The sequence below is a fragment of the Corallococcus exiguus genome (assembly GCF_009909105.1).
Classification (GTDB): domain Bacteria; phylum Myxococcota; class Myxococcia; order Myxococcales; family Myxococcaceae; genus Corallococcus; species Corallococcus exiguus.
Genome location: NZ_JAAAPK010000011.1, coordinates 283,503 through 379,762 on the forward strand (window position 1 = coordinate 283,503; position 96,260 = coordinate 379,762).

At 67.9% G+C, this 96,260-nt stretch carries 77 protein-coding genes; 50 read left to right on the forward strand and 27 right to left on the reverse strand.

Features of this window, described 5'->3' with window-relative positions; all coding sequences use genetic code 11:
• Nucleotides 1–93: 93 nt before the first annotated feature.
• The 3 genes from GTZ93_RS34005 to GTZ93_RS34015 all read right to left on the reverse strand — a co-directional run bounded on the left by GTZ93_RS34005 (nucleotide 94) and on the right by GTZ93_RS34015 (nucleotide 1,803).
• Nucleotides 94–399, reverse strand: a complete 306-nt coding sequence (locus GTZ93_RS34005; protein WP_139915912.1) for a hypothetical protein — start codon at nucleotides 397–399, stop codon at nucleotides 94–96.
• A gap of 286 nt (nucleotides 400–685) precedes the next feature.
• Entirely contained in the window at nucleotides 686–1,315 is a 630-nt protein-coding gene (locus GTZ93_RS34010) for a helix-turn-helix domain-containing protein (RefSeq protein WP_139915913.1), read from the reverse strand.
• A gap of 284 nt (nucleotides 1,316–1,599) precedes the next feature.
• Complete coding sequence (locus GTZ93_RS34015; protein WP_139915914.1) at nucleotides 1,600–1,803, reverse strand: hypothetical protein; 204 nt, start codon at nucleotides 1,801–1,803, stop codon at nucleotides 1,600–1,602.
• Nucleotides 1,804–4,260: 2,457 nt separating this feature from the next.
• On the opposite strand from GTZ93_RS34015, the gene GTZ93_RS34020 reads away from it, so the two are divergent.
• From GTZ93_RS34020 to GTZ93_RS34030, 3 genes are all read left to right on the forward strand, one after another.
• Nucleotides 4,261–5,199: a DUF2381 family protein gene (locus GTZ93_RS34020; protein ID WP_161663222.1), complete on the forward strand. Its 939-nt coding sequence runs from the start codon at nucleotides 4,261–4,263 to the stop codon at nucleotides 5,197–5,199.
• On the forward strand, nucleotides 5,196–7,001 hold the full coding sequence (locus GTZ93_RS34025) for a serine/threonine protein kinase (RefSeq protein ID WP_139915916.1): 1,806 nt from the start codon (nucleotides 5,196–5,198) through the stop codon (nucleotides 6,999–7,001). Before GTZ93_RS34020 ends, GTZ93_RS34025 begins: the two co-directional genes overlap by 4 nt.
• A 187-nt stretch (nucleotides 7,002–7,188) precedes the next feature.
• Nucleotides 7,189–8,343: a serine/threonine protein kinase gene (locus GTZ93_RS34030; protein ID WP_139915917.1), complete on the forward strand. Its 1,155-nt coding sequence runs from the start codon at nucleotides 7,189–7,191 to the stop codon at nucleotides 8,341–8,343.
• A 44-nt stretch (nucleotides 8,344–8,387) separates the two neighbouring features.
• Here GTZ93_RS34030 and GTZ93_RS34035 read toward each other — a convergent pair whose 3' ends face one another.
• The 5 genes from GTZ93_RS34035 to GTZ93_RS34055 all read right to left on the reverse strand — a co-directional run bounded on the left by GTZ93_RS34035 (nucleotide 8,388) and on the right by GTZ93_RS34055 (nucleotide 19,245).
• Entirely contained in the window at nucleotides 8,388–9,170 is a 783-nt protein-coding gene (locus tag GTZ93_RS34035) for an IS630 family transposase (protein WP_257979005.1), read from the reverse strand.
• A gap of 397 nt (nucleotides 9,171–9,567) precedes the next feature.
• Nucleotides 9,568–11,511, reverse strand: coding sequence for a DUF3732 domain-containing protein (locus GTZ93_RS34040; protein WP_139915919.1), 1,944 nt, complete (start codon nucleotides 11,509–11,511; stop codon nucleotides 9,568–9,570).
• Nucleotides 11,512–11,997: 486 nt separating this feature from the next.
• Entirely contained in the window at nucleotides 11,998–13,083 is a 1,086-nt protein-coding gene (locus GTZ93_RS34045) for an ABC-three component system protein (RefSeq protein WP_139915920.1), read from the reverse strand.
• Between the two features lie 762 nt (nucleotides 13,084–13,845).
• Entirely contained in the window at nucleotides 13,846–15,057 is a 1,212-nt protein-coding gene (locus GTZ93_RS34050) for a hypothetical protein (protein ID WP_139915921.1), read from the reverse strand.
• 696 nt (nucleotides 15,058–15,753) lie between these two features.
• Nucleotides 15,754–19,245, reverse strand: coding sequence for an Ig-like domain-containing protein (locus GTZ93_RS34055; protein ID WP_139915922.1), 3,492 nt, complete (start codon nucleotides 19,243–19,245; stop codon nucleotides 15,754–15,756).
• A gap of 552 nt (nucleotides 19,246–19,797) precedes the next feature.
• Here GTZ93_RS34055 and GTZ93_RS34060 point away from each other — a divergent pair.
• The gene (locus tag GTZ93_RS34060) at nucleotides 19,798–21,717 is read left to right on the forward strand and encodes an FG-GAP-like repeat-containing protein (protein WP_139915923.1); all 1,920 of its coding nucleotides are present in this window, start codon (nucleotides 19,798–19,800) and stop codon (nucleotides 21,715–21,717) included.
• Between the two features lie 299 nt (nucleotides 21,718–22,016).
• Here the strand turns inward: GTZ93_RS34060 and GTZ93_RS34065 are convergent, their stop codons facing one another.
• Complete coding sequence (locus GTZ93_RS34065; RefSeq protein ID WP_139915924.1) at nucleotides 22,017–22,418, reverse strand: hypothetical protein; 402 nt, start codon at nucleotides 22,416–22,418, stop codon at nucleotides 22,017–22,019.
• A 127-nt stretch (nucleotides 22,419–22,545) separates the two neighbouring features.
• Nucleotides 22,546–24,030, reverse strand: a complete 1,485-nt coding sequence (locus GTZ93_RS34070; protein ID WP_161663223.1) for a glycosyltransferase family protein — start codon at nucleotides 24,028–24,030, stop codon at nucleotides 22,546–22,548.
• Nucleotides 24,031–24,106: 76 nt separating this feature from the next.
• Between GTZ93_RS34070 and GTZ93_RS34075 the strand changes: the two genes are divergently transcribed.
• The 3 genes from GTZ93_RS34075 to GTZ93_RS34085 all read left to right on the forward strand — a co-directional run bounded on the left by GTZ93_RS34075 (nucleotide 24,107) and on the right by GTZ93_RS34085 (nucleotide 26,021).
• On the forward strand, nucleotides 24,107–24,766 hold the full coding sequence (locus GTZ93_RS34075; protein WP_139915926.1) for a MarR family winged helix-turn-helix transcriptional regulator: 660 nt from the start codon (nucleotides 24,107–24,109) through the stop codon (nucleotides 24,764–24,766).
• A gap of 95 nt (nucleotides 24,767–24,861) precedes the next feature.
• A complete protein-coding gene (locus GTZ93_RS34080; protein ID WP_139915927.1) occupies nucleotides 24,862–25,449 on the forward strand; it encodes a protoglobin domain-containing protein in 588 nt (195 codons plus the stop codon).
• Entirely contained in the window at nucleotides 25,449–26,021 is a 573-nt protein-coding gene (locus tag GTZ93_RS34085; protein WP_139915928.1) for a redoxin domain-containing protein, read from the forward strand. Before GTZ93_RS34080 ends, GTZ93_RS34085 begins: the two co-directional genes overlap by 1 nt.
• Before the next feature lie 98 nt (nucleotides 26,022–26,119).
• Here GTZ93_RS34085 and GTZ93_RS34090 read toward each other — a convergent pair whose 3' ends face one another.
• Nucleotides 26,120–27,400: a collagen-like protein gene (locus tag GTZ93_RS34090; protein WP_139915929.1), complete on the reverse strand. Its 1,281-nt coding sequence runs from the start codon at nucleotides 27,398–27,400 to the stop codon at nucleotides 26,120–26,122.
• A gap of 207 nt (nucleotides 27,401–27,607) precedes the next feature.
• Between GTZ93_RS34090 and GTZ93_RS34095 the strand changes: the two genes are divergently transcribed.
• The 3 genes from GTZ93_RS34095 to GTZ93_RS34105 all read left to right on the forward strand — a co-directional run bounded on the left by GTZ93_RS34095 (nucleotide 27,608) and on the right by GTZ93_RS34105 (nucleotide 30,205).
• Nucleotides 27,608–28,507, forward strand: coding sequence for an aspartyl/asparaginyl beta-hydroxylase domain-containing protein (locus tag GTZ93_RS34095; RefSeq protein ID WP_139915930.1), 900 nt, complete (start codon nucleotides 27,608–27,610; stop codon nucleotides 28,505–28,507).
• A 113-nt stretch (nucleotides 28,508–28,620) separates the two neighbouring features.
• A complete protein-coding gene (locus tag GTZ93_RS34100) occupies nucleotides 28,621–29,304 on the forward strand; it encodes a DUF72 domain-containing protein (RefSeq protein WP_219629043.1) in 684 nt (227 codons plus the stop codon).
• 16 nt (nucleotides 29,305–29,320) lie between these two features.
• Nucleotides 29,321–30,205, forward strand: a complete 885-nt coding sequence (locus GTZ93_RS34105; RefSeq protein ID WP_219629044.1) for an ADP-ribosylglycohydrolase family protein — start codon at nucleotides 29,321–29,323, stop codon at nucleotides 30,203–30,205.
• Nucleotides 30,206–30,209: 4 nt separating this feature from the next.
• Here GTZ93_RS34105 and rnhA read toward each other — a convergent pair whose 3' ends face one another.
• On the reverse strand, nucleotides 30,210–30,677 hold the full coding sequence (gene rnhA / locus GTZ93_RS34110) for a ribonuclease HI (protein WP_126933786.1): 468 nt from the start codon (nucleotides 30,675–30,677) through the stop codon (nucleotides 30,210–30,212).
• Between the two features lie 55 nt (nucleotides 30,678–30,732).
• Here rnhA and GTZ93_RS34115 point away from each other — a divergent pair, with 55 nt between their 5' ends.
• The 6 genes from GTZ93_RS34115 to GTZ93_RS34140 all read left to right on the forward strand — a co-directional run bounded on the left by GTZ93_RS34115 (nucleotide 30,733) and on the right by GTZ93_RS34140 (nucleotide 40,888).
• The gene (locus GTZ93_RS34115) at nucleotides 30,733–31,788 is read left to right on the forward strand and encodes a Gfo/Idh/MocA family protein (RefSeq protein ID WP_315967382.1); all 1,056 of its coding nucleotides are present in this window, start codon (nucleotides 30,733–30,735) and stop codon (nucleotides 31,786–31,788) included.
• A 152-nt stretch (nucleotides 31,789–31,940) separates the two neighbouring features.
• Nucleotides 31,941–32,777: a hypothetical protein gene (locus GTZ93_RS34120; RefSeq protein WP_139919632.1), complete on the forward strand. Its 837-nt coding sequence runs from the start codon at nucleotides 31,941–31,943 to the stop codon at nucleotides 32,775–32,777.
• Nucleotides 32,778–32,877: 100 nt separating this feature from the next.
• Entirely contained in the window at nucleotides 32,878–33,282 is a 405-nt protein-coding gene (locus GTZ93_RS34125) for a DoxX family protein (protein ID WP_139919633.1), read from the forward strand.
• Nucleotides 33,283–33,392: 110 nt separating this feature from the next.
• Nucleotides 33,393–36,458 (forward strand): hybrid sensor histidine kinase/response regulator, encoded by a 3,066-nt coding sequence (locus GTZ93_RS34130; protein WP_139919634.1) that lies wholly within the window; start codon nucleotides 33,393–33,395, stop codon nucleotides 36,456–36,458.
• An 89-nt stretch (nucleotides 36,459–36,547) separates the two neighbouring features.
• Nucleotides 36,548–37,489, forward strand: coding sequence for a DUF808 domain-containing protein (locus GTZ93_RS34135; RefSeq protein WP_121778504.1), 942 nt, complete (start codon nucleotides 36,548–36,550; stop codon nucleotides 37,487–37,489).
• 99 nt (nucleotides 37,490–37,588) lie between these two features.
• Nucleotides 37,589–40,888, forward strand: a complete 3,300-nt coding sequence (locus GTZ93_RS34140) for an Ig-like domain-containing protein (RefSeq protein ID WP_161663225.1) — start codon at nucleotides 37,589–37,591, stop codon at nucleotides 40,886–40,888.
• A 20-nt stretch (nucleotides 40,889–40,908) separates the two neighbouring features.
• Here the strand turns inward: GTZ93_RS34140 and GTZ93_RS34145 are convergent, their stop codons facing one another.
• Nucleotides 40,909–41,571 carry a hypothetical protein gene (locus tag GTZ93_RS34145; RefSeq protein ID WP_161663226.1) on the reverse strand — a complete coding sequence of 221 codons (663 nt, stop codon included), beginning with the start codon at nucleotides 41,569–41,571 and terminating at the stop codon, nucleotides 40,909–40,911.
• A gap of 237 nt (nucleotides 41,572–41,808) precedes the next feature.
• Here GTZ93_RS34145 and GTZ93_RS34150 point away from each other — a divergent pair, with 237 nt between their 5' ends.
• Nucleotides 41,809–43,482 carry a serine hydrolase domain-containing protein gene (locus GTZ93_RS34150; protein ID WP_139919637.1) on the forward strand — a complete coding sequence of 558 codons (1,674 nt, stop codon included), beginning with the start codon at nucleotides 41,809–41,811 and terminating at the stop codon, nucleotides 43,480–43,482.
• Nucleotides 43,483–43,592: 110 nt separating this feature from the next.
• The gene (locus GTZ93_RS34155) at nucleotides 43,593–45,662 is read left to right on the forward strand and encodes a PQQ-dependent sugar dehydrogenase (RefSeq protein WP_139919638.1); all 2,070 of its coding nucleotides are present in this window, start codon (nucleotides 43,593–43,595) and stop codon (nucleotides 45,660–45,662) included.
• A gap of 49 nt (nucleotides 45,663–45,711) precedes the next feature.
• On the opposite strand, the gene ppk2 is transcribed toward GTZ93_RS34155, so the two are convergent.
• The gene (ppk2, locus tag GTZ93_RS34160) at nucleotides 45,712–46,512 is read right to left on the reverse strand and encodes a polyphosphate kinase 2 (RefSeq protein WP_139919639.1); all 801 of its coding nucleotides are present in this window, start codon (nucleotides 46,510–46,512) and stop codon (nucleotides 45,712–45,714) included.
• Nucleotides 46,513–46,713: 201 nt separating this feature from the next.
• Here ppk2 and GTZ93_RS34165 point away from each other — a divergent pair, with 201 nt between their 5' ends.
• The 16 genes from GTZ93_RS34165 to GTZ93_RS34240 all read left to right on the forward strand — a co-directional run bounded on the left by GTZ93_RS34165 (nucleotide 46,714) and on the right by GTZ93_RS34240 (nucleotide 66,137).
• A complete protein-coding gene (locus GTZ93_RS34165; RefSeq protein WP_139919640.1) occupies nucleotides 46,714–48,330 on the forward strand; it encodes an efflux transporter outer membrane subunit in 1,617 nt (538 codons plus the stop codon).
• Nucleotides 48,331–48,340: 10 nt separating this feature from the next.
• Nucleotides 48,341–49,351, forward strand: coding sequence for an HlyD family secretion protein (locus tag GTZ93_RS34170; RefSeq protein WP_139919641.1), 1,011 nt, complete (start codon nucleotides 48,341–48,343; stop codon nucleotides 49,349–49,351).
• Nucleotides 49,352–49,376: 25 nt separating this feature from the next.
• The gene (rbbA, locus tag GTZ93_RS34175) at nucleotides 49,377–52,175 is read left to right on the forward strand and encodes a ribosome-associated ATPase/putative transporter RbbA (RefSeq protein WP_161663227.1); all 2,799 of its coding nucleotides are present in this window, start codon (nucleotides 49,377–49,379) and stop codon (nucleotides 52,173–52,175) included.
• Between the two features lie 2 nt (nucleotides 52,176–52,177).
• Nucleotides 52,178–53,302: an ABC transporter permease gene (locus GTZ93_RS34180; protein WP_139916027.1), complete on the forward strand. Its 1,125-nt coding sequence runs from the start codon at nucleotides 52,178–52,180 to the stop codon at nucleotides 53,300–53,302.
• Nucleotides 53,303–53,353: 51 nt separating this feature from the next.
• Nucleotides 53,354–54,127, forward strand: a complete 774-nt coding sequence (locus GTZ93_RS34185) for a hypothetical protein (RefSeq protein ID WP_139916028.1) — start codon at nucleotides 53,354–53,356, stop codon at nucleotides 54,125–54,127.
• Nucleotides 54,128–54,427: 300 nt separating this feature from the next.
• On the forward strand, nucleotides 54,428–56,335 hold the full coding sequence (locus GTZ93_RS34190; RefSeq protein ID WP_161663228.1) for a WD40 repeat domain-containing protein: 1,908 nt from the start codon (nucleotides 54,428–54,430) through the stop codon (nucleotides 56,333–56,335).
• Nucleotides 56,336–56,440: 105 nt separating this feature from the next.
• Nucleotides 56,441–57,892 carry a hypothetical protein gene (locus GTZ93_RS34195; protein WP_139916030.1) on the forward strand — a complete coding sequence of 484 codons (1,452 nt, stop codon included), beginning with the start codon at nucleotides 56,441–56,443 and terminating at the stop codon, nucleotides 57,890–57,892.
• A 67-nt stretch (nucleotides 57,893–57,959) separates the two neighbouring features.
• Nucleotides 57,960–58,874: a class I SAM-dependent methyltransferase gene (locus tag GTZ93_RS34200; RefSeq protein WP_139916031.1), complete on the forward strand. Its 915-nt coding sequence runs from the start codon at nucleotides 57,960–57,962 to the stop codon at nucleotides 58,872–58,874.
• Nucleotides 58,871–59,428, forward strand: a complete 558-nt coding sequence (locus tag GTZ93_RS34205; RefSeq protein ID WP_139916032.1) for a hypothetical protein — start codon at nucleotides 58,871–58,873, stop codon at nucleotides 59,426–59,428. Before GTZ93_RS34200 ends, GTZ93_RS34205 begins: the two co-directional genes overlap by 4 nt.
• A 101-nt stretch (nucleotides 59,429–59,529) precedes the next feature.
• Nucleotides 59,530–59,751: a hypothetical protein gene (locus GTZ93_RS34210; RefSeq protein ID WP_120566677.1), complete on the forward strand. Its 222-nt coding sequence runs from the start codon at nucleotides 59,530–59,532 to the stop codon at nucleotides 59,749–59,751.
• 44 nt (nucleotides 59,752–59,795) lie between these two features.
• Nucleotides 59,796–60,017, forward strand: coding sequence for a hypothetical protein (locus tag GTZ93_RS34215; RefSeq protein WP_139916033.1), 222 nt, complete (start codon nucleotides 59,796–59,798; stop codon nucleotides 60,015–60,017).
• A gap of 51 nt (nucleotides 60,018–60,068) precedes the next feature.
• Nucleotides 60,069–60,287, forward strand: coding sequence for a hypothetical protein (locus tag GTZ93_RS34220; protein ID WP_014394285.1), 219 nt, complete (start codon nucleotides 60,069–60,071; stop codon nucleotides 60,285–60,287).
• Nucleotides 60,288–60,338: 51 nt separating this feature from the next.
• On the forward strand, nucleotides 60,339–63,323 hold the full coding sequence (locus GTZ93_RS34225; protein ID WP_139916034.1) for a DUF1611 domain-containing protein: 2,985 nt from the start codon (nucleotides 60,339–60,341) through the stop codon (nucleotides 63,321–63,323).
• A gap of 17 nt (nucleotides 63,324–63,340) precedes the next feature.
• Entirely contained in the window at nucleotides 63,341–65,125 is a 1,785-nt protein-coding gene (locus GTZ93_RS34230) for an ABC transporter ATP-binding protein (protein ID WP_161663229.1), read from the forward strand.
• A gap of 26 nt (nucleotides 65,126–65,151) precedes the next feature.
• The gene (locus GTZ93_RS34235; RefSeq protein ID WP_120576775.1) at nucleotides 65,152–65,442 is read left to right on the forward strand and encodes a hypothetical protein; all 291 of its coding nucleotides are present in this window, start codon (nucleotides 65,152–65,154) and stop codon (nucleotides 65,440–65,442) included.
• Nucleotides 65,439–66,137 (forward strand): S8/S53 family peptidase, encoded by a 699-nt coding sequence (locus GTZ93_RS34240; protein ID WP_139916036.1) that lies wholly within the window; start codon nucleotides 65,439–65,441, stop codon nucleotides 66,135–66,137. Before GTZ93_RS34235 ends, GTZ93_RS34240 begins: the two co-directional genes overlap by 4 nt.
• A 6-nt stretch (nucleotides 66,138–66,143) precedes the next feature.
• Here GTZ93_RS34240 and GTZ93_RS34245 read toward each other — a convergent pair whose 3' ends face one another.
• Nucleotides 66,144–68,759: a carboxypeptidase regulatory-like domain-containing protein gene (locus GTZ93_RS34245; RefSeq protein ID WP_161663230.1), complete on the reverse strand. Its 2,616-nt coding sequence runs from the start codon at nucleotides 68,757–68,759 to the stop codon at nucleotides 66,144–66,146.
• A gap of 190 nt (nucleotides 68,760–68,949) precedes the next feature.
• Here GTZ93_RS34245 and GTZ93_RS34250 point away from each other — a divergent pair, with 190 nt between their 5' ends.
• Both GTZ93_RS34250 and GTZ93_RS34255 read left to right on the forward strand, forming a co-directional pair.
• Nucleotides 68,950–71,112 (forward strand): xanthine dehydrogenase family protein molybdopterin-binding subunit, encoded by a 2,163-nt coding sequence (locus tag GTZ93_RS34250; protein WP_139916038.1) that lies wholly within the window; start codon nucleotides 68,950–68,952, stop codon nucleotides 71,110–71,112.
• Nucleotides 71,113–71,114: 2 nt separating this feature from the next.
• Nucleotides 71,115–71,597 carry a (2Fe-2S)-binding protein gene (locus tag GTZ93_RS34255; RefSeq protein WP_139916039.1) on the forward strand — a complete coding sequence of 161 codons (483 nt, stop codon included), beginning with the start codon at nucleotides 71,115–71,117 and terminating at the stop codon, nucleotides 71,595–71,597.
• Here the strand turns inward: GTZ93_RS34255 and GTZ93_RS34260 are convergent, their stop codons facing one another.
• A complete protein-coding gene (locus tag GTZ93_RS34260; RefSeq protein WP_139916040.1) occupies nucleotides 71,598–72,713 on the reverse strand; it encodes an aldo/keto reductase in 1,116 nt (371 codons plus the stop codon).
• A 94-nt stretch (nucleotides 72,714–72,807) separates the two neighbouring features.
• On the opposite strand from GTZ93_RS34260, the gene GTZ93_RS34265 reads away from it, so the two are divergent.
• From GTZ93_RS34265 to GTZ93_RS34275, 3 genes are all read left to right on the forward strand, one after another.
• Nucleotides 72,808–73,713, forward strand: a complete 906-nt coding sequence (locus tag GTZ93_RS34265; protein ID WP_139916041.1) for a LysR family transcriptional regulator — start codon at nucleotides 72,808–72,810, stop codon at nucleotides 73,711–73,713.
• A 120-nt stretch (nucleotides 73,714–73,833) separates the two neighbouring features.
• A complete protein-coding gene (locus GTZ93_RS34270; RefSeq protein ID WP_139916042.1) occupies nucleotides 73,834–74,211 on the forward strand; it encodes a hypothetical protein in 378 nt (125 codons plus the stop codon).
• Nucleotides 74,212–74,236: 25 nt separating this feature from the next.
• On the forward strand, nucleotides 74,237–75,484 hold the full coding sequence (locus tag GTZ93_RS34275; protein WP_139916043.1) for a hypothetical protein: 1,248 nt from the start codon (nucleotides 74,237–74,239) through the stop codon (nucleotides 75,482–75,484).
• A 12-nt stretch (nucleotides 75,485–75,496) separates the two neighbouring features.
• Here GTZ93_RS34275 and GTZ93_RS34280 read toward each other — a convergent pair whose 3' ends face one another.
• From GTZ93_RS34280 to GTZ93_RS34290, 3 genes are all read right to left on the reverse strand, one after another.
• Nucleotides 75,497–77,743: a hypothetical protein gene (locus tag GTZ93_RS34280; protein ID WP_139916044.1), complete on the reverse strand. Its 2,247-nt coding sequence runs from the start codon at nucleotides 77,741–77,743 to the stop codon at nucleotides 75,497–75,499.
• Nucleotides 77,740–78,528 carry a DUF3142 domain-containing protein gene (locus tag GTZ93_RS34285; protein ID WP_139916045.1) on the reverse strand — a complete coding sequence of 263 codons (789 nt, stop codon included), beginning with the start codon at nucleotides 78,526–78,528 and terminating at the stop codon, nucleotides 77,740–77,742. The genes GTZ93_RS34280 and GTZ93_RS34285 overlap by 4 nt, the downstream gene beginning before the upstream one ends.
• Nucleotides 78,529–78,690: 162 nt before the next feature.
• Nucleotides 78,691–79,335, reverse strand: a complete 645-nt coding sequence (locus GTZ93_RS34290; RefSeq protein WP_121778527.1) for a TetR/AcrR family transcriptional regulator — start codon at nucleotides 79,333–79,335, stop codon at nucleotides 78,691–78,693.
• Nucleotides 79,336–79,431: 96 nt separating this feature from the next.
• Between GTZ93_RS34290 and GTZ93_RS34295 the strand changes: the two genes are divergently transcribed.
• From GTZ93_RS34295 to queD, 6 genes are all read left to right on the forward strand, one after another.
• Complete coding sequence (locus GTZ93_RS34295) at nucleotides 79,432–80,247, forward strand: alpha/beta fold hydrolase (protein WP_139916046.1); 816 nt, start codon at nucleotides 79,432–79,434, stop codon at nucleotides 80,245–80,247.
• A gap of 16 nt (nucleotides 80,248–80,263) precedes the next feature.
• Nucleotides 80,264–81,265 carry an extracellular catalytic domain type 1 short-chain-length polyhydroxyalkanoate depolymerase gene (locus GTZ93_RS34300; protein WP_139916047.1) on the forward strand — a complete coding sequence of 334 codons (1,002 nt, stop codon included), beginning with the start codon at nucleotides 80,264–80,266 and terminating at the stop codon, nucleotides 81,263–81,265.
• A gap of 165 nt (nucleotides 81,266–81,430) precedes the next feature.
• Nucleotides 81,431–81,973, forward strand: coding sequence for a hypothetical protein (locus GTZ93_RS34305; RefSeq protein WP_139916048.1), 543 nt, complete (start codon nucleotides 81,431–81,433; stop codon nucleotides 81,971–81,973).
• Nucleotides 81,974–82,066: 93 nt separating this feature from the next.
• Nucleotides 82,067–82,384: an ArsR/SmtB family transcription factor gene (locus GTZ93_RS34310; protein WP_120566657.1), complete on the forward strand. Its 318-nt coding sequence runs from the start codon at nucleotides 82,067–82,069 to the stop codon at nucleotides 82,382–82,384.
• Nucleotides 82,381–82,785 carry an SRPBCC family protein gene (locus tag GTZ93_RS34315; protein ID WP_139916049.1) on the forward strand — a complete coding sequence of 135 codons (405 nt, stop codon included), beginning with the start codon at nucleotides 82,381–82,383 and terminating at the stop codon, nucleotides 82,783–82,785. The genes GTZ93_RS34310 and GTZ93_RS34315 overlap by 4 nt, the downstream gene beginning before the upstream one ends.
• 61 nt (nucleotides 82,786–82,846) lie before the next feature.
• Complete coding sequence (gene queD, locus GTZ93_RS34320; RefSeq protein WP_139916050.1) at nucleotides 82,847–83,245, forward strand: 6-carboxytetrahydropterin synthase QueD; 399 nt, start codon at nucleotides 82,847–82,849, stop codon at nucleotides 83,243–83,245.
• 7 nt (nucleotides 83,246–83,252) lie between these two features.
• Here the strand turns inward: queD and GTZ93_RS34325 are convergent, their stop codons facing one another.
• From GTZ93_RS34325 to GTZ93_RS34335, 3 genes are read right to left on the reverse strand one after another with little or no spacing between them, the layout of a single operon-like run.
• Nucleotides 83,253–83,954, reverse strand: coding sequence for an SDR family NAD(P)-dependent oxidoreductase (locus tag GTZ93_RS34325; RefSeq protein WP_139916051.1), 702 nt, complete (start codon nucleotides 83,952–83,954; stop codon nucleotides 83,253–83,255).
• Nucleotides 83,947–84,447, reverse strand: a complete 501-nt coding sequence (locus GTZ93_RS34330) for a 6-pyruvoyl trahydropterin synthase family protein (RefSeq protein WP_120576760.1) — start codon at nucleotides 84,445–84,447, stop codon at nucleotides 83,947–83,949. Before GTZ93_RS34330 ends, GTZ93_RS34325 begins: the two co-directional genes overlap by 8 nt.
• Nucleotides 84,448–84,486: 39 nt before the next feature.
• Nucleotides 84,487–86,103, reverse strand: a complete 1,617-nt coding sequence (locus GTZ93_RS34335; RefSeq protein ID WP_139916052.1) for an NADP-dependent glyceraldehyde-3-phosphate dehydrogenase — start codon at nucleotides 86,101–86,103, stop codon at nucleotides 84,487–84,489.
• 143 nt (nucleotides 86,104–86,246) lie between these two features.
• On the opposite strand from GTZ93_RS34335, the gene GTZ93_RS34340 reads away from it, so the two are divergent.
• The 5 genes from GTZ93_RS34340 to GTZ93_RS34360 all read left to right on the forward strand — a co-directional run bounded on the left by GTZ93_RS34340 (nucleotide 86,247) and on the right by GTZ93_RS34360 (nucleotide 93,176).
• Nucleotides 86,247–88,472 carry a YfbK domain-containing protein gene (locus GTZ93_RS34340; protein ID WP_257979026.1) on the forward strand — a complete coding sequence of 742 codons (2,226 nt, stop codon included), beginning with the start codon at nucleotides 86,247–86,249 and terminating at the stop codon, nucleotides 88,470–88,472.
• Nucleotides 88,473–88,483: 11 nt separating this feature from the next.
• Nucleotides 88,484–90,328, forward strand: coding sequence for a sensor histidine kinase (locus GTZ93_RS34345; protein ID WP_139916053.1), 1,845 nt, complete (start codon nucleotides 88,484–88,486; stop codon nucleotides 90,326–90,328).
• Nucleotides 90,325–91,032, forward strand: a complete 708-nt coding sequence (locus GTZ93_RS34350) for a response regulator transcription factor (protein WP_139916054.1) — start codon at nucleotides 90,325–90,327, stop codon at nucleotides 91,030–91,032. The genes GTZ93_RS34345 and GTZ93_RS34350 overlap by 4 nt, the downstream gene beginning before the upstream one ends.
• A gap of 39 nt (nucleotides 91,033–91,071) precedes the next feature.
• A complete protein-coding gene (locus tag GTZ93_RS34355; RefSeq protein WP_139916055.1) occupies nucleotides 91,072–91,833 on the forward strand; it encodes a type 1 glutamine amidotransferase domain-containing protein in 762 nt (253 codons plus the stop codon).
• Nucleotides 91,834–91,961: 128 nt separating this feature from the next.
• Nucleotides 91,962–93,176: a glycoside hydrolase family 19 protein gene (locus GTZ93_RS34360; RefSeq protein ID WP_139916056.1), complete on the forward strand. Its 1,215-nt coding sequence runs from the start codon at nucleotides 91,962–91,964 to the stop codon at nucleotides 93,174–93,176.
• 62 nt (nucleotides 93,177–93,238) lie between these two features.
• On the opposite strand, the gene GTZ93_RS34365 is transcribed toward GTZ93_RS34360, so the two are convergent.
• The 5 genes from GTZ93_RS34365 to GTZ93_RS34385 all read right to left on the reverse strand — a co-directional run bounded on the left by GTZ93_RS34365 (nucleotide 93,239) and on the right by GTZ93_RS34385 (nucleotide 96,129).
• Complete coding sequence (locus GTZ93_RS34365) at nucleotides 93,239–93,604, reverse strand: hypothetical protein (protein WP_120566647.1); 366 nt, start codon at nucleotides 93,602–93,604, stop codon at nucleotides 93,239–93,241.
• Entirely contained in the window at nucleotides 93,601–93,837 is a 237-nt protein-coding gene (locus GTZ93_RS34370) for a hypothetical protein (RefSeq protein WP_121778537.1), read from the reverse strand. Before GTZ93_RS34370 ends, GTZ93_RS34365 begins: the two co-directional genes overlap by 4 nt.
• A 4-nt stretch (nucleotides 93,838–93,841) precedes the next feature.
• On the reverse strand, nucleotides 93,842–94,501 hold the full coding sequence (locus GTZ93_RS34375; RefSeq protein WP_161663231.1) for a hypothetical protein: 660 nt from the start codon (nucleotides 94,499–94,501) through the stop codon (nucleotides 93,842–93,844).
• A 108-nt stretch (nucleotides 94,502–94,609) separates the two neighbouring features.
• Complete coding sequence (locus tag GTZ93_RS34380; RefSeq protein WP_139924103.1) at nucleotides 94,610–95,692, reverse strand: HEAT repeat domain-containing protein; 1,083 nt, start codon at nucleotides 95,690–95,692, stop codon at nucleotides 94,610–94,612.
• A gap of 50 nt (nucleotides 95,693–95,742) precedes the next feature.
• Nucleotides 95,743–96,129 carry a VOC family protein gene (locus tag GTZ93_RS34385; protein WP_139924101.1) on the reverse strand — a complete coding sequence of 129 codons (387 nt, stop codon included), beginning with the start codon at nucleotides 96,127–96,129 and terminating at the stop codon, nucleotides 95,743–95,745.
• Nucleotides 96,130–96,260: the final 131 nt, after the last annotated feature.

Consider the following 96,260-nt stretch of genomic DNA (forward strand, 5'->3'; position numbering starts at 1 on the left):
CCACTTCCCTGAAAGGGGTTAGATGATCCTGAGCTGCTGAGAACGGCACGCCGTGCACGAGCGGGTGCGAGAGTGCCCGCCCTCCACGCCGGCTCACGGTTCCTTCGATGCCTGCTTCGGCGACTGCGATTCCGCGGCGCCCTGGACCTCCGCGCCAGCGGACACCTTCGCCAGGAACTCCCACGAGGAGTGACCATCCGGATTCGTGGTTCCCCTGCCGGAGCACGTCACCCCTCCATAGAGGATGGCTCCGAATGCGAGCCCCCACGGAACAAGTCGCGCCAGCCGACAGAACACCGTCTTCGCCGTCTTCGGCAACTCGACGGTACCTTCCCGGCGCCCAGCCATCTTCACCTTCATCGATGCCGCCGCCACCGTACGCTCCTTCCTCTTCGTCATTGCGTTTCCCTTCCGTGGAAACTTCTTGTCCGTCCTACGTCGTCGACTCGTCAAACGCGTGTTCACGAAACGATTTCAAGGCGTACGGCTCTCGTTGCGGTGCCGTCCGCTGACCACCTTCCTGGATTGGGAACATGCCTGGGCCGGGTCTCGGCGAATCACCATCCCCGACGAAGCGAATTGCCGAGGAATGCAGGCCTATAAGGGACGCGTCCCGGCTGAACGCCAGAGGCTTTCCATGTTCATTCCCTCGCTCTGACCGCACCCCCTACTGGGCCCTTTCAATTCAGGCGGCGACCACGTCGCCATCCCGCTCCTTGGGAGGTGCCTTGATGCGCAGTCCCCGGCGCGTCCGCGCGCCCTGCGCGCTGTGGGCCGCGGTGGTGCGCCGCGTGAGTTCTTCCTGGGCGAGCTGGTTCAAGCGCCCGACGAGCCCGCTCAAATCGTACTCCGGAGTAGTGTGCGAACCGTCGAAGCGCAGCCGGGGGTGCTGGACGATGAGGTTCGCGTTGCGCAAGCGCGAGAGCGATCGCTGCACGGTGCGCAGGCTCACGCCCCCCATCGCCTCGGCCATCTCCTTCTTGCCCAAATAGGGTTTTCGGTTGGGGTCCCACCAGCGCGCGATGAGGTGGAGCAGGACGTTCAGGTCGCTGGGCTCAAGCCCCAGGCGCGCTTGATGTGTGATGAGGACGCTCGGCACAGCCATCCACCCGCTCTTCCACGCCGTCTGGCCCCACTTCTCGATGTTCCGCTTGTCACGGCCCTTCACGGTGGCGGGAGCAAGCTCCGGCGGTTCAGGGGCGGTCGCCTCCACGGTGCTCGGGGGCGTGGGAGGCTCCGCCGTTGCTGCGGGAGTCACGACCTCCCTCGTGGACACCTTCTTCTTCCTGCCCAACTTCACCTTCTGGATTCTCATCTCGAACCTCAAAGCACGCTGCCTGCGCGAGTCGTACGCGGGCAATTGATAGTCCTGTGGCGGGCGCATTCCAAGCAGTGGAAGCTAGACACTCCTGTCTACCCCGGGTGCCAACCCGCTAGGGTTTCCTTGGTGTCCTTGGCTTGAGTCTCCTGTTCCTTTGGTTTTCCTTCTTTATTGGCCACATGGGACCAGTAGCCCTAGCCAATTTTGGCCCCCCATACTGGACAAATCTGTCTATGTTCTCATCGGCCCGAACTCGCCGCTTGGCGAGTCTGCGGGGCTCAGTCCCAGCACAGCGCCAGCGTGGCCCGCATCACCCGCACCGCCTCGTCGCACGAGCGCGGAACCAAGTCACACGCTGCGGCCACGTCCTCACGCCAGCTCGGCGCCTGCTCGACGTGCTGGAGCACCGGCCATGTCTCCCCCGCCGTCCAATGCTCGTGGACGAGGCCCGCGACGAACCTTGTCCACTCAGACAACCGCACGCGGGAAAGCCCCAGAGCGTGTGGTGTTGAGTCCCAAGCCCCACTCTGACCTGGAAGCCCACGCCCTGCGGCCCGCCGCCAGGCTGGGCCGCTTGGGCCGGGGAGTGCCTCAAGGGGCGGCACGGCCTCTGCTGCGGCTCAGCACACTGTCCGCGCGTCACCTTCCCGCCATCCTTTTCAACCCCTTTGCACCAGCCCACCTGCATGCCCAGGCGCGTGCGAGCTTCCTTCGCCTGGGGCACCGCCATTGAACTGTCGCCGCCTTCTTCCATCGTGTCGGGCTGAGCCTTAACGGACTACCCTGAAGAGGCTAGGGCATGGCCGCTGCCAGCAGCCGAGCACCACGCCACCTCGGAGCCGTGAGACCCTATCGCGCCGCGCCAGCTCGGAGGCTGTGGATCGCGCCCGGTGCGCAACCGCCAGCACCCACGCCGAGGACCACCTCGGGACCGTGGAGCCCTTTCGCATCGCAGCACCGCGGGCCGGGCATCCGTTCGCGCCGAGCCCCCTCGGAGGCCGTGGAGCCTTTTCGCGCTGAGCATCTTCCCGGGGCCTATGTCTCCTGCCGGTGCGCGGCAGCCCCCCGCCCCCGAGCGCCGCCTCCCTCGGAATCCTGGGAGCCGTTTTGCGCCGCCCCCTCGGACAGAGGAGCCGTTTCGCGCCGCGCCCCCTTCGAAGCCGTTTTGCGCCGCATCCCCTCGGGGCCGGAAAGACGTTTCGCGCCGCGCTCCCCTCGGAGCCGCTTCGCGCCGAGCCTCACCATGGGGCGTGGAGTCCGCCAAAGGCGCAGCGGCGGCCAGCACTGGCCGCACCGAGCGCCACCTCGGGCGCATAGAGCGCGGCCGATGCGCGGCGGCCGCATCCGCGCCGAGCCTCACCTCGGAGGCGGTGGAGTCCGCCAAGGCGCAGCAGCGGCCAGCATGCGCGCGTGGAGTCGGCCAGTGAGCAGCCGCCAACAGACGCGCCGAGCACATTCGGGGGCCGTGGAGTCCGCCAGGGCACGGCGACAGCCAGCACCGGCCGCGCCGAGTATCCCCTCGGTCCGTGGAGCCCGGTCCGTGCGCAGCCGCCAGCACCCAAGCACCGCGACACCTCGGAGTCCGTGGAGCCTTTTCGCGCCGCCCCCCCTCGGAGTCCGTGGAGCCTTTTCGCGCCGCACCCCTTCGGAATCCGTGGAGCCGTTTCGCGCCGCATCACCTCGGGGCCGTGGGGCATTTTCGCGCCGCACCCCCTCGGACCGGGCATCCGTTCGCGCTGAGCACCCCCTCGGAGGCCGTGGAGTCTTTTCGCGCCGCGCATCTTCCCGGGGCCTATGGAGCCGGTCGATGCGCGGCAGCCCCCCGCCCCCGAGCGCCGCCTCCCTCGGAGTCCTGGAAGTCGTTTCGCGCCGTGCCCCTTCGGAGCCGTTTTGCGCCGCGCACCAGCTCAGGCGCGTGAAGCCTTTTCTCGCCGCGCCCCACCTCGGGCCCGGAAGTCCGCCAAGGCGCAGCGGCAGCCAGCGCCGGGCATCACCTCGGGCCATGGTGTCAGGACACGGCGGCAGTCAGCATCGGTCGCGCCGAGCATCACCTCGGGCCGTGGCGCCCGGTCGGTGCCCAGTCGCCCACTACGACCCGAGCACCGCGCCGCCTCGGGGCGCGTGGAGCCCTTTCGCGCCGATCGCCACCTCGGAGGCCGTGGCACCCGGCCGGTGCGTTCCCCTCGGGGCCGGTGGAGTCCACCAGGGCTCAGCCCCCGCACGCCGCCCCCTTCAGGGGCGCGTGGAGCGCGGCCGAGCCACCTCGGAGGCCGTGGAGGGTCGCGGGTGCGCAGCGGCCAGCACTCACGCCCGAGCGCCACGTTGGGCCGTGAAGCCCTTTCGCGCCGTGCCACCTTGGGGCACGAGGAGTCTTGCGGGTGCGCAGCCGCCAACACCCACCTCGAGCCTCACCTCGGAGGCCGTGGAAGTCCTCCAGGGCATGGCGGCTGCCAACACCCGCGCCGAGTATCGCCTGGGGCCATGGACCACTATCGCGCCGCGCTCTATCGGGGCGCGTGGAGTCCGGCTGATGCGGAGCAGCCAGCGCCTGCGCCGAGCATCGCCTCGGGGCGGTGGAGTTCGGCCGGTGCGCAGCCGCCGGTACCCGCGCCGCGCACCACCTCGGAGGCCGTGGAGCCCGGCCGGTGCGGCGGACCAGTACCCGCACCTGGAATCACCTCGGGACGGTGGAGTCCGGATCGTGCGCAGGAGCCAGCGTCCAGGCCGAGCACCACCTCGGAGGCTGTGGAGCCCGGCCAAGTTGCAGCAGTCAGCACCCGCCGCACGCCACCTCAGGGCAACCCTGCGAGTGCACCCAATGGCTCGCACCAGCTCGGCACACCTTCAGACCTGGCCCTCGCAATCGCACGTTGCCAGGGGCGGGCGCACGCTCGGGCAGGATGGGCGTCTGTTAGGGTCAACGCATGAGGTCTCGCCCCTTGCCACGACTCTCCGGGCTCTTGTTGGCGCTCTTGTCCTTCGCGGCGTGGGCAGCGGCAGCGGAGGACTCCGCCCTGCCCAGGTTACGGATGCGAAATGTCGCGCTCACCGCGAAAGCCGAGGGAGTGCGCGTCTCCACGCGCATTCCTACAACGCTCACTTTCGACACGCCCATCAACGCGCAGGCAGTGAAGTTGGGCGAAAAAGCGCCTGTCGAAATCCTGGACGTTGGAGAACGCTCCCTCACCCTCCGGGCGCTGGAGGAATTGAGCGAAGCGGTGACGTTGCGCGTGCCGTTTCTCAACGAATCCATCCTGACGGCGCCCGTCTTCAAGCTCACCACGGCGGCGGACGTGGTGGACGCGCAAGTCCTGGTGTTCCGCGCCGCCAGCGCGCCAGAGTTGATGCAGGTCCGGCTGGCTGCATTGGAGGCACGCTGCTCCGCATGTGAGGCGGCACTCACCGCGCAACGCGAGCGCGGCACGGCCACGGGCCCCTCCGGTTGGATTGTCTCGGGGCAGGTGGAGGAGGGCATCGGCGTCCAGGTCAAATGGCTCCGTGCGTCGCCCCCCAGTGCCACAACGGGCCTGGAGGTAGCGTCCGTCCACCGCTTCAAGGCGGATGCGTGGGTGGTGCTCGCCGTGAAGGTGTCGAACCTCACCGGGCCCCCTTGGAGGCCGGGCAAGGCATGGCTGGAGAATCCGTCCACCGGCCGCCGCGTGGAGGCGCGCACGGTGGCCATGGCGCCGGACGTGCTGCCGCCTAACGGCACGGGTCGCGTGGCGGTGGAGTTTGACTGGAAGCGTAGGGAGTCCGGGCCGCCCGGGGAAGCCTTCCGGTTGGTGATACAGGAGGCGGCGGACGGCGCCCGGCCCCTGGCCATTCCGGGCGTGGTGCTTGAGGACGGGACTTCAACGCGGGAGAAGAACGGACCATGACGACGGCGGAAGTCTTCAGCTACCTCAAGCCCGGCTCCCGCCTGGGGGCCTACCGCGTCCGCGAGTGGAAGGGCGGGGGTGCCTATGGCGACGTCTACCGGGGCGTGAAGGACGGCAAGCCCGTCGCCCTCAAGCTCTCCAAGCACCGGCAGCACAGCGCGGATCCGGGAAAGACGGATGAACGCCTGCTGCGCGAACTGGTGTGCCTCGTTCACGTAGACCATCCCCATATCGCCAAGGTGCAGGGCTGGGCGCGCACGCCGCAGGGACGTGGGTATCTGGTGCTGGAGTACGTGGACGGCTGGACGCTGGCGCACTGGCTCCAGAACGCGCGGCCCACCTTCCAGCAGGTCGCGCGCCTGTTCGCGAAGCTGGCCCATGCCCTGGAGCACATGCACGGCCGGAGGGTGCGCCACAGAGACTTGTCGCTCTCCAACGTCATGGTGCGCAAGGTGGACGGTGAGCCCGTCCTCATCGACCTGGGCGCGGGGGAATACTCGGGAGCCCAGGAGTTGACGGACGCGCCCCTGCCCCCGGGGACCAACCGCTACCGCTCTCCGGAGGCGGCGCGCTTCTTCAAGGAGAACCAGAACAACCCCGACGCGCGTTACCCCTTCCCGCCCGAGGATGACCTCTACTCGCTGGCGGTGTGTCTGTATGACGCGCTGACCGACGCGGAGCCCGCGCGCGGCGGATGGGAGGCGCGCAAGGCGCCCCGCATTGACGTCAACAGCCCCATGTGGGCGCCCCCGTCCGCGCGCACCGCCAACCCTCGCGTGCCCGAGGCGTTGAGCGAGTGGGTAGAAAAGTGGATGGCGCGTGACTTCGAGAAGCGGCTTCCCTCGCTGGCCTCCATGCGGGAGGCGCTGGAAGCGCTGGGGGCCCAGGAGGGCGCGGAGTGGCTGGCCCCCGTGCAGGCGCCTCCGGAAGCGGTCTCCGCTGTCTCGGAGGCCACGGGCGACCCTCCAGCGAAGGCACGGCGGCGCGTGCTGGCGGGGGCAGTGGCCGCCGTCGTGCTCGCCGTCGGCGCCTTCGCATTGCTACGCGAAGCCCCCTCACGCGAAGCGCCGTTTGTCCCAGCCGTGCCGGAGTCGTCCAGCGGCCCGCGTGCGAAGCCCCCCCAGGCGCACCCTTCACCGCCCGCACCGTCCACCAGTGCAGTACCGTCCCCGTCCGAGGTGCCCCCCGCCGTGAAGGAAAGTCCCTCTGTGCCTGCCCCCACGAATCCGTCCTCGAATCCGCCCGTAGCGAAGCCGCCCATGAAGTCCGCGCCCGCTTTCAGCCGTGGATTCCTCAAGAAGTGCGCGGGGGCGGGGGCTTTGGCCGCCGCGCTGTTGGGCTGTCCCGCGCAGCAGGTGCAGCCCACGCAGGAGCGTTGCCCCGCAGCGGCAGCGGAAAACATTCGGAGGCTCGGCCTCGATGACGGCTCCCAGATCACAATCCTCGTAGACGTTAAGCAGCCCATTTTCAGATCGCCCGACGAATGCAAAGCCACAGGCCGCGTGTGGAGCGACGAGGGTTGGTGCTTGACCCTGCTGGGCGATGGGAAGCTCGAATCCGAAACTGAGGAGAAAATCGGCAGGTTGCCCGAGGGCTCGCGGCTCTACGGGCGAGTGTGGACAGAAGGGGCGACAGTGGTGGGCCGCTACACGCGAGCCCGTAAGCCCAATGGCGAGGAAATCGATGTCTGCATGTCCCTCTCAGCCAATGGGGGCTTGGACAAGATGCCCGGCTCCAAGCCCGGTGCCGCGCTCGTGCGCCCAAGAGACGCTGCGACATCCATCACAAAGCAGTGGCATTGAGGCCGGGGCGTAAAGGCGCGTTACAGAGAGACACCTGAAAACCGTCCCCAATGGCTTCAGCCACAGGGTTGCAATAACGCCGAGTCTTCAACCCGTGGCGTCCTTCTCTTTCGGGCCTACCTGCCAGTAATTTCCTTCCTGCGTGGGCGCGGAGTCCGCTCCCGCTCGCCTGCAAGGAAATGGCCCTATGCCGTACTCTGGTACTTCCCTGTTTCCCGAAGGACTGGTGCTCTTTTCGCTCAAGGGTGCCACTTACGAAATGCTGGAAGACCTGGGCCCCGGCCATCATGGCGAGCGCGTCCTATCGGCCCTCCAGCGCGTCAAGGACAAGGTGGTCCGCCGAGTCATCCTCAAAGCGCTGCCGCTGTCTGACTCTGCGGCAGTGTGTAAGGAGGCACGCAGGCGACTGGAGGAAGAGATCCAGTTGGCCACCTTCCTCCGACACCCGAACATCGCCTGCGTCCATGGAGCGCACAAAGCCAAGGGCACTCTGTTTGTTATTACGGAAGCTGTCGCCGGCTTCTCGCTGAATACACTCCTTGAAGTCGCGGCAGCGCGGGGGAGCTACTTCCCCGAATCCTTCATGCTGTATGTCGGGGCCAAGATTACGGGGGCACTGGCGCACGCGCACACCTGCCGGAGTGCGCAGGGGGAGCCACTAAAGATCGTCCACCGGGCGATTGACCCGACACGCATCCGCGTGACCTTCGATGGACAGGTCAAACTGACGGACTTTGGCGTTGCGTCCGCACGACTTCCCGGCCAGCGCACCACGCGTCGGCCCGCCACCCGGGGAGAAGTCTTTTGGGCTTCTCCAGAGGCATTGCTCGGCCAGTCCGAGGACGCGCGCTCTGACTTGTTCACGCTGGGAATGGTGCTGCTGGAGTTCGCCACCGGCAAACACCTACTCAGTGCCTACCACCTGCTGACAAAGGATTTATGGGTGCTGGTTCCGGAGGGGGAAACGGAGCCGCTACGCGGAGCCATCGCACAGATGAGAAACGCATGGGCCGGGGTGGACCCGGAGGAAACGATATTGCGTGCGGCCACTTTCACTCCAGCCGATGTAGAAGCGACAACACAAACGCTGTCAGAGCCCACCCGGGCTGTCTTCCGCAAGCTGCTGCGGCGCAACCCGGCTGAGCGGCATATGTCCGCGCTGACTCTGCAAGACGACTTGGCGAAGGTGCTGCGAGCGCGAGGGAACTACACCGCCAGAATGGCTGCGCAGGAGATTCAAGCGGCACTGCGAGGAGCTGGCCAAGCGATGGCTGAGGATGAAGAGGGCCCAAAGAGCTTGAAGCATCAGGACTTCATCACGACGGAACCAAGCCCGGCATGAACCTGCCTTTCAACGGCCAGCGCCATGGGGTGGGCGCCACGTCATTACGGCGGCAGGAAGTGCAGCACCAGCCGCTCGCCCAGTGCCTCCAGCGCCTTGCGCGTCTTCTTGCTGGAGTGGGTGGCGGCATTGTCGAGGATGAAATGCAGGCGCTTGGCTCTGGGATAGGCGGCGTCCACGGCGCGCACCAGGTCGATGAAGAGCGCACTCGTCTTCTTCTCTCCCTGCACCCAAGTCATCCGGGCCGTGCTCGCATCCAGCGCCCCCGCCACGAAACGCTTCTGGTTGTTGCCCGGTGTGACGACCTCTCTGCGCAGTCCAGGCAACGTCCAGTCCGGGCCGATTTTCGGGTTGAGGTGCACATCCATCTCATCCTCAAAAAGCACGGGCTCGTCGGGCCGGGCGAAGGCCGCACGGCATTTCAGCCGCCAGAGGCGCCGTCGACGTCGGCGCTCCGGCCAAGGGCAGCGCACCACGGGACGCGGACGCCTTCTGTGGGCTCCCACCGAGGCCAAGGCGCGTCCCATCGTCGCGGGCGAGACGCGCACCCGGCCTCGCCTCTCTACCTCTCGCACCAGCAGCTCACGGGTCCACGTGGTGCGTCGCCAGCCGGACTGCTGGGGCGTGCCCTTCAACACCCTGCGCAGCGTCTGTCGGAAACGCTCATCCACTTTGCGTCGCCCATTCTGGGCGCGCCTGTCCAAAAGGCCTTCACGGCCGGACTCCTGGTAGCGCTGGACCGCGGCCACCACCGTCGAGGGGGCGCACAGCAACTCCCGTGCGGCCTGCGCTCGCGACTGGCCACTGGCGACCTTGGCCACCGCCATGCACCTCCGCAGGGTGAGCGGGCAACCAGTCCACTCACCCCAGCGAATCAGCCGCCTGCGGTCATGACATCGCAGACGCAGCTGTTGCCGTCCCTGAGGCAGGGCTCGCTTCTTCATCCGGTTCTTGCGCACACAAGGCCGAACGAAGCGAGCTCCTGCCCCTTCCTCCCTCTGCCTGCGCCTGCCTACTCTCCGAGCCGTTCGAGAATCGCGAGCGGTCGTTTAGGGGGCCATGAGTTCCTCCAGGCATCATACAACTAACTTGGCCCTCACGGACTGCGCCTCTCAATCCCTAGCTTTTTCATTGCCATAACAGACAAACCCCCACGCCACCTCGCCTCCCAGCTTGAGATCAGTTTTCAACCCGGCCTTCGGCTTGGCAAAGGAATTCAACTCTTCACGGGCTCTGGTCGCCAAGCCCCCATGAAAATGGCACCAAGGCGCCACCATCATGCCAATCCTCTACGGTGCTGTCGCGAAACCAGGACTCCTCAAGCCTCGCATGATCAACAACAATTATCTGAGGCCGTTCTTCCCCTCGAGAAGATTGGTAGAGCAGATTGTACACTTCGCGCACCGCACTTAGCTCCTTGTCGTCAGATGGAATTTTGAGCTGACTGTTCTTAGCCCGCTCGGCGGGAAACCAAGCTTGGCTCGGTTGATCCAGCATGAGCACAGCGGGAACCGGCGAGTGAATTCTCCGGAAGAACAAGTGGAGAGCAAGTGTCCCAGCAACGTGATATCCGAGCCAGTTGGCACCGCTTCCCAGTTCGTTAAGTCCAACCCACTGACCATCCAGCTGAATCTCAAAAACAAAACTGACAAAATTAATCCGAACTGGCGCCCCGCGGAACTCGACATCCAACCGCTGCGCAAGCCGCGTCATTAGGTCGCCAAGCTCCTTCTCAACGCCCTCCCTCAATTCATATATTGCCTTGTCACCAACCTCTGCCTCTAGCTCATGAATCCTCACCAATAGCTTGTCGCGCTTGGTGTCTATTGTCGCTTCCATTCTCTTCATTGAGGCCAGGAACTCCTTGATACGCCCAATGAGTTGCTCGCGGCGGCTAGCTTCCTCGAAAAGGGGGCGATTCTGCTCCCAGTTGTCAAAAAGAATCTTGAGCCTAGCATGCAGATTTGCCTGGCGTTCTTTTAGCTCTTCTGTCTCTTGCTTGAGCCGCCTGCGCTCCTGCTCAATTTTACCGCTAATTCTCTTGGGCGGCTTTCGAACGGCACTCAGCGCAGCGGCAGCGTCAACAAGGAGCTTGTCAATTTTCGCTGTGTCGACTGAGTCACTGCCACAAACGGGGCAATCACTCGGCTTCGAGTTCGGCAGCAACTCGCGAAGTGCCAGTCTGCCCAGTTGCTTGTCGGTAATTGCCTCATGCACTCCCGCGCCGAGAGAAAAGCGCTCAACCTCCGACAACTCAAGCTCTCTTTGACGCAGTTGCTGCCTAACGATTGCCTCCTCCGATTGAACAGCGCCTAGCCCCATTTCGGTGGTCAACCTATCCAGGGTGTCGATTTTTGTATCTGCAATACCGCGAAGCTCCCTTAGCAGGCTTGAAATCAGGACTGGCGCAGTTGGCCCCTTCGCCAAGCCAAGTCCAATCGCTTCACTCCAAAGACGTTGACCGTGATCGAATCCTTCTGATTTAAACCTAGCGCCTTCTCGCGCCTGCCGATCGATTGCATTGCGCTCTGCCTTCAAGGAGCGCAGTTCCCTCCTCTTTCGCAGGCGGTCAATAGTTAGAATGCCCTGGAAGTAGTATGCAGCATCTGCTGCATGTCTTTTTTTATAGAAATCTTCTAGGCCAGCAAATGCCACGTTGCGACTAGCAATAACGTCCTGAGGCTGGAAGACATAAAACGAGCAGTGCCTGATGTTCGCTGGACTCCTCGCATCCGGTGCCGCATCGCGTTCGTTCGTCAGGACAGGGAGCGATTCTATTCCCGTGAAGTCTGACAGCAATTCCCTAGCGGCCTCAACATTCCAGCGAGCCTCTGGAGGGGACTGTGGAAGTGTCTTCTCTGCCCCTTTGGATATATATACATCAGTCGATGTTAGTCGGCCCACATCGGGAAGTGCCCTTGTGATGATGAGCGACTCATCTCCACGAACAAGCAAAATGCCGACATGTGAAACGTTTTCGCGTATGAAGCCTTTGGATATCGGACATCTTTCCGACATTAAGCAGTAGTCCACGATATCAAGAACCGATGATTTGCCTCTGCTTGACGGTCCTGTGATGATGTTCAGCCCCTCGGCTTTGAATTTGACATCACGAAGCATTCCGCCCCGCTTGGCATAGACCCCCAATCTCAAAATTCTCCAACTCATGGCACTACCGCCAGTCCGAGAATTAGAGATATTGCATTGTCATCCGCCTCTTTAGCTAAAACCTTCCCAAAGACAATTGCACGCTTCTTTAAATCTAGGTCCGAGAGGCGTACGGGGTTGTCGACATTGCCCTCGGCGTAGAGTCGGCTGCCCTGCATAGATAACGTGCCAGTTCCGATTCCTAGGCGCACAGCCAGCCAGAATGGAGCGGACCAGAATCTCAGCGTTTCTGGCAGTCCCAATCTCCACCGAGGGTGTTCATGAAACAGAAGAGATAGCTTTCCATTGGCGTTTCGCGGCAATTCTGAGCGCACTGATTCGGGCGCCAATAGCGCCAAGCAGAGTATCCCCCAAGGCCACAAGAATCCTTGCAGCGCGTCTTTTCTTTCACGCCTCTGTTGCTGATATCCCTGACAGGTCCACCTCACGCAAGACAAGCAAAAGGCTGGATTGGTATGCGCGAATTCATCAACCGACTCCGCCATGTCACTCACCTTCCTTCTTGCTGGGTGACAATAGATTTAGGTAGTCGGGATGCCATCCAATATATGGTGAAGAGCCAGGTTCATTAGTGAGCATATAATGAGTCCCATTGGCGACATGGACAGGAACAAGCATTCCGCTGATGTTTCCATGGTAGTTCATGCATTCCTCATGTATTCTCCAGCCGCATTCAATCAGATTGCTCGCATCTGATAGCTTGGTCCTCAAGGCGCCAAGTCGAATCGTCCTCCACTTGGCCTTCAAGTCACCATCGTAGCTTTGGAGTTCGAGAGCTGCGTTCGGGCGCGTCTGCCGCCAACTCTCGCGCTCTGCCCGGGCCCGATAGAACATGGCTACCGCATTCACCAAGTGCTCATCCGGCGCATCGAGAAGGTTCAGCTGCCTCAGATAGGGAGGATCAGAACGACGCTCCTCATCCAGAGGAGGGTGTTCGGCCTCTCCTTGAGTGCTAATTAGCGCCGCAGGCGCTTGGAGCGAAAACAATTCCGCCAACTTCCCCACAACTTCAGCGACTGTAATCTTGCAGCCTCCACTCGATAGGCGCGCCGCAACAAGCCCGTCGAACCAGCCAATTAGACTCTCGCGAAACAATCGCACCGCTTGAGGGCGGACAGCACTCCGGAGCAGTCTCTTGTCGATGAGTTCATCGACTTCTGCCAAACGAGGTTGTGCCTCTTGTATTGTGATTCTCTGAGCTAGGAACTCGCGCTGTGCTTTCCCCAGACGCCTCCAGTCTGACATGGCGTCAGCGACTTCCTTGTTGCTTGATATTCTTGAGGTCTCATCCAGTCGTCGTCGGATATTCTCGACATCGGTCTTGCCCCTCGGGGCATCAACAAGTTCCCTCAAATCAGGCCCGACACGGGCGGTCGTGCTGAGAATAAGCATCGAATCGTGGGAGAGATGCTGCTTTGCAAGAAGGTAAATCCAGACGCGCAGGGTTTTCCATAGCTCAACGGAGTGCCCCGTCAGAAGGTCGCCACTCCATGAGTGCTTAGTCTGTATCGCGGCTATGATGTGGTCGCTGCCCGAGCTGACAACAATGTCGTCATGCGTCTCCAGGCTCACGGCAAAATCGAGTTCTTCCTGCCTCAGTAAATACAGGAGCAACGAGCGCAGTTGCCAAATGAACCCGGCCATTGTTGGGGCTGCGGAGAATGGGCTCTTGCGCATTTGATTTAAGTGGAACGCCACTTCGCCCTCAAGTCAAGGCAGCGCATACTGAACGTCCATTCCGTGGCAGGCTCGATTGAGGATGTTGTAGGGGCTAAGCTTTACGAGGGTGGGTATTGAGCAACCCGGCACTTGCGCATGTCCACCGGGCCGGTAGCCAGCAGGATTCTCACCGAGGCGGACAGAGTCAGCACGCCGTGCGCCCCAGCGCAGCCACAAACAAGGCCACGTAGTCGACGTCTGTGCCCGCGCAGAAGCGCACCTACACGCCCCCTGCGAGCGCGGCCTCCACGCGGTCGCTCGCGCTCACTGCGGGCACGCTGCTCACCTGCGCCGTCAGCAGGAGCATGGCCGGCTCGGCCACCGCGTTCCCATGGCGCCTGTGCCGGCAGACCACGACTACAGCGTGCTCAGGCGCAGCCTCGGCGCTCGGCGAACTCACGCTGCGGCCACCCACTGGCTTCGAACTTCTTGGCGACCCGCAGCCACTCTGGCTTCTCGACTCTTTTCAGCACCCGACGAGGGATGACCTGCTCAGGACCGCAATGCCCCGCTCGGACATCGCCCGTCGGACGCCCCCCCCCTCAACATGGCCTCTATCTCGCCTATCCATGCTCAAGCGCGCAGCGTGGCGCTCAAGTCAATCTACAGATTGTCTCAATAGGGACTCTCGTCCTCGTCCTCACACCAGTACGGCGACTCATCTTCATCCTCGTATCCGTACAACATCTTCTCGTCTTCAATGCTAAGCATCAATTCGACGTGAACCAGGCCATCCTCCTCCTGCCGAACAGTGAATCGAAGGTCACATCCCCCATCACACTCAATGGGCACATCATACTGAGCGTCAGACACTGGGTGAACAATGCCACAACTCTCGCAACGAACACTGACGCCGCCACACCAATCGCAATGCCCTTCTCCCAGAGCAAGCTCGCCCCACTGCCCGCCGCGAATGAACGAGTAACTTACCTTCGACGGTGGACGCTCATCTCCAGGCGCGCACAATTCGCATACTGTGTAATCCTCGCCTTCATTCGGCTCCCACTTAGCATCATGCCGAAGTGGCTTTATTGTTCCATGCGTGAAGTAGCGACACCAGAGGACTAAACGCTTCTTTTTGGGTAGCTCTAACGCCTGAAAGGTGGCAGGAAGGCTGTTTACTGGCAATGGCAGGGCTTCGCGGGAGTGGGGGATACTGAGCCCTTCGCAGAATTCAACCAACTGCTGGAGTGCTATGCGATTTTCCACCCTTGTATACGACCGCGTCTCCACTGGAACGTGAATGCCATAGGTTCGCAGTTCGTTCTCAACTATCTCCTGAAGGCTCCAGCCAGAAACTCGGAGGGGCTCAACGCGCACACACTTCAAGAACTCAAGCGATATCGAGTTATTGCCGCAAGATAACTCGCAGAACGAAAAAGCTGGGTTGATTTGGTTGTGCGATCCATCCACCCGCAGCAACTCCTCGATCTTTTCCTCCGACAGGAACGCTTGCTGCTTCCAGTCTTGATTTAGATTGACGATGCTTTTAGGTGTGACGCATATGTCGCGCATTGAGGAGAATACCGCAGGCGCGAAAATCAGCTGGATTGGTCCATAGACGTTTGGGATGGTTTTTCGTGCTCTCTGGAACAAGCTGCCAAAATCATGCAGGTTTCCGAACGCTCGTCCCAGAACGCCAAGGCTTCGGTCGCGATCGTCCGAATAGAACACCGTGAATCCGTTCGGGTTTCGGTTCATCAGCTCGCCGCGACAAAGCAACTTGCCTGCAGCGCAATAGGTCCGAAAGTTCTCCAAGTTCTCTGCGTGATAAAACTGCAAATTTCTCGAACCGAACCGCTGTGCGATGTATGAGTCTAGACTCATGACTCCCCCGATCTTAGATGCCGATCATACATGCTTATGCCTCCGTGTCATCCTTGCCCAGTTCGCTATATGTATACGTTCGTGGCACAGATGGGGCCCAATCGCCTCGTCCGCCCTTCCCATTGCCGCGTCCCAGGCATCTTCCTCCCGGCGCTATGCCGCGTGGTAGGCACGCCATGCCACGGCGGGGTGTCATGGGCGCCCTATCGGATCGTGCGTGGGTCACCTCCTCGGATCGCTGTCTCGATTAGCCCGACCAGCCCGCGTGCTCGGTAGCCTCAAGGGTCGGCTACGCCGAAACCTGAACGGTTCTGCGCCCTTGGCCCTCCCTTCGCGTGCGGGCGAAGGGCAACCGGCCGCAAGCGGCCAGTCCTGAACGATCAGGAGGCGCGATCCGTTTGGCCGACCCGGATGCGGTCCATGTCCCCGGCCCCTGACAACCAGACTGAGCCCTTTCACGCGACAACTACCTTGACGCTCACCGCCTGGGGGTTGATGGGCCCGAAGGGACCAAAAAAGAACCAAATCCAATGGATGGGCCTGGACTCGCCCGGACAGAAAGCCGCCTACTTCCTCAGAGAGAAACTTGGTAGGCGGCCGGTGGACCGAGCAGGGACCAAATCCGCCTACGAGGCTTCGATTCCCGCCGCCTCCATCCCGAGAAGCCCAGCAATCCTGAAGCGGCCTTGCTCCCCGCTATTGTACCGTCACGGAGATCGCCGCGGACGTGGTGACATTGCCCGTCACGTCGGTGGCCCTGGCCGTCAGCGTGTGTTTGCCCTTGGCCGCGCTCAGGAGGTTCCAGCTCACGCTGTAGGGCGCGCTGGTGTCCGTGCCGAGCACGGTGCCGCCATCGTAGAACACCACCTGGGTCACACCGGCGTTGTCGCTCGCGCTGGCCTGGATGGTGGTGCTCAGGAACAGAGACAACAGCGTCGCCCCATTCGCCGGAGAGGTGATGGCCACGGCCGGAGCGGCGTTGTCCACGGTGACGTTGCGCGAATCAACCTTGACGTTCCCGACGGCATCATAGGCCCTGGCGTAGAGCGTATGACTGCCATTGGCCAGCCCTACCGTGTCCCAATTCATGGAGTACGGCGCGGTGGTCGCGGTGCCGATCAGCACCGAGCCGTCATGGAACTCGACCCTCGTGACGGCCCGGTTGTCGCTGGCGCTGGCCGTCAGCTGCACGCTCCCCCGAACGTAGGTGGCCGCCGGAGCGGTGAATGACACCGTGGGAAGGGTGTTGTCGACGATCACCAGGACCGCCACGGAGGTCCCCGTGAAGCCAGCGCCGTCGTAGGCCTTCGCCGTGAGCGTATGAGAGCCCGCCGCCACGCTCGCGGTATTCCAACTCACGCCGTAGGGCGCCGTGGTGTCCGTCCCCAGCAGCGTCGCGCCGTCGTAGAACTCGACCTTCGTCACGCCGGTGTCGTCCTGCGCCGTGGCCGTCACCGCCACCGTGCCGAGCAGCTCGGCATTGGTGGCCGGAGCGGTGAGCACCGCCGTCGGGGGCGTCACGTCCGACTCCGGCGGGCCGACCGCGAACATCAGGTCGTCATGATCATCATAGGAGCCGGTGCTGCAGGCCGAGGCGGTGCTGCCGCCAGACAGGTAGCTCGCGCGAACCGCCTGCACGCTTCCCGTGGGCAACACGTACTCCGTCGAGAGGACCTGCGAGCCACTCGCGCTCGCCCGGAGCGTGGTCAGGTACGTCCACACGGGGGCGGCGGCATCGCTCGCGTAGTAGAGGGCGAGCGCATCGGAGTAGCTGTTGTCGACCATGGCCCCGACCTCGAGCCGGACGCGCTTGCCTTCCGCCAGGGAAGCCCCATTCACGCTGGAGACCGCGATCCAGCCGACCCGCCCGGACGGGTATGAGCCCCCCGCTCCATCGGCACAGCCATCCAGCGTGTTGGGCGGGTGGAGCTCTGGGAACTGGGAGACACCACCGCGGCCCTGCAGGAGCGACTCGGAATCACAGACACTGGAGACCTGGGCGCACGCGGGGACCTTGCGTGTTGCGTCGTACACGGCGGTACCCGGCTGGGCCACGCTCACCGTGACCGGGGCGCTCGTGGTGAGGTTGTTCGCCGCGTCATAGGCCTTCACGGTGAGGGTATGGCTGCCATTGCGCACCGAGTGGCTGTCCCAGGTCATGGCGAAGGGCGGCGAATAGCTGGACACGGCAAAGCTGCCATCGACGTAGAGCTCGACCCCGCGCACGCCACGGTCGTCGCTCGCACTCACCTGGATGGAGACCCGTCCCGCCAGGCTCGTCCCCTGCGAGGGCGAGGTGAGGGCCACCGTCGGAGGCATGAGGTCATTGTCCACGAGGAAGGAGCGCGTGGCCGATACGCCCACGTTGCCGGCGCCGTCGTAGGCCTTGGCGCTCAGCGTGTGGGCTCCGTTGGCGACACTCCGGCTGTCCCAGGTACGGCTGTAGGGTGAGCTGTTGCCACCCGACCCCAGCAACTGTCCATCGAGGAAGTAATCCACCCTGGAGATGACATCATCATCGGCGGCGTTCGCCGCGAAGAATGCATAGGAGCTGATGGTGGCGCCCTCCGCCGGTGAGCTCACCGAGACCGTGGGCGCGGTGTCGTCGCGGGCCACCGTCACCCCCACCGCGGGCGAGGTTCCCACGTTGCCATACGCGTCATAGGCCTTGACCGTCAGCGTGTGGCTGCCATTGGCCATCGAGCTCGGATTCCAGGAGATCGCGTAGGGCGAGGAGGAGTCCGTTCCCATCAACGTACCGTCCACGTAGAGTTCGACCCGGGCGATCTGCGTGTCATCGGTGGCGGTGGCCTGGACCTGCACGGTCGAGCGGACCGTGGCCCCCGCCGAGGGCGAGGTGATCGACACCGTTGGCGGAGTGTTGTCACGCACGACGGTCACGTTCACCGGCGCGGACACCTCCACGTTGCCTGACGCATCGTACGCGCGAGTGGTCAGGGTGTACGGGCCGGTGGGCTCGGCGAGGGTGTTCCAACTGAAGGCGTAGGGAGACGTGGAATCGGTGCCGAGCAGGCGCGTGCCCGCGTAGAGCTCGACCCGCGCCACCTTGCTCGGGTTGCCGACCGTGGCGGAGATCGTCACCGTTCCCACCAGGGTCGCCCCATCCGAGGGGCTGGTGATCGTCGTGAGGATTGAAGCGTGGTCGTTGTTCACCGTCACCACCACGGGGCTCGAGGGGCCCGCGTTCCCCGCGGCGTCCCTGGCCACCGCCGTCAACGAGCGGCTGCCATTGGGCGTGTTCCAGCTGTTCCAGCTCACGCTGTACGGCGGCGTGTCATCGGTGCCCAGCAGGGTCGTCCCCTCGTAGAAATCCACGCGCGCCACGTCGTAGTCATCACTCGCGCTGGCCGTGGCCGTGGCCATCCCTGTCAGGACAGTGCCCCCGGCCGGAGAGGTGAGCTGCGCGGAGGGCGGCGTGGTGTCCGGCTCGTCGGCGAGCGTGAAGACCAGGTCATCATGGTCATCGTCATTACAGCCGAGCACGCGCACCGCGTGGAGCTTCACCCCCTTGGCGACGCCGTAGGTCTTGCCGCCGATGATTCCCGCCACGTGGGTGCCGTGGCCATTGCAGTCCGGATTGCCCTGGTTCCAGCTGTAGCTGGCGACGTCGTATTCGAAGCGGGCGCGCCCCTCGAACTCGGTATGGGGCGTCCAGATGCCCGTGTCGAGCACGTAGACATGCACCCCGCTGCCCGTCCGGCTGTAGGAATAGCCCTGGTCCAGCGGCAGGTCGTGCTGATCGATCCGATCCAGGTTCCACGGAGGAGACGGCTGCGTGCTGGCGGCCTTGATCATCCCGTCCTCTTCGACGTAGCGCACGCGCGGGTCCAGGCTGAGCCGCCGTGCGTCGGCCTCGTTCATCGTCGCGACGAAACCCGGGAGGGCGTGCGAGTACACGTGCCCGACCTTCGCCCCGTGGAGCGATGCCACTTCGGAGGCCACGGACGCCACGCGCTGCGTCGGCGCCTGGAGCGCGGCCGGCGAGGCCTTGTCCTCGAGGACGACGATGTATCGCCCGGGGAAGGCCTTCTCGGTCTTCAGCAACCGGGTCCCGGCGACGAACACCTTGCCGCCCGGGCTCGCGCGCACCGGGGAGTCGACCTCCGCCGTGCCGGAAGAGGTCTTCGCGTCACAAGCCAGCAGCGTGAGGCTGGCTGCCACCAACACTGAAAAAAATCCGCATACTCTAAATTGAGCGACGAACGAGAAATGGATCGCGCTCCGGATGCGACGCGCCGGGTGGGGCCCATGCGCCTTGGCTCATGAGGTCAGCCCCACCCCCCTGTTCGAGCAGGAAGCGCGGATTCATGGAGTCACGGCACGTGTCGCGTATCGATGAGGCAAACGTTATCAAACACAACCAACATTCAAGGCAATCCAGGCTGAGCGCCATGAATGCAATTGCATGCCCGATGACCGCGGCCAGTTTGTCCCCCAACGGGCAGGTAAACCTGACGGATTTCGGGGTGCCCCTTTCGCGCCTGGGGGGGCAATTCAGCGTCGCATACGAGACGCTCTTCGAAGAGAGACCCTCGCGGCCTCGCGCGGACCCGCCATGGATTCAGCAATTTTTCATTGATAGGTCGCCACCGGGTATTATACATTTCCACTGCGGGCAAACAAGAAAGACCCGCATTCAACCACAGTCCAGCTTGAGTGCCCGCGAGCTCCGCGCAAGCCGTCGCGAGGCCGTGGTGCGTCCTTTCAGGGGGGATCTCAATGAAACACAAATCAGTTTCGCTCCTCATCATGTTCACGGGGGTCGGTCTGCTCGGCCTCATCGGCGGTTGCAGCCCGATCTCCGTCGGAGACAATGACGCGAACGTCGGTTCGGCCGACTCCACCCTCACCGCCGAGCAGTGCGACTACTTCGAGGTCAACGGGAAGGTCCAGCTCTGCCACAAGACCGGCTCGACGAGTCGTCCCTACACGATCGTCCGTGTTAGCGAGCAGGCGTGTATCAACGCGCACAGCGCTCACAGCGGCGACTACGTCACCAGCCCCGACCCGACCTCGCCGCTCTACGATCCGACGTGCAACGGCCAGGGCTGCCTGTCCGTGAGCGCGCCGTGCGACGCCACGGTCCCCTGTTGCGACGGCCTCACGTGCAAGAGCGGCACCTGCGCCGACGTCAACGAGTGCGCCGCCGGTACCGACAACTGCGACGAAAACGCCACCTGCACCAACACCGTGGGCTCCTTCACCTGCGCCTGCAACGCGGGGTACGAGGGCGACGGCGTGACCTGCGCCAACATCGACGAGTGCGCCACGGGCCCCTGCCTGAACGGTGGCACCTGCATCGACGGCGTGGGTAGCTACACCTGCGAGTGCGCGCCCACCTATGAGGGAACCAACTGCCAGGCTTGCTCCGGCACCCTCGGGGACTGCAACGGGAACTCGTCCGACGGCTGCGAGGTGAACCTCCAGAGCAACGCCGGCAACTGCGGCGCCTGCGGCATCGTGTGCTCAACGGGCCAGGTCTGCACGAACGGCGCCTGCCAGAACGCCCCCACCGGCCAGGTCCCCGGCACGCCGGTCAGCTCCCCCGCGAACCACAACCCGCTGGCCCCGGCGGTCGCCGATGTGAATGGCGACGGCAAGCCCGACATCCTGGTGGCCAACGCCGAATCCGGGGCGATCCTGTTCCCCTCTGGCTCGCTCTCCGTTTTCCTGGGGAACGGCGACGCCAGCGTCCAGTCGGAGGTCAACTACGGGGGCGCCTCGCTCTCCAGCAACGCGGTCGTGGCCGTGGACGTGGACGGCGACGGGTGGCTCGACGCCGTCACCGTCAACGGCCAGACCAACCTGCTCCTCATCAACGGAAGCATCAGCGTCTACAAGAACCTGGGCCCGAGCGCGCCCGGGACCTTCGGCGCGCCAACGAGCTTCACCACCGGCACCCCGGGCTCCGTCCACCTCTGCACCGGGGACTTCAATCACGACGGGGTGGCTGACATCGCGACGACAAGCGTGACCCTGAGCCAGGTGAGTGTGCTCTTCGGCACCGGCGCGGGCAGCTTCGGCGCGCCCACGTTCATCGGCATCCCCAACACCGGCGGCGCGCAGTCGACGATCGCCTGCCGTGACCTGAACGGCGATGGCTTCTCCGATCTCGTGGTGACCAGCCCCGCCAGCGCACGCCTGTCGGTCCTCATCAACCAGGGTGACGGCTCGTTCGCCGCACCCGTCTCCTACAGCAACGCAGTTAGCGGCCAGACGGCGGGCATCGCCTTCGGCGACGCCAACGGCGACGGCAAGCTCGACATCCTCTCCAACGGCGCGGCCGGCCGGTACCTCTTCTTCTTCCAAGGGAACGGCAACGGCACCTTCGCGAGCGGCCTTCCGTCCACCGCCGCGGCCACTACGGCCACCAACTCGGCGCTGGGAGTCGTGGCCGATGACTTCAACGGCGATGGCAAGCTCGACGCATACATCCTCGTTACAACGGCCTCGGGCGGCGTCCGCCCGATGACCGGCAACGGCAACGGAGGCTTCACCTCGGGCACCGTCGTCACGACCGGCGCCTCGCCTGGCCTCAACGCCATCGCCACCGCGGACATGGACGCGGACGGGTACGCCGATCTCATCCTTACAAACAGGGGCTCCGGCACCGTGACCGTGGTCCCCAACGGGCTCTGAGTCGCTGTCCGCGATACCGCGATGGGGCGGTGTGCCTGATTTCAGCGCGATATCGGTAGGAGAATCAGTGCGCCGCGTGCTTCGCGCGCGGCGCACCGAGCGGGTGCAGGACCCCGCGGCGTGCTCGGCTCAACGTGGGGCCAGCGGGCCGCGCCCCAACTCGCTCGCCGCTCGCATCCATGAGCGGATTGGCTCTGTGGGGCCGCATGTGCCCCCAGTGGGTCCTGCCTGGGGTTTCCTATCGCCGTGTCAGCGGGTTCGAATCCCGCCCCCGGCACACGGCTGAGCCCGTCTGACGCCTACTCGAGTTGGAGGCCGCAGTCGCTGCAGGCGCCCGCCACCAGGGCGGCGGCTGTTCCGCAGGCCGGGCAGGGAGGCTCTCCCTCTTCCTCGGTGGCTTCTGCCGGAGCGGAGGGCATCAGGCGGGGAGCCACACCCTCTGGCATCAGCCCCTCGCGGCGCACCGTCTCCAGCCATCCCTGCTGGAGCAGGGCGGCCACCCGGGGCCCATCCTCGGGCCGCACCAGCACCTGGAACTTCGGAGAGCAGCCGACCTTGCCGCACGCCTCACGGTGGACGAGGGCGGGGACGTCCGCGTCCAGGAAGCCCTCCACCATTCTCCGGGCGTCCGCGAGTGACAACTCCGCGCACGGCACCAGCTCCGAGTCCGCCAAGGTTCTCTGCACTTCGTCTGGGGTCATGACGGCCGTGATTGGACCTCGGATGTGCCCCCTCCGTCCACCGCCCCTGCTTCGGAGGCGGGAGGAACGGAAGGCGAGCGCGGTCCAGAGCGTCATGGCCCCCTTCATCACCTTTCCACGAACCGCATTACGAACCGCAGCCGCGAGCATCCTTCCGGACGAAGACACGGACCGGGCCCGGGTCCGCAACCTCCTCGAACCGGGAATCCCCTTGGAGCGTGTCGAGCAACGCCTCCCGTGATTCCGCGCCCAGGAGGAGCGTGTCCACGCGCGGAGGCACGAGCACGACCTGCGCCCGCTCATAGTGGTGCAGGAGGAAGCGGTCGTAGCCGTTGGGCACGAAGACGATGGAGCGGAAGTCCGTGGCCACCGCGCGCCATGAGGCACACGTCTGGACCTGACGCGCGAACGCCTCGCGGAAGTCGCCATCCACCGCAGGCATGGGGCGCAACGGCGGAGATCCGATGGTCCGGTCGAAGCGCGCGACCTGGAGAATCGCGAGCACGGCGAGCAGCAGCGCCGGCACCGTCGCGGTCCATGCAGGGACCCGCCCGCGCGCGAGCACGCCCTTCCACACCTCCGCGAGCCGCCCGAAGCCAGCCGCCGCGCACACGCCCAGCCCGGGCAGCAGGAAGGCGGAGTTGTAGAACCAGAGGAGGCGCTTGTCCGGCGCGTCCGCCATGAAGAAGAAGGTGCCCGGAATCGTGCTGACCAGCGTAGCCGCGGGCGAGAGCAGCTGGAGCCACCAGAAGCTGCGCTGGAAGACCACCAGCCCGCTGGTGGTCACGTCGTGCACCACCCGGCCGGGATCGCCCAGCGCGGTGAAGGCGACCTGCCCCCACGTGCTGCCGTAGTGAGACCAGAACCGCGTGCCCGAAGGCGTCCCGAGCGCCGGCAGCACCACCGCGACACAGAGCGCGAGGTAGCCAAACGCCAACGCGGACACCCCGAGCGCCCTGCGCGTGAGCAGCGCTCGCGGAGGACGCGCCACCGCCGGCAGCAGCAGCAATGCCGCCGACTGGAACGCGAGGAACAGGCCTCCATCCGGCCGCACGCCCAACGCGAGCAGCGCCACGGGCACGACCCACCGCATCCGAGTCCCCCGCAGGAGCATCACGAGCACCGCCGTGGAGCCCAGCTGGAAGAACACCTCGAAGTGCGCGGAGAGCGCGACCGTCTTCACGAACGGATTGAGCGCCAGGTACAGCGTGAAGGCGACGGAGGCCCACGGCCTCCAGGCGGCGGGAAGCAGCTCCTTTTCCTCGACCATGCGCTCGAAGAACCAGACCTGGAGCGCGACCGCCGCGTACAGCGCCACCAGCCCCAACAGGATGAACAGGAACTGCGAATCACTGAGCAGGAACAGCGGCGTGAGCAACAGCAGCGTCGGGGTGAAGTGCACCGTGAGGTGGTTGAAGTCCCCGTCCGTCACCCAGAAGGGCCGGCCCCGGTGCACCGCGTTCGAGAACAGGTCGTTCAGGAGCCCGAGGTCGTGGAACGCGAACACCCCGCCCCGGAAGGCGCTCCAGACGCAGACCACGGTGTAGACGAACAAGGCTCCGAGCACGAGGTGCCAGGCCCGGAACCGGCGGGTGAACGCGAAGGGATGCAAAGCGGGGGGACTCTGCCACACGAACCCTCGGCCCGGTCGCCTTGACAACTTAGGAGTCCTAACCTAGATCGAATGCATGACTGGGAAGCGGCCGGGATACTTCGACGAGAACAGCGAACCCATCTCCGCGCGCATCGCGACAGGGCTCCACAAGATCGGGCTCGCGATGAAGCAGCAGTCGTGGCAGCAGGCGAATGGAGCCGGCCTGTCCGCCACGCAGGGCCAGATCCTCGCCACGCTGGTCGCGAACGGTCCGCTCACCGGCAAGGAGTTGAGCGAGCGCCTCGGCGTGACGCTTCCCACCATCAGCGACTCCGTCCGCGTCCTCGTCGAGAAGGCGCTTGTCACCCGCTCCGCGGACCCCAGGCACCCGCGCGCCAGCCTCCTGACTCCCACGGCCACGGGCGCATCACTCGGGGCCCGCGCGCGTTCGTGGCCGGAGTTCATGGCGGATGCGGTCGCGGACCTCTCCCCGGAGGAACAGCGCGCGTTCTTCGCCGGCATCGTCAAGATGATCCGGATGCTTCAGGAGCAAGCGCTCGTCCCGGTCACCGGCATGTGCGTGACCTGCACGCACTTCCGTCCGAACGTGCGCCCAGGTGCGTCTCCGCATCACTGCGCCTTCGTGGACGCGCCCCTCTCGAGTGAGCAACTGCGCCTCGACTGCTCGGAACACGAGCTCGCGGCGGAGTCCGCGCGACGCGAGGTCTGGGAGCAGTTCATGCGTCGCGGCTGACGTCCCTGCGTCTCAGTCACGAATGAACACGGCTTTCCGCGGCCACTCCGGCCGACGGCAACGGCGGAGCTCTGCTCCCTGAAGGAGAAGGCACCATGAGCAACATCCCCGGCTATATCCACGGCACCGCGTCCGTTTCGCGCTCGCCAGTATCCCTCAACGACTTCGAACAGATGAAGGCCAGCGTCCTGTTCGGCGAAGAGGACGTGAAGGCCCTCCGCACGTCGCATGACATCGTGAAGGGGCGGACCGAGGCCATCCTCGACGTCTGGTATGGGTTTGTCGGGAGTCAGCCGCACCTGCTCGCCTCGTTCAGCGGAAAGACAGACGGCAAGCCCCTGGGTGACTACCTCACCTCCGTCCGCAAGCGCTTCGCCCAGTGGATCCTCGACACCTCGAGCGCCGGGTACGACCAGGCCTGGCTCGACTACCAGCATGAGATTGGCCTGCGCCATCACCGGGCCCGGAAGAACAAGACCGACGGAGCCCCTTCCACGGACCTCGTGCCCTTCCGCAACCTGTTCGCGCTCATCTTCCCGGTGACCTTCACCCTGCGCCCCTTCCTGGCCGAGCAGGGCCACTCCGCGGAGGACGTCGAGAAGATGCATGCCGCGTGGGTGAAGTCCTGCCTGTTGCAGGTGACGCTCTGGGCCCATCCCTACGTCAAGGATGGGGACTTCTGATGACTCCGCGCCCCGCACCGGCCTGGCGGACCACCGACTGGCTCAATACGCCAGAGCCGCTCACCCTGGAGCGACTCCGCGGCAAGGTCATCCTCCTCCACGCCTTCCAGATGCTCTGCCCGGGCTGCGTCGCCCGGGGCATTCCGCAGGCACAGCGCGTCGCTGAACTCTTCGCGGGCGCGCCGCTCGTCGTGGTCGGGCTGCACACGGTCTTCGAGCACCACGAAGCCATGAAGCTCGAGTCCCTGCGGGCGTTCCTTCACGAGTACCGGGTGAAGTTCCCCGTGGGCGTGGATGCACCGGGCGAAGGCGGCGACCCCATCCCGCGCACCATGAGGGCGTACGCCATGCAGGGAACGCCGACGACGGTCCTCATCGACGCGCAGGGACGGCTTCGCCGGCAGGTCTTCGGGGTGCACGACGACCTGCTCCTGGGCGCCGAACTGCAAACCCTGCTGCTCGAGGCCCAGGCGGCTCCCGTGTCCGGCGTGCATCGGCCTGCGACCCGGGAGTCCTCCGCCGTCTGTGACGACAGCGGCTGCGCCGTGCCTTCGGCGGCCACGCCAGCCTGACCATCGCCAGCCGGCCTCCTCGCCGCGAGCAGGACTCCGCGGCGAGGACGGCGGTCTCTTCATCCTCGCGGGCCGGCATACGCCCCTCCGGGGATTCGTCACTGGCAGCTGGAGCCCACGGGCAGGGTGTCCTGCTGCACGGTCTGGAAGGTGAACAGGCACAAGGCGCTCGCGCCCTGCTCCACGAAGACCCCGCCGTAGAGCTTCGCGTGGCCCAGCCGCGCCGTGCTCCCCGCCTTGAGGTACACGGCCGTTTCGTAGCCTTCGATGGAGGACTGGTCGATGCCCATGCGGACCCCGGGCGTCGGTGCCGGGAAGTCCGCGTAGACGCCGAAGGCCCCCGTGCCGTCCCCCTTCAGGCGGCTGGAGCGCACGGACACTCCGGGCGTCTCCGCGTGCAGGGCCGCGGACAGAGTGGCGCCTCCGCTGAAGACCTCCGAGTCCATGACGCTCACGTTTTGGGCCGCCGCCTCCACGCCGAAGCTCCGGGCGCCGTTCGTCGCGCTGGCATTGATGAACACGCGGCGCAGGATGCCGACGTTTCCGGCCACGCCCACGCCAATCACAGACTCCACCGCGCTCGCGGTGCCCTGGACGACGGCCTTGGAGTCCTCCAGCGTGATGCCCACCTGGTCGAACGCGAACCCCATCACCCGGCCCCGGTCCGACGACGCCTGGGATTCGACGCGCGACAACGTGATGCCATTGGCGGACTGGTAGTACACGCCAAAGGTAAGGGATTGGCCCGCGAGCGCCTCCGCCCGGACTTCGCTCACCGCGAAGCCGTCATCCCTGTTGAAGATCGCCACCGAGCGCGTCCCACCGCCCGTGTTGCTCACGGAGAGCAGGCGCAGCCCCGCGCCGGAAGCGCCCACCACCGAGCCATCCCCGGCAGTGGAGGACGTGATGCGAGACACGCCCACGCCGCTGCCCTCCAGGAACACGCCCCGCTTCAGCACCAGGCCCGTCGTCCCCAGGTCGTAGGTGCCAGCGCCGAGCTTCAGCACCCACGTCTGCGAACCGTCGGAAGGCACCGCCTCCACGGCGGCCCGGAGCGCGGCGCCGGACTCCAGCGCGGTGGCTTCCAGCGGGATGATCCGCACGCGCGCGGCCAGCAGCCTGTCCGTCCCGGAGCCGCCCGGCGCTCCCGCAGGACCGACGTCACCGCGAGGCCCCTGCGCTCCCGTGGGCCCCGTTTCACCCTGAAGACCTTGCGCCCCCGCGGGCCCGACGTCACCGCGCGGCCCCTGCGCTCCCGCGGGCCCCGTTTCCCCCTGGAGCCCTTGAGGCCCTTGAGCCCCCACGGTGCCCTCACCCTTGCAGGCGGACACGAACAACACCCACGGCAACAGCGCACGGCGGACAGACGAAAGACTCAAGGACAGCTCCCCCTTCGGACTTGAAGGAGCACAGTCTGTCCGCTCGCGCGGGGGCGTTGGAATGGGTCCGCCGTCACTCAGTCCACGAGCGTGGGTCCGGTGATGTCCATGCACTCCAGCGAGACATTGTCGCAGGAGCCGCCGCGCTGGACGCTGCATTCGCCGCCGGGCTATGGCTTGCGTCTCCCCAGTCGGAGGCAACGCACCATGGTCGCGCAGACGTCGCCGCAGGAAATCACCGCGCAGGTGCGCCAGCGCATCGTCGACCTGGCCCGGCAGGGCGGCTACGTCGACGCGGTCCTGGGCGCGGGGCCGGAGCTGGAGCGGCTGAAGCACTACCTGCGCATGCTCATGGGTCAGGTGCCCGCGCCTCCCGCGAGGCCTGAACAGTCCCCCACCATCTTCCCGCCGTTCCCCGGCCTGGATGAGCACCCGTGGCGCGACCCGCCGCCCCCGGCCGCGAAGGCGCTGGAGGGATGCCTGGCCGCGGTGACGCGAGACATGGAGCGGCTGGAGAACGCGGACCTGCTGCACTACGACTCCGGCATCGTCGGCACGGGTCACTGGTCCGTGCACCCCATCTACTTCGGCGGCGAGCGCACCGACCGTCTCTTCTGGCCTCAGCTCGCCATGGAGGAGACGGCCGCTGCGGTGCGGTCGCTGGACGGCGAGTGCACCGACTTCCCGCTGGCGGACGTGCTGTTCTCCTCGCACGCGCCCGGCACCACGCTGACGCCGCACTGCTCGTGGGACGGCTTCCGGATGCGTCTGCACCTGGGGCTCAAGGTGCCGGAGGGCTGCGGCATCCGCGTGGGCTCGGAATCGCGGCACTGGCAGCCGGGCCGCGTGCTCACCTTCCACGACTCCTTCGAGCACGAGACCTGGAACCGGGGCACCGAGCGCCGCGTGGTGCTCATCGCGGACTGCTGGCACCCCGGCCTCACCCAGCCCGAGCGAGAGGCCCTGCTCGGCCTCACGCGCAAGTTCGAGGTCCGCGCCATGCTCGCCCAGCTGCGCGTGCCGGAGACCCTGTCCGAGCCGCTCCTGGTCCGCTTCGCTGAACAGGAACGCACGGACGCCCAGGTGCGCCGCTTCTGGCGCGGGTGAGGGTGAGCATCGTGCCGGTCCGTGCCTAGCTTCTTCGGGTGCGACACGGACCTTCGAACCCCTCTCACGAGCGCTGCCGGGTCGGCTGTGCCGGCTGGAGCCTGTCGAGCGCGGTGGGTGAACACTTCCCCACGACGGGAACCCACCTGGAGCGCTACGCGCGCGTCCTGCCAGCGGTGGAGATCAACTCCTCCTTCTACCGGCCGCACCGGCCCGGCACCTACGCCCGCTGGCGTGACAGCGTTCCAGCGACGTTCCGCTTCGCGGTGAAGGTCCCCAAGGTCATCACCCATGAACTGCGCTTGCGCGACGCACGCGAGCCTCTTGAGCGATTCCTGGGCGAGGCGGGCCACCTGGAAGCCAAACTGGGATGCCTGTTGGTGCAGCTGCCTCCCAGCCTCCAGCACGAGCATGAAACGGCCCGCGCGTTCTTCCAGTCCCTGCGGGAGCGGACCGCGGTGGACGTCGTGTGCGAGCCCCGGCACCGGACCTGGTTCACGGACGAGGCCCGGCAGGTGCTGGACGACGCACGCATCCGTTACGTGAGAGCGGATCCGCCCGCGGCGAGCGCGCCCCAGCCCCCCGACGCGGAGGTCGTCTACTACCGGCTGCACGGCTCGCCGAAGATGTATTACTCCGAATATTCCCAGGCATACCTGGAGGCACTGGCCGTGGAGATTGCCGGCCACGAGCAGGCCGGTCGCCGGGTGTGGTGCATCTTCGACAACACGGCGGAAGGCGCGGCCCTGCCGAATGCACTATCATTGCTGCACTGCGATGAGCGACGCCCGGAATGAACAGACCACCGCACGGATGGCTCGTGCACTCGTTTCGCTGGACGGCGTGTCCGTGGGAGATGCCTTTGGCGAGCGGTTCTTCGGCCCGCACGAACTCGTGCAACCCTGGGTGGAGCAGCGGCTCCTTCCGCGAGCACCCTGGGGCTACACCGACGACACGGAGATGACGCTTTCCGTTGTCCAGGTGCTGGAGGACCACGGCCACATCGACCCGGACGCGCTCGCACTCCTCTTCGCGAAGCGCTACCGCCGCGACAAGAACCGCGGCTATGGAGGGACCGCGCACGACATCCTGTGGAAGCTGGGGCTCGGGCTGCCCTGGCGTGAGGTGTCCTCGGAGGTCTTCGAGGGCCAGGGCTCCATGGGCAACGGCGCGGCCATGCGCGTGGCGCCCCTGGGGGCGTACTTCGCGGGAGACATGAGCCGGGTGGTAGCGGAAGCGCGCGCGTCCGCGGAGGTGACGCACATGCATCCGGAGGGACAGGCGGGTGCCATCGCCATCGCGGTCGCCGCCGCGTGGGCCTGCCAGTGGCCCCAGACGCGCGGCTCCGCGATGGAGCTCTTCGACACGGTGCTGGACTGCACGCCCGCCGGAGCCACGCGCCAGGGACTGGAGAAGGCGCGAGCGTGGCCGCGGGACACCAGCCCCTCCTCGGCGGCGCGCACGCTGGGGAGCGGACAGAAGGTGCTCGCCGAGGACACCGTGCCCTTCGCCGTGTGGTGCGCGGCAAGGCACCTCGACTCGTTCGAGGAGGCCCTCTGGTGCACCGTGGCCGGCTTCGGCGACCGGGACACCACCTGCGCCATGGTGGGGGGAATCGTCGCCCTGAGCGCGGGGCGGTCGTCATCCATTCCCGCGAAGTGGCTCTCCGCGCGGGAGCCCCTGCGCCGACGCGTGTAGACCCCTACCGTCCGAGCCGCGCCGCCAGCTCCAGCCGGGCCGCCACGGCCAGCGCATCCGCGCGGTTGTTCTCCACGTCATCCGAGTGGCCCCGCACCCAGTGCCACGTCACCTGATGAACGCGGACGGCTTCCAGCAGCTCGCGCCACAGGTCCGCGTTGGACACGGCCTTCTTGCCCGACGTGCGCCAGCCATTGCCCTGCCACGTGTCCAGCCACTTCTCCGCGAAGGCGTTGCACACGTACTTCGAGTCCGTGAACACCTGGACGCGGCACGGCATCTTCAGGGCCTTCAGCGCGACGAGCGCCGCGGTCAACTCCATCCGGTTGTTGGTGGAGTCCGCCTCCGAGCCCTGGAGCTCCTTGCGGTAGCCCTGGCGTTCGGTCGCGATGAGGATGGCACCCCAGCCGCCCAGGCCGGGGTTCGGCGAACAGGCGCCATCGCAGTAGATATGCACGAGCGGGAGCGACATCGGACGCGCACCCTACTCCATCCGCCTCCGGCGTCCCGCGGCTAGAGTTGGGTTCGTGAGCGCCTTCCCCTCCACCCTCCCCCACGTCGAACCCATCCCCTTGCGCGGAGGGCGCGTGCTGCGCTGGGGCGTGCTCGCGCCGGGCCGGATCGCCGGGGGCTTCGTCTGGGCCCTGCACCGGCACACCGGCCAGCGCGTCCACGCGGTGGCCTCGCGGGACCCCGAGCGCGCCGGGCGCTTCGCCGCGCAGTACGGCGTCCCTCGCGTCCACGAGTCCTACGAGCAGCTCGTCGCCGACCCCGACGTCGACATCGTCTACGTCGCGTCTCCCCACAGCGAACACAAACGACAGGCATTGCTCGCCATCGCCGCCGGCAAGCACGTCCTCGTGGAGAAGCCACTCGCGCTCGACGCCTCCGAGGCCCGCGACATCGCCCGGGCCGCTCGCGCCGCCGGTGTCTTCGCCATGGAGGCCCTGTGGTCGCGCTTCCTCCCGCAAACCCTGCTCATCGAACGGCTGCTGCAGGACGGCGTGCTCGGCGACATCCGGCTCGTCATGGCTGACTTCGGGGGCTGCTTCGACTTCGACCCCGAAGGCCGCGTCTTCAACCCCGCGCTCGGCGGTGGCGCGCTGCTGGACATTGGCATCTATCCCATCTGGCTCGCGCACCTCGTGCTCGGCCCACCGCCGCACGTGCACGCCACGGGCACCCTCACCCAGACAGGCGTGGATGGACAGGCGGCCCTCGTCCTCACCTACCCCACGGGCGCGCAGGCGCTGCTGCACACCACCCTCTTCGCGGAGACACCCCAGGAGGCCGTCATCGCGGGGACGCACGCGCGCCTCCAGATCGACTCGCGCTTCTTCACCCCCGGCGGCTTCACGCTGAAGGCCGCCAGGTCGGACCAGCGGCTGCGCTGGACCGACCCATCTGGCATCCACGGCAGCGAGGGTCTCGCCTGGCAGGCGTCCGCGGTCGCGCTGCACATCGCCGAAGGCCGCACCGAGTCACCGCTGCATCCGCTCGAGCGCAGCATCGCGTTGCTCGAAACCATCGACGCGGCGCGAAACCAGCTCGGCGTCAATCGTGACGGGACGCGTCGGAAATAGCAGCAAAAGCCACAAAACCAGCTTTCCTGCGACCTGAACAGTCACAGCCGCCGCACGACAATCATTGCCATCCGAGTGACTGTCTCGGTTGGCCGCCGTGGTCTGTCCATTGCAGACATCTGGCCTCCGCTGTCCACCCCGAGGAGGAATGGATGTCAATGACGCGCGCAGGCATGTTCATGGGCCGGCTTCTGACGGCCACGTTGATGGGAGTGTTCGCGGGCTGCCAGGGAGAGCCCACACAGGAGGAGGCCAAGGCCGCCTCCACGTCGCAGGAGGTCATGGAGGCCTCGCAGGACTGTGTGAAGCGCTTCGAGGGCATCACCCACTGCGCCACGGGCAACGCGAAGGTGGAGTCCACCGACAAGGGCCTGGTGGTCACCGGCTTGAACAAGCTGGGCCAGGACGGCGTCGTGGGGCTCATGGGCCGCGCCGAGAGCTGGCGGCAGCGGTCCATCGTGGATTTCGGCGCCAGCAGCGAAGGCGTGCAGTACTTCGGCCGGAACGAGGACCAGGTCATCAGCACGCTGTCGCTGGCCCCGGATCCGAGCAACCCCGAAGCCGGGATGCGGCTGCTGCCCACGTTCACGGGGAGCCCCGGCGGCTCCGCCTACACCATCAACGTGCGCTACCAGGGCGAGTCGACGGCCATGATGCTTCCGCACAACTGGTGGCGGTGGAGCAGCTTGGAGCTCTGGGCGTACATGGACCACATGCGCCACCCGGACTTGTACTTCGGCGTGGAGGGGTTCGGCGTGACCACGGGCGTGGGCCGCGTGGGTGCCTGCATCTGGCGCGTGCGCTTCCAGGAAGGCCCGTTCACGGTGACCCTGGAGGACGGCAAGCAGGTGATGGGCGATGAAATCGAGTTCGTGGAGCAGCTCGATGACGGCGCCTATCCCTACAGCGCCTTCACGCACATCGGGATGACGGGCGCGGTGGACGCGCTCACCATCGTCGACGAGACCGTGGTCCAGAGCAGCAAGTGAGGTTCCCGGGCCCGTGAGCGGCGTGGACACGGGCCCGCCATTATGGTTCACGGGCGCGTGCCGGGACCTTCCATCCCCCGGCACACGCTCGGAGAACACCATGGGATTCCTGCGGCCCCACGCTGAACGCATCTACGCACTGCTCCGCATCGCCGCGGGGCTGATGTTCATGCTGCACGGCATGCAGAAGGTCTTCGGCATGTTCGGCGGGATGCCCGCCGGAGCGCCGCCCTTCATCGTCTACGGCGCGGGGGGCATCGAGTTCCTGGGCGGCCTGCTCGTGGCGCTCGGGCTGTTCGCCGGGCCCGCGGCGTTCATCTCCAGCGGCACCATGGCGTTCGCCTTCTTCATGGGGCACGTCATCCCCAACGGGGGCAATCTCAACCCCATGCTGAACAAGGGCGAGCTCGCGGCGCTCTACTGCTTCGTCTTCTTCTACATCGCCGCGCACGGCTCCGGCATCTGGAGCGTCGACGCCGCCCGCCGGGGCAAGTCCCGGACGTAGCCGCCCTCGGGATGGCCGGCCGCCTGCCCTCCAAGGCCTGCGTCGAGGGGTCAACCTTCCTCCCACACGCTCCGCCCGGCCACGGAGCCGCGTGATAACGAACGCGCTCGATGAGCTCCTCGACCTACTCGCGCGCGCCAGCTCCCAGCGACTCCGAGGTGAAGGACACCCCTCACCGCGAGGGCCGGGAGGAGGCCTTCATCCAGCACGGCGGAGAGATGGGCGCCCTGATGCGGGCGCATGACTGGTCCAGCAATTCGCTCGGCCCGCTCGAGCACTGGCCCCAGTCCCTGCGGACCTCCGTCAGCACGATGCTGCGCTCGCCCTACCCCATCATCCTCTTCTGGGGTCCCGAGCTGCGCATGCTCTACAACGACCCGTTCCGGCCCATCCTGGGGGCGAAGCATCCCCAGACGCTGGGCGCGCGAGGAAACGAGGCGCTCGTCGAGGAGTGGGCACAGCTGGGGCCGCTGATGAAGCGCGCCCAGGACACGGGCGAACCCATCTACATCGAAGACGGGAACGTCAACTTCGCGCGCCGTCCCGGTGGCCTGCGCGAGGAGTCCTACTTCACCTGGTCCTACAATCCGACCATCGGCGAGTCGGGAGAGATTGCCGGCCTCTTCGCCATCGCGAGTGAGACGACCCGGCAGGTGGTGGGTGACCGCCGGCTGGGAATCCTCCGGGAGCTGTCCATCCGGATGTCCCTGGACAAGAAGGTCGAGGACATCTTCCGCTCGCTGGAGGAGGTGCTGTCGCAGGCGGCGTACGACGTGCCCTTCGCGCTGCTCTACGTCGTCAAGGCGGAGCAGACACGCCTGGTCAGCTGCGCGGGCCTGGAGCGTGGGGGAGCTGCCTCGCCCGTCGCGTTGGCGCTGGACGACACGTCGTCCTCCTGGCCGCTCTCAAGCGTCACGCAGTGGGGGCAGGAGGTCCTGCTCGAGGACCTGCTCCAGCGCTTCGGGCCCCTTCCCGGCGGGCCCTGGCCCGAGCCCACGACGCGAGCGCTCGTCCTCCCGGTGTCCATGGGCGTGGAGACGGAGACCACGGCGGTGCTCGTGGCCGGCCTGAGCCCCCTGCGCGCGCTGGACGACGAGTACCGCGGCTTCCTGCAGCTGCTGGCGCGGCAGCTCAGCGCCAGCATCGCCAGCGCCCGCGCCTATGAGCAGGAGAAGCAGCGGGCGGAGGAGCTGGCCCGGCTGGACGCGGCCAAGACAGCGTTCTTCAGCAATGTCAGCCACGAGTTCCGGACACCGCTCACGCTCATCCTCGGCCCCATCGAGGACGCGCTGGCGAGGACGCCGAAGTCGTTGGAGGGAGAGCCGCTGGAGCTGGTGCGCCGCAATGCCTTGCGGCTCTACAAGATGGTCAACACCCTGCTCGACTTCTCCCGGATGGAGGCGGGAAGGGCCCAGGCCCGCTACGTGCCCGTGGACCTGTCTGTCTTCACCACGAACCTCGCGAGCGCCTTCCAGTCCGCGGTGGAGAGCGCGGGCCTGCGGCTGGTGGTGGACTGTCCGCCCCTGCCCGAGCCGCTCTACGTCGACCCGGAGATGTGGGAGAAGGTTGTCCTCAACCTCATCTCCAACGCGGTGAAATACACCTACCACGGGGAGATCCGCGTGCGCCTTCAGTGGGAGGACGCGCAGGCCGTCCTTCGCGTGGAGGACACGGGGGTGGGCATCCCCGAGGAAGAGCTCCCGCGCGTCTTCGAGCGCTTCTACCGCGTCCGCGTCACCCAGGGCCGCAGCCACGAGGGGACGGGCATCGGACTCGCGCTGGTGCAGGAGCTGATGAAGCTGCATGGAGGCAGCGTCGCGGTGACGAGCCAGCTGGGAAAGGGCACCACCTTCACCCTGCGGCTGGCGCGGGGGACGGAGCACCTGCCCCCGGAGCGCGTCGAGCGAACCTTCCGGCCAGGGCCGGTCCCCACGGGCGCCATCCCCTTCGTGGAGGAGGCGCGCCGCTGGTCCATGGACGTCAGCGCCACGGACTTCGAGGCGCCACCCGCGGCCGCGTCGCTCTCGCCAGAGGTCTCCGCGGAGCTCGCGCGGTCCCGCATCCTCCTGGTGGACGACAACGCCGATCTGCGCGCCTACGTCACGGGTCTGCTCAAGCACGTCTTCCCGCACGTGGAGGCCGCCAGGAACGGTCAGGAGGCGCTGGAGCAGGCGCGCGTCCGGCCGCCGGACCTCATCCTCTCCGACGTGATGATGCCGGTGCTGGATGGCTTTGGCCTGGTGCGGGAGCTGCGCGCCGACGAACGCACGCGCGCCATCCCCATCATCCTGCTGTCCGCGCGGGCGGGCGATGAAGCCACGGTGGAGGGCCTGCGAAGCGGCGCGGATGACTACCTGGTGAAGCCCTTCTCCGCGCGCGAGCTGCTGGTGCGGGTGCGCACCCAGCTGGACATGGCCCGCGTGCGCCGGGAGGTGGTCCGCAACGAGGTGGAGAAGGATTCGCTGCGCGAGTCCGTGCGGACGCGGGACGACTTCCTGCGGCTCGCCAGCCACGAGCTGCGCACGCCCGTGAGCGCCCTGTCGCTCAGCATCCAGTCCCTGGTGCGAGGCCTGGACAGCGAGGCTCCGGACGCGAACCTGGAAGCCACACGGCTCAAGGCGCGGACGACGCAGAAGCACCTCCAGCGCCTGGCGCGCCTGGTGGAGCAGCTGGTCGACGTGTCGGAGTTCGTCACCGGACCGCTGGACCTCTCACGTCGGGAGGTCGACCTGGCGGAGCTCGCGGCCACGGTCGTGGCGCGGTCGCGGGAGAAGGCCCTGCGCGCGGACTGCGTCCTCACCCTGGAGGCGCCCCTGCCGGTGGTGGGGAGCTATGACGGCGCGAGGCTGGAGCAGCTCCTGGACAGCCTCGTGGACAACGCCCTCAAGTTCGGGCCGGGCAAGCCCGTGGAGGTCACCGTGGCGCGCGCGGAGGGCCGGGTGAGCCTGGCGGTGCGGGACCATGGCGCGGGCATCGGGCCGGAGGACCAGGAGCGCGTCTTCGGGCGCTTCGAGCGCGCCGTCCCTCCCCAGCACCACGGCGGCTTCGGGCTGGGGCTGTGGATGGCCCGCCACATCGCGGAGGCCCACGGAGGGAGCATCCACCTGGAGCCCACGAAGGGCGGCGGCGCCACCTTCACCGCGGTGTTGCCGTTGGAGCTGAACCCGGGAGGGTGACCCGCCATCGCTGGAGCACGGCTCGTCCAGCTGTGCTAATCCGCGCTGAAGCAGGGTGACGTCCCCACCCCCCAGCCCGGAAGACATCCATGGCAGGCAGCAGCCTGATTGCGCTCATCGACGACATCGCCACCATCCTGGATGACGTCTCCATCCTGACGAAGGTGGCGGCGAAGAAGACCGCGGGTGTGCTGGGAGACGACCTGGCGCTCAACGCGCAGCAGGTGACGGGCGTGAACGCGGACCGCGAGCTGCCCGTGGTGTGGGCGGTGGCGAAGGGCTCGCTGGTCAACAAGGCCATCCTGGTGCCGGCCGCGCTGGCCATCAGCGCGCTGGCGCCCTGGCTGGTGACGCCGCTCCTGATGGTGGGCGGCGCCTTCCTCTGCTTCGAGGGCGCGGAGAAGCTGGCGCACAAGCTCCTGCACGGCAAGGAAGAGGACGAGGCGCACAACGCCGAGCTGCGCAAGACGCTGGAGGACCCGAACCTGGACCGGGTGGCCCTGGAGAAGGACAAGATCAAGGGCGCGGTGCGCACGGACTTCATCCTCTCCGCGGAGATCATCGCCATCACGCTGGGCACCGTGGCGACGGCGGACTTCGCCACCCGCGTCTCGGTGATGGTGGGCATTGCCCTCATCATGACGGTGGGCGTGTACGGGCTGGTGGCGGGCATCGTGAAGCTGGACGACGCGGGCCTGTACCTCAGCCGCAAGGGCAGTGGCTTCGCGCAGGGCCTGGGCAGGGGAATCCTCCGCGCGGCGCCGTGGCTGATGAAGTTCCTCTCCGTGGCGGGCACCGCGGCCATGTTCCTGGTGGGCGGCGGCATCCTCGTGCACGGCATCTCCGGACTGCACCACGCGGAGGAGTCCCTCACCGCGTGGGCCGGGCGCGTCCCGGGCGTGGGCAGCGTCCTGGGCGGGCTCACCCCCATGCTGCTCAACGCCGCCGTGGGCCTGGGCGCTGGCGCCCTGCTGGTGGTGCTCTTCACCCTGGGTCAGAAGGTGTTCAAGGGTCGCGGCGCCAAGAAGTAGCCAGGTCCCCCCTCGCCATGGGTGGGATTGCATGAAAGCAGTAATTCGTGCAATCACAGGTGTTGGATGTCTTCACGAGTCCAGCAGAGGGGGAGTTCCATGCAAATGCGTTCCTGGCTGCGGGGCAGCCTTGTTTTGTTGTGTCTCAGCTGTGGTCCCACGTCGTCGGAAGACGCTCCGGAGCCCGCGCAGGCCCAGGCCCGGACGCGGGCCGAGCAACTGGTCGCGGAGCGCGGCTTCGACCTCCGGGATGTCGCACTGATACCGGATGCGAAGGGGGGGCGGCAGACGCTCCACTTCCGGGGCGTGCCGGTCTGGGGCCTGGAAGCGAAGTCAGCGCTGGGCCAGACCTTCTTCTCCAACGCCCGGTTCCAGCCCACGGGTGCGGTGGAGACGGAGGCCCGGCTCACGGAAGCCCAGGCCCGGGACGCCGCGCTCGCGGCCCTGAAGGACGCCACCGCGAAGGTGGAGTCCGCGCGGCTCGTGCTCCTGCCCACGGAGGTGCGCCAGCTCCGGAAGGACGTGGCCGCCCCGCGCTTCGCCGGTCCCCGGAACGCCGAGGACTTCGAGCGGGTGGTGACGGGCCTCCGGCTCATCTACCTGCTCAAGCTCGGCGCGGACGGGGACGTGTCGAGGCGCTGGAGCGCGCAGGTGGATGCACGCAGCGGAGAGGTGCTGCGCCTGGATCCGCTCGAACACATGGGCGTGCAGGGGACGTTCAAGAAGGCCCGGGGCACGGGTTACTTCGCGGGAGCGGTCAACATGTCCGTGTTCTCCGAAACCTTTGGCGGGGCCACCCGGCTGCGGGACGTGTACAACAATGACTATTACGCCTTTGTCCCGCAGGGGCGGGGCGGCACCTGGCAGCTCTATTACACCCCGGACCTGATCCTGGGTGACGGGCTCCGCTACAGCGGAGGAGGCACGCTCGGAACCAACGGGGAGACCGCGGCGGTGGACGCCTACCACGCCGTGGGCCTGGCGTGGTCCGTCTACGAGACGTTCCTGGGGCGCGCGGGCCCGACGGGGGACGGCACACCCTTCGACGTCCAGGTGCACGCCAACGCAGAGAACGCCTTCTATCTCCCCGGACTGCGCAATCCGACGCTCCGGTTCGGCTACCGCTCCCTCAGCGAAAACGCCAAGACCTCGCTCACGACCACAGACATCGTGGCCCACGAGATGGCCCATGACTTCTTCGGCCGTGAGCTGGCGGGCGACCCCTCGAATGTCCCAACGGAGCATTCGGAGCGGGCCGGGCTGAACGAGGGCACGGGGGACATCTTCGGCTTCGTCACCGAGCTGCTGCGCGACGCGAAGCGGGTGTCGTCCACGTCGACGAACATCGATGGGGTGGCGGTGAAGCCCTCGAACCTCACCCTGGGCGAGGAGACGGGCACCACGTCCCGCAGCCTCCTGGCGCCCCAGTATCCGGAGTGGTTCGACTCCATCGGTCAGGCGGACGAGCACTACTCCGGGGGCCCCCTGAGCCGGATGTTCCTGCTGCTGGCCTATGGTTGCAGCGCGCAGACCACGAGCCCGTGGCACTGCTGGCTGGTGCCCGAGGGGTTCAGCGGCCTGGGCCCCGCGGAAGCGCTGCGCATCTGGGGGCTGGCGGTGCAGTTGATGCCGTTGGATTCGGACTACCTGCAGGCCCGCCAGGCGGCGCTCGCGGCGGCGACCGCGCGGGACGGCGTGCTGAACGGCAACCGGATGAAGACCGTGGCGCGCGCGTTCGCGGCCGTCAACGTCGGCTACGCGCCGGACTCGGTGCCGCCGCAGACGACGCTGAGCTGCCGGCAGGTGAACCAGGACATCGAATGCACTGGCACCATCACCGACGCCGAGATCCCGGACCAGTACAGCACCGCGCCGCGGCTGGTGGTGGACGGCGGCGCGCAGATCAAGACGCTGTCCGGCTGGCAGTTCGAGCAGCTCCTCCCGGGCGCCGCGCTGGCCCATGGCAATCACACCATCCGGCTGGAGGCCTGGGACTTCTGGGGCAACCTGGCCACGAGGACTGTGACGGTCGCGATGGACAAGCAGGCGCCCACCTTCTCCGTCCTCCGCTCCGGTTCACCGAAGCAGCCCCGCTACTCCGTCACCCCGAGCGACGCCTCCGGAATCCTCACCGTGGACTTCGGCGTCGACGGCCAGCTCCTGTACGGCATCTTCGTGCCCCCCTACGAGCAGGAGTTCGACACCTCCACCTGGACGGATGGCAATCATGACGTGTTCATCCGGGTCTACGACACGTACATGAACGCCACCGTCCAGCACTTCGCCCTGAAGGCGGACAACACGCCGCCCGTCTTGACGATGACGGTGGGTGCGGGGACCGAGTCGCCGTTCACGGTGAATGTCTCGGTGACGGACAGCTCCGCGGTGGCGCGGGTGGACTTCAAGGTGGACGGCTTTGTCTTCGCCACGCGCACGAACGAGGCCACGACGTACCAGGCCAGCTACACGCCCCTGGATCCGCTGGCGCACAACCTCACCGTGGAGGTGACGGATGCCTTCGGCAACAAGGCGACCACGTCCAGGGCGGCCCCGCTCGACACCACGCCCCCGGCGGTGACCTTCGCCAAGACGCAGCCGGGCTCGCTGGTGCGGCTGACCGTCGGCGCGACGGATGGCTGTGGCGTCGAGTATCCGTATGCGCTGTATGTGGACGGGACGCTGGTGGCGCAGCCCACGACCCCGTCCTACGTGCTGGAGTTCGGGGAGTCGATGGCCGCGGGGACTCACACGTTCCAGGCCGTCGTGCGCGACCTGTGCGGCAACACGGCGAACTTCCAGACAGCGTTCATCAAGGACCTCACCCCGCCGGTCATCACGGGCATCACCCGGGACGACACCCTGCCGAAGAAGCCGAAGTTCACCGTGCAGTGCACGGACACGGAGGGCGTGCACCACGTGGAGCTGCGCGAGGGGGGCGTCGTCATCCAGACGGACACCACCGCGCCCTATGAGTTCGTGGTCGACACCACGGGCCGCGCGGACGGTGACTACTCGCTGCTGTTCCAATGCACGGACATCAACGGCGTCTCCAGCTCGCCGGAGACCCGTACGGTGACGGCGGACAACACGGGGCCCACCATCAACCTCACGCTCTACGGCTCGGGCCGCTCCTACCTCATCTCCGCGGAGCCCGCGAGCGACCCTCGCGGCATCCAGTCCATCACCCTCGCGCAGGTCCTGGTACCCGCCTTCTCCGTCACGCTCACCCAGGCGCCCTGGTCCGCGTGGTGGAACATCCCGGGCACCGGCTCCATCCAGTCGGACTTGCCGTTCGTCGCCACCGCCAAGGACAAATGGGGAAACACGTCCAGCAAGTCACTGTATTGCTCGGTAAGCACCTCCTCCACCGTGGCGCAATACCGGACCTGCCACCCGTAAGCTGACGGTGCAGCCCAGCCCTACAGCCGGAACTGCACCCGGACGCCAGGCTGAACCCAGAAGTGAAAGGACCTGTCGTCGCTGGGGATGTCCCCCTCCACATCCAGGATGTCCCCAGCCCGCGCGGCGAACTTCGAGTACTGCCCCAACGTCGCCGTGACGTAGGGGCCCACCGCGAGGAAGTTCGTGAGTTGGAAGTCCACGCCGAAGTGGGCGTGCCCCAGTTCTAGCCCCTTGTACTCCGACGAGGGACGCGAATCCTCCGTCTCCATGAAGGCGTCGTGCACGGCGACAAGCTCATACCCCAGCCCCACGCCCACCCAGGGGGCCACGAACTTCTCCGGCGCGAAGTGGTAATCCACGTCGAAGCCGAACCGCAGGACCCGGGCCGAGGTCGCGTTGTCCACGACGCCCGCGAGCCCTTCCGCGAAGCCGTACTGGAAATAAGCACCCAGGGAGAGCCGCTGGCTCAGGAAGTAGGCGACGTCCACCTGGAAGGCCACGGAGTTGCCCACCTGGTTTGACAGCTCGACGTCATTGAAGGCCTTCCCCAGGGGAATGCCATACGCCGCCCGCGCGCCCACCGCGAAACCGGCCCCGGGAGACGGATCCTGCGCCGCCGCCGGTACACCCCACAGCAGGAGGGATAACAACAACGAAGCCAGAAGAGGATGAGCGGTCATGTCAGGGTTCGGCGGACGTGGGTGGATGCGGCAGTGACTGACAATGCAATGCCATGATTGCATGACTCGAAGCCGCGTGGGAGGCGCGGCTGACAAAGCATGCACTGACGGGTGACCCGTTCGCCGCACGGGGGTGCCCGTTCACCGCGTGCCGGGCACCACCGGCTGAACACTCCCCCAGCGTGGCGTCAGCACAGGCAGGGTGCCCTCGTTCACCTCTTGCCCTGGAATCGCTCCATGCCGCGCAAGCTGCTCGTGTCGTCGTTCCTGTTCGTCGCGCTCACGTGGGCCCCCGCCCTGGCCGCGGACACGCTGCCCAGGGGCCGCCACAAGCAGGTGGATGCCCTCTTCTCGCAGTGGAGCAGCAAGACCCAGCCCGGCTGCGCCGTGGGCATCTCACGCGACGGCGTGCTGGACTACGCGCGAGGCTACGGCATGGCGGACCTGGAGCACGACGCGCCGGTCACGCCGCGTTCGGTCTTCTCCATCGCCTCCATCTCCAAGCAGTTCACTGCCTTCTCGATTGGGATGCTGGCGCAGGAGGGCAAGCTCTCGATGGACGACGACATCCGCAAGTACGTGCCGGAGCTGCCCGCGTATGGAAAGACCATCACGCTCGCGCACCTGATGCATCACACCAACGGACTGCGTGAGCAGGGACAGTTGCTGAGCCTGGCGGGCTGGCGCGGTGATGACGTGTCCACCGAAGCAGACGTCCTCTGGGCGCTGAGCCGGCAACGCGGCGTGAACTTCGAACCGGGCACGGAGGTCCTGTATGGCAATGCCGCCTACACGTTGCTCGCGCTCGTGGTGCGGCGCGTCTCCGGTCAGCCGCTGCGAGCGTTCGCCGACGAGCGCATCTTCAAGCCTCTCGGCATGACCGACACCCGCTTCCGCGAGGACCACACCGAGCTCTTTTCCCGGCGAGCCTGGGGCTACACCTCCCGCGATGGCGGTGGCTGGCGCCTCAGCGACTCCCATGCCGACCATTACGGCGCGGGCAACCTGTACTCCACGATTGGCGACCTGCTGAAGTGGCAGCAGAACCTGCTCGACGCACGCGTCGGTGGGCAGGCGCTGGTCGCGTTGGTGCGGACCTCCGGCAGGTTGAACGACGGCACCGAGACGGGCTACGGCGGCGGACTCCGGTTGGCGGGGTATCGCGGCCTGGACATGGTGAGTCACGACGGCATGGACGGCGGCTACCGCACGGAGTCCCTCCTCTTTCCAGCGCAGCGGGTCGCCATCGTCACGCTCTGCAACAGCGGAAACATCGACGCGGGGGAGCTCGCACGGAAGGTCGCCGACGTGTACCTGGGCGCGCACATGAAGGACGAAGTGCCGCCCGCGGTGAAGGTGGCGGAGACGGAGCTGTCGGCACTGGCCGGCGACTACTGGAGCCCCCTGACGGATGAAGTGGTGCGCCTGGAGTTCAAGGACGGAGCGCTGCGCCAGGTGGGCGTGCCCAAGGCCTTCGTGCCCATGGGCGATGGCGCGTTCCGTCCAGGCGAGTCGACGCATGTCTGGCGTTTCTCGGGCCCGCGCGAGCTGAGCATCCGGGACTTCTGGCCGACGACAAGACCCTTCATCCGCGTGACCGCGCCGAAGCCCACAGCCACGGCGTTGGCGACGTTCGCGGGGCAGTACCGCAGTGAGGAGGTCGACATGACCTACACGGTGCGCGTCGTGGACGGGAAGCTGGCCCTCCGCTGGCCCCGCCGGGACGAGGTGGTGCTGGATGCGATCGGCGATGACCACTTCGTCGGCTCGCTCGGCACGGTCACGTTCACGCGGGCGGCCTCCGGAGGAATCAACGGGTTGACCATCAGCAACCGCCGCCTGCGCAGGTTCCGCGCGGAGCGGCTCGAGAGAGCGGAGGCGGTGAGAGCGGCTTCGACGGCAGGCAATTGAACCTGGGGGCGTGTTGATAGCCGCTCAACATCAGCCGACGAGTGCCAGAGAGTTCACTTGAGGCCTTTCATGGATTCCGTGAAAGAGGCGGAATGCCAAGGAGCGCCTCAATGAATGTTCGTCACCTACTGGCCGGAGTCCTGGTCACCGTCACTGCTTGTGGAGAAAAGCCGGAGAACGACCCCGAACTCCAGACACAGACCGCCGCGGTGGTCGCCGGCTCGCGGCTCGTCAGCACGCAGTCCGGCCGCTGCCTCGACGTGGCGCAGAACAGCCAGACCGCTGGGCAGGAGCTCCACATCTATGACTGCCACAGCCAGGACAACCAGCGGTTCCTCTTCACGCCGGAAGGCGAGCTGCGCGCGTTCGGTGGCTCGTGGTGCGTCCAGCCGGAGACCTCCAGCTCCGGGGCCCGGGCCGTCATCGCCGCCTGCAATGGAACGGCGAACCAGCGGTGGGTCCGCAACACCGCCGGCGCGGTGATCCACACGGCGACCTCGCTGTGCCTGGACGTGTCCGGTCAGGCCACCGCCAACAGCTCGAAGGTCATCGTCTGGACCTGCAACGCGCAGACGAACCAGCAGTGGTCGCTGCCGGCCGACACCCAGGCGCCCACCGTGCCCACCGGGCTCGCGCTGTCCAACGTGACGTGCAACTCGGCCACGCTGTCCTGGTCGCCGTCCACGGACAACCAGGGTGTCGCCTTCTACGACGTCTACCATGACGGCCAGCTGATGAAGTCCGTCTCCGGCGCCACGGTGTCCACCGGGCTGACCGTGGTCCCCGGCGTGACCTGGGGCCTGTATGTGAATGCGCGGGACGCGGTGGGCAATGTCTCCCAGGGCAGCGCCACGCTCTCCATCACCCCGCCGCAATGCCAGGCGGACACCCAGGCTCCCAGCATCCCGACCGGCGTCACCGCCGCCGCGTCCGGCACCAGCGTGACGGTGAACTGGACCGCGTCCACCGACAACGTGGGCGTGCGCGCGTATGACGTGTTCCGGGGAGGCGTGCAGATTGGCTCGGTGGCCGGCTCTCCGCCGGGGACGACCTTCGTCGACAGCGGCCTGTCCGCGAACACGGCCTACACCTACGCCGTGCTCGCCCGCGACGCCCAGGCCAATGCGTCCGCCCAGAGCGCGTCCGTGACGGTCACCACCGGCCAGGCCTGCGCGAACGCCGTCTGCTCCGTCATCCAGGTCGCCACCGACACGGACATCCCGTGGGGCCTGGTGAACCTGCCGGACGGCACGGTGCTCTACGGCCGCCGCGACGCGCAGAACATCGTTCGCCTGGACCCGGCGACGGGACAGAAGACGTCCGTGGGCACCGTCCCCAACGTGCAGAGCACCGACGGCGAGGGCGGCCTGATGGGGCTGGCGCTTTCCCCCAACTTCTCCACCGACCGCTGGCTGTACGTGATGCACACCTCCCCCACCGACAACCGCATCGTGCGGCTGCGGTATGAGAACGGCGCCCTCAACACCGCGTCGCTCCAGGTGCTGCTCCAGGGCATTGGCCGCAACAAGTTCCACAACGGAGGGCGGCTGCGCTTTGGCCCGGACGGGAAGCTCTACGCGTCCACGGGGGATGCCCAGAACGGCGCCTACGCGCAGGACCTCAACAACCTGGCCGGCAAGGTGCTGCGCCTCAACGCGGACGGCACCGTCCCGTCCGACAACCCCTTCGGCAACTATGTGTGGAGCTACGGCCACCGCAACCCGCAGGGACTGGCGTTCGACTCGCAGGGCCGGCTGTGGGAGCAGGAGTTCGGCAACTCCGTGATGGACGAGACCAACCTCATCCAGAAGGGCGGCAACTACGGCTGGCCCAACTGCGAGGGCACGGTGTCCCAGGGCGGTTCGGGCTGCGCGACGGCCGGGTACATCGCGCCGAAGCAGACCTACCCCACGGCGGACGGTTCGTGCTCCGGCATCGCGGTGGTGCGCGACGTCCTCTACGTGGCCTGCGCCCGCGGCACGCGCCTCTACCGCGAGGTCATCAGCGGCACCAACCTGACCAACGTGCAGCAGTTCTTCGTCGGCACCTACGGCCGGCTGCGCACCGTGGAGCCGACTCCGGACGGCAACCTCTGGATGACCACCACCAACCAGGGTGACAAGGACAGCATCCCCGACAACAGCAACGAGCGGATCTTCCGCGTCGTGCTGGGTCAGTAGCGAGCAGGGCACCGCCGCGCCGTGACGAGGGCACAGCTCGTCACGGCGCTCAGTACCGCTCGGGGATGAAGTTCCGCCCCTTGAGCGAAGCGCCGTCGTCGTACTCGCCCTGCTTGGAGCGCGGGGGCAGCTTCACCTTGGCGCGCTTCACCTTCTCGTACGGAATCTTCTCCAGCAGAAAGCGGATGCAGTTGAGCCGCGCCTTCTTCTTGTTGTCGGACCGCAGGATGTGCCAGGGCGCGAAGGGCGTGTCCGTCGCGGCCAGCATCTGGTCCCTCGCCTTGGAGTAGTCGTACCAGCGCTTCCAGGACTTGATGTCCATGGGGCTGAGCTTCCACTGCCGCAGGGGGTCGTCGATCCGCGCCGCGAACCGCCGCGCCTGTTCCTCCTTGCCGACCTCCAGCCAGATCTTCAGCAGGAGGATTCCGCTGTCGACCATGTACTGCTCGAAGACAGGGCAGCCCATCAGGAAGCGCTCGTGCTCTTCAGGCGTGCAGAAGCCCATCACGGGCTCGACGCCGGCCCGGTTGTACCAGCTGCGGTCGAAGATCACGATCTCGCCCCCGGCCGGGAAATGCGGCACGTACCGCTGCAGGTACATCTGGGTCTTCTCCCGGCTCGAAGGCGCCGGGAGCGCCACCACGCGAAACACCCGGGGACTCACCCGTTCGGTGATGGCGCGAATCGTTCCGCCCTTCCCCGCCGCATCCCTGCCTTCGAACACCACGATGACCCGCATCTGCGTTTGCTGGACCCATTCCTGAAGCTGGCATAGCTGGGATTGGAGCTTGCGGAGCTCCTTGGTATAGGCCTTGCGCTTCAGGGGCTCTTTTGGGGTGTCCTGTGCCATGGACATAGGGTTGTGCGGCCCCCGGGCACGCGCAATGTCAGACGTGCGCACGGTACGGCGGATGACAGCCACGCCGCCCCCGGGTCCGTGTCTGGCATGAACCGGTAGACATCGAGGACTGCCCCCTGGGGCATTCGCCCGGCTCGTACTTCCGCGCGCATCCCCCCGTGCGGATTCTGCCCACCCATCGAGGTGTCGCGAATGCGGGGGACGGCCAGCGCCATGCAGGGGATGAAGCCGGGACTCGCACCCTTCGTCGGCACCGTGCCGCTGCTCGGCGTCCTCGCCGCGCTCTCCGGATGCGCGGTCGGCCCCGACTTCAAGAAGCCCGAGGCCGCGGTCGCGAAGGAGTGGCGCACCCAGGGCGACCCGCGCCTGTCGACACAGGCCGCGGTCGACACCCAATGGTGGAAGTCGTTTGGCGATCCCTCGCTGGACCGGCTCGTCGAGCTCGCCGCCAGGCAGAACCTGCCGCTGCAGATTTCGGGGCTGCGAATCGTCGAGGCGCGCGCCCAGCTGGCCATCCTCACCGGCCGGCAGTATCCGCAGGTCCAGGCCCTCTCCGCCAGCGGCGCCGCGGTGGGGCGCAGTGAGAACTCCGCCGCGGCCAACCCCATCAACTTGCAGAACCTGGGCTCCATCGACCGTCACTTCCTGGAGTACCAGCTGGGCTTCGACGCGCTGTGGGAGGTGGACTTCTGGGGCAAGTACCGGCGGGGCGTGGAGGCGGGGGCCGCGGGCCTGCTCGGGTCGGTGGCGGACTACCAGTCCTCGCTCGTCTCGCTCACCGCGGAGGTCGCGCGCACCTATGTCCTGGTCCGCACGTACGAGGTGCTCATCGAACAGGCGCGGGAGAACGTGCGGATCCAGGAGGAGGGTTACCGGATCGCCGAGTCGCGCTTCAGCAACGGCGTCACCTCGGAGCTGGATGTGACGCAGGCCTCAACCCTGCTGGAGAGCACCCGGGCCACCATCCCCCAGCTGGAAGCCGGACTGGAGCAGGCTCGCAACGCCATGAGCACGCTCCTGGGCCAGCCCACGGGCGAGGTGGAGGCGCTGCTCGCGGGCCCCAAGCAGATTCCGGTGGCGCCCGCGACAGTGGCCCTCGGCATGCCGGCTGAAATCCTGCGGCGACGCCCGGATGTCCGCAGCGCTGAGTTGTATGCCGCCGCGCAGTGCGCCCGGATCGGCATCGCCGAGGCGGAGCTCTACCCGAGCTTCTCCCTCTTCGGGTCAGTCGGGCTCCAGGCGAGCACCAGCGCCGCGGCCTCCGGCAATCTCTTCTCCCTGGGCAGCCTCTTCTATTCCGTGGGCCCCCGGATCGTCTTTCCCTTCCTGAACTACGGCCGCCTGAAGAACGGGGTGCGGGTCGAGGACGCGCGGTTCCAGCAATTGCTCGTCAACTACCGCCACACGGTGCTCAAGGCGGCCCAGGAGGTGGCGGACGCCCTGACGGGGTTCATCCACGCCCAGCAGGCCATGACCTTCCAGCAGGCCGCGGTGAAGTCCGCGCAGCGGTCGGTGGAGCTCGCGTTGGTGCAGTACCGCGAAGGCGCCGTGGATTATCAGCGCGTGCTGGACGCGCAACGGTCGCTCCTGGAACAGCAGAACAACCTGGCCCAGACGAGCTCCTCCATCGCCACGAACCTGGTCGCCCTCTACAAGGCGCTGGGCGGAGGCTGGGAGGTCCGCCGCGACCAGCCCATCGTGCCAGAGCCGATGCAGGCGGAGATGGAGCAGCGGACCCACTGGGGCGACATGCTGTCCAAGCCGCGGACGCAAGAAACCAAGACGGTCTCGCAACCCGTCAAGCCATAGAGAGTCCGCCATGCCCTGGAAGCCGAAAGGGAAATACAAGTGGGTCATTGGGCTGGTCGCCCTCGCGATCATCGCGTTCATCGGCTTCAAGTATTGGAAGGGGAAGAAATCCGCGCTGCCGGAGGGCATCGTCTCGGGCAACGGTCGCATCGAGTCGAAGCTGGCGGATGTCTCCGCGAAGGAGCCCCTGCGGGTGCGGGAGGTCCTCGTCAACGAAGGTGACCTCGTCAAGCCGGGTCAGGTGCTGGTGCGCCTGGACACCACCACGCTGGAGTCCAGCCTGGCGGAGGCCAACGCGAACGTCGCGGCCACGCAGGAGAAGCTGGCGGTGGCCGAGGCGGGCATCGTCAAGCAGAAGAGTGAGATTCAGCTCGCCACCATCGAGGCCGAGCGCTCCCGGAGGCTGGTGGCGCAAGGCGCCGGCTCGCAGCGGGACGTGGACGTCCGGGCGAGCCAGTTGGAGACCACCCGGGCCAGCCTGGCGGAAGCCGAGGCCACGCTGAAGACCTCGCGGGAGGAGATTGAAGTCGCGCGAGCCAACGCGGCGACGATTCAGACGCGCATCGCCGACGCGACGCTCAAGTCCCCGGTGACGGGCCGCGTCCTCTACCGCCTCGCCGAACCCGGCGAGGTGCTGTCGCCCGGCGGACCGGCTCTGACGCTCGTGAACCTGGAGGACGTCTTCATGGAGATCTTCCTGCCCGCGAGCGAGGCCGCCCGCGTGAAGATTGGCTCCGAGGCGCGCCTCACCGTCGACTTCGAGCCGGACCGTTCAATCCCTGGCTACGTGTCCTTCGTGTCACCCGAAGCGCAGTTCACGCCCAAGCAGGTGGAGACGAAGAGCGAGCGGGAGAAGCTGGTGTTCCGCTTGAAGCTCCAGGTCCCCCGGGAGCTGGCCAGCCGCTACGTCGAGCGCATCAAGACCGGCATTCGCGGCGTCGGCTACGTGAAGGTGGACCCTGAGGCCGCGTGGCCTTCCCGGCTGCAGAACGTCGTCACCGCGGAATCCGAACCCCACTAACCCGGCGACAAGGGAGGGCCTGGCCATGGTCTCATCCGCGTCTCCAGGGTCGCCAGCCGGCTCCAGCAGCCGGCTCGTGGTCTCCATCCAGGACGTGACCCACCGCTACGGCAAGGCCGTCGCGCTCGACGGCATCTCGCTCGACGTCCCCAGCGGCATCCGGGTGGGCATCGTGGGGCCTGACGGCGTGGGCAAGTCCACGCTGATGGCCCTGGTGGCGGGCGCCAAGAAGATGCAGCAGGGGCGCGTGATGGTTCTGGACGGGGACATCGCGGACGCCCGGCACCGGCGCGACGTGGGCCCGCGCATCGCGTACATGCCCCAGGGCCTGGGCAAGAACCTCTACCTGGAGCTCAGCGTCTACGACAACGTGGACTTCATGGCCCGGCTCTTCGGGCTGTCCCCCGAGGAGCGAAAGGTGCGCGTCCCGGAGCTGCTCGCGGCCACCGGGTTGGGAAAGTTCGCGGAGCGCCCCGCCGGCAAGCTCTCCGGCGGCATGAAGCAGAAGGTGGGGCTGTGCGGCGCGCTGGTGCACGACCCGGACCTGCTCATCCTCGATGAGCCCACCACCGGCGTGGATCCGCTCTCCCGTCGGCAGTTCTGGACCCTCATCGACGAGATTCGCGCCGGGCGCCCCGGCATGAGCGTCATCATCTCCACGGCGTACATGGACGAGGCGCAGCAGTGGGATTGGATCGTGGCCATGGACGCGGGCCGCGTGCTGGCGACGGGGACTCCCGCGGAGCTGATGGAGCGCACAGGCACCCAGGACCTGGAGAAGTGCTTCATCGCGCTGCTGCCCGAGGAGAAGCGCCGGGGCCACAAGGAGATCACCATCCCGCCACGTGCGCCGGGCAACGCGGAGCTGGCCATCGAGGCCCACGGGCTGACCCGCCGCTTCGGGACCTTCACCGCCGTCGACCACGTCACCCTGTCCATCGAGCGCGGTGAAATCTTCGGCTTCCTGGGCTCCAATGGCTGCGGCAAGTCCACGACCATGAAGATGCTGACCGGCCTGCTGCCTCCCACGGAGGGCACGGCGAAGCTCTTCGGCAGCTCCGTGGACGCAGGCAGCATGGAGGTGCGCAAGAACCTGGGCTACATGACGCAGTCGTTCTCGCTCTACGGCGAGCTGAGCGTTCAGCAGAACCTGGTCCTGCATGCCCGGCTCTACCACCTGCCTCCAGACAAGGCGAAGGCGCGCATCGAGGAGTTGGTCGAGCGGTTCGGGCTGGGCGCGCACCTGGAGGCGTTGGCCGGAGACCTGCCCATGGGCCTGCGTCAGCGGCTCTCGCTGGCCGTCGCCGTGCTGCACGGGCCGCAGATCCTCATCCTGGACGAGCCCACGTCGGGAGTGGACCCGGTCGCGCGGGACAGCTTCTGGGAGCTGTTGATCGACCTGTCTCGCAAGCAGGGCGTCACCATCTTCGTGACCACGCACTTCATGAACGAGGGGATGCGCTGCGACCGCATCTCCCTCATGAACGCGGGCAAGGTGCTGGCGGCGGACAGCCCCCAGAAGCTCATCGAGGCCCGGAACGCGGACAGCCTGGAGACCGCCTTCATCGGCTACATGGAAGACGCCATCGCGGAGAAGGCTCGCGCCGAGGGAAAGGACGAGACTCCCGCCCCCGCGCCCGAAGCCCCCCCACCCCCGCCCACGGCCGCGCCACGGGCGGACCGGGCCGGACTCCGGCTGCGTCTGGGCCGGATGCTCGCGTATGCCTCCAACGAGACCAGTCAGATTCTGCGCGACAAGGTCCGGCTGGCGTTCGCCTTCATCGGTTCCGCGGTGTTGATGCTCGTCTTCGGCTTCGGCATCACGACCGACGTCGAGAACATCCGCTATGCCGCGCTGGACATGGACCAGTCGCCGGAGAGTCGCGCGTATCTGGAACAGTTCAGCGCTGCGAAGCCCTACTTCGCCCCGACCCCGCCAGCCCCGTCCGCGGACGCGGCGCTCCGCCGGCTCCAGTCAGACGACGTCTCGGTGGTGCTGGAGATTCCGCCCCGCTTTGGTCTGAACCTCCGCCGGGGCTCCGGCCCCGAGGTGCTGGCGCAGGTGGACGGCGCCATGACCTTCCGTGGAGACACCGTGGAGCAGTACGTCCAGGGGGTCCACAACCGGATGCTCCGGGATCCCGCGAGCGGCTTCCACTCCGCCAGCGCGCAGAAGTCCACGGCCAACATCGAAGAGCGCTATCTCTACAACCCCACCTTCAAGAGCATCTACTCCATCGTGCCGAGCGTCCCGGCGCTGCTGTTGCTGCTCATCCCGGCCATCCTCATGACGGTCAGCATCGTGCGTGAGAAGGAGTTGGGGTCCATCATCAACTTCTATGTCACTCCCACGGGGCGGCTGGAGTACCTGCTTGGAAAGCAGCTGCCCTACGTGGTCATCGGCATGGCCAACTTCTTCATCCTGACCGCGCTGGCGCTGGTCGTCTTCGGCGTCCCCATGAAGGGCAGCTTCCTGATGTTGGTGGTCTGCGCGCTGTTCTACGTCATGGCGACGACAGGCATTGGGATGGTGACGTCCACCTTCACCGGCAGCCAGGTCGCGGCCGTCTTCGTCACGGCCATCCTGACCATCGTGCCGACCATCCAGTTCTCCGGCCTGTTGCAGCCGGTCTCCACGCTCCAGGGTGGGGCCAAGGTCGTCGGCTCCATCTGGCCGGCCACCTATTACATGCACGCCAGCCTGGGCGCCTTCACCAAGGGACTGGGCGCGGGCCTCATCATGAGGGACGTCGCCTTCCTGGCCGTGTGCGTCCCCCTCCTTCTGGCCATCAGCGTCCTCGGCCTGAGAAAGCAGGAGAAGTAGCAGTGAACTCGCTGCTGAACATCCTGTGGCTCGGGCTCAAGGAAATCCGCAGCCTGCTCAGCGACGCGGTGCTGGTCGTGTTCGTCGTCTATGCGTTCACCCTGGCCATCTACGTCCAGGCCACGGGGACCTCCAGCGAGGTGAACAACGCCTCGATTGCGTTCGTCGACGAGGACGGGTCCGCGTTGTCCAAGGAACTGCTCAACGCGTTCTATCCGCCCCGCTTCAAGTCGCCGGAGGTCATCACCGAGGATGCCATCCAGCCGGACATGGACCGGGGCCGGTTCATGTTCGTCGTGGTGATTCCGCCGCGCTTCGAGCACGACCTGCGCGCGGGGCGCAATCCGGACGTCCAGCTGAACATCGACGCGACCGCCATGCAGCAGGCGGGCATCGGCTCCGGCTACATCAAGAACATCCTCAACGACCGCATCTCGTCCTTCCTCAAGCGCACGGAGCAGACGGGACCGAAGCCCGTCAACCTCATCGTCCGCAAGCTCTTCAACCCCAACGGGGTGTCGTCCTGGTTCAAGAGCGTAGTGGCCATCATCAATCAAATCACCCTGCTGACGGTCGTCCTCACGGGCGCGGCGGTCATCCGCGAACGCGAGCACGGAACGCTGGAGCACCTGCTGGTGATGCCGCTGACCTCGTTCGAGATCGCCATGGCGAAGGTCTGGGCCAACGGCCTGGTGATTCTCGTCGCGACCGGGGCTTCGCTGTTCCTGGTCGTGCACCTGGTGCTGAAGGTGCCGTTCGCCGGCTCGGTGGTGCTGTGGTTCGTCGGCGTCGTGCTCTACCTGTTCTTCGCCACGGCGCTCGGCATCTTCCTGGGGACCATCTCCCGCTCGATGGCGCAGTTCGCGCTGCTCATCATCCTGGTGGTCCTGGTGTTGATGCTGCTTTCCGGCGGGAGCACGCCCGTGGAGAGCCAGCCGAAGTGGCTGCAATACGTCACGTACCTCCTGCCTGCCCGGCACTTCGTCAGCTTCTCGCAGGTCATCATCTACCGCGGCGGAGGGCTGTGGGCCGTCTGGCGCCAGTTCCTGATGGTGAGCGCGGTGGGCGTGGGCTTCTTCGTCTACAGCCTGGCGCTGTTCCGCAAGTCCATCGCGGTGAGCAAGTAGGGCCATCGGAGAGATGGAAGACGGGCCCGGGGAGGCCCTATCCTCCGGGCGATGAGACTGCTCCCCCGACTCCACCTCTTCGAGTTCCTCGACCAGTCGTGGCTGCCCGCGCCGCTGCGCCGTGGCGAGGTCGACTACCTGCACGTCGTGCTCGACAAGACGCGCCCCTACGACTCCGTGGCCCCGCAGCTGGCGGATCTGCTGCGCATGTCCGGCACGAACCGCATCATCGACCTGTGCTCGGGAACGGGAGGACCCTGGCGCACCCTGCTCCCAGCGCTGCGCCGTGTGCACGGTGAGGCGGAGGTGGTACTCACCGACCTCCACCCCACCCCGGTGCCGGAGCTGCCCGAGGGCGCGCAGTACCGCGACACCCCGGTCGACGTCATGCACATCCCGGAGGAGCTCACCGGGTTGCGCACCCTGTTCGAGGGATTGCACCACTTCCGCCCGAAGCAGGCGAAAGCCCTCCTCGCGGACGCCGCCACGCGCGGCGTTCCCATCGCGGCCTTCGAACTCACGCAGCGCTCGCTGCTGTACGTCCTCTTCCAAATCCTGCTCATCATCCCCCTGGTATGGGGCTTCACCCTGCTCATCCGTCCCAGGCGCTGGTGGCGGCTGGTCCTCACCTACCTGGTGCCCATCATCCCCCTGCTCATCCTCTGGGATGGCGTGGTGTCGTCGCTGCGGACCTACACGCCGGAAGACCTCGAGGAGCTGACGGAGGGGCTCGATAACGACGGGTACAAGTGGCACCACGGCGTTCACAAGGCGAACGGAATGACCATCACCTACCTCATCGGACTGCCTCGCCGCCGTCCGTGAGTCAGGCAACGCGTGACCAGGATGCCAGCGCTTCCGTGCCATCCTGCGTTCGCAGGTCAGACGGGCGTCCTTCCGCGCAGTACTGCTGCATGGGCCACTGCCCCACCGAGACCCGGCCCTATTGCGCGCCCAGCCCCAGCGCCTGCCTGTGGGGCGTCTACCGGTCTCCTTGATTCCGGACGTGGTAGGACTTGAGGGACCGTGTCAGGCCGGCGCGCCACGTCTCGTGTGAGCGGCGCCGGCCTGGATGGCCGCCCTGGCCATGCCTCGCCACCTGTCCCTTCATCCATGAGCCCATTGATGCGTCCCGTTCGTTTCGCCGTGGTCCTCGCGCTTGCTCTCCTTGGCGCCTGCAAGGAAGAAGCGCCGCTGCCTGCCCCTTCTCCTGATGACGAGAAGCCCGCGGAGCAGGTCCCTCCGGTATCGAGCGCGGCCCCCTTCCAGCCCTGTGGCGCCATCGGGGCCGGAGCCCTCGCGGCGTCCGCGCTTTCGCCGGATGGCTCGGTGCTGGCGGTGGCCACGCTGTCGGGGCAACTGGTGCTCTACCAGACCGCGGATGGGAGCCGGCTCCAGACGCTCTGGGAGCTGCCGGGCCAGCAGGTCCGCGTGGTGTTCTCGGAGGACGGAAGCCTGTTGGTGGCGGCTAATCAGACCCAGACGCGCATCTGGCGCTATCCGGACCTGACGCCGGTCCGGACCTTCGACCTTCCTCATTCCCACCGGACGACGGCCCTGGCGCTTTCACCGGATGGCGCGTTCCTCGCCACGGGAGGCTTCGACACGGCGGGGAGCGAAACCGCCAGCGTCCGCATCTGGAGCGTCGAGGATGGGAGCCTCCGGGGCTCCTTGCAGCGGAGCTACGAGCAGATCGTCCAATCCCTGGCCTTCTCACCCGATGGTGCGTCGCTGGCCGTCGCCACGCACCATTTCGTCTTCGTCGTCAGCGCCGCGGATGCCTCGGGACACAAGGCCTTTCCCGAGCTCTCCGGCGGGCAGCTTGGCTGGTCGAAGGACGGCTCGCTCCTGGCCTCCGGTGGCAAGGTGGCGCGGCTCGATACCGGGGCCCTGGTCAAGGACCTGGAACTGTCGACCACCCGCGATGCGAGCGCCTTCTCCCCGGATGGGCTCCTCTACGCCGACGCGCTGGGCCCGGAAGTGACGGTCTACCGGGTGGCGGACTGGTCGAAGGTCCGCACCTTCACCGAGCCGAACGCGTCCTATGTCAGCCGCCTCTCCTTCAGCCAGGACAGCACCCAGCTTGTCGTCGACCTGGGCGTAAGCGCCTTCTGGTGCAACGGCGTGGGCCAGCTGTGCGGCCCCTGGGGCAACGAGGTCCGCATCCATCCGGTCCTGGACCTGGCCACGGCGCGGACGGTCTCCCTGGGGCCGGTGATGCGCGACCAGGTGGTCTTCTCTCCGGACGGCTCGCTCCTGGCGGGCACCGGGAATGGAGTGATGGGCATCTGGCGGACCCGGGATCTGCACCAGGTGGCGACCTCCAACATCTCATCCCCCGGATACCTTCAGTTCAGCTCCGACCAGAGCCGACTCCGCGCGAACAACGTCATCTACGACACAGCCACGGGCAAGGGGCTCCAGGCGTTCCAGGGCCAAGCCCTCTCACCGGACTTCAAGATCTCCGCTGGCCGTGAGGATGACCGCATCCGCCTGCGCAATGTCATCACGAACGAACCGGTCAAGACCTTCGAGGTGGACGCGTATGTGATTGGCTTCTCGCCAGACGGCCGGTTCCTCGCGATCACCAACTATGACAGCCGCAACCGCATCCAGCTGCTCGACGTCGCCGACGGGACGGTGCGCCATGCCTTTGAACTGGACTTCAATCAGGGCGGCTCGCGGCTGGACTACTCCCCTGACGGACGGTGGGTGACCCTCACGGCCCCATACGACGGCTTCGCCTCGACGGAGGTCCGTGGCCTCGGAACAGCGTTTAGCAGGTCGCTCCCGGCGAGCTTCGCCGCGGTGTTCTCGCCGGACAGCACCGTGCTCGCCACCGGAGGCGTTGAACCCGAGGTGCGAATCCTGACGACGACGGACTTCAGGCTTCGTGAGCGATTGGTGGGGCACGGGACGTATCTCGGGGGGGAGCAGTGGCCCCGGGCCATCGTCGGCGCCGCCTTCGCACGAACGGGCCAGCTCGCGACCCTGGGCGCGGACCGCACGGTCCGGTTCTGGTGCTCGAACTGACACCCCAGAAAACAAGCAGGAACACTCCCACCTCCTTGGGGTGCCCATTGGAATGCAAAACCTCGCTCCCTACCCTCCGCACTTCGTGGACCGGGAGGCGTGGACATGCATGCGAGGAATTGGGGTGCCCTGCTGTGGTTCAGTCTGGCAGGGGTGGGCTGTGGGGGACTGCCGGAGGCGGTGGAGGACGGCGCCCGCGAGGTGACCGCCCAGGCGTGTCCCCCTGGAGTGGCGGCCCGGGTGGCGGCCATCACGCCCCCGGGCTCCTCGGGCTTCATGGGGGAGCTCACGAACGTCCAGGGCACGCTCTTCTTCGTCACCTCGGGCTTCGACACCGGTTCGGTCCTGTGGCGCAGCGACGGCACGGAGGCAGGAACCGTCCAGGTGAAGGTGTTTCCGGGGCCGCCCGGCGTCTATCAGCCCCAGAACCTGGTCGCGGTGGGCAACACGCTCTTCTTCCAGGCCCGCACGGACGCCACCGGCATGGAGCTGTGGATCAGCAACGGGACGACAGGTGGGACCCGGCTGGTCAAGGACATCACGCCTGGCGCGGAAGGCTCCGTGATGACCAACGCCACGGAGCTCAATGGCCGCCTGGTGTTCTTCCGCTGGGTGCCTGTGCCGGGAGACGGGGCCCGGCCGGAGCTGTGGCGGTCCGACGGGACGGCGGCCGGCACGCTGCGGGTGAATGACTTCGGCGGACTCACGAATCTGGGCAACTACACGTTGAAGGCCGGCAACGCGTTGCTCTTCATCTTCTCCGAGGACACGGGCACCACGCTGTGGCGCACCGACGGCACGCACGCCGGGACCACCTCCGTGAAGCGGCTGGACGCGGGGAACACCTACCTTTCGGGGGTGAGCAGCCCGGGTGAGCCGCCGTTGTTCATCCTGGAGGACGGCCCCAACTCCGAGGTGTGGAAGACGAATGGCACCGCCGCGGGGACCGTTCGCCTGGAAGCCTTCGGCAGGCGGGTGAGCCTGCTCGGGACTCTGGGGGCGTATGTCTATCTGACGTCCGTGGACAACCCGGTGACGAAGCGGCTTCGCATCGACCGGCTCTCCCTGAGCGGCGGCGGCAAGACGGGGATCACCACCCTGCCCAACCCCTACGCATCCGACGAGTACGCGTATCCCGCCGTGCGGTCGTCCGTGGTCTCCGGCAACGACATCTACTTCTTCGTGAGCATCGGAAGCGATGCCCCCGTGTCCAGGGACGTATCGCTGTGGGCGACGAATGGAACGGCCGCGGGGACCCGCCAGCTCTTCGACAATCCCAATGTGGAGTACGGGTACCGCTACCCGCTGTTCGCCACCGGCAAGGGTCAGGTCCTGTTCGGCGGCGCGCCGGACCCCATCGGGCCCGTCTTCCCCTACTTCACCCGGGGCTCCGTGGCGACGCAGGGCAGGCTGGCGGACATCCACTTTCCGGGCTCGTTCACCCGCGTGGGCCATCGCATCTTCTTCACCGCCCTTGATGACGCCGAGGAGGGCCAGCTGTGGGCCGTGCCGGCCACCTTCAGCTGCCCGCCAGGGCTGACCGGCGCAGGGGAGTAGGCAGGGACGGCGCCGGGGCGCTGAGCCGCCCCGGCGTTGAGGTACACTCCGGCGCTCACGCGCTGGAATGCCCTCCGACCTGCTCGAAATCTCCGACCTCATCGTCGACTACGACGTCGCGACGCTCCAGCCCCGGCCGGTGTCGCGCGAAGCCGTCGTGGCGCGGCTGATGGCCAACGGGCAGCGGTCCGCCGCGCGGTTCGTGCAGCGGCTTCCCGCGTCCAACGACACGCTCGACTTCGAGGCCTGCAGCCTGGCCCTCCTGCGCTCCCACATCGAGCTGCAGCGGCTGAGCGAGGAGTTCCTTCAGGCGGACCGCATCCGCTGCGTACTGCTGCCCCTGTTGCAGGCGCTGCGCGACTCCGGCGTGAAGCCTCCGCTGCGCATCGTCGATGTCGGCTGCGGGCTTGGCTACGCCGTCCGCTCGCTCGCGGCGCATGGGCGGCTGGGACGCGACGTTGAAATCATCGGCTGTGACATGAATGTGACGCTGATTGAGAACGCCCGGCGGCTCGCGGAAGAGGAATCCCTCTCATGCGAGCTCCGGGTCGCGAACGCGTTCCAGTTGGAGCAGCCCGGCCACATCTACATCTCCACGGGCGTCCTGCATCACTTTCGCGGCAACGACCTGAGCGCGTTCTTCGCCGGCCAGCGGCAGGGGCACGCCTTCGTGCACTACGACATCCAGCACTCGGTGCTCTCGCCCTGGGGCTCGTGGATGTTCCACCAGGCCCGCATGCGGGAGCCGCTCGCGCGCCACGATGGCGTGGTCTCCGCGCGGCGCGCCCATCCCACGCAGACCCTGCTGTCGGCGGCCAGGGCGGCCACGGGGTTCACCTGCGCGTCCCTGGACGGGGCCCGGAACCTCCTCGGCGCCATGCTCCGGCCCATGAGCGCCACGGTGGGAACGCGCGCGGAGCTGTGGGAACCGCTCCAGCGCCACCTGGGCCCGCTGCGCGCACGGCTGGGACCTACTTCATGAACGCTGGCCTTCCGGTGCTGCTCGCGCTGCTCGCCGTCACCGACGCCTCGTTCTGCGGCTTCCGGGTGGCCGCGGGCCGCGATGCCCGCATCTTCAAGGCCGACTACTACCGGGCCGCCATCCGCCGGGGGATGGGGCGGGGACTCTTCACGACCGCGCTGGTGGGTGCTGGCATCGCCGGGGCCTGCCTGTTCTCACCGGGTCTGTTCCCCCAGCTGCTCGTCTGCGCGCAGGCGATCCTCTGGGTGCTCCTGCCGTACGCCACCCTGACGCTGATGGGCATGGGCGTCTGGGCCGCCGCGGAGGCCGACGTGCGGACGCTCGCGAGCGTGGTGGTCCTGGGGCCGTTCACGCTGATCCGCCCCTGGGTCATCGCCACGGCGGCCGTCGCCGGCGCGTGGAAGGCGCCGGGCTTAACCGCCGCGCTCGTCACGGTCGCGGCGTGCGGCGTCCAGCTCGCACTCGAACCCTGGCTGAACGCAGGCATGCGGCCCCGGCTTCCTGTCGGTGGGTCCGGTGAGACCGTGAAACACAAAGCCACACGTGCTTCCTGACACTTCCGGGGGCCTACCCTGCCCTGCCTTGCCCGCTCCTCCGTCCCTTTCTAGGATTCAGGGCTCCGCTGATCTCCCCCTCATCACCTGGAGTCCTCACCATGCGGTACACGCGCAAGAACATCTCCGAGCTGCTCGACACCGTGCAGGGCAACCCCGACGTGACGGGCTTCTGGACGTCCACGGTCGGCGGCTACACGTACAACATCACCCCGTCGGCGGGCGGCTACATCTACCAGGACATCTACAACCCGAATCACCGGATGTGCGAGGACGGTGGCCAGGTCGTCATCGAGGACCGGTCCCAGGTGGGCTGCTACTAGCGCCCCGCTTCGCCGTCTCCCCACGCCACTCCCGGAGCACTCCCATGCGTTACACGTGCAAGAACGTCAGTGACCTGTTGAACGCGGTGCAGGGCAGCCCGGATGTCCAGGGCTTCGGCACCTCCACCTTCGCCGGCTCCACCTGGAACCTGGTCCCTTCCTTTGGCGGCGGCGCTGTCTGGCAGAACTACTGGACCTACCAGTGGACCTGCGAGGACGGCGGCTCCGTCACCGCCGAGGACCGCTCCACGTTCGGCTGCGGGTAGTCCGCCCGCGCCTCCCCTTCCGCCGTTCCACCCACCACACGGAGGTCCCCGATGCGATTCACGCGCAAGGATGTCTCGGAGCTGCTGGAGCAGGTCAACGGAGGCCCGGACGTCCAGGGCTTCGCCACATCGAACTTCTCCAGCACCACGTACACGCTCGTCGCCTCGGGACCGGGAACGGTCTGGCAGGACCTCTACAACTCGGCCCACCGGCTGTGTTCCGAGGACGGCGCGACGTCTCCCTCCGAGGACTGCGGCGGCGGCGCCTAGCCTCGCGGTCCGCTGTGCCTTCCCCGCTTCCCCCCGTCTCGCGGTCCCCTCATGAACACGCGCCTTACCCTGATCCTCAACACCCACATGCCGCAGGTGTTGGGCGAGGGGTCCCTCTTCGATGAGCCGGAGAACTGGCTCTTCGAAGCGCTGACGGAGACGTACATCCCGCTGTTCCGGATGTTGGAGCGCTGGGACTCCCAGCGCTTCGCCGGCACGCTGGTGATGTCCTTCACCCCGTGCCTCTTCGAGCAGCTCGTCGCCTGCGAGGAGCGCTACACCGGCTACCTCCAGCTGCTGAAGCGCATCGCCACGCGCGAGCTGGAGCGCACGTCGCGGTTGGAGCTCTACAACCGCTACGAGAAGTTCCCCCAATCCCTGTCGGACGAATCGCTCGCACGGGTCCACCGCACCGCGGGCATGTACCTGCGCCGCGTGGAGGACAGCCTCGCGTTCCTGCGCCAGCACAGCCTGCGGGACGTGTTCGCCTCGCTGGGGCGCTCGCGGGCGTCCAACGTGCAGCTGTGGACCTCCACGCCGCAGCACAACTTCCTGCCCTTCTTCCAGCCCGCCGTCGCGGACCGGCTGGTGGCGCGAGGCGTGGAGTCCTTCCAGGACCTCTTCGGCCGCGAGCCGGACGGCCTCTGGCTGCCCGAGTGCGCCTTCCAGCCGGGCCTGGAGCGCGTGCTCACGCGCCATGGCATCCGCCGCACCGCGCTCAGCCTGACAGGCATTGGCGCGTCCCAGGCCCAGGACCCCAGCGGCGTGTTCCGCCACGAGGACCTGGAGGTGATGGTCCACGACTACCGCATCGGGCTGTACCTGTGGAAGTCGCCCGAGTCCACGTTCCCCGCGCACCCGGTGTACCGCGAGTTCTTCCGGGACGTGGGCTTCGACGTGCGGCCTGAATACTTCGAGGAGATGGGCGTGCCCGTGCCCGCGAACAAGCGGGGGCACGTGTGGACGGGCCTCAAGTACCAGGCGGTGACGGGACAGAAGGTCGACCTGGGCCAGAAGGCCCTCTACGACGTGGACGCGGCCCGCACCCAGGTGAAGCAGCACGTGCGCGAGTTCTGGGAGCTGTTGGACTCGCGCCGCTCGCTCGTCCAGGACGGGCAGACGTTCGTGCTCGCGTTCGACACGGAGCTGTTCGGCCACTGGTGGCACGAAGGCATCGAGTGGCTGGAGGGCGTCATGCAGCCCGCCGCGCCCGTCGAAATCCAGGCCGCCACGCCACCGCCCGCGCCGCCGTCGCTGCCCCGGCTCTACTATTCGACGTGGGGGCGCGACTTCTACAGCGAGCACTGGCTGACGCCGGGCAACGCGTGGATGTACGCGCTCATCAAGCTGGTGGAGGCGCAGCTGCCGGAGCCGGTGGACGCGGAGACGCGCGAGACGTGGCGCCGCTTCGAGGTCTTCAGCGGCAGCGACCTGCTCTTCATGATTCCGGATCCGACGCAGCGGGACCGGGCGAGGGCGCTGTTCCTCGCGCGTTACGCGGACGTCGTGTCGCGGCTGAAGGACTTCTCCTCCGAGCTGCTCACGTCCTTCCCGGTGGACCCCTTCAAGTGCGTGCTCATCCAGGTGAGCAAGGCCGACGGGCAGGAGCCGCCGCCGTTCCTGCTGCGCCGGCTGTCGCTGGAGGGCGTGAACACCGGGGCGCGCCGGGAGCTGACGCTGGACGCGGAGGTGCTGGAGGTCGCGGGCCTGCGCGTCGCGTTCCAGTACTTCCTGTTGCACCCGCAGGGCCGCTACGCGCTGCGCGTGGAGGGCTCCGAGCGCGAGCACGTCTTCCAGATGCCGGACTACGGCGTGCCGCTGCTCATCGCGCCAGACACCCGCACCTATCCCAAGTACGACCCGGAGGTGCTGTACCAGAAGCTGGGTGAAATCTGGGAGGGCGACCAGCGGCTGCCGCTCAAGATGAACCCCACGCTGCGCAGCCGTCACATGTACACGCGCGCGCAGGTGATGGAGGTCCTCGCGGGCAAGCGGACCGCCGTCTTCAAGTACAACAAGGAAGGCTACGCGCTGCTGCGCTTCCGCGACCGGAGCCCGGCCCCGGCGTGCGTCGTCTTCGACGACACGGTGACGCTCAGCGACGCGGGCACGTACATCCAGGCGGGTGAGCTGTCCGTGCCCGTGGTGAACGACCCGGCGGCCATCGCGAGCCATGACTTCGACGCGGTGGTCTTCACCTGCTCGCTCAACTTCGAGACGGAGGTCCCGCACGTCCGCGCGCTGCTGGAGGTGGCCACGCGCAGGCGGCTGCCGGTGGTGTCGCTGTACGACGACATCCTCTATTACGACCTCTTCGACGGGCTGGAGCCGGACCCCCACCTCTTCTTCCGCGTGGCGGTGCCGGAGCAGGACGCGCTCGCGAAGCCGGGCCCGGAGGACTACGGGCCGCGCAATTTGCTGGGCGTCTTCGGCACGGACACGGTGCAGGGCAAGTTCACCACGCAGGTCTACCTGCGTGAGGCGCTGGCGAAGCACGTGCGCGTGCGCCACCACGCCACGGAGCCCACGGGCATCCTGCTGGGCTCCGACACGGGCTACTCGCGCGTGCTGCGTGTGGAGCCCCCGCAGCGGCTGGCGTTCGAGCGGCGGATCATGCAGGAGCTCGCGAACGACTGCGACGTGGTCATCACCGGTGGGCAGAACGGCCTGCTCTACGTGCCGCAGGGCATGGACAAACGGGCCAACGCCTCCACGCTCATCTACGAGACGTTCCTGCCGCGCCTGGTGGTGCTGACCGTGGCGGTGGATACGAAGCCGGAAGACGTCATCGCTACGCGCGAATATCTGGAGCTGCTGGCCCGCGAGCACAACGTGCCTTGCACGGTGGTGGGCCTGGCGATGATGGGCGGGCGAAAGCTTTTGGGCAGCCGCTGGACGGAGACGTGGTTCCTGGGCGTCCGGGACGAGGTGCTGGAGGAGGCGCGGCGGAAGATGGAGCAGCACACCGGCCTGCGCGTCCACGCCATTCCGGAGGAAGTGGACGCGCTGGCGCGGAGCGTGCTCACGCACCTGTGATGGAAGCGGGCGGCGCGATGCAGGAAGAAGGAGCTCCCGGGCTGCGGCAGTCGGCGCGCTATCTCGCCGCGCTGCTGCGGCTCCTGCGTCCCGCGTGGGGCTCGCTCTTGAGGAGCGCGCTCCTGGGCCCGGTCATCACCGGGCTCTTGCTCATTCCGCCTTTCCTCACCCGGCTGTTGTTCGACCACGTGTCGTCCCCTCGGGACCTGGGGCTTCTGCACGTGCTGGTGCTGAGCATCCTCGCCGCGTCGGTGGCGGCGGCGCTCGTGGAGTCACTGTTCGGCTACTACTCCGCGTACCTCACGGTGAAGCTGGAGAGCTCCGCCACGCTCTATCTCTTCAACCACCTGCAGCACCTGCCGGACCGCTTCTTCTCCCGGCGTCAGGTGGGTGAGCTCACCAGCCGCTTCGACGACGCGAAGGCTGGCATGGCCCTGGTGCTGGGGTTGATCCGGCTCGTCTTCTCGCAGCTCACCTTCCTGGTCGTCATCCCCTTCACCCTGGCGTCGCTGCACTGGGAGCTGGCGCTGGCCGCCGTGGCCACGCTGCCCTTCGTGGTGGCGGTGCCGCTCGTCATCGGCCGCGCCATGGGGATGGCCTGGCAGGAGGTGATGGGCGTGCACGGCGCCCTCCAGGCGCTCCAGGTGGAGACGCTGCGGCAGAGCCGCACGACGAAGGTGCTGGCGATGGAGCCGTTCATCTACCAGCGCGCGGCGGGGCTGATGCGGTCCGTGCTGCGGGCGCACCTGCGGGCCCACGGAGTGGAGGGGCTGATGCGGCTGTTCGAGCGCACGGTCGAGGCCGCGCAGACGGCGCTGTTCACCTGGCTGGGTTGGCGGCTCATCATCCAGGGGAAGCTGACGCTGGGCGGCTTCGTGGCCTTCGTGGCGTATGCCGCGTACCTGCGCGGGCCGGTCATCGAGGCCATCGGCTTCGTCACCGGCCTGCAGCAGCGAGGGGTCCACCTGCGCCGCTTCTTCGAGTACCTGCACGAGGCGCCGGAGCAGGACCCGGCCCGCTCGCTGACGCCGCCGGCTCCGCTGACCCAGCGGCTCTCTGGCGGGGTGGAGCTGGAGGACGTGTCCTTCGGCTACCTGCCCGGACAGGACGTGCTGCGCGAGGTGAGCGCGCGCATCCGGCCCGGCGCGGTGGTGACCATCGTCGGCTCCAGCGGCTCCGGGAAGACGACGCTCGCGAGGATGCTGACGCGGCTGGAGGAGCCGGGCCGGGGGCGCGTGCTGTTCGACGGGAAGGACGCGCGGACGCTGGAGCTGTCCGACCTGCGCCGGCAGCTCGCGGTGGTGTGGCAGGACGTGGAGCTGTACCACGGCACCGTGCGCGACAACCTCACCCTGGGGCTCCCCGCCGTGAGCGAGGAGGACCTGCGGCAGGCCGTGCGGCTGTGCGCGCTGGAGTCCGTCCTCGCCGCGCTGCCGCAGGGCTTCGACACGCCGGTGGCAGAGGCGGGCGCGAGCCTCTCCGGCGGACAGCGGCAGCGGCTGGCGCTGGCCCGGGCGGTGCTCCGCGACGCGCCCGTGCTGTTGTTGGACGAAGCCACCTCGCAGCTCGACGTGGAGACGGAGTCCGCCATCGTGCGGGCTCTGCTCGCGCGGGCCCGGGAGCGCGGACAGACGGTGGTGTTCATCACGCACCGGCTGGCCAACGCGCCCCTGGCCGACGAGGTGTGGATGCTCGCGGGAGGCCGGCTGGTGGGACAGGGGCCGCACACGGAGCTGCTCGCGCGCTGCGCGCCGTATCAGCGGCTGTTCCGTGCGGGCATGGGCGAGGCGGACGCCGCCTGACGCGGCGGAAAGGAAGGGTCCCGGTCATGGCGAACGAACTCCCACGCCCCACCGCGCAGCCGCTGCCCTCGCGGCTGCCGCTCCTGGAGGACCCGGACCACGCCGGCCTCTTCGTCGTGCGGCGCATTGGCACGCTCACGTTGCTGCTCATTTTGGTGCTCGGCGCGGGGATGGTGCTCGCGGGTTCGCTCGTGCACCTGACCGTGTCCGTTCCGGACGCCGTCCCGCCCCGCACGGAGTCCGTGTCGCTGGGCACCTATGTGTTCCGGCAGCTGAAGCTCTGGAGCCCTTCGCGGCAGGGAGGCACCTCGCCGTGAAGAAGGTGGGCATCATCGACAGCGGCGTGGAGGTGGCCTTCCTGCGCGAGCACGCGATGCACCTCGCGGGAGCGGCCACCTTCTCGCTCGACCTGGACGCGCAGGTGCTGGAGGCGCGCGCCTACGAACGGGAGGAGCTGGAGGCGTGGCGGGACGGCACGGGCACGCTGGACCTGGAGGACACGCACGGGCACGGCACGGCCGTCCTGAGCATCCTCTACGACCAGGTCCGTCCCTGGCCGGACGTGGAGGTCTACGTCGCCCGCGTCCTCGACCAGAACATCCGAGGACACTCGCTGTGCCTGGTGGAGGCGATGGGGTGGATGCTCGATGAGGTGGGCGTGGACGTGCTCAACCTGAGCCTGGGCACGACCCACCGCGCGCTGGAGGCATCCATGCGGGAGGTCACGAACCGCGCGGCGGCACGGGGTGCCATCATCGCCTCCTCCGCGGGCGGCATGCCCACCCTGCCCGCGCAGCTTGAATCCGTGGTGTCCGTGGGCGACCCCGCCCTCATGGAGCGCGTGGGCACGGACGTGAAGGTGGACCACGTCGTGAAGGAGCGGGAGGTGAAGCTCTACATGGGCGGCCACTGGATGCAGGTGCCCATGACGACCAGCTTCGCCTGCGCGGTGGCGGTGGCCGAGGTGCTGCGCGAGGGACCGCCTCCGGGCTGGCGGCGCAAGCCCGGCTGAAGCACCTCACGGCGCGGATGCATCCTGGGTGGGCGGCGTCACCTCCATGGCCACGTCGCCCAGGTCCAGCACGTCACCGTCCTTCATCTTCAACGGCCGGCGCAGACGCCCCTGCGAAGGGCCGCCCAGGATGAGGAGGACGCGTTCGCCCGCGCGCACCCCGCCGAGGGAGAAGCGGCCCTCCGCGTTGGAGATGTGCTCCATCAAGGGCTCCTCCCCCTCGATGAAGACGAACGCGCCAGAGACGGGCGTCTTCGTGGCCGCGTCCACCACCCGGCCCCGAACGGTGCCGGAGGCCTCCAGGGGAATGTCCACTTCGAGCACCGCGCCCGTGGAGGGAGAAGCCGTGGTCTCGCCGATGGAGCCATCCACCGTGCGCGCCGTCAACTTCACGGGGTCGGGCGGGACGTCGCGTAACTCGAAGCGGTCGCCGGAGAACTCGAAGGGGCCTTCGCCGTTGGGCAAGTAGCCCTTCTGGAGCCGGAGCGAGAGGGTGAAGCCGCGAACGGGCTCTCCCTTGCGCACCACGCGGCCGCGAAGGAAGGCCGAAGGCCTCAGCCGCACCACCACCTCCTTTTCGAGGGTGATGGGCACGGGCTCGCTCGATCGTCCTCCATTGCGCGCGACCAACAGCGCGCGGTCCGGGTGGGTGAACCCCGGTCGGAAGGAAACAGTGAAGCGCCCCTCCACATCCGTGGGTGTCATCGACAGGGGGACGCCCTTTCCTTCCGCGGCCGTGAGGGTGATGAAGGCGTGGGGCGACGGCGAGCCATCCGGCTCCAGGACGACACCCCGGTACGCGCGCTCCTCGGGCGGTTCCTCCCAGATGAACTCGACCTGGGCCGTCCGTCCCGCCTCCACGCGCACCTGCTCCTGCTTGCCCTGAACGAAACGACCGCGCGCCGCGAGCGTGGCCGTGTAGGCGCCGGCGGGAAGGGTCATCCGGAAGACCCCGTCCGCGCCCACGGCGGTACTGCCGAGGGTCATCCCAGTGGCCCCCGGCTGCCTGTCCGCCATGGCCGTCACCTCCAGCTGACCCTCCGAGAGGTCTCCACGGGCCGCGCGCACCCTGCCCTCGAGGGTCCCCGTGCCATCCAGGGTGAAGTCCGCCCGGGCCGTGCGGTTCTCCTCCACGGAGACGGTCTGGCGGATGCCCGCCGTCGTCCCATCCTGGCTCGCGGAGAGGGACAGGATGCCCGTGGCGATTCCCTCGAGCCGGTAGTGGCCGTCCGCGTTCGTGCGGGCCTCGATGGAGCTCAATTCCATTCCCCGGCTCCAGCCGTTGACGCCGGAGATCCGGGCCGCGGCCACCGGCGCTCCGTTCCGGTCTCGCACCTGGCCCTCCACCGCGCCGGTGCCCGAGAGCTGAAGTTCCACGGGAAAGCGTTCGCCCTGCCTGACCGTCAGGCCCCGGCGCATGGCGGGCGAGTAGCCCGAGGCCGTGACCTTCGCGTCGTAGCCGCCGGGGGCAAGCCCCCGCACGAGGAAGTGCCCCTCCGCGTCCGACACGGCGACGCCGGGGTCCGCGTCCCCGCCGGAGCGGCTGACGTCGACGCGCGCTCCCTCCACCGGCTTGCGCGAAAGCGCCTCGACGACGCGGCCCTCCAGCACCGCGCCCGGTCCCAGCTGGATGCTCACGTCGCGCACGGTGCGGCCCGCTGCGCAGAGCACTGGCAGGTCAAGCGCGCCGGACTCCTCGCCGCGCCGCGCGGACAGGAGATGGGAGCCGGGCTCCACCTCCACGGAGAAGCCGCCCTGCGCGCCCGTCGTCACCACCTGCGAGGCGCTGCCGCCGACCCGCACCTCGGCGTCCGCGGCCGGCAGGCCCTTCGAGTCCACGACGAAGCCCTCGATGACGCTCGCCAGCCGGAGCGCCAACGTCAGCGGGCCTTCCGTGGGGATGAGCAGACGGCCCAGCACCAGGCGCGCGTAGCCGGGGGCGCGGGCCTCCAGCTTGTAGGTGCCCGGGGTGAGTCCGTCGATGCGGAAGTTCCCCCGCTCGTCGCTCGTGGCATAGACGCGCTCGTCGTCGGGAGCATCCGGGCGCTGCCAGGTCTCCAGGTCATGGGCGTGCGCCGTGAGGACGATCTCCACGAGCGGTAACGGTTCATTCGTTCCGCGCACCACCGTGCGGCCCGCGAGTGATTGCGCGGGCTCCAGGGAGATCCGCAGCGCCGTGCGCGACTCGCCGAGCGGGCGGGACACGTCATGCAGCAGAGGGGTCCGGCCCGGAGCGCGCACCGCCACGAGATAGCGCCCGGGCCCGGAGGCAAGCCGGACGTGGCCTTGCGGATCCGTGACCCCAGAGCCCATCAGCGTCCAGGTGGACGCCCGCGCCCCCCGTGCGTAGAGCCGCACGGTGGTTCCGAGTGAAGGCTTTCCATCGGACAGCACCTCCACGTCCAGGACGCCATCCGCTTCGCTCGGGGACCGCGCCGCCGGGAGTTTCTCCACAGGGTCGGAGCGCTCCGGTGTGGGCACGGGGTTCGCGGGGCGCTTCCGCGTAAGCGTGGCGTCCGCGGTGCCCTCCGGCGCGTCCGGTCCTCCTGAACGCAGCGCCCAGAACAGCACGAGGCCGCACGCGACCAGGACCGCCACTCCACCGATGAGCCACCTGCGCATGCCCGCCGTCCTCGCCCCCGCCTCCGTGGGGCACATGGCCACCAGTATCCCCCGAAGCCGCGTGCACGTCCCGCCCCAGACTCCATGCCCCGGGTCGTGTCCCGGATGCTTCCGCGCGCCACATGACAGGTGCCGCACAGGTCCTGCCAGGTCGTTGGGTCCGCCCGTGGCCGCGTGCCACACTTTCTCCATGGCTGACACGCTGCCCACGGACGCAGCCCCTCCTCCCAGCGGCATCGAGCGCCGCAAGTTCCTCACGTGGCTGGTGGCCTCGCCCACGTTGATGATCGCGGCCCGGCTCGCGCTCGACGTCCCCTCCGCAGAGGCTTCGGAGCCTTCGGCGGCCCCGGAAGAAACGCCGCTCAATCTCTACGTCGCAGTCCGGACCGATGGCCGCGTCACCGCCACCCTGCCTCGCACGGAGATGGGCCAGGGCATCACCACCGCCGTGGCCATGCTCGTTGCCGAGGAGCTCGACACGGGCCTTGATGCCGTGGACGTGCACACCGCCGACGCGGATCCGCGATGGCTCATCCAGCTCACCGGGCTGTCCTCGACGATGCGCTACCTGACCGGTCCGCTCCGCGCCGCCGCGGCGGAGGCCCGGGCACGGCTGGTCACCGCCGCCGCGCACCGCTGGCGGGTGCTGGCCCTCACGCTCACCACCGCGCAGGGCGAGGTGCGCGCTCCCGACGGCCGCAGGCTCGGCTACGGCGAGCTGGCGGAGGACGCCGCTCGCGTGCTGCTGCCAGAGGTCTTGCCGCTGCCGAAGTCTCCGAGCAAGTACACCGTGGTCGGTCAGCCCACGGGACGCGTCGACGCACGGGACATCGTCACCGGCGCAGCGCGCTTCACCCTGGACCTGGACATCCCGGACGCGGTGCCCACGGTGGTGGCGCGGCCTCCCACGCTGCTCGGCAAGGTCCAGTCCTTCAATGCCTCCACGGCCCGGGCCCTGCCTGGCGTGGTGGGCGTGGTGCAGATCCCTTCAGGCATCGCGGTGGCGGCGCGGACGTACTCGCAGGCCTTCGCCGCTCGCGACGCCTTGCAGATCACCTGGACCCCCGGCCCGGCCAGCCACCTCTCCGACGCCAACATCCGGACCCGGCTGCGTGACGCCATCGGTCCCCGGCCGCTGCCTCCGCTGCTCACGACCCGGGTCGTGGAGGGGCGCTTCGACTTCCCCTATCTCGCGCACGCGCCCATGGAGACACAGAGCTGCGTGGCGCGTGTAACGACAGACACCGCGGAGGTCTGGTCCGGCGTCCAGGATCCGAAGTTCGCGCGGAGCCAGGTCGCCGCGGCACTGGGATGGGCGCTCACTCCGCAGCGGGTCACCGTGCATCCCATCCGCGCTGGCGGAGGCTTCGGCCGGCGCTTCTTCACCGAAGCCGCCGTGGAGGCCGCGCTCATCTCGCGCTCTCTCGGGCATCCGGTGAAGCTGATGTGGAGCCGCAACGATGAGATGCGCCACGGGCACTACCGGCCCGCGAGCCACCACCGCATCCTCGCCTCGCTGGGGCCCGGCGGCTCCATCCTCGGCTGGCAACACCGCGCCGCCATCCCCACCGTGGAGTTCCCCCACGGCTTCGGAGACCTGCTCACCTCCCTGGTCGGTCAGGTCCTGCCGGACGTCACGAGCGCGGTGTTCTTCGCGCTGACACAGCACGTCCCCTATCAGTTCGGCTGGGTGGCGCAGGAGCTGGCCGAAGTGCCGCTCCCGATTCCCACCGCGTCCTTCCGCTCCGTCTTCACCAGCCAGGTGGGCGTGGCCAACGAAATCTTCGTCGACCAGCTGGCCCGCGAGCTCCAGAAAGACCCCGTGGAACTGCGGCGCTCCCGCCTCACGTCGCGCAGGCTCAAGGCCGTGCTGGAGCGGGTGGTGCTCGAAGGTGCCTGGGGCCGCGCGCTGCCTCCTGGCGTCGCGCAAGGCGTCGCCGTGCTGGAGGAGTGGGACAGCGCCATCGCCCACCTCGTCGAGGTGGATGTCACAAGCGGGACGCCGCGCGTGCTGCGCGTGGTCATCGCCGCGGACGTGGGCCTGGCCATCAACCCGAAGGGCATCGAGGCCCAGCTCCAGGGCGCCGCGATGGACGCGATGTCCACCACGCTGAGCGCCGGGCTCCACATCGACGCGGGCGCCGTGCGCGAGGGCAGCTTCGCGGACTACCGGTGGCTGCGGATGAAGCACGCCCCCGCCTCCATCCAGGTGCACCTCGTGCGCTCCGACGACCGCGTGGGCGGCGTGGGAGAGCTGGGCTACCCCAGCGCGGCGGCGGCCCTGGCCAATGCCATTGCCCGGGCGACGGGCACCATGCCCACGCGCTTTCCCATCCTCGACGAGGGAGTCTGACCATGCCGGCCCATTCCTTCCTCCTCAACGGTCAACCGGTGTCGGTGGACTCGCCCGCGGACCTGCCCCTGCTGTGGGTGCTCCGCGACGTGCTGGGCGTCACGGGCCCCAAGTACGGCTGCGGCGTGGGCGTCTGCGGCGCGTGCACCAGCCACCTGGACGGCGAAGCCTTCCGTCCCTGCCTCCACCCCGTGGGCGACATCGCGGGCCGCGAGGTGAAGACCATCGAGGGACTCGCGGATGCGTCCGGACTGCACCCCGTGCAGGAGGCGTGGATCGCCGAGGACGTGGCCCAGTGCGGCTTCTGCCAGCCGGGGCAGATCATGGCCGCGGTCGCGCTGCTGCGAAGAAACCCCCAACCGTCCGACGCGGACATCGACGCGGCCATGAGCGACAACGTCTGCCGCTGCGGCACCTATGTCCGCATCCGCGCCGCCATCCACCGCGCGGCGCTGCTGCTGCGGAATGGCGCGGCCCCACGGTAGCTACCGGGGCGCGGGCCGGAACCACGTGGGCTCGGAGCGGACCGTCGTGCCGCCCGTGAACATGCCGCCGGTGAAGAAGGCGTCCTCGAAGAAGTGGTACGGGTGGACGAGCTCCGGGCGGCTGACGGCCTCCAGCTTCGCGGCGAGCGCGTCGGGAATCCGCACGTCGAGCGCATGCAGGTTCGCCTCCAGCTGCTCCATCCGCGTCGCGCCGATGAGGGTGGACGCCACGCCGGGCCGCCTCGTCACCCACGCGAGCGCCACCTGCGCGGGCGACCGGTCCAGCTCTGTCGCCACCTCGCGCAGCGCGTCCACGATGGCCCAGTTGCGCTCGGTGAAGAGCTTCTCGAAGCCCGGGTTGCCTCCGCCCTGGATGGACGGCAGCCGCCCCTCGCCCTTCGCCTGCGTGCCCTCGCGGGTGTACTTGCCGGACAGGAGCCCCGACGCCAGCGGGCTCCAGGGCGTGATGGACGCGCCCAGCGCCAGCGCCGCGGGGATGTGCTCGCGCTCGATGTTGCGCTCCACCAGCGAGTACTCCAGCTGCAACGCGGCGACGCGCTCCCAGCCCTCCTGCTCCGCCAGCGACTGCGCACGGGCGAAGTACCAGGCCGGCACATCCGACAGGCCGATGTAGCGGACCTTGCCCTCGCGCACGAGCCCATCGAGCGTGCGCATCACCTCCTCCACCGGCGTCATGCCATCCCACGCATGCAGCCAGTACAGGTCCACGTAGTCCGTCTTCAGCCGCCGCAGTGAACCCTCCAGCGCGCGGCGGATGTTCTTGCGGCCGTTGCCACCCGCGTTCGGATCCCCGGGCCAGGTGTTGATGGTGAACTTCGTCGCGATGACCGCGCGGTCGCGGCCACCCGCCTGGGCGAAATAGTCCCCGATGATGGCCTCGCTGGAGCCGCCCGTGTAGCCGTCCGCGGTGTCCACGAAGTTGCCACCCGCCTCCAGGTAGCGGGCGAGGATGCGCCAGGCGGTGTCCTTGGGGCTGCCCCAGCCCCACTCGGTGCCGAAGGTCATGGCGCCCAGGCACAGCGGGCTCACCCGCAGGCCACTGCGGCCCAGCAGGTGGTACTGCGCCAGCGAATCGATGCGTGCGGTCGTCGTCATGGAATGCCCCCGTGTTGGATGCGCACAAGGTGCCGTCCGGAAGCCGCCGGATGAAGACGCGGAAGTTGCAGGGACTGTTTAGACTTTCTTCGAAATGGCCCTGACACCCCTCAATGCCCTGACCGTGTTCGTCACCGTCGCCCGCCGGCGCAGCTTCACTCAGGCCGCGAAGGAGCTGGGCGTGTCCTCGTCCGCGGTGAGCCAGGCGGTGCGCCAGTTGGAGGAGAAGCTGGGACAGGCGCTGCTCGCCCGCACCACGCGCAGCGTGTCCCTCACGGAGGCGGGACAGCGGCTTCTGGACGAAGCGGGCCCGGGCCTTCAGTCCGCGCTGGCGGCGCTCGAACACCTGGCCGCCGGGGAGACCCCGGAGATGACGGGTTCGCTGAACCTGTCGGTGCCGGCGTTCTCGGTGCCAATCGCGGTGGAGCCGGTTCTGCCGCGCTTCGTCGCGGCCCATTCGCACGTGCGCATACATGTGTCCGTGCAGGACGGGTTCGTGGACATCGTGAAGGAGGGCTATGACGCGGGCATCCGGCTCTCGGAGGCCGTGCAGCGCGACATGGTCCAGGTGCGCCTCACGCCCGCCTTCCGCTTCCTCGTCGTGGGCGCGCCCGCGTACTTCGAAAGGCATGGGGCGCCCCGGCATCCCCGGGACCTGGGCAGCCACACCTGCCTGGGCTACCGCGCGCCCTCGACGGGGCTGCCCTACCACTGGGAGTTCGAGCAGGGGACGAAGGAGCTCACCGTACCGGTGAAGGGACCTCTCACGTCGGACAGCGCCTCCCTACTCATGAACATGGCCCGCGAGGGCCTGGGGCTCACCTACGTCGCGGAGATTCAAGCGGCGGCCGCGCTGCGCTCCGGCGCGCTGCGGCCCGTGCTGGAGGACTGGGCACCGCTCGTCCCCGGCCTCTTCCTGTACTACCCCCACCGAGCGCGGGCCTCGCGTCCGCTGAGGGCCTTCATCGAGCTGGCGCGGGAGCTGCTCCCCCGCCGCTGAGGCGGGCGTGGTCGCTCGACTCCCAAGTGGACAGGCGGGCATGCTGCACGCCGCCGAGTCCCCTTCTCGCGGACTGTTATGGCGGAAGTCGGGCCGGTCCCACATCGAAAGGACAGGAACATGGCGCAGCACGGACAGCGTGTCGGTCTCTTCATGACGCTCACGATGGCGGCGGCCCTGCTGGGCGCACCCACCTACGCGGCGGACCCGGCGAAGAAGCCCAAGGCCTCCACTTCAGCGAAGGCGGATGCCGGAGTCGAAGGCAAGGACGCTGGCACCGCCGCCACGCCGGAGAAGGACAGCAGCGATTCCCAGGGCGCGGGCCGCTGTACGGGCAAGGCGCACTTCTGCGGTGTGTTCTCCCAGGTCTACTGCAGCAGCCAACCTGGATGTGCCTACATGTTTGGGTCCAATATGTGCGGCGGCGTGGCCATTGCGTGCGAGAAGGCCACCAACGAAGCGTTCTGCAAGAAGATCAAGGGCTGCTCCTGGAAGTAGCCCGCTCGCACTGACGGGGGACTCCATGCCGAAGCGCGAATTCGACGAGGGTATCGACACCGCAACCCTTCCTCGCATCTCCATCCTGTTCATCCCCTTCGACGCCGCGAAGAAGTTCTACAAGGCCAACACCACCAAGGGCGTGCAGGGGCTGAGCGCGTCGGTGGATGGCACGGGTGCGAGGACGGACGGGAAGAGCCTCGCGAATCCGCTCGTCCCCAGCATGGCCGCCAGCGCGTTCCTGGATGGGCCGGACATCGCCGCGAAGCTCGCGGACATCGTGCAGCAGGAGTGCGACCTCATCCGCAACATGCACGTCCGCGACGACGACTATGACGACAACCTCCAGTCCTGGCTGGAGAGCAACGGCCCCCAGGCGGCGGACACGTCCCGGTGGAGCGACCGGCGCAAGAACCGCATCGAGCGGAACCTGCGCGGTTACAAGCACTACCCCGTCTTCATCTTCCTGTCGGAGAACCCGACGGGCTCGCCCTTCCCGGACCGCATCGACCCCTCCGGCCTGGGCATGGCCTACGTCCGCAAGCACCTGATTGACCACGCGACGGTCAAGGGCATCAAGCACGTCAACGAGATTGCCCTCTACCTGCGGGAGGACATCGACGAGCAGTTGGACAACGTGAAGGAAGACGGCTTCTACCTGGAGGCCACCACGCTCACGCGGAATACGTCGTCCATCCAGACGAAGCTGAAGTCCAAGGACGAGTACATCCTCAAGGTGACGCTCGGGAACCGGTATGGCTATTCGGTGACGGTGGCCGGGGTGCACCTGCGCGCGTCGCTCACCGGCTCCAATTCCCAGGAGCGGCAGGTGGAGCGCAATGCCTTGCAGGCCTTCTGCAAGGCCGAGGGCATCCAGGTGATGGTGGGCGACTTCAACATGGACCTCCAGGAGACGGCCCAGGGCAGCCGGGGCGTCTACTTCGACGGCCAGCAGGAGACGCAGCCCACGTACATGCTGGCCCTCAAGAGCACGGAGGCCATCCCGCTCTTCCAGCAGCAGTATTCGAACTCCGCCGGCAACGCCCACTACATGGGCTACTACCAGTCGGACGTGGATTTCCTGGAGCTGTCCGGCCCCGGCATGTTCGGCCTGATGGGCGCCAGCGGCTCCCGGCACCTGAAGTCCGAGGGCAAGTACTACTCGGACCACCCATCCATCTACCTGCAGGTGAAGTCCACGCGCCTGACCACCGAGGCGCGCGACAAGATCTTCCGCCGGAAGATCTTCCGCGCCGCGAATCCCAATCAGTAGGGCCCGCGCGCGTCAGTAGACGTACGGCGAGCGGCGCGCCCACTCCGTCTTGCCGTACTGCTTGTGGAGGAAGGCGAAGGCCTTCTTCGCCTCCGGGGTGTTCTGGCCGCAGCCCCGCTTGCTGGAGCGGACCGCGCGGAACAGCGCGATGGGCGAGCGCGGATCCTCCGGGTGCGCCTTCGCCCAGTCCAGCGCCACGCGGGAGAAGAAGGCCACGGAGGAGCCCGCCTCGTTGAGGGCCTTCCACTCCGCGGCGGCGTCCGCCCGCTCCTCCGGGCTCGCGAAGGGGAGCGGCGTCTTCAGCGGATCCTCCAGGTTCTTCGGCCCCGGCACGCACCAGCCGTTGCGGTACCAGCTCAAGTCCTCCGTCAGGTCGAGCTTCGGGGAGACGTTGGCCAGACGATCCCTGGCGGGCTCCACCCTCGCGGAGACGATGGGCAGCCCCATGATCAGCAGCCGCGCGTCGAACCGACGCTCCTCCGCCGTGGGCCGTCCCACGATGGCCAGCAGCTCCGCGCGCGCCTTGGGCTCCGTCTCCGCGAGCGTGGTCGCCTGGGCCGTGAGCATCGCGTCGTCTCCCACCACCGCGGCGCGGGCGAACACGGCCCACGACAGCTGCCGGCGCAGCTCGGGGGTCAACGACGGAAGCGCGGCCCACTCGCGCAACCGGCGCGTGGGGACGTGAGACTCCAGGAAGGTAGCCCGCGCAGCGCTGAGTCCCATGGGTGCGCTGCCGTCCTGCTGGGGTGCCAGGACGGACTCCTCCACCAGGAACTGGGCCGCGTTGCGCAGGGCCTCGTTCCAGTCATGCGCCAGGTGCAGCCGCTCCTCTCGCAAGGCGTTATCCGTGGAGAGCTGGTCGCGCACCTGCTCCGGGGGAATGGCGTCCAGCCGCGCCCGGGCCTCCGCCAGCTGACCCCGCTCCCGCAGCAGTTGCACGGAGCGCCACGCGAGCGTCATGCCCGCGGGGGACTCCACCGGCACCTTCCCCGCGTCCGCGAGCAGCGTGGACACCTCCGGCGAGTCCGCGCGGGCCGACAACAGCGCGAGCACGAGCCAGTGCTGATGCCCGGACTTCTTCCAGCGGGCCACGGCGGTTCCATGGGCCTTCGCGGGCCACGGCGCTTCCGGCACACCGGTCTCCTCCGGGGCGGGTGTGGACATGAGCCGGAGCCACTCGGAGAGCTCCGCCGCGCGAGGCTTCAACCCCGGGCAGGCGACAGCGTTGCCGTCCGCATCGGACTCCAGCGAGATGCCGGCCAGCTCCGACTCCAGCCCGGAGCCCGTGCCCTTCTCCAGCACCCGAGAGAACAGCTCGCACCGCCAGGTGGCCGGCGACAGGCGCAACCGCACGAGGGACAGCAGGCGCCGCGCGGGCCCGTGCACCTCGCGCAGCTTCGGATCCGCGAGCACCTTCTGGATGACCTCCTCCGCCCGGGCGAAGCGCGCGAGCGACGCCTCGTCCAACTTGCGCGCCTCGTAGAAGTCGTCCGGCTGTAGGAACAGCGCCTCGCGAACGCGGGTGCGCGCCACGAGGTACGCGCCGAGCACCCGGTAGGGAGAGTCCGCGGTGCTGGCGATGTTCTGGAAGGCCTCCGCCGCCGCGTCGAACTTCCCGCAGTACAGGTGCATGGCCGCGGCCTGGTAGTCGCGCTCGGCCTGTCTGCGCGTCTTCTCCCGGGGCGTCAGCGACTCCTCGATGCCCGGCGCCGGGTCGGCCAGGGTGCAACCCTTGCTGAAGACGTTGTCCTGGTTGCCCACCCACTCCTTCAGCAGGGCCGGACGCTGCTTCCATTCCTTCGCGAGCGCGCGGGCCGTGACCGCGGCGTGCAGGAAGGCATCACCGTGGATGTAGGCGTCGTTGGAGGCGTACACCAGCTGGTTGGCGTCCACCTGCGGCAGGTCCTTGGCGGGCACGACCTCCTGCCGGACGGCGGTCCATTGCTCACGGGCCCAGCTCGGGTCGGGCCCATAGCGGCCCTCCGCGTCCGTCCAACCCACCACCAGGTGCTTCTGCTCCTCCGCCGTGGTGGGGATGCCCATCATCGTTCGAAAGGCGAAGGCGAGGTACGGCGGGTCGAAGGTGCGGCGGAGGATGCCCAGGCGTCCGGCGGCGTAGTTGCTGAAGGGCCGGTCGGGATTGTCCACGACGGAGAAGCGGGGCGCGGGCCCGAAGTCGGGTCCGCAGGCATCGGCGATGACGGGAGGCAGCAGCACCGCGAGGCCCACGAGCCCCAGGACTGTTCTTGCGTTCTTCATGGTCGGGTCTCCGCCACGGCGCGAGCGAACGCATCGGGCGTCCACGGCCGGGGGTTGAAGAGATAGAGGGTCGAAACGCCGGGAGGCACGAGCTGCCACTCGTCCATGGCCAGGCCCATGCTGCCCGAGCACGGACGGGGCAGGCCGCGCGCGAACCGAGCACGCCAGACCGGCGCGTCCGGCCCCATGCGGAAGAGCTGCGGCACCACTTCATCCACGGGCGCGCGGGCAATCCAGCTGCCGGACACACACCACGACGCGAGCCCCGTGATGGACAGCGGCATCCCCGGAGGCAGGCGCGCGCGCAGCCGCTGGAGCATGTCGACGTAGGCGTCGTATTCCGAAGCGCGGGCATCGAAGTCGAGTTGCAACGCCGTCACGTCAGGGCGGCGTCGCGCGAGCGCATCCAGGCTCCCGGCCAGCGACTCCAGGCGCTCCGGACCGAAGCGCGCGAGCGAGCTTCCCGGAAGCATCTGCAACCGCACGGTGGCCTTCAACGAGACCCCCAGAGGAACCCGGAGCGGCTGCCTGCGAGGCACCAGGTGCTCGTCCTCGTCGGTGAGATCAATCGTCGCGAGCAGGAAGGCGACATCCACCGCGCGGCCTTCCAGGAAGCTCAGGTCCTCCGGCCGCTCCCACGCCCAGAGGACGAGCCGAGGCGGCGGAGACACCGCCGGTGGCATGGCCACGAACAGCGGCAGGCACAGCAGCGTGAGGACAGCAGTGGCCCGTAGGCCGCGCCGTGGGCCTTGTGCCGCGTGCGAATGAGACTGTTCGGGGAGCATCGCGGCCAGGAAGCCACGGCCGGGCACCCTGCCCGGCCGGCACTACGACACATAGCAACCCACGCGCCACCCGGTCATCCACGCGCGCTTGCGCCTACGGCTCAGGTCGTCCCGGTCGTGGCGCGAACTCCGACGCAGCGGGTGCCGCGCCCACCGCCCGCCTCACTTCCCCGCCTTGACCCCCAGCATCCGCAGCGCCAGCTCCGCGTGCAGGTCCGCCAGCGCGTCCACGTCCAGCGCGGGCGTGGGTTCGAACCAGTAGGGCAGCCGCAACCCCATGGCGGAGATGGCCGCGGCGACGACGCCCGCGTTCGGTACGGAGAACACGCCCTGCGCGCGCCCCCGTTCGATGACCGCCATCAGCAGCGCAGACGACTGCTCCCGCAGCGCCAGGGACGGCGCCGCCAGCTCCGGCGGCAGCGCATGGATTTCGTCGTTCACCACCACGGCCAGCTGCGGATGGGTCGCGTGCAGCTGCGTGTGCGCCCGGACCAGGGCCCGGAGCTGCTCCACCGGCTTCGCCCCCGCGCCGAGCAGCGCCGTGCGCAAGCCCTCGTGGTGCGCCTCGTGCCCCAGCCGCACCAGCTCCGCGAGCACGTGCTCCTTGGAGGGGAAGTGCGCGTAGAGCGCGCTGGGCCGCAGCTCCAGCTCCTTGGCCAGGTCCCGGATGGACGCGTCATGGAAGCCCCGGCTCGCGAAGAGCTGGAGCGCCGTCTCCAGGATGCGGCGACGCGTGCCGTCAGCCAGCGCCGAGGCCGGAAGCACCGCCTTGCGCGCACGAAGACGGGACGGGGAGGAAGACGCCATGGGAGCCACCTTGAAAAACGAACGGTCGTTCAGCTACGGTTCCACCGACCCTGGAAGCGTAGTCCAACCCCTCTCTGAACGGTCGTTCACCCGACGATGCCCACGTTCTCCCTTCCCGACGGCGTCACCCTGCACCTCCAGGAGTCCGGCGAGGGAGCGCCCATCCTGCTCCTCCACGGGCTGGGTTCGTCCGGCAGCGACTGGGAAGCGGTGGCGCCCCGGCTGTCCGCGCATCACCGCGTGCTGGTGCCGGACGCACGGGGCCACGGCCAGAGCGACAAGCCGGCGGGTGCGTATGGCGTGGCCCTCTTCGCGCGAGACATCGCCGCGCTGTGTGACGGGCTGGGGCTGACGCAGGTGCACGTCGTCGGCCTGTCCATGGGCGGGATGATGGGCTTCCAACTGGCGGTGGACCGGCCGGACCTGGTGCGCAGCCTGACCGTGGTCAACAGCGGGCCGGACATGGTAGCGCGCACGTTCCGCCGGAAGATGGAGTTCGCGGCGCGACTGCTGGTGTTGCGCCTGCTGGGTCCCCGCGGGCTGGCGAAGCGCGTGGCCCCGAGGCTGTTCCCCAAGCCGGAGCAGGAGGCCCTGCGCCAACGGGCCATCGAATCCCTGGGCGCCAACGCGCCGGACGTGTACCTGCGCGCGACAAAGGGGCTCGTCGGCTGGAGCGTCCAGGACCGGCTGAAGGACATCACCTGTCCCGTGCTCGTGCTGCACTCCGAACGGGACTACACGCCGCTGTCCACGAAGCAGGCCTACGTGGGCCAGCTCAAGGACGCATGGCTCCAAGTGCTGACGGATTCCGGGCATGCCGCGCCCGTGGATCAACCCGGACAGGTCGCTGACGCGGTGGAGCGGTTCCTCCGGGAAGTCGAGTCACCCGGGCGCATGACGCGTCCTGGCTGAAGCAGGAGGCAGACACATGTCGGTGACTCGGAAGGTCCAGGCCATGTCTCGCATGGCGGTGGCGGTGTGCGCGCTGTTCGCCGTGTTGGGAACCACGCAGGCCCGCGCGGGCGAGTGGGTCCACGGCGTCTATTCGAACGTCTGGGGCACCCGGAGCTACCAGCTCTGGGTCCCCACCGGCTACCAGCCCGGCGAGCCGCTCCCGCTCGTCGTGGGGCTGCATGGCTGTCTTCAGAACCCGGACCAGTTCGCGGGCCTGTCACGGCTGAACGCGAAGGCGGACGCGGAGAAGTTCCTGGTGCTCTATCCCAACCAGGCGATGTTCGCGAACGGCACCCAATGCTGGAACTTCATGTTCTCCTCCAACCAGGAGAGAGGCATTGGCGAGCCGTCGATCATCGTCGGCATGGTGGATTGGGTGAAGAGCAACTACACGGTGGACTCGCGCCGCGTCTATCTGGGCGGCGTCTCCGCGGGCGCGGTGATGACCAGCGTCCTGATGGCCTGCTACTCGGATGTGTTCACCGCGGGCATGGTGGGCGCGGGCGCCATGTACAAGGCGGCCACCACGGCGTCCGGCAGCCTCTATGCGATGACGTTCGGCAGCATCTATTCGCCGGATGACCGGGGCTATGACGCGTGGGCGTGCTCGGGCAAGCCGCGCCGGAAGGTGCCGGTGCTCGTGGTCCACGGCACGTCGGATGATGTCGTCAATCCCGTCAATGGACAGCAGGCCGCGCGCCAGTTCGTCCAGACGAACGACTACGGCGATGACGGCTCCAACAACAACAGCGTGTCCAACACCCCGGCCCGGGTGACGTCCGCTGTTTCACCGGGAGGCCGCAAGTACACCGTGAGGGACTACGTCTCCAACGGCGTGCTCCTGGTCCAGCACATCGAAATCCAGGGCATGGGTCACGCATGGCCCGGCGGTGACGGCGCCTTCCCGTTCGCGGACCCGGCGGGTCCCGACGGAACCACCATCATGTGGGACTTCTTCAAACAGCACTCCCGCTGAAGGGGCGCGGTCCGTCCGGCGGCTCCCGGACTACCCGGGAAGACGTGGACAGCCCATCCGCCGACATGTTGAGCTTGGGTCAAAGGCATCCATCGCCCGTACGCCCGAGACGCCGGTCCCATGTCCTTCTTCGAAGTGCTTTCACCGGTTCCACAGAAGATGGACATGGGGGGTGACCTCCCCCTGCGCTTCCGCACGCGTCCGCTGCTCGGCCAGGTCGTGTGGCCGCTGCTCGGGCTGGTGCTGCTGGTCGTGCTCCCCGCCGCCTACGCACTGGACCAGGGCCTGTCCCTGGCCCTGCTGCGCGAGCAATGGATGCTGCCGCTGGTGGGCGTCCTGGGCCTGTTCGTGACCGGGACGCTCATCGTGCGGTGCGTGACGACCCGCCTGGAGGTGTTGGTGACGGCCTCGGAGGTATCGATGCACGGTGGCGGGGCGCTGAGCGCCTTCACCTGGAGCGAGCCCCTGGCCCACTACGCCGGCCTCGACTGCGAGCGGCGTCACCACCCGGACTGGATTGGCGCGCAGGACGAGTACGGCATCGCGCTGACGCACCGGAAGAACCCGGAGCGCAACGTCGTCGTGCACTGGGGCCGCGATGCCCGGCGCTTCGAGGACCGGCTCGCGCGTTACGCCCAGCTCCTCCGGCTCCCCATCCGCCGGGAACAGCGCGCGCCCCTCGCGCAGCCGCGCGCCGCCCGCAGGTAACCGCTTCACGCAAGCCACGGGCGTTCGCCGACACGTCGGGAATCTCCGACGCCTCTTGACGCGTCGGATATTTCCGACGTATCAATCCGGGCCATGTCCGAACCGGATGTCTTTTCGGCGCTCTCCAATCCGGTGCGCCGGGAAATCCTGCTGCAGCTGCGCAAGGGGCCCCGCGCGGTGAACGACCTGGCGAGCGGCTTCAACCTGGGCCGGCCCGCCGTCTCCGAACATCTCCAGGTCCTGCGCAAGGCGCGGCTCGTCCGCGAGGAGCCGCGCGGCCGTGAGCGCTACTACCATCTGGATCCGCGTCCGCTGTCGGAGGTGGACGACTGGCTCAAGGCCTTCACGCACTACTGGAAGCAGCGGCTCGCCGCGCTCGAGGACGTGCTCGACGAGGAGTCACGCAAATGAATCCCCCCGCCGTCATCCAACTGGACCACGTGTATGCCCATCCGCCCTCCGCCGTGTGGAAGGCTTTGACGGACCCGGCGCTCCACGCGAAGTGGTGGGCCGCGGGCGACGTGCGCCCCGTCGTGGGCCACCGCTTCACGCTCGACATGGGGGCCTGGGGTCAGCAGCCCTGTGAGGTGGTCGCGGTGGAGCCGGAGAAACTGCTCCAGTATCGCTTCGCCACGGGGACGCTCGACACCACCCTCACCTGGCGGCTCGCGCCGGAGGGAACGGGGACGCGGCTCACGCTCGTCCACGAAGGCTTCAACCTGGACTCGCCCATGGGCCGCCGGGCCTTCGAAGGGATGAAGCCGGGCTGGCCGGGAGTGCTCGCACGGCTGGGCACCGCACTCGGCGCCTGAGTGCCCGACCCCTGAGACGAGGCGTGGACGCACGGGGGGAACGCGGATACAAGGCCGCCGAATGGAGGCCGTATCCGTGAAAAAGCCCACCCTCGTCACTGAAATCTCGAAGGAGTTCACCTTCGAGGCCGCGCACCGCCTGCCCAACGTTCCGGAAGGGCATAAGTGCTCGCGGGTGCACGGCCACAGCTACCGCATCGAAATCACCCTCCACGGCCCCGTGCATCCGCAGTTCGGGTGGATCGTGGACTTCGCGGAGCTGAACGCCGCCTGGCAGCCGCTCCACGCCCAGTTGGATCACCGGCTGCTCAATGACGTCCCCGGCCTGGAGAACCCCACGAGCGAGCTGCTGGCCGCGTGGCTCTTCGAGCGCGTGAACGTGCCCGGCACCACCGTCGCGCGCATCCGCGTGGCGGAGACCTGCACGTCCTCGTGCACCGTCTACGCCGCGGAAGGCTGAAGCCGCTTCAGCGCTCTATCTGGCCCAGGTTGGCGTGGATGACCGCGCCATTCAGGACAGGGGTGGTGGCGCAAAGGTAGAGCACGCCGGCGATCTCCTCCGGCGTGATGAGCCGCCCGAACGTCGTCATCCCCGCCACGCTCGCCCGGACGGCGGGGTCCGTTCCCATGTGCTCACGGAGCATCTCCGTGTCCGTGAAGCCGGGGCAGACGCAGGCGGTGTGGACCTGCGTCCCCGCCAGGTCCTGGCAGGTGGCCCGCATCATCCCGATGAGCGCGTGCTTGGTCGTCACGTAGGACGCCACGCCCTTCACGGCCTTCTCCCCCAGCGTGGATGACACGTAGAGCAGGGACGAGCCGTCCGTGAGCAGCGGCCGCGCCAGGCGGTTGAGCACCAGCGGGGCCACCACGTTGACCTCCAGCACGCGGCGCAGGTGGTCCGCGTCCATGGTCAGCGCGTCGTCGTGCTCGTAGAGGGCCGCGTTGTGCACCACGCACATGCGTCCCTGCCCAGCGCCGTCGCGCAGCGCAGCTTCGACCGCGGGCTCCCAGCCCGGCACGGCCAGGTCCACCGGCACGTTGACGACGCCCGGCACGGTGCAGGGGCTTCGCGACACGTTGATGACGCGCCAGCCCTCCTTGCGAAACCGCTCCGCCGCAGCCCGGCCAATGCCCCGGCTGGCGCCGGTGATGAGGACCTGATCAGACATCGCGTTTCCACTCCCAGGAGGCCCACTGGCCAGGGCCGGAGGCGCACTTCACCACCAGCCCGGTGATGTGGTCGCGAGCCATGCCGCTGCCGTCGCCCACCAGCTCCTCGCCGAAGACGCGCGCCAGCTCCTCCAGCGACACGTTGGCCACCGGGAGCACCGTGACGTCGCGCGCGAGGAAGCGCAGCTCCTCGCCGTTGAAGTGCGCCACGTGGTTGCCCTTTTCGTCCCGCTCCAGCCGCAGGTGCTTGGAGCGGCTGGGGAGGAAGAACGTCTCGTTCCAGGACTTGCAGCGGTTGATGATGGCCTGCTTGAGCGGACCGTAGTCCGAAAGCAGGCCATCGTCGGCCACCTCCCCCGTCAGCGCGACGTAGACGGAGAAGTTGTGCCCATGCAGGTTCTCGCGGTGCGTGGCGGAGAAGATGGTGAAGTGCCCCGCGGAGAACTTCATCTCTTCCTTGTGCAGTTCGAGGGTCGTGGTGCGCGGAGCCATGGGATGGCCCAGGGCATACCACCCAGGCCCAAGGCCGGACTAGAAGAGGAAGTCCGTGGTGAGGAAATCCGACTCTCTGCGCGTCAGGATGGATTGGACGAGCGCGGTGTTGTCCGGCGTCGTCTTCGTCGCCACCAGCGTGCGGATGGAGAACACCCGCAGCGCGTCCGCCACGGACAGCGTCCCTTCCGCGGAGTCCTTGCGGCCGTTGAACGGGAAGGTGTCCGGCCCGCGCTGGCACTGGCAGTTGAGGTTGATGCGGCCCACCTGGTTGGAGAACGCGTCGATGAACCGTCCGACGCGCGCGGAGTCCTTCCCGAACAGGCTCAGCTGCTGACCGAACTGCGACTCCACCACCAGCCGCACGGCCTCCGCGTCGTCGTCGAAGACCATCACCGGCACCACCGGGCCGAACTGCTCCTCCGTGGCCAGCCGCATGTCCCGCGTCACCGGGTACACCACCGTGGGTGAATAGAACGACTTGGCCCCCTGCCCGCCCGTCTGGTTCACCACGCGCGCGCCCTTCGACACCGCGTCGTCCACCAGCCCCTGGAGGTACGTCGCCTTGCCCGGCTCCGGCAGCGGCGTGACGGCGACGCCCGGGTCCCAGGGCATGCCGGGCTTGAGCTTGTCCACGGCGGCGGTGAACTTCGCGAGGAACGCGTCCACGATGTTCCGGTGCACCACCAGCAGCTTGAGCGCCGTGCACCGCTGGCCGTTGAAGGACAGCGTGCCGGTGATGCACTCCTTCACCGCGTTATCCAGGTCCGCGTCCTCCAGGATGATGGCCGGGTTCTTCGCGTCCAGGCCCAGCACGGACTTGAGGCGGTGCGGGCGCGGGTGCATGCGCTTCAGTTCGCTGGCGCCCTTGTTGGTGCCGATGAAGGCGAACAGGTCCACCTGCCCGCTCTCCATCAGCGCGCCCACGGTCTCCCGGCCCCGGCCGTAGATGATGTTGATGACGCCGGGCGGGAAGCAGTCGCGGAACGCCTCCAAGAGGGGCCGCACCAGCAGCACGCCGAACTTCGCGGGCTTGAACACCACGGTGTTGCCCATCAGGAGCGCGGGGAAGAGCGTGCTGAAGGTTTCGTTCAAGGGGTAGTTGTACGGCCCCATGCACAAGGCCACGCCCATGGGCGCGCGGCGGATCTGCGCCATGATGCCCTGGTCCTGGACGAAGCGGGACGAGGTGCGATCCAGCTCCTTCAGCGCGCGGATGGTCTCCACGATGAGATCCACCGTGCGGTCGAACTCCTTCTCCGAGTCCGGCTGCGTCTTGCCAATCTCCCACATCAGCAGGTTCACCACGGCGGTGCGCTGGGCGCGCATGGCGGTGAGGAAGCGCTCCACGTGCTCGATGCGCTCGGCGACCTTGAGGGAGGGCCAGACGCCCCGGCCGGAGTCGTAGGCCTTCACCGCCGCCGCCAGCGCGTCCAGGGACTCACGCGAGGTGAGCAGCGGGGTCGCGCCAATGACCTTCTGCTTCAGCCCGTCCGGGGTCCGGACGAACACGGGGCTCGCCACCGGGTTGAGATCACCGGCCCAGGTGCGCAGCTCGCCTCCCACAAGGTACTCGCGCTGCTCCAGATAGGCAGGCAGCCGCACGCCGGGGGGAATCTGCTCTTCGGTGGGAAAGAGGGTGTCGAGTGCCGTCATGGACGGCCTTTCTAATCAGACACCGCGCCCCCGGCACGGTTTCCCTTCATGATGAAACCATGATGAGGAGACGAGCCCCCCATGCGGTTCGATGCGGGGCGCATCTGGATGATGGCTCCACCCTGATGCGCGAGAGGTGGTCCATGCTGAAGTCCCTCCTGAGAAGCACCCTGCCGCTGTTCCTGATGATGCCCGCCGCGCCCGCCCTGGCCCAGCCGGACGCGGGCGCCGCCGCCACGAGCGTCATCATCGGCACGGTGATTGACACCGAGACCAAGAAGCCCTTGCCGGACGTGGTCGTCACCGCGACCTCGCCGAGCCTGCAGGGCGAACAGTTGGTCGTCACGGACGTCCATGGGAACTACCGCATCCCCCAGCTTCCCGCGGGCACGTACACCCTCCGGTTCGAATTGGAGTCGTTCAAGCCCTTCGCCCGCCCTGAAATCCAGCTGCTGCCCAACCGCACCATCCGCGTGAACGTGGAGATGCTCCCCGAGAGTTTCTCGTCGACGGAAACCCTGGTCGGCTCGCCCCCCGTCATCGACGTGGGCGGGACGAACCACGGCGTCAACGTGGACCAGGAGTTCATCAAGCGCATCGCGGTGGCACGCCCGGTGGGCAAGGGCGGTGCGACGCGCAACTTCGAGTCCCTGGCGGAGTCGGCGCCGTCGAAGGCATCGGATTCCTACGGTGTCGGCATCGGAACATCTGGGCCTGGAAATCGCTACGTGTATGACGGCCTGACCACGAACGACCCGTCGCGCGACGGCGATCCGAACAGCAACAACGACCGCGCGCGCGCCCCGTCCTGGGCCCTGCCGTACATGCACGTCGTCGTCCCGGACGGCACGCCGCAGACGGTCTACCGCGCGCCCCAGGCCTCGGCGGTGCCCACGCCGCAGCCCGCGCCCGAGCGCACCGTGGCCCCGAAGAACCAGCGCTTCTTCGACATGTACTTCAAGGGCTACGGCGTGAACCCCACCGTGGACACCGAGGAGGAGCGCTTCTCCACCTTCTCCGTGGACACGGACACCGCGTCGTACACGCTGACACGCGCCTACCTGGAGCGCGGCGCGCTGCCGGACGAGCAGGCCGTGCGCGTAGAGGAGTTCATCAACACGTTCGACTACGACTACGCCAACGCCCCGGACGCGCCCTTCAGCGTGAACGTGGAGGGCTTCCCCTCCCCCGCGCGCAAGGGCTACCAGGTGGTGCACATCGGAGTGAAGGCGCGCGACGTGAGCCGCGCCGAGCGCAAGCCGGCGCACCTGGTCTTCGTCATCGACGTGTCCGGATCCATGAACATGGAGAACCGGTTGGGCCTGGTGAAGCGCTCGCTGCGCCTGTTGGTGGACGCGCTGGATGAGCGCGACTGGGTGTCCATCGTCGTCTACGGCAGCACCGCCCATCAGGTGCTGGCCCCCACCAACGCCACGCAGAAGGCCGTCATCCTGAGCGCCATCGACAGCGTCCAGTCGGAGGGGTCCACCAACGCACAGGCGGGCATGGAGCTGGGCTACGCGCTGGCCGCGAGCCACCTGGTGAAGGGCGGCATCAACCGCGTCATCCTCTGCTCGGATGGCGTGGCGAACAACGGCATCACCCAGGCGGACGGCATCTGGGAGCGCGTGAAGGAGCAGGCGGCGGCGGGCATCACCCTGTCCACCGTGGGCTTCGGCATGGGCAACTACAACGACGTGCTGATGGAGCGGCTGGCCCAGGTGGGTGAAGGCAACTACTCCTACGTGGACAAGCTGGAGGAGGCCCGCCGCATCTTCGTGCAGAACCTCACCGGTACGCTCCAGGTGGTGGCCAAGGACGTGAAGCTCCAGGTGGAGTTCGACCGCAAGACCGTGTCCCGCTACCGCCTCATCGGCTACGAGAACCGGCTGCTCACCAAGCAGCAGTTCAACGACGACCGCGTGGACGCGGGCGAGGTGGGCGCGGGCCACGCCGTCACCGCGCTCTACGAGGTGAAGCTGCGCGACCCGGCGCAGACGAACTTCGGCACGCTGCGCATCCGCTACAAGGCCCCGGAGGGCGGCAGCTCGCGCCTCATCGAGAAGGCCATGCCCATGACGCTCCTGCGCCCCGCCTATGAGAAGGCCGCGTCCCCCACCCGCCTGTCCTACGTCGCCGCCGCCTTCGCGGAGAAGCTGCGCGGCTCCTACTGGGCGCGCCCGCTCACCTACGACGCGCTGGTGTCGCTGTGGGAGGAATTGGGCACGACCCTGAAGACTCGCGCGGACGTGGTGGAGCTGGGCAACCTCATCCGGCTGGCGAAGAAGCTGGACCGCCGCGAGGACCGCTTCGAGTCCTTCGCGCCGGTGCGCACCATGGACGCCGACCGCGTCCCCACCATCAAGTAGGGACTGTCCGGATGCCGCGCAGGCTGCTGCCCACCCTCGTCGCACTCGTGCTCGGCCTCGCCGGGCTCGCGGTCGGCCTGGGCTATCTCCACCGCATCTTCGCCGCGGAACGCGAGGATGCGCGGGCCTCGCTCCGCTCCCGGCGCGAGGCCCTGGAGCAGTACGCCCGCGCGTCGTTGGGGCAGGCGCTGCGAGAGGGACTGGATGCCTCGCGTTCCACGCTCGCCGCGGCGAAGGAGGATCCGCTCGTGGCCACGCCGGGGCTGTACCTGCGGGAACAGGGGGAGCAGGTGCTGCCGCGGCTGGCCCTCTTCGATACGGCGGGGGACTCACCCGCGAAGGACCGCTACGCGCGGCTACGCGCCGGCACGGAGGTCGCGGACGAGGACGAGGGGCCCTGGAAGGAACGGCTGGAGCGGATGGCGCTGGTGGAGCAGTCGCTGAAGGCGAAGGACCGGCGGGCCACGCTGCTGTCGCTGATGGCGCTGCTCCAGCACCGCGCCCGCTTCGTGCTCGCGTCCACGAGGGACCTGCCCTCGATGCTGGTGGTGCTGGAGGACGTGGCGGCGCGGGGCGACGTGGTGCCGGACCTGATGCGGGCCCTGGTGCGCGACGGGCTCGTGGATGGACAGGGCGGTGGGCGGCTGGAGGGCTTGCAGCGGCTGCTGTTGCTCAAGCGCTCGCGCCTCACACCAGAGGACTTCGACTTCCTGCGCGGGAAGGTGGTCGCGCTCTCCACGCGCGTGGGCGTTCCGGTGGCGGACTTCGAAGCAAGGACGCGCGAGATGGCGTCGACGCCGCTGCCCCTGCCGGAGGACGTGCGGGAGCCCGTGCTGGCGCGGTCCGGCTGGTACCTGGAGCCGCTCCAGGGGAGCGACGTGCGCGGGCTGGCGCTGGACCTGTCAGGGCTTCTGGCGGGGCTCACCCGCGAGATGAGGGAGCGCGGCCTGCTCAAGGCGGACGGACACGTGACCCTGCCGGGGGATGCGCCGGTGCTGACGCTGGCGTCTCTGCCGGTGGCGGTGGAGTCGCCCGAGTGGACACGGGGCGAAGAGGCGCTGGAGAGCCGCTACCGGATCAAGACGCTGATGCTGGCCCTGTGCGCGGCGCTGGCGCTCACCATCGCGGTGCTGGCCTTCGTGGCACAGCAGCGCAAGTACCGCTTCCTGGAGCTGAAGAGCGACTTCGTGGCCACGGTGTCGCACGAACTGCGCACGCCGCTGGCCTCCATCCGCCTGCTCGCGGAGACGCTGGAGTGGCGGGTGGCGGAGGGCGCGGACGCGAAGGACTACCCCGCGCGCATCATCCGCGAGGCGGACGGGCTGGGCTTCCTGGTGGAGAACCTGCTGTCCTTCAACCGCATCGACAAGGGGCGCTGGGTGCCGAAGCTCGCGCCGGTGCGGTTGGACGAGCTGGTCTCCAACCTGCGCCGGGACCTGGAGTCCGGCGCGCCGATGCCGGTGGAGCTGACAGCGGACGTGGACGCGCGTGAACTGAACGCGGACGCGCAGTTGCTGCGGCTGCTGCTTGCGAACCTGACGCGCAACGCATGCGCGTACAACACGCGAAGCCCCGTGCGCCTGCATGTCCAGACGCTGTCCGGAGGGCGCGTGCACTTCACGGACAACGGCACCGGCATCCCAGCGTCCGAGTGGGAGCACGTCTTCGGCGAGTTCTACCGGCTGTCCGGCCGCGACGGCCGCGAGGTCCCCGGCAGCGGGCTGGGGCTCGCGCTGTGCCGGAAGATTGCCCGGCTGCACGGAGGCACGCTGCGCGTGGCGGCCTCCAGCGCCGAAGGCACGACGTTCGAACTGACCCTTCCCGAGTACCGTCCCGAGGCCCGGAGCAACGCATGACCATCGCCGCCCCCACCGTCCTCGTCGTGGAGGACGACCCGAACCTGCGGCTCGCGCTGCGTGACAATCTGGAGCACCAGGGAGGCTACGCCGTGGAGGAGGCCGCCACGGTGAAGGAGGCGCGCGAGCACCTGTCCCGCCGCGACTTCCAGCTCATCCTCCTGGACGTGATGCTGCCGGATGGAGACGGCTACTCGCTCTGCCGCGCACTGCGAGAAGAAGGCCTGGGCGTGCCGGTGCTGATGCTCACCGCGCGCACGCTGGAAGAGGACGTGGTGCGCGGCTTCGAGTCCGGCGCACAGGACTATCTGGGCAAGCCCTACCGGCTGCGCGAATTGCTCGCACGTGTGGGCGCCCACCTGAAGCGCGGTGGCGGCGTGGCCCCGGCGAAGGTCCTGCGCTTCGCGGGCTACAGCGTGGACCTGGACCGGCGGCGCGTGGATTCCCCCGAAGGCGCGGAGGTGGAACTGACGCGCAAGGAGTTCGACCTGCTGGCCTTCTTCCTGAAGGAGCGCGAGCGGGCGCTCAAGCGCGACGAAATCCTGGACGCGGTCTGGGGCACGGACGTGGTGGTGGATCCACACACCGTGGACAACTTCGTCTCCAGCCTGAAGCGCAAGCTCAAGTGGACCAGCGCCTCACGCTTCTCCATCCAGACCGTGCGCGGCGTGGGTTACCGGATGGAAATCGAGCGAGGCTCCTGACCGCTTGTCAGCCCCGGGACCGCGGGAAAGACTGGCCGCATGGCCTCTGCTCGCCGCGTCCTCGTCCCGCTGCCCGATCATGATTTCGACGTCACCGAGGTGGCCGTCCCCTGGCGCCTGCTCACCGACGCGGGCCACGAAGTGGTGTTCGCCACGGAGAAGGGCCACATGCCCGCCGCGGATCCGCTGCTGCTCACCGGCGTGCTCTTCGGACAGCTGGGCGCGGATCCGGAGCCCAAGCGCTTCTATGGCGACCTCACGCTCACGCAGGCCTTCCAGAAGCCTCTGACCTGGGACGCGGTGACGCCGTCGGATTTCGACGCGCTCCTGCTGCCTGGAGGCCATGCGCCGGGCATGCGGCAGTACCTGGGCAGCGGCGCGCTCCAGGCGAAGGTGGCGGCGTTCTGGGCACTCCAGCGGCCCGTGGCGGCCATCTGCCACGGCGTGCTGGTGCTGGCGCGCACGAAAGACCCCGCCACCGGTAGGAGCGTGCTCCACGGCACGCGCACCACGTGCCTGCCGAAGTACATGGAGCGCTCCGCGTACCTGCTGACCGCGTGGAAGCTGGGGCGCTACTACCGCACCTATCCCGCGTACGTGGAGGAGGAGGTCGCCGCCGCGCTCGCGGACCCGAGCCACTTCGAGCGAGGCCCCCGCGTCCTGTCCAAGCGCGGCACCGCGACGGACCACGCGCCCGCCTTCGTGGTGGAGGACGGGCGCTACGTGTCCGCGCGCTGGCCGGGGGACGCGTACCTCTTCACGGAGCGCTTCCTGAAGCGTCTTTCGGATTCCCCGGATTGACTGGATATCTAGCCTGATGGCATGAAGCCAGGAGACTTTGTTCTTTCAGAAAACAAAGTCTACCTGGGACGTACAAATACACCTCCCAGGAGTTCCTCCATCTGCTGGCGGTACCCATGGGAGACGTCATGAGCCACAAGGGAATGATCCGCGGTCTGTCGTTGCTGGGAGTCGTGGGCGCGCTGGCGGGCTGTTCAGGGCCGGAAGCCGGAGACACCGCGCAAGAAGCCGTGGGCCAGGTGGAGAGCGCCGCCGTGGTGTCGACCATCACGGAGGGCGACTACGTCATCCGCTCGGTGCGGACGAACAAGTGCATCGACGTGGCGTCGTCCAGCACGGCGGACGGCGCGAAGGTGCAGCAGTGGGACTGCAACGGCACCAACGCGCAGAAGTTCCACATCTCGCCCACGTCGGGCGGGTTCTGGAAGATCATCAACGTCAACAGCGGCAAGGCCCTGGACATCGTGGGGGTGAGCACCGCGGAGAACGCCGTCCTCCACCAGTGGACCTACGTCGACGGCGCCAACCAGCAGTTCCAGTTCATCAACCGGGGCGGCACGCAGTTCAGCTTCCACCCGCGCCACACCGGTATGGCCATGGACCTGTCGTATGGCCTGCCTGACAACGGCACCCTCATCGTCCAGTACCCGTTCTACGCGGACCGCGACAACCAGCGCTGGACGTTCGACAAGGTCTCCGGCGGCGGGACCGGGGGCGGCTCGGGCTTCGGGGGCATCCTCACCCGCGACATGTTCAACACCATGTTCCCCGGCCGCAACGGCTTCTACACGTACGACGCGCTCATCGCCGCCGCGAATGGCTTCCCGGGCCTGGCGACGACGGGTGACACCGACACGCGCAAGCGCGAGGTGGCCGCCTTCCTGGCCAACGTGTCACACGAGACGGGCGGGCTCGTGTACATCGAGGAGATCAACAAGGGCGACTACTGCGACACGTCGTGGGGCCCTCCGGGGTGCAGCTGCGCCCCGGGCAAGCGGTACTTCGGACGCGGCCCCATGCAGCTGTCGTGGAACGGCAACTACTGCGCGGCGGGCAACGCGCTGGGCCTGCCGCTCCAGGCGAACCCGGACCTGCTGGCCCAGGACGCGAACGCCGCGTGGCGCACGGGCTTCTGGTTCTGGACCACGCAGAATGGCGCCGGCTCCATGACGGCCCACAACGCCATCGTCAACGGCGCGGGCTTCGGTGAGACCATCCGCACCATCAACGGGTCGGTGGAGTGCTACGGCCGCAACCCCGCCCAGGTGAAGAGCCGCGTGGACACGTACAAGCACTTCTGCAACCTGCTGGGCGTGAGCCCCGGCAACAATCTGGAGTGCTAGGCCCGGTGCGGGTGGCGCTCAGCGCCTCTGGCGAGCGCCACCTGCATCCGTCAGACACGCCCCTAGCGGGCGGGGGCCTGGTTGCGCCAGATGAGCAACACCTGGTTGATGGTGTTCACCCACCGCCGTGCGGCGTCCGCGTCCTCGTAGATGCCGTCCTTCATCAGCTTGAAGACGAAGTCGTTGCCGTCCTGGAGGAGCAGCCGGATGCCGTCGCCCTTCCAGAAGCTCTCGCGCACCTCCGCGCGGGCAATGTCCTTCAAGTAGAAGTTGAAGAGCAGCGTGCCGTTGGCGTCCTCGGCGAAGACGCGCTTGCTGGTCATCGTCGCCAGGTAGGTGCCGAAGAACGTGTCATCGGGCCTCCGCGTCGCCACCAGGGACTGCAGCTGGATGTCTTCCTTCGGGGCCAGCAGGACCTTCGTCTTCATGACTCCCCCTCCTCGGACCTGCCGCCCTGGAACAGCGGGCCTTCCTTGTAGAGCTCTGTGTATCCACACGTGTCACAGACCGCGGCGAACAACGAAAGGACCTGCGGCGTCGCGAAGCTGTCGTCCGGCTGCAAGGTGTAGCGGCTGGGGGGGACGGTCAGCAGGGTGTTCGGGCAGTTGATGCAGAGGAGGGTCTTCGACTCCTTCTGCACAGGGTGTGCGCGCAGGGGCATGGACTCAGTCCTCGGTGATCTTGTTGTGGCCGCGAGGCGTGTTCTTGTTGATCTTGTCCCGCGCCGCCTGGTCCTTCATCCGCGCGATGTCCGCCTGCGTCTGCTCGTGACGGTTCGAATCGATCCGGTCATAGGCGTCGTCCATGACGGCCCCCAGCCCCCGTCCCACCACGGCAGCCCCGCCAATGGCCTTCCCCACGCCCCGCACGACCGAGCCGCTGCCCGGATACACGAGGTCCGCCACCCCGGAGACCAGGCCCACGGCCCCCGCGACCTTGCCGATGGCGTCGTAGGTCTTGTCCCGCTGCTGCTGGCTCGCGGAACGGCCATTCCCCGCGGCCTCGATGCCGGCCATGACCGGGTCCTCCGCCGGCTCCTCCCCCGAGGAGGGCATGCTGAAGGGGTCTTCCGTCTGGGAGCGGTTGCTCCCGAAGAAGCCCCCCTCGTCATCCGGCATGACGGCCGGCATCTGCAAATCCGCCTGGCCTCCGGGACGCCGGAGCGGCTCGGGAGCGTCGGAGAAGAACCCCGCTCCAGGCTTCCGGCCCGGATGCGGAAACTCCTCCTGGGGCGGGGTGGGCCCGCGCGGACGGAGCCGCACCTCTTCCACCCGCGCGGTGTTGGACTGCGGAGCCTCGTCCTCTTCGTCGAAGAAGCCAGCCATGTTTCCCCCTCATGGGATTATTCCCACGGCGCTGCACTCCCAATCCTGGGCCGCGAAGTGCGACCCCGTCAAGACAGGGGGTGGAGGGGGACGCGGCGGGTCCCGCCGTCAGGGAAGCTGTCCCAGCAGTTCGAAGAGGGCCTCGCGCGTCAGCCCCGCCGCGTCGCGCGCCACCGTCTCCAGCAGCCCCCTGGCACGGCCCAACCGGGCCGGGTCTGCTTCCTCCAGCGCGGCCACGGCGGCCTCCTGGAGCTCGCGCGACGCGGCCGGGCCCAGCTGGCCCTTCAGCAGGAAGAGGGCCTCCGCCGCCGGAGCGCCGGAGCGAACCAGCGCCACGGCGGAGCGGGCCGCGACGTGTGGACTCTCGTCGCGGAGGTGCTCGCGCAGGGCCGCGATGGCCTCGGGCGACAGCGGACCGCGCAACCCCAGCAACGCCGCCGCTTCCTGCCGGATGGGCGCTTCCGGCGCGGTCAGCGGGCGCAGCAGCGCGGACTCCAAGCCTGGCAACGCGGGCGCGGGCCGCGCATCTCCGTTCAACTCCTCCAACAGGCCCCGCAGCGACACCAGGGCCAGGTAGAGGCGCGCTCCGTCGGAGTCGCGCACCTGCTCCAGCAGCCGGGGCGCGGTGAGGTCCGGCGCCAACGGGGCGAGCGCGGCCAGGGACTCCAGCGCGGAGAGGGCCACGGCCTCCTCGTCCTCCAGGAGGGCCAGCAACTGGCGCAGCTCCGACGCCGCGGCGGTTCCCAACCGCCCCACGACGCGCGCCATGGCGCCGCGCACGGAGGCCCTCGGGTGCTGGAACAGCCCGTCCAGCGCGGCGAGCTGGAAGGGATCCACCCGGCACACCCCGGCGAGCACGCTCGCGGCGTTCTCCAGCGCCGGGGCGTCCGCCTCCATCCGCGTCAGCGAAGCCAGCACGCTCTGGACGGCGAGCCCGGCGAGGCCCGGCTGCGGAGGCCACCAGCTGCGCTGCAACAGGAACAGCAGGGGCTCCGTGACCGCCGTCCCGGGCCGCCCCAGCTCCTCCAGGAGCGCTCGCGCGGTCCGCTCCCGCGCCGCCGGCTCCCCGGATATCAGCAGCTCCTCCAACGCCGACTGCGCCTCCTCGCGTGTTCCCGCATCGTGCGAGGACAGCCGCCCCAACCCTTCCTCCACCGTGCGGACACGGCCCTTGCTGCGCTCCGAAGACATGGCTCCACGCTAGCGCAACACCCCGGGGGCCCGGGGCTTCAACACACTGCTCAGACCTGCGCTATCTGGATGAGGTTCCCGCAAGTGTCCTCGAACACAGCGACGGTGACGGGGCCCATGACGGTGGGCTTGCTGCGGAACACCACGCCGAGTTTCACCATGCGTTCATATTCCGCTTCACAGTCATCCACGCCGAACGACGTCAACGGGATGCCCGCGTCGAACAGCGCCTTCTGGAACACTCGCGCGGGCGCGAAGCCCATGGGCTCCAGCAAAATCTGCGTGCCCTCCGGCGCGTCCGGCGCGACGACGGTCAGCCACCGGTCCTTGGGCCCCATCGGGACATCCACCTTCAGCACGAAGCCCAGGACCTCCGTGTAGAACTTCAGGGCCTTGGACTGATCATCCACCATCACGCTCGTCACGCTGATCTTCATTTCGTGTCTCCTGGGGGGTTGCCTGTTCCGTCCACTGCGTGAAGCGTGCTGGGGCTAGCAGGCTGCTGAAGAAGTCGGTTTCGGGCCGGACGCGCTGCTCCACGCGAGTCCGGTTCGTCAATGAGAGGTTT

Coding starts and splice junctions, on each gene's coding strand:
- GTZ93_RS34325 (WP_139916051.1), bottom strand. CDS start 83,954: ATGTCTGATCAGGTCCTCATCACCGGCGCCAGCCGGGGCATTGGCCGG.
- GTZ93_RS34340 (WP_257979026.1), top strand. CDS start 86,247: ATGCTGAAGTCCCTCCTGAGAAGCACCCTGCCGCTGTTCCTGATGATG.
- GTZ93_RS34215 (WP_139916033.1), top strand. CDS start 59,796: ATGCGTTACACGTGCAAGAACGTCAGTGACCTGTTGAACGCGGTGCAG.
- GTZ93_RS34260 (WP_139916040.1), bottom strand. CDS start 72,713: ATGACGACGACCGCACGCATCGATTCGCTGGCGCAGTACCACCTGCTG.
- GTZ93_RS34170 (WP_139919641.1), top strand. CDS start 48,341: ATGCCCTGGAAGCCGAAAGGGAAATACAAGTGGGTCATTGGGCTGGTC.
- GTZ93_RS34005 (WP_139915912.1), bottom strand. CDS start 399: ATGACGAAGAGGAAGGAGCGTACGGTGGCGGCGGCATCGATGAAGGTG.
- GTZ93_RS34080 (WP_139915927.1), top strand. CDS start 24,862: ATGAGCAACATCCCCGGCTATATCCACGGCACCGCGTCCGTTTCGCGC.
- GTZ93_RS34345 (WP_139916053.1), top strand. CDS start 88,484: ATGCCGCGCAGGCTGCTGCCCACCCTCGTCGCACTCGTGCTCGGCCTC.
- GTZ93_RS34305 (WP_139916048.1), top strand. CDS start 81,431: ATGGGGGGTGACCTCCCCCTGCGCTTCCGCACGCGTCCGCTGCTCGGC.
- GTZ93_RS34190 (WP_161663228.1), top strand. CDS start 54,428: ATGCGTCCCGTTCGTTTCGCCGTGGTCCTCGCGCTTGCTCTCCTTGGC.
- GTZ93_RS34270 (WP_139916042.1), top strand. CDS start 73,834: ATGGCGCAGCACGGACAGCGTGTCGGTCTCTTCATGACGCTCACGATG.
- rnhA (WP_126933786.1), bottom strand. CDS start 30,677: ATGTCGCTCCCGCTCGTGCATATCTACTGCGATGGCGCCTGTTCGCCG.
- GTZ93_RS34370 (WP_121778537.1), bottom strand. CDS start 93,837: ATGCCCCTGCGCGCACACCCTGTGCAGAAGGAGTCGAAGACCCTCCTC.
- GTZ93_RS34255 (WP_139916039.1), top strand. CDS start 71,115: ATGCCGGCCCATTCCTTCCTCCTCAACGGTCAACCGGTGTCGGTGGAC.
- GTZ93_RS34050 (WP_139915921.1), bottom strand. CDS start 15,057: ATGAGTCTAGACTCATACATCGCACAGCGGTTCGGTTCGAGAAATTTG.
- GTZ93_RS34085 (WP_139915928.1), top strand. CDS start 25,449: ATGACTCCGCGCCCCGCACCGGCCTGGCGGACCACCGACTGGCTCAAT.
- GTZ93_RS34095 (WP_139915930.1), top strand. CDS start 27,608: ATGGTCGCGCAGACGTCGCCGCAGGAAATCACCGCGCAGGTGCGCCAG.
- ppk2 (WP_139919639.1), bottom strand. CDS start 46,512: ATGGCACAGGACACCCCAAAAGAGCCCCTGAAGCGCAAGGCCTATACC.
- GTZ93_RS34235 (WP_120576775.1), top strand. CDS start 65,152: ATGGCGAACGAACTCCCACGCCCCACCGCGCAGCCGCTGCCCTCGCGG.
- GTZ93_RS34065 (WP_139915924.1), bottom strand. CDS start 22,418: ATGACCCCAGACGAAGTGCAGAGAACCTTGGCGGACTCGGAGCTGGTG.
- GTZ93_RS34285 (WP_139916045.1), bottom strand. CDS start 78,528: ATGCTCCCCGAACAGTCTCATTCGCACGCGGCACAAGGCCCACGGCGC.
- GTZ93_RS34335 (WP_139916052.1), bottom strand. CDS start 86,103: ATGACGGCACTCGACACCCTCTTTCCCACCGAAGAGCAGATTCCCCCC.
- queD (WP_139916050.1), top strand. CDS start 82,847: ATGGAGGCCGTATCCGTGAAAAAGCCCACCCTCGTCACTGAAATCTCG.
- GTZ93_RS34075 (WP_139915926.1), top strand. CDS start 24,107: ATGACTGGGAAGCGGCCGGGATACTTCGACGAGAACAGCGAACCCATC.
- GTZ93_RS34165 (WP_139919640.1), top strand. CDS start 46,714: ATGCGGGGGACGGCCAGCGCCATGCAGGGGATGAAGCCGGGACTCGCA.
- GTZ93_RS34355 (WP_139916055.1), top strand. CDS start 91,072: ATGGCCTCTGCTCGCCGCGTCCTCGTCCCGCTGCCCGATCATGATTTC.
- GTZ93_RS34245 (WP_161663230.1), bottom strand. CDS start 68,759: ATGCGCAGGTGGCTCATCGGTGGAGTGGCGGTCCTGGTCGCGTGCGGC.
- GTZ93_RS34120 (WP_139919632.1), top strand. CDS start 31,941: ATGTCAATGACGCGCGCAGGCATGTTCATGGGCCGGCTTCTGACGGCC.
- GTZ93_RS34230 (WP_161663229.1), top strand. CDS start 63,341: ATGCAGGAAGAAGGAGCTCCCGGGCTGCGGCAGTCGGCGCGCTATCTC.
- GTZ93_RS34310 (WP_120566657.1), top strand. CDS start 82,067: ATGTCCGAACCGGATGTCTTTTCGGCGCTCTCCAATCCGGTGCGCCGG.
- GTZ93_RS34315 (WP_139916049.1), top strand. CDS start 82,381: ATGAATCCCCCCGCCGTCATCCAACTGGACCACGTGTATGCCCATCCG.
- GTZ93_RS34040 (WP_139915919.1), bottom strand. CDS start 11,511: ATGAGTTGGAGAATTTTGAGATTGGGGGTCTATGCCAAGCGGGGCGGA.
- GTZ93_RS34125 (WP_139919633.1), top strand. CDS start 32,878: ATGGGATTCCTGCGGCCCCACGCTGAACGCATCTACGCACTGCTCCGC.
- GTZ93_RS34250 (WP_139916038.1), top strand. CDS start 68,950: ATGGCTGACACGCTGCCCACGGACGCAGCCCCTCCTCCCAGCGGCATC.
- GTZ93_RS34220 (WP_014394285.1), top strand. CDS start 60,069: ATGCGATTCACGCGCAAGGATGTCTCGGAGCTGCTGGAGCAGGTCAAC.
- GTZ93_RS34150 (WP_139919637.1), top strand. CDS start 41,809: ATGCCGCGCAAGCTGCTCGTGTCGTCGTTCCTGTTCGTCGCGCTCACG.
- GTZ93_RS34140 (WP_161663225.1), top strand. CDS start 37,589: ATGCAAATGCGTTCCTGGCTGCGGGGCAGCCTTGTTTTGTTGTGTCTC.
- GTZ93_RS34035 (WP_257979005.1), bottom strand. CDS start 9,170: ATGGCGGTGGCCAAGGTCGCCAGTGGCCAGTCGCGAGCGCAGGCCGCA.
- GTZ93_RS34375 (WP_161663231.1), bottom strand. CDS start 94,501: ATGGCTGGCTTCTTCGACGAAGAGGACGAGGCTCCGCAGTCCAACACC.
- GTZ93_RS34195 (WP_139916030.1), top strand. CDS start 56,441: ATGCATGCGAGGAATTGGGGTGCCCTGCTGTGGTTCAGTCTGGCAGGG.
- GTZ93_RS34010 (WP_139915913.1), bottom strand. CDS start 1,315: ATGAGAATCCAGAAGGTGAAGTTGGGCAGGAAGAAGAAGGTGTCCACG.
- rbbA (WP_161663227.1), top strand. CDS start 49,377: ATGGTCTCATCCGCGTCTCCAGGGTCGCCAGCCGGCTCCAGCAGCCGG.
- GTZ93_RS34280 (WP_139916044.1), bottom strand. CDS start 77,743: ATGAAGAACGCAAGAACAGTCCTGGGGCTCGTGGGCCTCGCGGTGCTG.
- GTZ93_RS34030 (WP_139915917.1), top strand. CDS start 7,189: ATGCCGTACTCTGGTACTTCCCTGTTTCCCGAAGGACTGGTGCTCTTT.
- GTZ93_RS34145 (WP_161663226.1), bottom strand. CDS start 41,571: ATGACCGCTCATCCTCTTCTGGCTTCGTTGTTGTTATCCCTCCTGCTG.
- GTZ93_RS34290 (WP_121778527.1), bottom strand. CDS start 79,335: ATGGCGTCTTCCTCCCCGTCCCGTCTTCGTGCGCGCAAGGCGGTGCTT.
- GTZ93_RS34185 (WP_139916028.1), top strand. CDS start 53,354: ATGAGACTGCTCCCCCGACTCCACCTCTTCGAGTTCCTCGACCAGTCG.
- GTZ93_RS34360 (WP_139916056.1), top strand. CDS start 91,962: ATGAGCCACAAGGGAATGATCCGCGGTCTGTCGTTGCTGGGAGTCGTG.
- GTZ93_RS34350 (WP_139916054.1), top strand. CDS start 90,325: ATGACCATCGCCGCCCCCACCGTCCTCGTCGTGGAGGACGACCCGAAC.
- GTZ93_RS34135 (WP_121778504.1), top strand. CDS start 36,548: ATGGCAGGCAGCAGCCTGATTGCGCTCATCGACGACATCGCCACCATC.
- GTZ93_RS34385 (WP_139924101.1), bottom strand. CDS start 96,129: ATGAAGATCAGCGTGACGAGCGTGATGGTGGATGATCAGTCCAAGGCC.
- GTZ93_RS34205 (WP_139916032.1), top strand. CDS start 58,871: ATGAACGCTGGCCTTCCGGTGCTGCTCGCGCTGCTCGCCGTCACCGAC.
- GTZ93_RS34060 (WP_139915923.1), top strand. CDS start 19,798: ATGAAACACAAATCAGTTTCGCTCCTCATCATGTTCACGGGGGTCGGT.
- GTZ93_RS34200 (WP_139916031.1), top strand. CDS start 57,960: ATGCCCTCCGACCTGCTCGAAATCTCCGACCTCATCGTCGACTACGAC.
- GTZ93_RS34210 (WP_120566677.1), top strand. CDS start 59,530: ATGCGGTACACGCGCAAGAACATCTCCGAGCTGCTCGACACCGTGCAG.
- GTZ93_RS34155 (WP_139919638.1), top strand. CDS start 43,593: ATGAATGTTCGTCACCTACTGGCCGGAGTCCTGGTCACCGTCACTGCT.
- GTZ93_RS34265 (WP_139916041.1), top strand. CDS start 72,808: ATGGCCCTGACACCCCTCAATGCCCTGACCGTGTTCGTCACCGTCGCC.
- GTZ93_RS34380 (WP_139924103.1), bottom strand. CDS start 95,692: ATGTCTTCGGAGCGCAGCAAGGGCCGTGTCCGCACGGTGGAGGAAGGG.
- GTZ93_RS34225 (WP_139916034.1), top strand. CDS start 60,339: ATGAACACGCGCCTTACCCTGATCCTCAACACCCACATGCCGCAGGTG.
- GTZ93_RS34330 (WP_120576760.1), bottom strand. CDS start 84,447: ATGGCTCCGCGCACCACGACCCTCGAACTGCACAAGGAAGAGATGAAG.
- GTZ93_RS34295 (WP_139916046.1), top strand. CDS start 79,432: ATGCCCACGTTCTCCCTTCCCGACGGCGTCACCCTGCACCTCCAGGAG.
- GTZ93_RS34365 (WP_120566647.1), bottom strand. CDS start 93,604: ATGAAGACGAAGGTCCTGCTGGCCCCGAAGGAAGACATCCAGCTGCAG.
- GTZ93_RS34025 (WP_139915916.1), top strand. CDS start 5,196: ATGACGACGGCGGAAGTCTTCAGCTACCTCAAGCCCGGCTCCCGCCTG.
- GTZ93_RS34130 (WP_139919634.1), top strand. CDS start 33,393: ATGAGCTCCTCGACCTACTCGCGCGCGCCAGCTCCCAGCGACTCCGAG.
- GTZ93_RS34105 (WP_219629044.1), top strand. CDS start 29,321: ATGGCTCGTGCACTCGTTTCGCTGGACGGCGTGTCCGTGGGAGATGCC.
- GTZ93_RS34275 (WP_139916043.1), top strand. CDS start 74,237: ATGCCGAAGCGCGAATTCGACGAGGGTATCGACACCGCAACCCTTCCT.
- GTZ93_RS34300 (WP_139916047.1), top strand. CDS start 80,264: ATGTCGGTGACTCGGAAGGTCCAGGCCATGTCTCGCATGGCGGTGGCG.